This is a genomic window from Kribbella sp. NPDC004138 (genome assembly GCF_053603655.1).
The window spans coordinates 229,584-317,147 of sequence record NZ_JBSGFZ010000008.1 but is presented as its reverse complement, the minus strand read 5'-3'; the positions used below and the strand labels follow the sequence as shown (position 1 = coordinate 317,147).

The 87,564-nt window shown below is 70.2% G+C and carries 84 protein-coding genes and 2 pseudogenes (1 of these 86 cut by a window edge); 29 read left to right on the top strand and 57 right to left on the bottom strand.

Annotation, left to right across the window (positions count from 1 at the left end; translation table 11 throughout):
- The 4 genes from ACWEOO_RS14250 to rimP form a co-directional block, all read right to left on the bottom strand.
- Positions 1-274: translation initiation factor IF-2 N-terminal domain-containing protein (locus ACWEOO_RS14250; RefSeq protein ID WP_452143317.1), on the bottom strand; the 274-nt coding region annotated here is incomplete at its 3' end.
- A 121-nt stretch (positions 275-395) separates the two neighbouring features.
- Positions 396-740 (bottom strand): YlxR family protein, encoded by a 345-nt coding sequence (locus tag ACWEOO_RS14245; RefSeq protein ID WP_452143316.1) that lies wholly within the window; start codon positions 738-740, stop codon positions 396-398.
- A 44-nt stretch (positions 741-784) separates the two neighbouring features.
- Complete coding sequence (nusA, locus tag ACWEOO_RS14240; RefSeq protein WP_355689997.1) at positions 785-1,777, bottom strand: transcription termination factor NusA; 993 nt, start codon at positions 1,775-1,777, stop codon at positions 785-787.
- Position 1,778: 1 nt separating this feature from the next.
- Positions 1,779-2,300 carry a ribosome maturation factor RimP gene (gene rimP, locus ACWEOO_RS14235; protein WP_452143315.1) on the bottom strand — a complete coding sequence of 174 codons (522 nt, stop codon included), beginning with the start codon at positions 2,298-2,300 and terminating at the stop codon, positions 1,779-1,781.
- A gap of 153 nt (positions 2,301-2,453) precedes the next feature.
- Here rimP and ACWEOO_RS14230 point away from each other — a divergent pair, with 153 nt between their 5' ends.
- The gene (locus ACWEOO_RS14230; RefSeq protein WP_452143314.1) at positions 2,454-3,005 is read left to right on the top strand and encodes a cell division protein FtsK; all 552 of its coding nucleotides are present in this window, start codon (positions 2,454-2,456) and stop codon (positions 3,003-3,005) included.
- Positions 3,002-3,415, top strand: coding sequence for a ferritin-like domain-containing protein (locus ACWEOO_RS14225; RefSeq protein ID WP_452143313.1), 414 nt, complete (start codon positions 3,002-3,004; stop codon positions 3,413-3,415). Before ACWEOO_RS14230 ends, ACWEOO_RS14225 begins: the two co-directional genes overlap by 4 nt.
- 204 nt (positions 3,416-3,619) lie before the next feature.
- On the opposite strand, the gene ACWEOO_RS14220 is transcribed toward ACWEOO_RS14225, so the two are convergent.
- From ACWEOO_RS14220 to hisD, 5 genes are all read right to left on the bottom strand, one after another.
- Entirely contained in the window at positions 3,620-5,011 is a 1,392-nt protein-coding gene (locus tag ACWEOO_RS14220) for an alkaline phosphatase PhoX (RefSeq protein ID WP_452143312.1), read from the bottom strand.
- Positions 5,012-5,103: 92 nt separating this feature from the next.
- Positions 5,104-5,745 (bottom strand): imidazole glycerol phosphate synthase subunit HisH, encoded by a 642-nt coding sequence (hisH, locus tag ACWEOO_RS14215; RefSeq protein WP_359933495.1) that lies wholly within the window; start codon positions 5,743-5,745, stop codon positions 5,104-5,106.
- Positions 5,742-6,341, bottom strand: a complete 600-nt coding sequence (gene hisB / locus ACWEOO_RS14210; protein WP_363710654.1) for an imidazoleglycerol-phosphate dehydratase HisB — start codon at positions 6,339-6,341, stop codon at positions 5,742-5,744. Before hisB ends, hisH begins: the two co-directional genes overlap by 4 nt.
- Positions 6,338-7,456 (bottom strand): histidinol-phosphate transaminase, encoded by a 1,119-nt coding sequence (locus ACWEOO_RS14205; protein WP_452143311.1) that lies wholly within the window; start codon positions 7,454-7,456, stop codon positions 6,338-6,340. The genes hisB and ACWEOO_RS14205 overlap by 4 nt, the downstream gene beginning before the upstream one ends.
- On the bottom strand, positions 7,456-8,781 hold the full coding sequence (gene hisD, locus ACWEOO_RS14200) for a histidinol dehydrogenase (RefSeq protein ID WP_452143310.1): 1,326 nt from the start codon (positions 8,779-8,781) through the stop codon (positions 7,456-7,458). The genes ACWEOO_RS14205 and hisD overlap by 1 nt, the downstream gene beginning before the upstream one ends.
- A gap of 102 nt (positions 8,782-8,883) precedes the next feature.
- On the opposite strand from hisD, the gene ACWEOO_RS14195 reads away from it, so the two are divergent.
- Genes ACWEOO_RS14195 through ACWEOO_RS14185 form a run of 3 tightly spaced genes read left to right on the top strand, consistent with a single transcriptional unit; the run spans position 8,884 to position 10,134 of the window.
- A complete protein-coding gene (locus ACWEOO_RS14195) occupies positions 8,884-9,555 on the top strand; it encodes an LON peptidase substrate-binding domain-containing protein (RefSeq protein WP_355689981.1) in 672 nt (223 codons plus the stop codon).
- A 40-nt stretch (positions 9,556-9,595) separates the two neighbouring features.
- A complete protein-coding gene (locus ACWEOO_RS14190) occupies positions 9,596-9,832 on the top strand; it encodes a ribbon-helix-helix domain-containing protein (protein ID WP_359933486.1) in 237 nt (78 codons plus the stop codon).
- Complete coding sequence (locus ACWEOO_RS14185; RefSeq protein ID WP_452143309.1) at positions 9,832-10,134, top strand: type II toxin-antitoxin system PemK/MazF family toxin; 303 nt, start codon at positions 9,832-9,834, stop codon at positions 10,132-10,134. Before ACWEOO_RS14190 ends, ACWEOO_RS14185 begins: the two co-directional genes overlap by 1 nt.
- On the opposite strand, the gene ilvD is transcribed toward ACWEOO_RS14185, so the two are convergent.
- Entirely contained in the window at positions 10,131-11,981 is a 1,851-nt protein-coding gene (ilvD, locus tag ACWEOO_RS14180) for a dihydroxy-acid dehydratase (RefSeq protein WP_452143308.1), read from the bottom strand. The genes ACWEOO_RS14185 and ilvD overlap by 4 nt on opposite strands.
- Before the next feature lie 125 nt (positions 11,982-12,106).
- On the opposite strand from ilvD, the gene ACWEOO_RS14175 reads away from it, so the two are divergent.
- The 3 genes from ACWEOO_RS14175 (at position 12,107) to ACWEOO_RS14165 (ending at position 15,460) form a co-directional block, all read left to right on the top strand.
- Entirely contained in the window at positions 12,107-12,964 is an 858-nt protein-coding gene (locus tag ACWEOO_RS14175) for a helix-turn-helix domain-containing protein (protein WP_452143307.1), read from the top strand.
- 10 nt (positions 12,965-12,974) lie between these two features.
- Entirely contained in the window at positions 12,975-14,810 is a 1,836-nt protein-coding gene (gene recQ, locus ACWEOO_RS14170; RefSeq protein WP_452143306.1) for a DNA helicase RecQ, read from the top strand.
- A gap of 80 nt (positions 14,811-14,890) precedes the next feature.
- Positions 14,891-15,460 (top strand): dihydrofolate reductase family protein, encoded by a 570-nt coding sequence (locus ACWEOO_RS14165; protein ID WP_452143305.1) that lies wholly within the window; start codon positions 14,891-14,893, stop codon positions 15,458-15,460.
- Positions 15,461-15,474: 14 nt separating this feature from the next.
- Here the strand turns inward: ACWEOO_RS14165 and ACWEOO_RS14160 are convergent, their stop codons facing one another.
- The gene (locus ACWEOO_RS14160) at positions 15,475-15,639 is read right to left on the bottom strand and encodes a hypothetical protein (RefSeq protein WP_452143323.1); all 165 of its coding nucleotides are present in this window, start codon (positions 15,637-15,639) and stop codon (positions 15,475-15,477) included.
- Positions 15,640-15,654: 15 nt separating this feature from the next.
- Between ACWEOO_RS14160 and ACWEOO_RS14155 the strand changes: the two are divergent.
- Positions 15,655-16,107, top strand: a pseudogene (locus tag ACWEOO_RS14155) (SDR family oxidoreductase); the annotation flags it as partial.
- Positions 16,108-16,117: 10 nt separating this feature from the next.
- The gene (locus ACWEOO_RS14150; protein ID WP_452143304.1) at positions 16,118-16,879 is read left to right on the top strand and encodes an SDR family NAD(P)-dependent oxidoreductase; all 762 of its coding nucleotides are present in this window, start codon (positions 16,118-16,120) and stop codon (positions 16,877-16,879) included.
- A gap of 1 nt (position 16,880) precedes the next feature.
- On the opposite strand, the gene ACWEOO_RS14145 is transcribed toward ACWEOO_RS14150, so the two are convergent.
- The 9 genes from ACWEOO_RS14145 to ACWEOO_RS14105 all read right to left on the bottom strand — a co-directional run bounded on the left by ACWEOO_RS14145 (position 16,881) and on the right by ACWEOO_RS14105 (position 28,815).
- A complete protein-coding gene (locus ACWEOO_RS14145; protein ID WP_452143303.1) occupies positions 16,881-17,252 on the bottom strand; it encodes a VOC family protein in 372 nt (123 codons plus the stop codon).
- Positions 17,253-17,375: 123 nt separating this feature from the next.
- On the bottom strand, positions 17,376-19,214 hold the full coding sequence (locus tag ACWEOO_RS14140; protein ID WP_452143302.1) for a DUF3352 domain-containing protein: 1,839 nt from the start codon (positions 19,212-19,214) through the stop codon (positions 17,376-17,378).
- Between the two features lie 48 nt (positions 19,215-19,262).
- On the bottom strand, positions 19,263-19,880 hold the full coding sequence (locus ACWEOO_RS14135; protein ID WP_452143301.1) for a hypothetical protein: 618 nt from the start codon (positions 19,878-19,880) through the stop codon (positions 19,263-19,265).
- 33 nt (positions 19,881-19,913) lie between these two features.
- On the bottom strand, positions 19,914-23,462 hold the full coding sequence (gene dnaE / locus ACWEOO_RS14130) for a DNA polymerase III subunit alpha (protein WP_452143300.1): 3,549 nt from the start codon (positions 23,460-23,462) through the stop codon (positions 19,914-19,916).
- 336 nt (positions 23,463-23,798) lie between these two features.
- Positions 23,799-26,102: an ATP-binding protein gene (locus ACWEOO_RS14125; RefSeq protein ID WP_452143299.1), complete on the bottom strand. Its 2,304-nt coding sequence runs from the start codon at positions 26,100-26,102 to the stop codon at positions 23,799-23,801.
- Between the two features lie 22 nt (positions 26,103-26,124).
- Complete coding sequence (locus tag ACWEOO_RS14120; protein WP_452143322.1) at positions 26,125-27,027, bottom strand: RluA family pseudouridine synthase; 903 nt, start codon at positions 27,025-27,027, stop codon at positions 26,125-26,127.
- Positions 27,028-27,041: 14 nt separating this feature from the next.
- Complete coding sequence (gene lspA / locus ACWEOO_RS14115) at positions 27,042-27,638, bottom strand: signal peptidase II (protein ID WP_355689950.1); 597 nt, start codon at positions 27,636-27,638, stop codon at positions 27,042-27,044.
- Between the two features lie 23 nt (positions 27,639-27,661).
- Positions 27,662-28,354, bottom strand: coding sequence for a TraR/DksA family transcriptional regulator (locus ACWEOO_RS14110; RefSeq protein ID WP_359933454.1), 693 nt, complete (start codon positions 28,352-28,354; stop codon positions 27,662-27,664).
- 185 nt (positions 28,355-28,539) lie between these two features.
- On the bottom strand, positions 28,540-28,815 hold the full coding sequence (locus ACWEOO_RS14105) for a DUF167 domain-containing protein (protein WP_359933452.1): 276 nt from the start codon (positions 28,813-28,815) through the stop codon (positions 28,540-28,542).
- A gap of 277 nt (positions 28,816-29,092) precedes the next feature.
- Here ACWEOO_RS14105 and ileS point away from each other — a divergent pair, with 277 nt between their 5' ends.
- A complete protein-coding gene (ileS, locus tag ACWEOO_RS14100; protein WP_452143298.1) occupies positions 29,093-32,242 on the top strand; it encodes an isoleucine--tRNA ligase in 3,150 nt (1,049 codons plus the stop codon).
- A gap of 83 nt (positions 32,243-32,325) precedes the next feature.
- On the opposite strand, the gene ACWEOO_RS14095 is transcribed toward ileS, so the two are convergent.
- The 7 genes from ACWEOO_RS14095 to ACWEOO_RS14065 all read right to left on the bottom strand — a co-directional run bounded on the left by ACWEOO_RS14095 (position 32,326) and on the right by ACWEOO_RS14065 (position 37,377).
- Positions 32,326-32,802 carry a MarR family winged helix-turn-helix transcriptional regulator gene (locus ACWEOO_RS14095; RefSeq protein ID WP_452143297.1) on the bottom strand — a complete coding sequence of 159 codons (477 nt, stop codon included), beginning with the start codon at positions 32,800-32,802 and terminating at the stop codon, positions 32,326-32,328.
- Positions 32,803-33,068: 266 nt separating this feature from the next.
- Positions 33,069-33,818 carry a DivIVA domain-containing protein gene (locus ACWEOO_RS14090; protein ID WP_355480080.1) on the bottom strand — a complete coding sequence of 250 codons (750 nt, stop codon included), beginning with the start codon at positions 33,816-33,818 and terminating at the stop codon, positions 33,069-33,071.
- Positions 33,819-33,953: 135 nt separating this feature from the next.
- On the bottom strand, positions 33,954-34,259 hold the full coding sequence (locus ACWEOO_RS14085; protein WP_130379857.1) for a YggT family protein: 306 nt from the start codon (positions 34,257-34,259) through the stop codon (positions 33,954-33,956).
- 38 nt (positions 34,260-34,297) lie between these two features.
- On the bottom strand, positions 34,298-34,861 hold the full coding sequence (locus tag ACWEOO_RS14080; protein WP_359933445.1) for a cell division protein SepF: 564 nt from the start codon (positions 34,859-34,861) through the stop codon (positions 34,298-34,300).
- An 81-nt stretch (positions 34,862-34,942) separates the two neighbouring features.
- Positions 34,943-35,656 carry a YggS family pyridoxal phosphate-dependent enzyme gene (locus ACWEOO_RS14075; protein ID WP_452143296.1) on the bottom strand — a complete coding sequence of 238 codons (714 nt, stop codon included), beginning with the start codon at positions 35,654-35,656 and terminating at the stop codon, positions 34,943-34,945.
- Complete coding sequence (gene pgeF / locus ACWEOO_RS14070; RefSeq protein ID WP_452143295.1) at positions 35,653-36,384, bottom strand: peptidoglycan editing factor PgeF; 732 nt, start codon at positions 36,382-36,384, stop codon at positions 35,653-35,655. Before pgeF ends, ACWEOO_RS14075 begins: the two co-directional genes overlap by 4 nt.
- A gap of 9 nt (positions 36,385-36,393) precedes the next feature.
- Complete coding sequence (locus ACWEOO_RS14065; RefSeq protein ID WP_452143294.1) at positions 36,394-37,377, bottom strand: S41 family peptidase; 984 nt, start codon at positions 37,375-37,377, stop codon at positions 36,394-36,396.
- 57 nt (positions 37,378-37,434) lie between these two features.
- On the opposite strand from ACWEOO_RS14065, the gene ACWEOO_RS14060 reads away from it, so the two are divergent.
- The gene (locus ACWEOO_RS14060; RefSeq protein WP_452143293.1) at positions 37,435-37,953 is read left to right on the top strand and encodes an ArsR/SmtB family transcription factor; all 519 of its coding nucleotides are present in this window, start codon (positions 37,435-37,437) and stop codon (positions 37,951-37,953) included.
- Positions 37,954-38,394: 441 nt separating this feature from the next.
- Here the strand turns inward: ACWEOO_RS14060 and ftsZ are convergent.
- The 13 genes and pseudogenes from ftsZ to mraZ all read right to left on the bottom strand — a co-directional run.
- Positions 38,395-39,573: pseudogene (ftsZ, locus tag ACWEOO_RS14055) on the bottom strand (cell division protein FtsZ); the annotation flags it as partial.
- Between the two features lie 158 nt (positions 39,574-39,731).
- The gene (locus tag ACWEOO_RS14050; RefSeq protein WP_452143292.1) at positions 39,732-40,472 is read right to left on the bottom strand and encodes a cell division protein FtsQ/DivIB; all 741 of its coding nucleotides are present in this window, start codon (positions 40,470-40,472) and stop codon (positions 39,732-39,734) included.
- An 18-nt stretch (positions 40,473-40,490) separates the two neighbouring features.
- Entirely contained in the window at positions 40,491-41,951 is a 1,461-nt protein-coding gene (murC, locus tag ACWEOO_RS14045; protein ID WP_452143291.1) for a UDP-N-acetylmuramate--L-alanine ligase, read from the bottom strand.
- Complete coding sequence (gene murG / locus ACWEOO_RS14040) at positions 41,948-43,036, bottom strand: undecaprenyldiphospho-muramoylpentapeptide beta-N-acetylglucosaminyltransferase (protein WP_452143290.1); 1,089 nt, start codon at positions 43,034-43,036, stop codon at positions 41,948-41,950. Before murG ends, murC begins: the two co-directional genes overlap by 4 nt.
- A 22-nt stretch (positions 43,037-43,058) precedes the next feature.
- Positions 43,059-44,306, bottom strand: coding sequence for a putative lipid II flippase FtsW (gene ftsW / locus ACWEOO_RS14035; RefSeq protein WP_359933427.1), 1,248 nt, complete (start codon positions 44,304-44,306; stop codon positions 43,059-43,061).
- 4 nt (positions 44,307-44,310) lie between these two features.
- Positions 44,311-45,744 (bottom strand): UDP-N-acetylmuramoyl-L-alanine--D-glutamate ligase, encoded by a 1,434-nt coding sequence (gene murD, locus ACWEOO_RS14030; RefSeq protein WP_452143289.1) that lies wholly within the window; start codon positions 45,742-45,744, stop codon positions 44,311-44,313.
- Complete coding sequence (mraY, locus tag ACWEOO_RS14025) at positions 45,741-46,823, bottom strand: phospho-N-acetylmuramoyl-pentapeptide-transferase (protein WP_452143288.1); 1,083 nt, start codon at positions 46,821-46,823, stop codon at positions 45,741-45,743. The genes murD and mraY overlap by 4 nt, the downstream gene beginning before the upstream one ends.
- Positions 46,820-48,211, bottom strand: coding sequence for a UDP-N-acetylmuramoyl-tripeptide--D-alanyl-D-alanine ligase (locus ACWEOO_RS14020; RefSeq protein ID WP_452143287.1), 1,392 nt, complete (start codon positions 48,209-48,211; stop codon positions 46,820-46,822). Before ACWEOO_RS14020 ends, mraY begins: the two co-directional genes overlap by 4 nt.
- Positions 48,208-49,734 carry a UDP-N-acetylmuramoyl-L-alanyl-D-glutamate--2,6-diaminopimelate ligase gene (locus ACWEOO_RS14015; protein ID WP_452143286.1) on the bottom strand — a complete coding sequence of 509 codons (1,527 nt, stop codon included), beginning with the start codon at positions 49,732-49,734 and terminating at the stop codon, positions 48,208-48,210. The genes ACWEOO_RS14020 and ACWEOO_RS14015 overlap by 4 nt, the downstream gene beginning before the upstream one ends.
- An 80-nt stretch (positions 49,735-49,814) precedes the next feature.
- Positions 49,815-51,800 (bottom strand): penicillin-binding transpeptidase domain-containing protein, encoded by a 1,986-nt coding sequence (locus tag ACWEOO_RS14010; protein ID WP_452143285.1) that lies wholly within the window; start codon positions 51,798-51,800, stop codon positions 49,815-49,817.
- 217 nt (positions 51,801-52,017) lie between these two features.
- Positions 52,018-52,650 (bottom strand): hypothetical protein, encoded by a 633-nt coding sequence (locus ACWEOO_RS14005; RefSeq protein ID WP_452143284.1) that lies wholly within the window; start codon positions 52,648-52,650, stop codon positions 52,018-52,020.
- The gene (rsmH, locus tag ACWEOO_RS14000; protein ID WP_452143283.1) at positions 52,650-53,615 is read right to left on the bottom strand and encodes a 16S rRNA (cytosine(1402)-N(4))-methyltransferase RsmH; all 966 of its coding nucleotides are present in this window, start codon (positions 53,613-53,615) and stop codon (positions 52,650-52,652) included. The genes ACWEOO_RS14005 and rsmH overlap by 1 nt, the downstream gene beginning before the upstream one ends.
- A 230-nt stretch (positions 53,616-53,845) precedes the next feature.
- The gene (gene mraZ, locus ACWEOO_RS13995; protein ID WP_130446673.1) at positions 53,846-54,277 is read right to left on the bottom strand and encodes a division/cell wall cluster transcriptional repressor MraZ; all 432 of its coding nucleotides are present in this window, start codon (positions 54,275-54,277) and stop codon (positions 53,846-53,848) included.
- Positions 54,278-54,933: 656 nt separating this feature from the next.
- Between mraZ and ACWEOO_RS13990 the strand changes: the two genes are divergently transcribed.
- From ACWEOO_RS13990 to ACWEOO_RS13980, 3 genes are read left to right on the top strand one after another with little or no spacing between them, the layout of a single operon-like run.
- Positions 54,934-55,839, top strand: a complete 906-nt coding sequence (locus tag ACWEOO_RS13990) for an AAA family ATPase (protein WP_359933779.1) — start codon at positions 54,934-54,936, stop codon at positions 55,837-55,839.
- Positions 55,840-55,842: 3 nt separating this feature from the next.
- Complete coding sequence (locus tag ACWEOO_RS13985; RefSeq protein ID WP_452143282.1) at positions 55,843-57,129, top strand: DUF58 domain-containing protein; 1,287 nt, start codon at positions 55,843-55,845, stop codon at positions 57,127-57,129.
- A complete protein-coding gene (locus ACWEOO_RS13980) occupies positions 57,126-59,489 on the top strand; it encodes a transglutaminase family protein (protein ID WP_452143281.1) in 2,364 nt (787 codons plus the stop codon). The genes ACWEOO_RS13985 and ACWEOO_RS13980 overlap by 4 nt, the downstream gene beginning before the upstream one ends.
- A gap of 1 nt (position 59,490) precedes the next feature.
- On the opposite strand, the gene ACWEOO_RS13975 is transcribed toward ACWEOO_RS13980, so the two are convergent.
- The 3 genes from ACWEOO_RS13975 to ACWEOO_RS13965 all read right to left on the bottom strand — a co-directional run bounded on the left by ACWEOO_RS13975 (position 59,491) and on the right by ACWEOO_RS13965 (position 61,412).
- Positions 59,491-59,925, bottom strand: a complete 435-nt coding sequence (locus tag ACWEOO_RS13975; protein ID WP_452143280.1) for a GNAT family N-acetyltransferase — start codon at positions 59,923-59,925, stop codon at positions 59,491-59,493.
- Between the two features lie 109 nt (positions 59,926-60,034).
- The gene (locus ACWEOO_RS13970) at positions 60,035-60,436 is read right to left on the bottom strand and encodes a DUF3040 domain-containing protein (protein WP_355689905.1); all 402 of its coding nucleotides are present in this window, start codon (positions 60,434-60,436) and stop codon (positions 60,035-60,037) included.
- Positions 60,437-60,668: 232 nt separating this feature from the next.
- Positions 60,669-61,412: a class I SAM-dependent methyltransferase gene (locus ACWEOO_RS13965; protein ID WP_355689903.1), complete on the bottom strand. Its 744-nt coding sequence runs from the start codon at positions 61,410-61,412 to the stop codon at positions 60,669-60,671.
- Positions 61,413-61,586: 174 nt separating this feature from the next.
- Here ACWEOO_RS13965 and ACWEOO_RS13960 point away from each other — a divergent pair, with 174 nt between their 5' ends.
- A complete protein-coding gene (locus ACWEOO_RS13960) occupies positions 61,587-61,946 on the top strand; it encodes a cupin domain-containing protein (RefSeq protein WP_359933410.1) in 360 nt (119 codons plus the stop codon).
- 59 nt (positions 61,947-62,005) lie between these two features.
- Here the strand turns inward: ACWEOO_RS13960 and ACWEOO_RS13955 are convergent, their stop codons facing one another.
- The 4 genes from ACWEOO_RS13955 to ACWEOO_RS13940 are packed head-to-tail and all read right to left on the bottom strand — an operon-like array spanning position 62,006 to position 64,651.
- Entirely contained in the window at positions 62,006-63,220 is a 1,215-nt protein-coding gene (locus ACWEOO_RS13955; RefSeq protein ID WP_452143279.1) for a DUF480 domain-containing protein, read from the bottom strand.
- Positions 63,221-63,272: 52 nt separating this feature from the next.
- A complete protein-coding gene (locus ACWEOO_RS13950; RefSeq protein WP_452143278.1) occupies positions 63,273-63,521 on the bottom strand; it encodes a hypothetical protein in 249 nt (82 codons plus the stop codon).
- Positions 63,522-63,557: 36 nt separating this feature from the next.
- A complete protein-coding gene (locus tag ACWEOO_RS13945; protein WP_452143277.1) occupies positions 63,558-64,031 on the bottom strand; it encodes an SAV_6107 family HEPN domain-containing protein in 474 nt (157 codons plus the stop codon).
- Positions 64,028-64,651 carry a DUF6504 family protein gene (locus ACWEOO_RS13940; protein ID WP_452143276.1) on the bottom strand — a complete coding sequence of 208 codons (624 nt, stop codon included), beginning with the start codon at positions 64,649-64,651 and terminating at the stop codon, positions 64,028-64,030. Before ACWEOO_RS13940 ends, ACWEOO_RS13945 begins: the two co-directional genes overlap by 4 nt.
- A 328-nt stretch (positions 64,652-64,979) precedes the next feature.
- On the opposite strand from ACWEOO_RS13940, the gene ACWEOO_RS13935 reads away from it, so the two are divergent.
- Positions 64,980-65,543 carry a DM13 domain-containing protein gene (locus tag ACWEOO_RS13935; protein WP_452143275.1) on the top strand — a complete coding sequence of 188 codons (564 nt, stop codon included), beginning with the start codon at positions 64,980-64,982 and terminating at the stop codon, positions 65,541-65,543.
- 9 nt (positions 65,544-65,552) lie between these two features.
- The gene (locus ACWEOO_RS13930) at positions 65,553-66,023 is read left to right on the top strand and encodes a YbaK/EbsC family protein (protein WP_363710608.1); all 471 of its coding nucleotides are present in this window, start codon (positions 65,553-65,555) and stop codon (positions 66,021-66,023) included.
- On the opposite strand, the gene ACWEOO_RS13925 is transcribed toward ACWEOO_RS13930, so the two are convergent.
- The gene (locus ACWEOO_RS13925) at positions 66,010-66,747 is read right to left on the bottom strand and encodes a nucleotidyltransferase domain-containing protein (protein WP_452143274.1); all 738 of its coding nucleotides are present in this window, start codon (positions 66,745-66,747) and stop codon (positions 66,010-66,012) included. The two genes, ACWEOO_RS13930 and ACWEOO_RS13925, sit on opposite strands and share 14 nt — an antisense overlap.
- Positions 66,748-66,757: 10 nt before the next feature.
- Positions 66,758-68,695 (bottom strand): N-acetylmuramoyl-L-alanine amidase, encoded by a 1,938-nt coding sequence (locus ACWEOO_RS13920; RefSeq protein WP_452143273.1) that lies wholly within the window; start codon positions 68,693-68,695, stop codon positions 66,758-66,760.
- 147 nt (positions 68,696-68,842) lie between these two features.
- Between ACWEOO_RS13920 and ACWEOO_RS13915 the strand changes: the two genes are divergently transcribed.
- The 3 genes from ACWEOO_RS13915 to ACWEOO_RS13905 all read left to right on the top strand — a co-directional run bounded on the left by ACWEOO_RS13915 (position 68,843) and on the right by ACWEOO_RS13905 (position 73,066).
- Entirely contained in the window at positions 68,843-69,451 is a 609-nt protein-coding gene (locus tag ACWEOO_RS13915; protein ID WP_452143272.1) for a DUF4126 domain-containing protein, read from the top strand.
- Positions 69,451-70,758 carry a phytoene desaturase family protein gene (locus ACWEOO_RS13910; RefSeq protein ID WP_452143271.1) on the top strand — a complete coding sequence of 436 codons (1,308 nt, stop codon included), beginning with the start codon at positions 69,451-69,453 and terminating at the stop codon, positions 70,756-70,758. Before ACWEOO_RS13915 ends, ACWEOO_RS13910 begins: the two co-directional genes overlap by 1 nt.
- A gap of 91 nt (positions 70,759-70,849) precedes the next feature.
- A complete protein-coding gene (locus ACWEOO_RS13905; protein WP_452143270.1) occupies positions 70,850-73,066 on the top strand; it encodes a HelD family protein in 2,217 nt (738 codons plus the stop codon).
- A gap of 3 nt (positions 73,067-73,069) precedes the next feature.
- On the opposite strand, the gene ACWEOO_RS13900 is transcribed toward ACWEOO_RS13905, so the two are convergent.
- Entirely contained in the window at positions 73,070-73,600 is a 531-nt protein-coding gene (locus ACWEOO_RS13900) for a SixA phosphatase family protein (protein WP_452143269.1), read from the bottom strand.
- A gap of 4 nt (positions 73,601-73,604) precedes the next feature.
- On the bottom strand, positions 73,605-74,522 hold the full coding sequence (metF, locus tag ACWEOO_RS13895) for a methylenetetrahydrofolate reductase [NAD(P)H] (RefSeq protein WP_452143268.1): 918 nt from the start codon (positions 74,520-74,522) through the stop codon (positions 73,605-73,607).
- Positions 74,523-74,580: 58 nt separating this feature from the next.
- On the opposite strand from metF, the gene ACWEOO_RS13890 reads away from it, so the two are divergent.
- Positions 74,581-75,663, top strand: a complete 1,083-nt coding sequence (locus ACWEOO_RS13890) for a polyprenyl synthetase family protein (protein WP_452143267.1) — start codon at positions 74,581-74,583, stop codon at positions 75,661-75,663.
- Here ACWEOO_RS13890 and ACWEOO_RS13885 read toward each other — a convergent pair whose 3' ends face one another.
- Positions 75,664-76,083, bottom strand: a complete 420-nt coding sequence (locus ACWEOO_RS13885; protein WP_452143266.1) for a helix-turn-helix domain-containing protein — start codon at positions 76,081-76,083, stop codon at positions 75,664-75,666.
- 76 nt (positions 76,084-76,159) lie between these two features.
- On the opposite strand from ACWEOO_RS13885, the gene ACWEOO_RS13880 reads away from it, so the two are divergent.
- A complete protein-coding gene (locus ACWEOO_RS13880) occupies positions 76,160-76,510 on the top strand; it encodes a DUF4180 domain-containing protein (protein WP_452143265.1) in 351 nt (116 codons plus the stop codon).
- On the opposite strand, the gene ACWEOO_RS13875 is transcribed toward ACWEOO_RS13880, so the two are convergent.
- Genes ACWEOO_RS13875 through thiE form a run of 3 tightly spaced genes read right to left on the bottom strand, consistent with a single transcriptional unit; the run spans position 76,488 to position 77,982 of the window.
- Positions 76,488-76,913, bottom strand: coding sequence for a barstar family protein (locus ACWEOO_RS13875; RefSeq protein ID WP_452143264.1), 426 nt, complete (start codon positions 76,911-76,913; stop codon positions 76,488-76,490). The two genes, ACWEOO_RS13880 and ACWEOO_RS13875, sit on opposite strands and share 23 nt — an antisense overlap.
- Positions 76,910-77,338 carry a ribonuclease domain-containing protein gene (locus ACWEOO_RS13870; protein WP_452143263.1) on the bottom strand — a complete coding sequence of 143 codons (429 nt, stop codon included), beginning with the start codon at positions 77,336-77,338 and terminating at the stop codon, positions 76,910-76,912. The genes ACWEOO_RS13875 and ACWEOO_RS13870 overlap by 4 nt, the downstream gene beginning before the upstream one ends.
- A complete protein-coding gene (gene thiE, locus ACWEOO_RS13865) occupies positions 77,335-77,982 on the bottom strand; it encodes a thiamine phosphate synthase (protein WP_359933372.1) in 648 nt (215 codons plus the stop codon). The genes ACWEOO_RS13870 and thiE overlap by 4 nt, the downstream gene beginning before the upstream one ends.
- Positions 77,983-78,025: 43 nt before the next feature.
- On the opposite strand from thiE, the gene thiO reads away from it, so the two are divergent.
- The 5 genes from thiO (at position 78,026) to ACWEOO_RS13840 (ending at position 84,440) form a co-directional block, all read left to right on the top strand.
- On the top strand, positions 78,026-79,153 hold the full coding sequence (gene thiO / locus ACWEOO_RS13860; RefSeq protein WP_452143262.1) for a glycine oxidase ThiO: 1,128 nt from the start codon (positions 78,026-78,028) through the stop codon (positions 79,151-79,153).
- A gap of 168 nt (positions 79,154-79,321) precedes the next feature.
- Entirely contained in the window at positions 79,322-80,281 is a 960-nt protein-coding gene (locus ACWEOO_RS13855) for a lytic transglycosylase (protein ID WP_452143261.1), read from the top strand.
- A gap of 73 nt (positions 80,282-80,354) precedes the next feature.
- A complete protein-coding gene (pknB, locus tag ACWEOO_RS13850) occupies positions 80,355-82,316 on the top strand; it encodes a Stk1 family PASTA domain-containing Ser/Thr kinase (RefSeq protein ID WP_452143260.1) in 1,962 nt (653 codons plus the stop codon).
- Between the two features lie 43 nt (positions 82,317-82,359).
- On the top strand, positions 82,360-83,241 hold the full coding sequence (locus ACWEOO_RS13845; RefSeq protein WP_452143259.1) for a DMT family transporter: 882 nt from the start codon (positions 82,360-82,362) through the stop codon (positions 83,239-83,241).
- On the top strand, positions 83,238-84,440 hold the full coding sequence (locus ACWEOO_RS13840) for a glucoamylase (RefSeq protein ID WP_452143258.1): 1,203 nt from the start codon (positions 83,238-83,240) through the stop codon (positions 84,438-84,440). Before ACWEOO_RS13845 ends, ACWEOO_RS13840 begins: the two co-directional genes overlap by 4 nt.
- On the opposite strand, the gene ACWEOO_RS13835 is transcribed toward ACWEOO_RS13840, so the two are convergent.
- Entirely contained in the window at positions 84,441-85,511 is a 1,071-nt protein-coding gene (locus tag ACWEOO_RS13835) for a glycoside hydrolase family 172 protein (RefSeq protein ID WP_452143257.1), read from the bottom strand.
- Positions 85,512-85,570: 59 nt separating this feature from the next.
- On the bottom strand, positions 85,571-86,098 hold the full coding sequence (locus ACWEOO_RS13830) for a hypothetical protein (RefSeq protein WP_452143256.1): 528 nt from the start codon (positions 86,096-86,098) through the stop codon (positions 85,571-85,573).
- A 181-nt stretch (positions 86,099-86,279) separates the two neighbouring features.
- On the opposite strand from ACWEOO_RS13830, the gene ACWEOO_RS13825 reads away from it, so the two are divergent.
- Positions 86,280-87,564, top strand: partial view of an amidohydrolase family protein gene (locus tag ACWEOO_RS13825; protein ID WP_452143255.1) — the beginning only. 1,850 nt of this gene lie beyond the right edge of the window; the window shows 1,285 of its 3,135 coding nt (coding positions 1-1,285); its start codon is at positions 86,280-86,282; its stop codon lies beyond the right edge, outside the window.

Here is an 87,564-nt window from a genome sequence, read left to right as displayed (position 1 = left end):
ACCCCACCTTCCGACCGCTTCCCGACCTCGGGCCACTCGGCCCGAGGCGGGACGCCGGCCGTATCCGTCTCCCCATGCTCGCGGCGGCCTTCTTGGCCGCGCGCTTCTTCGGCGGGTTCTTCTCGAACTCCTCCGCCAACCGCCGAACGACAGGTGCCTCGATGGTCGAGGATGCCGATCGGACGAACTCGCCCATGTCGTTCAGTCTGGTCAGAACGACCTTGCTGGTAACTCCGAGCTCCTTCGCGAGCTCGTAGACCCGGACCTTTGCCACTACTCTCCCTCTGGTCCGAGCCTGGGCGCGGACCGTTAGTTGACGTACGTGCTCATCGCTTTGCACTCATCGGTAGACACTCATCGAGTGGTCATGAGTCGATGACCCGCCTTCATGTCGGTCACGGACGATCCGGTTGGACCGCCGCGGACGGCCTGCCGGCCGCCATTTGCACTGCTTCTTGCTTATCACGCTGCGCGACGTGGTCCCGCAGCCCGGTCACGTCGAGCGGCCCCGGGACCCGGAAGGCCCGTGGGAACGCCTTGCGCCGGACGGCGAGGTCGAAGCACTCGGTCGTGGGGTGCAGGTGCGCCCCGCGTCCGGGTGCCCGGTGCCCGGGATCCGGAAGGACAAGTCCTCCGGAAACCGTCATCCGCAGCAGGTCAGCCGGACCGGATCGCTTCCGGCACCCGATGCAGGTGCGCTCCCGAGGCTTGCCTGGGCGCGCGTCTGCCGTCTCTGTCACGTGTTTCCTGGGTGTGGTTGCGACTCAGTCGACCGACCGAGAGATCAGTCTACCTTCTCGCTCTCGGCAGTCACATCGGTATCCGGGCGGATGTCGATCCGCCACCCGGTGAGACGGGCGGCCAGGCGGGCGTTCTGCCCCTCCTTGCCGATCGCGAGCGAGAGCTGGTAGTCGGGTACGACGACCCGCGCGGCGCGAGCCGCGGCATCCACCACCTCTACAGACGTAACCTGCGCCGGGGACAGCGCATTCCCGACGAAGGTCGCCGGATCGTCGCTGTGGTCGATGATGTCGATCTTCTCACCGTGCAGCTCGTGCATGATGTTGCGCACCCGCTGGCCCATCGGCCCGATGCAGGCGCCCTTGCCGTTCACCGACGGGTTCAGGGTCCGGACCGCGATCTTGGTCCGGTGACCAGCCTCACGCGCGATCGCCGTGATCTCGACCGTGCCGTCGGCGATCTCCGGGACCTCCAGCGCGAACAGCTTCTTCACCAGGTTCGGGTGGGTGCGGCTGACGGTGATCTGCGGGCCCTTGAAGCCCTTCCGGACGCCGACGACGTACACCCGCAGGCGGGAGCCGTGCTCGTACTTCTCCCCCGGCACCTGCTCGGGCGCCGGCAACACGGCCTCGATCTTTCCGAGGTCGACCATCACCGAGCGCGGGTCGCGGCCCTGCTGGACGACGCCGGAGACGATGTCGCCCTCCTTGCCGGAGAACTCGCCGTACCGGACCTCGTCCTCGGCGTCGCGCAGCCGCTGCAGGATGATCTGCTTGGCCGTGGTGGCCGCGATCCGGCCGAAGTCGGCCGGGGTGTCGTCGTACTCCCGGGCCAGGGTGCCGTCCTCGGCGAGCTCGCGGGCGAAGACGGTCACGTGCCCGGTCTTGCGGTCCAGCTCGGCGCGGGCGTGCTGCTGCGCGCCCTCGGTGCGGTGGTACGCGACCAGCAGCGCCTGCTCGATCGCCTCGACGACCACGTCCAGGGAGATGTCCTTCTCCCGTTCCAGCGACCGCAGCACGGCCATGTCGATGTCCATGTCAGTTCTCCTCCACCGTGCCGTCGGCAGGTGTTTCTGGTTCGTCGTTGCCGGCAGCCCGGTTGAACTCGATCTGGACCTTGGCCTTGGCCACGTCGGCGTACGCGACGCTCTGCCGCTTGCCGTCGACGTCCAGTTCGGCCGCCTCGTCGGAGACGGACTTGATCCGGCCTGTCATCTTGCCGCCCGCGGTCAGCGTGACCGCGACCAGCCGGCCGGTGTTGCGGCGCCAGTGCCGGGGCAGGGTGAGCGGGCGGTCGACGCCGGGGCTGGAGACCTCCAGCGTGTAGGCGCCCTCGCCCATGATGTCGTCGGCGTCGAGCGCCTTGGAGACGGCCCGGGTGACCTCGGCGACGTCGTCGAGACTGATGCCGCCGTCCCGGTCGACCAGGACGCGCAGCAGGCGGCGGCGCCCGGCCGGGGTGATGTCCGCGGCCTCCAGGTCGCAGCCGAACTGCTCGACGATCGGCCGCAGGAAGTTCTCGAGGCTCGTGGTGTCCGTGTGGTCAGTCCGTCGGCTCACAGTTTGACCTGCCTCTCTCTCCAGTTGTGCACCCGTTGCCGCCCCGGCGGTCGCGCCAAGGGCAGTAGCCCACCATATCCGGCCCGCCCTCCGATCCCGGTCACCGCCTCGTCCCCGGCCGGTCGTGGGCGCGCGACCGGGTATCGTTCCGCCGTGCCCGATCGCCGCCTGAGCCGACGTACCGTCGTCGTGACCGCCGCCCTCGTCCCGGGCGCGGTCGCGCTGAGCGGTTGCAAGGACGACCCTGCCGCCGGGGCCGGTACGCCGGGTGCCGTGAACGGCAAGCCGTCCACGTCGCGGGCGCCGGCCGAGGAGACACCCGCCGTCGATCCCGCGGTCGTCGCGGCACTCAGCGGTGCGGCGACCCTGGTGACTCAATTGTCCCAGCTCTACGCAACCGCCGCCCGCAAGTTCCCCGCGCTGCGGGCCCAGCTCGCCGCCGGGGCGAAGTACCACGTGAGCCATCTGGCGAAACTCAAGGAGACCCAGGGCGTGGCCGCGCAGGCGACGAAGACCGCGGTCCCGGCGAGCTCGCAGGCCGCGCTGGCCGCGATCGCCAAGCAGGAGAAAGCCGCCGCCGTCGCCCACGCGGCAGCCGCGGCCAAGCTGTCCGGCGCGCCCGCTCGCCTGCTCGCCGAGATCGCCGCCGCCGAGACCCAACTCGGCACGACCCTGGCCCCCGCCAAAAAGAAGGACAACGCGTGAACCAGGTCGAAGCCCTCCAAGCGGCCCTTGCGGGTGAGCATGCGGCGCTGTACGGCGTCGGCGTGGCCGGGGGGAAGCTGAGCGGTGCCCGGTTCCGCGCGGCGAACGACACGTTCGAGAGTCACCGTGACAACCGCGACCGCCTGAGCGCACTGCTGGTCGCTGCTGGTGAGACCCCGGCCGCGGCCGAACCGGCGTACGACCTTCCCCTCGCGGTCAACACCGCCGCCACCGCGAGCGCGCTGATCCTGATCATCGAGCGCCGGATCGCGGCGGTGTACGGCGACCTCGTGGAGGCCGCCGAACAACCCGCCGTCCGGGCGTTCGCGATCGAGAGCCTGCTCGCGGTCGCCGCCAGCCAACTCACCTGGGGCGGCGCGCCGGTCGCCTTCCCCGGCGCAACGCCCTAGCCGGCCGCACCGCGCCCCCCGCCACAGCCCCGCAACAGCCCGCCGCCCAACGGCGCCACGTTGTGCCCCCACCAACCACGTCGGCACCACCTTGAGCCCCCACCAACCAAAGATCGCGGCGAGATTCGGTTGAACGGGGCTCAAAGAGGTTTCCCCTCGTGTCGTTGGCGCAGGTGGGCAGGACACAGGTGGGGTGGAGGGCAGTTAGCGCCGCCGGCGCCAGGGGCCGGTGATGGCGTAGGTGATGCCGGGGTTGTAGACGTTGAAGAACATCGTCCGGCCGTCGGCGGAGAAGCCGACACCGGACAGTTCGCCGTACTCCGGCTCCTCCGGGGTGCCGTTGTTGACGCGGTTCCGGGCGAACTTGAAGACCTCGCCGTCCTCCGTGGTGCCGAGGATGTGCTGCTCGCCGAGGCCGTCCTCGCACATCATCAGCCCGCCGTACGGCGACATCGTGATGTTGTCCGGGGCGTCGAACTCGGGGTCGTCGGAGCCCGGCTTCGGGCGGGTGAAGATCACCTCGAGACGCAGCGTCCGCTTCCGCGGGTCCAGTTTCCAGACCTGGCCGTCGTGGTCGACCTTCGGGCCGAGCTCGGTCCGCGCGAACGACGACACGAAGTACACGCAGCGATCCAGGTCGCCCCACCAGCAGCCCTCGAGCTTGTAACCGCCGGTGATCGGCTTGGCGTAGTCCTGCGCGCGGACCGACTCGGTCGTCGCCAGCGGATCCGGCACCGTCACCCACTGGACGTCGTGGAACTCCGCACCCGCCTCCTGGACCACCGAGAGGTCCGGCAGGCCCGGGATGTGCATCGCCTGCAGCTCGCCGCCGGCCCGCAGCGAACCCCAGCCGCCGCGCGGCCGGTTCGGCAGGAAGCGGTAGAAGCCGCCGAGCGGGGCGACGAACGCGTCCTCGGTCTCGTAGACGATCCCGGTCCGCGGGTCGATCGCGACCGCCTCGTGCTGGAAACGGCCCATCGCGGTCAGCGCGAACGGGCTGACGTTGCGCCGGTCGTCGTACGGATCGACCTCGAAGATGAAGCCGTGGTCCTTCGTGTAGCCGCTCTGACCGGCCTTCAGCTCGGTCTCCTCGCAGGTCAGCCAGGTACGCCAGGGCGTGGGACCGCCGGAGCAGTTGATCGCCGTACCGCCGAGGCTGACGAACTCCTTGGAGGCCGCGTTGTGCCGGTCGACTGCCAGCGTGCTGGTGCCGCCGGCGGCGGCCGGGTCGTACGTCCGCTCGGCCGGCGCGACGACCTTGATCTTCGAGGTCGGGCTGCACTCGTGGTTGCGGACCAGGCGGGAGCCGCCGTCGCGGTCCGGGAACACGCCCATACCGTCGAAGCGGCTCGGCGTCGGGAGTCCGTCCGGCCGGACGGTGCCCTCGCGGGACAGGATCTTGTAGCTGAACCCGCGCGGCAGGTCGAGCATGCCGTCCGGGTCCTCGATCAGCGGGCCGTAGCCGATCTTCGGGCCGGACGTACCAAGTGCCGGCTGCGCCGTGTAAAGGGCGTCGACCGAACCGGCCACACTGACCGCGACACCTGCCGCGGCCGCACGGCCGACGAACTGACGCCTGGACAAAGAACTGGTCATGGGGCGGTCTCCCTAGCTCGACGACAAGCAGTGGTGACCAGTGAACGTACGGTAAACAACAACCCAACGGCAAGTGAACGCGTGTCACTCATTCACAATGAGCGGACCCAGTTCTCCAGTAGTGTCGCGCCGGCGTCGCCGGACTTCTCCGGGTGGAACTGGGTGGCCGACAGCGGGCCGTTCTCGACCGCGGCGACGAACCTGTCCCCGCCGTACGTCGTCCACGTGACGCGCGGCGTGACTGACTCGCGGGTGTCGGTCAGCTCCCAGCTCCGCACGCCGTACGAGTGCACGAAGTAGAACCGCTCCTTCTCCAGCCCGTCGAAGAGCGTCGTGCCGGACGGCACGTCGACCGTGTTCCAGCCCATGTGCGGGACCGGCTCCCCGTCCACCGGCTGGAGGCGCTCGACGGTGCCGGGCCACTGCTCGCAGCCCTCGGTCTCGACGCCGTGCTCGATGCCGCGGGTGAACAGGATCTGCATGCCGACGCAGATCCCGAGCACCGGACGGCCGCCGGTCAGCCGCCGGTCGACCGCGACGTCGCCGCGGACCGCCTTCAGCCCGGTCATACACGCCTCGAAGGCGCCGACGCCCGGCACCAGCAGACCGTCCGCGTCGCACGCCGCGTCGAAGTCCGCAGTCACGGTGACGTCCGCGCCGACCCGCCGCAGCGCGCGCTCCCCCGACCGGATGTTGCCCGAGCCGTAGTCCAGGAGCACGACCTTCTTGCTCACAGAGCACCCTTGGTCGACGGGATTCCCGGCTGCCGCGGGTCGAGCTCGGCGGCGGCCCGGAGCGCGCGGGCGAAGGCCTTGAACTGCGCCTCGACGATGTGGTGCGGGTCGCGGCCGGACAGCACCCGGATGTGCACGCAGATCGCGGCGTTGAAGGCCAGCGTCTCGAAGACGTGCTGGGTCAGCGAGCCGGCGTAGTCGCCGCCGATGATCGCGTACACCTGCCCGTCCGGCTCGCCGGTGTGCACGCAGTACGGACGGCCGGACAGGTCGACGGTGCAGTGCACCAGCGCCTCGTCCAGCGGCACGGTCGCGTCGCCGAAGCGGCGGATCCCGCGCTTGTCGCCGAGGGCTTCCTTGAGCGCCTGCCCGATCCCGATCGCGGTGTCCTCGACCGTGTGGTGCGCGTCGATCTCCAGGTCGCCGACCGTGTTCACGTGCAGGTCCAGCAGCGCGTGCTTGGCGAGCGCGTTGAGCATGTGGTCGTAGAAGCCGACCCCCGTGGAGATGTCCGCCCGGCCCTCGCCGTCGAGGTTCAGCTCGACGAGGACCTTGGACTCGCTCGTCTCCCGATCAACCCGCGCAGTGCGGCTCATGACAACCTTCCTACGTCGCTCTTCAAGATGCGCTCCAGCGAGGCGCGGAACGCGGCCATCTCCTCGCCGGTGCCGATCGACACCCGCAGCCAGCCGTCCGGGCCGGTCTCCCGGATCAGGACGCCGTCGTCGAGCAGCGCCTGCCAGACCGCGTGCCGGTCCGCGAACGTGCCGAACAGGACGAAGTTGGCGTCCGAGTCGACCGCGCGCAGCCCGAGCGACCGCAGCCAGTCGACGGTCTCGTCGCGCTCGACGCGCAACTGCTCGACCCGGCCGAGCAGCTCGTCGGAGTGCCGCAGGGCGGCCCGCGCGACCGCCTGGGTCACGGCGGACAGGTGGTACGGCAGCCGGACGATCCGCAGCGCGTCCACGAACTGCTTGCTGGCGGCAAGGTACCCGACCCGGCCGCCGGCCATCGCGAACGCCTTCGACATCGTCCGGGCGACGGCGAGATTCGGGTACGACGGCAGCAGGCTGACCGCGCTCTGCGTCCCGGTGCGGCGGAACTCGGCATACGCCTCGTCGACCACCACGACGGCGCCGTGCGCGGCGGCGTGCGCGACGATCGCCTCGGTCACGTCGATCGGCAGCGCCGTCCCGGTCGGGTTGTTCGGCGAGGCGAGCAGCACGACCGACGGGCGGTGCCGGGAGATCGCGGCGATCGCCTTGCTCCGGTCGAGCGTGAAGTCCTCGGCCCGGCGGCCGGTGACCCAGGCGGTGTTCGTGTCCCGCGCGTACTCCGGGTACATCGAGTAGGTCGGCGCGAACGACAACGCCGTCCGGCCGGGGCCGCCGAACGCCTGCAGGACGTGCAGCATCACCTCGTTGGACCCGTTCGCCGCCCAGAGCTGCTCGGGCTCCAGGTGCGCACCGGACTCGCGGGCCAGGTACGCCGCGAGGTCCGCGCGCAGGCCGAGGAACTCGCGGTCCGGGTACCGGTTCATGCCGCGGGCGGCCTCGGTCACCGCGGCGGCGATGTCGGCGACGGTCGCCTCGCTCGCCGGATACGGGTTCTCGTTGACGTTCAGCAGCACCGGGACGTCGAGCTGCGGGGCGCCGTACGGCTCGAAGCTCTTGAGCTCCTCACGGATCGGCAGCCCGTCGAAGCGGCCCATCACTGCTCCTCGGGGAATCGGACGGAGACCGCGGCGCCATGGCCGGGCAGGTCCTCGGCGTCGGCGAGCGTGACCACGTGTCCGGCGACCTCGCGCAGCGCGTCGCGCGAGTAGTTCACGACGTGCATCGCCTTGAGGAAGCTGCGCACCGACAGGCCGGACGAGTGGCACGCGCAGCCGGCCGTCGGGAGCACGTGGTTCGACCCGGCGCAGTAGTCGCCGAGCGACACCGGCGACCAGCTGCCGACGAAGATCGCGCCGGCGTTGGTGATCAGGCCGGCCCGCTCCTCGGCGTCCGCGGTCTGGATCTCCAGGTGCTCGGCGGCATACGCGTCGACGATCGCGGTGCCCTGCTCGAGGTCGTCGACGAGCACGATCGCGGACTGCCGGCCGGCCAGCGCCTCCGTGACCCGGTCCCGGTGCCTGGTCTGCGCGACCTGCGGCGGCAGCTCGGCCTCGACCGCCTCGGCGAGCGACTCGCTGGGGGTGACCAGCACGCTGGCCGCCATCGGGTCGTGCTCGGCCTGGCTGATCAGGTCGGCGGCGACGTGCTTGGGGTCAGCGGTCGCATCGGCCAGGACCGCGATCTCGGTCGGTCCGGCCTCGGAGTCGATGCCGACCTCACCGAGCAGGTTGCGTTTGGCGGCGACGACGTAGATGTTGCCCGGACCCGTGATCAGGTTGACCTTCGTGCAGCCCTCGAAGCCGTACGCGAAACCGGCGATCGCCTGGGCGCCGCCCATCGCATACACCTCCTCGATCCCGAGGAGCGCGCACACCGCGAGCACCGTCGGGTGCGGCAGCCCGCCGAACTCCTTCTGCGGCGGCGAGGCGACGGCGAGCGACGGCACGCCGGCGACCTGGGCCGGTACGACGTTCATCACGACGCTCGACGCCAGCGGCGCGCGGCCGCCGGGCACGTAGAGACCCACGCGCTGGACCGGGACGAACCGCTGCGTCACCCGCCCGCCCGGTGCGGGCTCCGAGGTGACATCGGCGGTGAGCTCGTCCTGGCTGACCTCGCGGACGCGGCGGATCGACTCCTCGAAGGCGCTGCGCACCTGCGGGTCGAGCTCCTCCAGCGCGGACTTCAGCGCCGCGGCCGGGACCCGGATGTCCTCGACGCGCACATGGTCGAACTTCTCACCGTAGTCCCGGATCGCCTCGAGGCCGCGATGGCGGACGTCCAGGCAGATGGGTCGGACGACGTCGAGAGCCTTCTCGACGTCGAACACGGCTCGGGGAACGAGGGCATTCACTTCGGCTTGGAGGTCGGAGACCTCTCCGGCCGCCACTCGGCCCCGCAGGTCGACGCGGCGAATCATGGGAGTCAGTCTAGTGGTCACGCCCCGCACCCCTGACGCCATATCCACTGGGCGGCCGGTCACCGGACGTGATCGGGGCCGGCGTCCACTACGCTCGTCGGCATGGACTCCCGCCTGCCGTTGCTCACTGTCGACACGGTGATCTTTCCCGGCCTGGTGGTCTCGATTCCGGTCACCGACGTGCAGGGCCGCGCGGTGGTCCGGGACCTGGTCGAGAACGGCGGCGAGCTGATCTGCGGAGCCCTCGCGGTCCGGGACGGGTACGAGCTGGGCGAGCGGGTGTTCCGGTCGCTGTACGGGACGGGCTGCGCGGCGACGATCTCCGAGATCGCGGTGGACGCCGACGACGAGGGCCCGATCGAGGTGACGCTGACCGGGAACCGGCGGTTCAAGGTGACCGAACTGGACGGCACCGGCGACTACCTGGTCGCCGACGTCGAGTGGCTGCCCGACGACCTCGGCGACGACCCGTTGGGAACGGCGACGGTCGCGCTGGAACGCTTCCGCAGGTACGCCGCGGCGGTCAGCGAGATCAGCCGCCCAGGCCTGCACCTCGGCGACCTCCCCGACGACCCGGGCACGCTGTCCTACCTGATGTCGGCGGCGATGAAGCTGATGACACCGGACCGCCAGAAGCTCCTCGAGGCCGAGGACGTCACCACCCGCCTGGCGCAACTCGTCGGTCTGATCGACACCGAACTCTCCGCCATCGCCGCGCTCCCGTCCCTGCCCGCCACGGACCTGATCAGCTGGTCCGCCCTCTCCCCCAACTGACGCGCTACCGGATTGAATCCCGGGGCGGTATGGTTTTGGTATGAGCAAGCAGATCACCGTGCGGTTGCCGGACGAGCTGGTCGACTTCATGGACGAACTGGTCGCCACCGACAAGGCGACCAGCCGGGCGTCCGTGGTCGCCCGGGCGATGGAGCGTGAGCGCCGCCGCGAGCTGGCCGCCCGCGACCTCGCCATCCTGAACGAGTACGGCGACTACCCGGACCTCGAGGGTCTCGCCCCCGCGGCCGCCGGGACCGTGCTCAGCGACCTCGACTGATGCGCCCGATCCACATCGCGCGGCTCGACAAGCCGCGCCCCGTGGTGGTGCTCACCCGCGAACTGATCCGCGCGCGCCTCACCAACGTGACGGTCGCCCCGATCACCAGCACGATCCGCGGTCTGTCCACCGAGGTTCGAGTCGGCCCGGAGAACGGCCTCGACCACGCCAGCGCGATCTCCTGCGACAACATCCAAACCATCCCGAAGTCCCAGCTCGGCCGCCTGATCGGCCACCTCCACCCCGACCAGGAACCAGCCCTGGCCGAGGCAATCAACCTGGCGTTCGACCTGGAGCTCTAGCCCAGCTTGCTGATGTCGCGGACGGCGCCCTTGTCGGCGCTGGTGGCCATGGCGGCGTAGGCGCGGAGGGCTGTGGTGACCTTGCGGTCGCGGGACTTGGGGGCGTAGACGCCGTTCAGGGCGTCGCGGCGGGTGGCCAGTTCGTCGTCGGTGACCAGCAGTTCGATCGAGCGGTTCGGGATGTCGATGCGGATCCGGTCGCCGTCCTCGACCAGGGCGATCGTCCCGCCGGACGCCGCCTCGGGCGAGACGTGGCCGATCGAGAGTCCCGACGTACCGCCCGAGAAGCGGCCGTCGGTGATCAGGGCGCAGACCTTGCCGAGGCCGCGGCCCTTCAGGTACGAGGTCGGGTACAGCATCTCCTGCATCCCCGGCCCGCCCTTGGGGCCTTCGTACCGGATCACGATGACGTCGCCGGGCTGGATCTGCTTGGCCAGGATCTTCTCGACGGCCTGCTCCTGCGACTCGCACACCACCGCGGGACCCTCGAACGTCCAGATCGACTCGTCCACACCGGCCGTCTTCACCACGCAGCCGTCGACGGCCAGGTTGCCCTTCAGCACGGCCAGGCCGCCGTCCTTGGAGTACGCGTGCTCGCGGTCCCGGATGCACCCGTTCGCGGCGTCGGCGTCCAGCGTCTCCCACCGCTCGGACTGCGAGAACGCCTGCGCGGACCGCTTGCAGCCCGGCGCGGCGTGCCAGAGCTCGACGGCCTCCGGCGACGGCGATCCGCCGCGCAGGTCCCAGGTCTTCAGCCACTCGTCGATCGAGTCGCTGTGCACGGTGGTGACGTTCTGGTTCAGCAGGCCGGCGCGGTGCAGCTCGCCGAGGATGGCGGGGATGCCGCCGGCACGGTGCACGTCCTCCATGTAGTACGTGCCCTGCGGCGCGACGTTCGGCGCGACCTTCGCCAGGCACGGGACGCGGCGCGAGACCGCGTTGATGTCGTCGAGGTCGAAGCCGACCTCGGCCTCCTGCGCGGCCGCCAGCAGGTGCAGGATCGTGTTCGTCGAGCCGCCCATCGCGATGTCCAGCGCCATCGCGTTGCCGAACGCCTCCTTCGACGCGATCGAGCGCGGCAGCACGGTCGCGTCGTCGTTGTCGTAGTACCGGTGGGCCAGCTCGACGACGGTCTCGCCGGCCTTCTCGTACAGCGCGCGGCGGGCGGTGTGGGTGGCCAGCACCGACCCGTTGCCGGGCAGCGACAGGCCGATCGCCTCGGTCAGGCAGTTCATCGAGTTCGCGGTGAACATGCCGGAACAGGAACCGCAGGTCGGACAGGCGTTCTCCTCGATCCGCAGGATGTCGGCGTCGGAGACGTTCTCGTTGACGGCCTCGGACATCGCGTCGATCAGGTCGAGCTTGCGGACCGTCCCGTCGACCAGCGTCGCGCGGCCGGCCTCCATCGGGCCGCCGGAGACGAACACGGTCGGGATGTTCAGCCGGAGCGCGGCCATCAGCATGCCCGGGGTGATCTTGTCGCAGTTGGAGATGCAGACCAGCGCGTCCGCGCAGTGCGCCTCGACCATGTACTCGACCGAGTCGGCGATCAGGTCCCGTGACGGCAGGCTGTAGAGCATGCCGCCGTGGCCCATCGCGATCCCGTCGTCGACGGCGATCGTGTTGAACTCGCGCGCGATCCCGCCGGCCGCGTGGATCGCCTCGGAGACGATCCGGCCGACCGGGGCCAGGTGGGTGTGACCGGGCACGAACTCGGTGAAGCTGTTCGCCACCGCGATGATCGGCTTGCCGAAGTCCTCGCGGGCTACCCCGGAGGCCTGCATGAGCGCGCGAGCGCCCGCCATGTTGCGGCCGTGGGTGACAGTGCGGGACCTCAGAGCAGGCACGACGAACATCTCCTAGCTAGGTGTGGCGTATCTCCTGATAGTGCCACGCCCGTCCGAATGACGGTATGCGGGTCCCGGATTCTGGAGCCGCGGTTTCTGTCGGCGGACGGTTCTAGCCTGGACGCATGGCAGGACTGGGCCATCACACCCGCGCGGCGCACCCCGCGCTGCGCCACTTCGTGCCTGACATCACCGGCTATGCGTACGCCGGTGATCCCCCGGCGCTGCACCGCGGCCTGCCCTCGCGCCACCTGACGCTCGTCATCACCCTCGACGAGCCCCTCGGCGTCGCGTGGCCGGGCGGCCCGGTGGACAAGTACGACGCACTCGTCGGCGGACTGCACTCGCGGGCGGTCCACATCGGTCAGACACCGAGCCGCGCCGGCGTACAGGTCTCGCTCACTCCCCCGGCCGCTCGAGCGCTCCTCGGACTGCCGCCGGGCGCCCTCGCGTCGACGGTGGTCGGTCTGGACGAGGTCCTCGGCCGGCCCGCGCGCGAGCTGACCGAGCAGCTGCGCGAGGCGCCGACCTGGGAGACGCGCTTCGACCTGCTCGAGGCCCTGCTGCTGCGGCAGCTCGACGGGAGGCGTCCCGGTGCTGTGCGGCCCGAGCTCGGCCGGGCCTGGCAGCGACTGTGCGGCGCGAGCGGCTCGGTCGGGGTCCAGGAGTTGGCGACCGAGGTCGGGTGGAGCCGGCGGCATCTCACCGATCGGTTCAGGTCGGAGTTCGGTCTGCCGCCGAAGGTCGCGGCCCGCGTGCTGCGGTTCGAGCGCGTCACCGGACAACTACGCCGGCAGCCGCGGACCCGGCTGGCCGAGCTGTCGGCCGCCGCCGGGTATGCCGACCAGGCGCATCTGACCAGGGAGTTCCGCGCGATCGCGGGCTGTTCACCGCGGCAGTGGATCCGTGAGGAACTCCCCGACCTGTCCGGTAATCCACAGGGATCGGCGATCGCGCCAGCATCGTCGGCGCGATCTCACTAGACTCGCCGGGGTGAGTGAGACGACCGAGCTGCCCGATTCCGAAGCCCTTCAGGTCCTCCGGCGGGTGTTCGGGTACGACGCCTTCCGCGGCGAGCAGGGCGACATCATCGACACCGTCGTCGCGGGCGGCGACGCGCTGGTGCTGATGCCGACCGGCGGCGGCAAGTCGCTGTGCTACCAGATCCCGTCGCTGGTGCGATCCGGCGTCGGCGTGGTCATCTCGCCGCTGATCGCGTTGATGCAGGACCAGGTGGACGCGCTCACCGCGCTCGGCGTCCGGGCGGGATTCCTCAACTCCACGCAGGACTTCGAGCAGCGGCGCGAGGTCGAGCAGGCGTTCCTGGCCGGCGAGCTCGACCTGCTGTACCTGGCGCCCGAGCGGCTCCGGGTGGAAGCGACCGTGCGGCTGCTCGACCAGGGCAAGATCGCGCTGTTCGCGATCGACGAGGCGCACTGCGTGTCGCAGTGGGGCCACGACTTCCGGCCCGACTACCTGATGCTGTCCGAGCTGCACGAGCGCTGGCCTGACGTGCCGCGGATCGCGCTCACCGCGACGGCGACCGAGGCGACCCACCAGGAGATCGCGACCCGGCTGAAGCTCGGCGACGCGAAGCATTTCGTCGCGAGCTTCGACCGGCCGAACATCCAGTACCGGATCGTCCCGAAGGACAATCCGCAACGGCAGCTGCTCGACCTGCTGCGCACCGAGCACGCCGGCGACGCGGGCATCGTGTACTGCCTGTCCCGCAACAGCGTCGAGAAGACCGCGGCCTTCCTGACCCAGAACGGGATCGAGGCCCTGCCGTACCACGCCGGCCTGGACAGCCGGACCCGCGCCGCGAACCAGGCCCGGTTCCTGCGCGAGGACGGGCTGGTCGTGGTGGCGACGATCGCGTTCGGCATGGGGATCGACAAGCCGGACGTCCGCTTCGTCGCGCACCTCGACCTGCCGAAGTCGGTCGAGGGCTACTACCAGGAGACCGGCCGCGCGGGGCGTGACGGCCTGCCGTCCACCGCCTGGCTGGCGTATGGGCTGCAGGACGTCGTCCAGCAGCGGAAGATGATCGACACGTCCGAGGGCGACCTCGCACACCGGCGGCGGCTGAGTGCGCATCTCGACGCGATGCTCGCGCTGTGCGAGACCGTGCAGTGCCGGCGCTCGCAACTCCTGGCGTACTTCGGCCAGCAGGGCGACGCCTGCGGGAACTGCGACACCTGCCTGACGCCGCCGGAGTCCTGGGACGGCACGATCGCGGCGCAGAAGCTGCTCTCGACGGTGTACCGGCTGCAGCACGAGCGCGGGCAGAAGTTCGGCGCCGGGCAGCTGATCGACATCCTGCTCGGCAAGGAGACCGACAAGGTCAAGCAGTTCCGGCACGACCAGCTGACCGTGTTCGGGATCGGCAGCGAGCTGATGGACACCGAGTGGCGCGGCGTGATCCGGCAGTGCCTCGCGCTGCGGTTGCTCGCGGTCGAGGGCGACTACGGCACGCTCGTGCTCACCGCGGAGAGCGGCGAGGTGCTCGGCCGGCGGCGCGAGGTGATGATGCGCCGCGAGCCCGAGCGGGTGCGCTCCAGGAGCAGGTCGTCCAGCGGCAAGAAGGCGGCCGCCGCCGATCTCGCGCCCGAGGCGGCGCCGGTGTTCGAGCGGTTGCGCGCGTGGCGGGCGGCGGTGGCCAAGGAGCAGGGCGTCCCGGCGTACGTGATCTTCCACGACGCGACGCTGCGGCAGATCGCCACCGACCGGCCGACGTCGCTGGCCGAGCTGGGCACGATCAGCGGCATCGGCGAGAACAAGCTGACCAAGTACGGCGACGGCGTCCTGGAGACGCTCGCCGCGGACTGATGTCGAATCGGCGGTAGCGTCTTCGACGCGAAGGCACAGGGCGCGGACCGACCGCGCCACCGGAGCGAGGGAGCACGCTCATGTCTTCATCCGTGCTGTTGATGTCGATGTCGGCCGACGGCTATATCGCCGGACCGGACGACCGGCCCGGCAACCCCGGCGGCGACGACTTCATGCGGTTGCACGAGTGGTACCTGGACGACGCCGGCGAAGTCGGCCGCCCGGACGGCGAGGCCGGCGAGATCTGGGACGAGCTGAACGCCACCGGCGCGGTCCTCGTCGGCCGCCGTACGGCGGAGCAGGTCGACTACTACGGCGGGCACCACCACGGCGTACCGATCTTCGTCGTCAGCCACGACCCGACACCGGTCAGCTACGAGAACGTCCACGTCGTCGGCGACATCGAGACCGCGATGGCGCAGGCGAAGGCGGCCGCCGGCGACAAGGACGTGCTGGTCCACGGCGCGGTCACCGCGCAGCAGGCGCTGGCGGCCGGCGTCCTCGACGAGCTGCAGCTCAGCCAGGTGCCGGTCCTGTTCGGCAGCGGTCTGCGGCTGTTCGACGTCCTCCCGCACCGCGTCGAGCTCGAGGTCGTCCGCGTGATCGACACGCCCCGCGCTACGCACATCCGCTACCGGGTCCGCTACTGAGCAACGGCTACCGCCTAGGGCGTCCAACTGACCGTTGGAGCGAGGCCGGCGAAGTCCTGGAGCAGGCGGGAGCGGCGGGTGGCGATCCAGGCCAGGGCGACGGTGTTCGGCGCGAGGTTGTCGACGGGGACCGTGACGCCGTCCGGGCGTTCTTCGCCGGTCTCGATCCGTTCGACCACCTCGTCTACACCGCCGGCGAGGCGCTGACCTTCCTCGAGGTCGGCTCGATGGACGTGGCGCAAGCGCGGCAGGCCTTCGAGCTGCGGTACTTCGGTGCCCTCGGTGCCGTGAGCGCCGCCGTACCGAAGCTCCGCGCGGGCGGCTCGGTCGTCCTGACGACCGGCGCCGCCGGCGACCGCCCGGGCCCCGGCTGGTCGGTCGCCGCGAGCATCTGCGGCGCGATGGACTCTCTGACCCGCGCCCTCGCCGTCGAACTCGCCCCGCTCCGCGTCAACGCCGTCAAGCCCGGCGTCGTCCGGACGCCGATGTGGCGCGGCGGCATCGACTACGACGAGACCGCGCAACACCTCCCGGTCGGGCGGGTCGGCGAGCCGGAGGACATTGCGGCGGCCTACGTCTACCTGATGAACCAGCCTTACGCCACCGGCTCGATCGTCTCCGTCGACGGCGGCCACGTCCTGGTGTGAGACTCCAGTCGTGACACGCATCCTGATCACCGGTTCGGCCGACGGCCTCGGGCAGCTGGTCGCGCGGGAACTCGTCGCCCAGGGCCACGACGTCGTGCTCCACGCCCGCAACGAACGGCGCGCCGACGACGCGCTCCGGGCGGTGCCGGAGGCGACGGCGGTGCTCGTGGGCGATCTCGCGAGCATTGACCAGACGCGGGACCTGGCGGTCCAGGCGAATGCGTCCGGGCGGTTCGACGTGGTCGTGCACAACGCGGCCGTCGGGTACCAGGAACCGCGGATCGAGACGGTCGACGGTCTCGAGCACGTGTTCGCGATCAACGCGCTGGCGCCGTACCTGCTGACCGCGTTGATCGAACGCCCCGATCGCCTGATCTACCTCAGCTCCGGCATGCACGAAGGCGGTGACGTCGTCCTCGACGACCTGCAGTGGGTACGGCGGCGGTGGCGCGGAGCGCAGGCGTACTCGGACTCCAAGCTGCACGACGTCCTGCTGGCGTTCGCGGTCGCCCGGCTCTGGCCGGACGTGCTGTCGAACGCGGTGGACCCCGGCTGGGTCCCGACGAAGATGGGCGGGCGCGGTGCGCCTGGTGATCTCGGCCAGGCGCACCTGACGCAGGTCTGGCTGGCCACCGCCCCGGAGACCGGAAGCGGCGGGTATTACTACCACCGGCGACCGCACCGGACTCATCCAGCCGCGTCGGACCGCGAGACGCAGGACGCCTTTTTGGACGCCTGCGCCTCGCTCACCGGCGTACGACTGCCCCGCTGACTCAGGCCTGCGAGATGTAGAGGCGGTTGCCGTCCGGGTCGTGCAGGCTGAACATCGGGGGTACGCCGGGCCACTCGAGCAACTCGTCGGTGTCGACGCCGGTGGCAAGGAAGTGCTGGTGCGCCACCTTCGCGTCCGGGCTGGCCATCCGGATCCCGGTGTCGACGCCCGCCGGGTTGCTCTCGCTCGCCGGGACCAGCGCGATGCTCGCCGACGAGCCGGTCGGTGCGACGACGATCCACCGGCCGCCGAGCTGCGGCAACGGCGCGTCCATCAGCACCTCGAAGCCGAGCGCGCCGGTGTAGAACGCCAGCGCGCGGTCCTGGTCGGTCACCGGTACGCCGACGGTGCGGATCTCGCTGATGTGGGTCATGGTCCTTCTCCTTCGTGACGAGGTGCTTTCACCCAGGAGGTAGAACCCGATCCGCCGTTTTCGACATCACCCACGAAGAAAGCCCCGGACAATTCTGTCCGGGGCTTTCGTTCGCTGTGCTGACTACTTCGCGACGACCCGCAGCGTGACCTCGGCCTCGCCGTCGCCGGTGGAGCGGGTGACGACGCCGGCCGAGCGGAGCGCAGCCAGGTTCTTGTCGTCGGCGAACCGGTCGCTGACCGATCCGGCCGCCTCGAAGTCGACGTACCCGATCATCACCGCGCCCTTGATGTCGGGCAGCGCCTGCTTGAAGTTCTCGGTCTGGCCGAGGCCGCCGTCCTTCAGCACCTGCTCGGCGTAGTCCTTGCTGGTCGAGACGACGAGCGTGTCGCCGTCCTTCGCGCTCTCGATCGGGATGTTCGCCGAGGACCGCTCGCGGAGCAGCGTGGTCAGCTTCTGCACCACCGGCTCGGCCTTCGCCGGGTCGGTCTCCATCCGGGCCGCGATCTTCGGGCCGTCGGCGGTGTCCTTGTCGATCGAGACCGACAGGTTCTTGCCGGCCAGGGTCTTCAGGTCGTCCGGCAGCTTCAGCCCGGTCTCCTGGGCGATCTCGTCGATCATCGGCTGGAGGTTCTCGCCGCCCGCCTTCTGCACCTGCGCCCAGGCGGTGTCGATCAGGTTCTCGCCGCCGGAGATCGCGATCGCGCCGGCGGTGGTCTCCGGCAGCTTGGTGACCAGGTCGGCGGCGTCGGCGGAGCTCACCTTGACGCTCTTGTCGCCGTGCGCGATGCCCTTCAGCTCGACGTACGACGCGTCGAACCGCAGCGCCACCGCGGCGGTCGCGTCACCGAGCCCGGCGATCTGGCTGGACTCGACCTTGCCGCTGATCGAGGCCAGGCCCTTGGCGTCCGCCCAGCCCGAGATGAAGCCCTGCTCGCCGAGCTTGTCCATGTCCGCGCTGAACTTGGCGTTCTTGCTCAGCGGGTTGTCCTTGGCCGTGGCGACGGCCGCGTCGACGGTCGCCTGGTCGTCGCCGAGGATCATGTAGCCGTCGGTGAACGCACGGCCGGGCTTGTCGTCCTCGTTCGCGAGCAGCTTGTCCATGCCCTTGTTGGCGGCGTCCTCGTCCTTGATCTGGACGGCGACGACCGGGATCGGCTCGTCCTTGCCCTCGGCCGGCGGGAGCGCGGCGAACCCGGCGCGGTCGCCCAGCCAGGGCTTGACGTCCTTGTCGAAGTCGACGTCGGCGAGGTCGTCGCCGGCGGACTTCTTGATCTGCTCGAACAGCTTCTGCCGCAGGTCGTCCTGCTCACCGGTGAGGCCGAGGTTGTCCTTCACGGACGGGAACTTCATCAGGAACCGGACCGCCGCGACCTTCTGGCCGGCCGACGGGTTCAGGTCCACCCGGGCGTAACCGACCGCGGTGCCGGGCAGCACGTCGGCCGGCTGCTTACCGCCGCCGCCGAGCTTGCCGTAGGCAAAGATTCCGCCGCCGGCGACCACCAGCACCATCGCCACCGCGGCGATGATCGGGATCAGCTTGCCGCGCTTCTTCTTCGGCTCCGGCTGCCACTGCTGCGGACCGCCGTACCCGGGGCCCTGCGGCGGCTGACCGCCGATGTGCATCTGCTCGTACGACGCCTGACCCGGCTGACCGTGCTGCGGAGGGTACTGCTGCCCGCCCTGGCCGTAGTACTGCGCGCCACCCTGCTGGGGACCACCCTGCTGCGGGCCCGGGCCCTGCGGACCGCCGTACTGCGGACCACCCTGCTGCGGGCCGCCGTACTGCTGGCCCTGCTGCGGGTGTTGCTGTGGGTAACCGTGCTGGCCGGGCTGCTGGCCTTGCGGCCTCCCCGGCTGCTGACCCTGCTGGGGCCAGAGGTTCTGCCCTTGCGGCGGGCCGTACTGCGGCTGCTGACCACCGGCACCTGGGTACTGGGGTGGTTGGTTCTGGTCGGACATATGCTCCCTCGCTGGCTCCGATGGCCTCACCACCGGATCTGCAAAAGGCTAGTGGACCGGCGGTGCAGATTCTGACGCAGCAGGTTGCGAAGTGGTTGCAACAGGCTCAGCGCGCCACGTCGCGGCGGCGATGATCGCGCAGGCCAATGCGGCGCCGATCAGCCAGGAGACCGCCGGCGTCCAGGTGTGCAGCTCCAGCGGTGCCGCGACCAGATCACCGGGGTGAGCGGCCCGCAGCCGCGGCTCGATCGGGTCGTGGCCGAGCAGCATGCCGACGCCCCAGCACACTCCGGCGCCCAGGCAAGCGCCGAGAGTGACGATCGCGACCGACCACGGACCGTAGTTGCGCAGCCACCAGAACAATGCCCCGCCGAGCACCAGGGCGGCCACGAAGCCGATCGCGGTGAACGTGCCGTCCGGCCCGAAGATCCGGGTCATCTGCTCCTCGCCGAGCGCCCCACCCTGCTCGTCCACGGTGTACTTGGCCAGCGGCGAGAACTGCTGCCAGGCCCACCCGGCCACGACACCCGCGACCAGGAACACCACCACCGTCACCAGGACCGCCTTCGCCCACGGCAGCCGCGGTTCCTCGACGGCCGGCCTCCCGAACGGGTTCAGCGACGGGGGTGCCAGGTACGGCGACTGGGAGGACTCCGGTTGACTCACGACGCCAGTGTGACGCATGGGGTCCACCGCCGGTCAGCTGGCCAGGCAGGATGGACCGAGGAGCGCTTTCAGGTCGGCCATCAGCGACGAGGTGGGGGTCACCCGAAAGCGGTCGCCGATGCGCATGACGGTGGTCTTCTGGCGTGCCTGCAGGCGCAGGTGAACCTCTGTCATGCCGGGGTGCGAGGTCAGGATGTCCCGCAGCTGATCGACAACCGGCTGAGTGCAGCGGTTGACCGGCATCGTCAGGACGACCGGGCCGCTCGGGCCTTCGGTCAGATCCGGGACGACGACCTCGTCGCCGCTCAGCTCGAGCCGGTCCTCGCGGCGCCGGACCCGGCCCTTCATCAAGATGATCGCGTCGTTGGTGAGCAGGTGCGCGTGCAGCTGGTACGCCGAGGAAAACATCATCACCTCGATCGAACCTTCGAGGTCCTCGATGGTGACGATCGCGTAGATGTCGCCGCGCTTGTTCACCTTCCGCTGGACGGCGGTGACCAGGCCGCCGATCGTCACCCGGCTGCCGTCCGGCCGGTCCTCGTCGGCGAGCAACTGCCCGATCGTGCAGTCGCTGCCGTTGGTGAGCACGTGCTCGACACCGAACAGCGGATGGTCGGACACGTACAGCCCGAGCATGTCGCGCTCGTGCGCCAGCTTGGTCGCCTTGTCCCACTCCTCGATCTCGGGGACCGTGACGGTCAGGCGGCTGTTGCCCTCGCCCTCGTCGGCGTCGTCGTCACCCATCGAGAACAGGTCGAACTGGCCGTGCGCCTCGTTCCGCTTCAGGTCGATGGCCTCGTCGACGGCCTGCTCGTGCACCGCGACGACCGCGCGCCGGGCATGGCTCATCGAGTCGAACGAGCCGGCCTTGGCCAGCGACTCGATCACGCGCTTGTTGCAGACCGGCAGCGGCACCTTGTCGATGAAGTCGACGAAGTCGGTGAACCGGCCCTTCTCCTCGCGGGCCGCGACGATCTCGGCGACCACGTTCACGCCGACGTTGCGGATCGCGGACAGGCCGAAGCGGATGTCGGTGCCGACCGGGGTGAAGTTCGAGTCCGACTCGTTGACGTCCGGCGGCAGCACCTTGATGCCCATCCGGCGGCACTCGTTCAGGTAGATGGCCATCTTGTCCTTGTCGTCCTTCACCGACGTCAGGACCGCGGCCATGTACTCCGCCGGGTAGTTGGCCTTCAGGTACGCCGTCCAGTACGAGACCAGACCGTACGCCGCCGAGTGGGCCTTGTTGAACGCGTAGTCCGAGAACGGGACCAGGACGTCCCAGAGCGCCTTGATCGACTGGTCGGAGAAGCCGTTCGCCTTCATGCCCTCGGAGAAGCCGACGTACTCCGCGTCGAGCACCTCGCGCTTCTTCTTGCCCATCGCCCGGCGGAGCAGGTCCGCCTTGCCGAGCGTGTAGCCCGCGAGCTGCTGGGCGATCGCCATCACCTGCTCCTGATACACGATCAGGCCGTACGTCGTGCCCAGGATCGGCTCCAGCGCGACGGCGAGCTCGTCGTGCGGGTAGCTGATCTCCTGCTGCTTGTTCTTGCGCAGGGCGTAGTTGGTGTGGCTGTTCGCACCCATCGGGCCGGGGCGGTAGAGCGCGCCGACCGCGGAGATGTCCTCGAAGTTGTCCGGCCGCATCAGCCGCAGCAGCGCCCGCATCGGGCCGCCGTCGAACTGGAACACGCCGAGCGTGTCACCGCGGGCGAGCAGGTCGTACGTCGGTTTGTCGTCGAGGGACTTGGCCAGCTCGTCGAGGTCCAGCGTGACACCGCGGCTGGCCTCGACGTTCTTGACCGCGTCGTCCATGATCGTCAGGTTCCGCAGGCCCAGGAAGTCCATCTTGACCAGGCCGAGCGTCTCGCAGCTCGGGTAGTCGAACTGGGTGATGACCTGGCCGTCCTGCTCGCGGCGCATGATCGGGATCAGCTCGATCAGCGGCTCGCTGGACATGATCACGCCGGCCGCGTGCACACCCCACTGGCGCTTCAGGTTCTCCAGGCCGCGAGCGGTGTCGACGATCTTGCGCACGTCCTGGTCGGACTCGTACAGCGAGCGGAACTCGGTGGCCTCGGAGTACCGCTTGTGGGTCGAGTCGAAGATGCCCGACAGCGGGATGTCCTTGCCCATCACCGACGGCGGCATCGCCTTGGTGATCCGGTCGCCCATCGCGAACGGGTAGTCCAGCACCCGGCCGGCGTCCTTGATCGCCTGCTTGGCCTTGATCGTGCCGTAGGTGACGATCATCGCGACCCGGTCGTCGCCGTACTTCTCGGTGACGTAGCGGATCACCTCGGGGCGGCGGCGGTCGTCGAAGTCGATGTCGAAGTCGGGCATCGACATCCGCTCCGGGTTCAGGAACCGCTCGAAGATCAGGCCGTGCTGGAGCGGGTCCAGGTCGGTGATCTTCATCGCGTACGCGCACATCGAGCCGGCGCCGGAACCACGGCCCGGACCGACCCGGATGCCGTGCTCCTTGGCCCAGTTGATGAAGTCCGCGACGACGAGGAAGTAGCCGGCGTACCCCTTCGAGGTGATGACCTCGATCTCGTACTCCGCCTGCTTGCGGACCTGGTCCGGAATTCCGGCCGGATACCGCTTGTGCAGACCGGTCTCGACCTCGGCGACGAACCAGGACTCCTCGTTGTGGCCCTCGGGGCAGGGGAAGCGCGGCATGAACCGGCCCTCGCCCTCGGTGAAGCTGACGTCGCACTGCTCGGCGATCAGCAGCGTGTTGTCACACGCCTCCGGCAGCTCCTTCCACACCTCGCGCATCTCGGCGGCGGTCTTGACGTAGAACTCGTTCGCGTCGAACTTGAACCGGTTCGGGTCGGACAGCGTCGAGCCGGACTGCACGCACAGCAGTGCCGCGTGCGCCTGGGAGTCCTCCGGCTTGGTGTAGTGCAGGTCGTTGGTCGCGACCAGCGGCAGGCCGAGCTCGCGGGCCAGCTTCAGCAGGTCCTTCTGGATGTCCCGCTCGATGCCGAGGCCGTGGTCCATCAGCTCGCAGTAGTAGTTCTCCTTGCCGAAGATGTCGCGGAACTCCGCGGCGGCCTCGACGGCCTCCTTGTACTGCCCGAGGCGCAGGCGGGTCTGCACCTCGCCGGACGGGCAGCCGGTGGTCGCGATCAGGCCCTGGCCGTAGGTGTTCAGCAGCTCGCGGTCCATCCGGGGCTTGAAGTAGTAGCCCTCGAGGCTGGCCAGCGAGCTCATCTTGAACAGGTTGTGCATGCCGGAGGTGTTCTTCGCCAGCAGCGTCATGTGGGTGTAGGCACCCGAGCCGGAGACGTCGTCGCGGCCGGAGTTCGCGTCGCCCCACTTGACCCGCTTGCGCTCCGAGCGGTGGGTGTGCGGCGTCAGGTACGCCTCGACGCCGATGATCGGCTTCACGTCGTACTTCTTCGCGGTCCGCCAGAACTCGTAGGCGCCGAACACGTACCCGTGGTCGGTGGTCGCGATCGCCGGCATGCCCATCTCCTGGGCGGTCTTGAACAACTCGTCGATCCGCGCGGCGCCGTCCAGCATCGAGTACTCCGTGTGCACGTGGAGATGCACAAAACTGTCGCTGGACGCCATATCGACGCAGACCTCCCAGGGCGCGATTCAGGTGGACCGGTACAGCCTATGCGGGCCCGTGGACAGTTCTGAATCGGCTCACCGGCGCGCTCCCGCCGCGCCCGCTATCCGGTCGTGGATCAGACCACGAGCACACCAGTTCGCGGCGCGCAAGACGGCGGACCTGGCACCGCCCGGGGTCTCGGGGCACCAGGTCCACCTGCGGCCGGCCCGGGTGGAGGGATCCAGGCGGCCTGCCGCGGGGAGGGGTCCCACGGCCACGTTGTGGCACACAACGCTTGATCCAAGCATCGCGCGACCGGCGACCCCGCGCATCGGTACGGATACGGATGTTGACTACGTAGGTGGGTGGTCCGCGACCCAGTGGGCGACCTGGCTGCGGGAGGTGAAGCCGAGCTTGCCGAGGATGTGTTCGACATGGGTCTCGGCGGTCCGCCGGGAGACGGTCAGCCGGTCGGCGATCTCGCGGTTGCTCAGCCCCTCGCCGATCAGGACGGCGACCTCGTGCTCGCGCCGGGTCAGCCGGGGGCCGCTCCGGCGCGACCCGCGCCGGTCCCGTCCGTCGTCCTCGCCCAGCGCGAGCGCGACGGTCTCGTCGAAGGTGTACGCCGCTCCGCGCGCGAAGGCCGCGCCGAACGCGGGCGCACCGATCGCCGCGCGGATCCGCTCCGCCGTCCGGTCGTCGAGCCGGCTGTACGGCGTCGTCTCCCGGACCACGACGCCACTGCGCCAGACCGCCCGCGCCGCTCCCATCAGCCGCGCGGCACGCTCGTCCGGCGCCGCCGCCCCGGCGCACCAGGACAGCGCCTGGACGCAGAACCCGATCCCGGTCCGGTCGTTCAGCGGCCGCAACGACCTGATCGCCTCGCGGAAACGCAGGGTCGCCGACTCGAACTGGTCGTGGTCGCGCGACTGCACGACGCCGAGCACCCAGAGCGCGTACGCCCGCGACTGGACGGCGCCCCGCGATTCGGCGAGCTCGTACGCCCGGCGGCTGAACTCGTCGACCCTGGGGTCGTCCAGGAAGAAAGTTGCCAGCGACAACAGGTAGAGGCAGTTGAACTCACCGTGCCGGTCCCCGCCGGCGCGGAACCCGGCGAGCGCCCGCTCCAGCTCGCCGACGGCGGCGGCCTCCCGGCCCTCGTAGATCATCGCGTGCGCCGACACCTCGGCGACCCCGGCCCGCAGCCGGTCGTCGTCGTACTGCTCGGCGAGTTCCGCGCACTCGGTGAGCCAGCGCGCGAACAGTTCCGCCTCGCCGAGGAACATCGCGAGCTGGCAGCCGGCCAGGAGTCCGAACGCGCGGCTCCGCGTCGGCGCCGGCGCGGCGTCGAGTGCCCGGGTGAGATAGCGCAGGCCCTCGCGCAGCAGGCCCGCGAACCAGAACGTCCAGATCGGCGCCGCGAGCTCGAGCGCGACCGGTTCCTCCCCCGGCTCGGCCAGGCAGAAGTCGATCGCCGTCCGGAGGTTGTGGTGCTCGCGCCGCGTCCGCAGGAACAGGTCGGCCTGCCGCGGACCGAACGAGTCGGTCGCCCACTGGGCGGTCAGTTCCCGGTAGTAGTCGCGGTGCCGGAACTGGTACGTGCGGGTCCGCTCACCGAGCCGGGTCGCGCCGAACTGTGAGATGGTCATCAGCATGTCGTAGCCGGCGACCGCCGGCGAGGCCGCAGCCGTCCGGGTGATGATCGACTTGTTCATCAGGCCGGCGACCAGCCCGAGCACCTCGTCGCGTTCGATGCCGTCGCCCGAGCAGACCACTTCGGCGCCGGTCAGGTCGAATCCGCCCGTGAAGACCGAGAGGCGCTGCCAGAGCAGCCGCTCGGCCGGAGAACACAGGTCGTAGCTCCAGCCGATCGCGGCCTCCAGCGCCTGCGGGTACAACGGATCCGTGGCCGCGCCGCCCAGCAGCAGCCGGACCCGGTCCGCCAGTCGCTCGAGGACCTGCGGCAACGTCAGCGTGCGCATCCAGACCGCGGCGAGCTCGATCGCGAGCGGTACGCCGTCCAGCCGCCGGCAGACCTCGATCACCTGGTCCCGGTTCGAGTCGTCGACCACGAAGCCGGGCATCACCGCGCGAACCCGGTCGGCGAACAGCACCAGCGCCTCGTACCGATCGGGGTCCGTGGACTCGGCAGGCGGCGTCGGCAACGGCGCCACCGTCAGGATCTGCTCGCCCTCGGCCCCGAGGACGTGCCGGCTGGTCGCCAGGACCCGGAGCCCGGGTGCGATCGCCAGTAACTTGCTCACGAGCACGGCGCACGCCTCGACCACGTGCTCACAGTTGTCGAGCACCAGCAGCACGTGCTTGTCCTCGAGAAACTCCGCGACATCCGTCTCCGGGCTCGCCGACACCTGGATCAGGTCGAGCGCCTCGGCGAGCGTATGGCCGAGCAGGCCCGGGTCCCGCAGCGCGTCCAGTTCGACGAACCAGACCCCGTCGTCGAAGGTACGCCGTACCTCGGCGGCCATCCGCACCGCCAGGCGCGTCTTGCCGACCCCGGCGACCCCGGTCAGTGTCAGCAGCCTGCTGCTCGACAACAGCCGCCTGGTGTCGGCGAGCTCACGCCGTCGCCCGACGAAGCTCGTCACCTCGGCCGGCAGCCGCCAACGCCCCGTCCCCCCGAGGCGAGATTCCTCCATGTCCTCAGCGTAGGCCCGGATCTCAGTCGACGAGGAGGTCGAGCGCGTGGTCGAGGTCTTCGGGGTACTCCGAGGTGAACTCGACGTAGTCGCCGGTGCCGGGATGGGTGAAGCCGAGGCGCATCGCGTGCAGCCACTGGCGGGTGAGGCCGAGGCGTTCGGCGAGGATCGGGTCGGCGCCGTACGTCAGGTCGCCGCAGCACGGGTGGCCGATCGCGGACATGTGGACGCGGATCTGGTGGGTGCGTCCGGTCTCCAGGGTGATCTCCAGCAGCGTCGCGTACCGGAACGCCTCGAGGGTCTCGTAGTGCGTGACGCTCGGCTTGCCGCCGGCCACCACGCCGAACTTGTAGTCGTGGTGCGGGTGCCGGTCGATCGGCGCGTCGACGGTCCCGGTGAACGGGTCGGGATGGCCCTGCACGAGCGCGTGGTAGATCTTCTTGACCGTGCGCTCCTTGAAGGCGCGCTTGAGGACCGTGTACGCGTACTCGGTCTTCGCGACCACCATCAACCCGGACGTCCCGACGTCCAGCCGGTGCACGATGCCCTTGCGCTCGGCGGCGCCGCTGGTCGAGATGCTGAACCCGGCGCCGGCCAGGTGCCCGATCACAGTCGGGCCGGTCCACCCGGGCGACGGGTGCGCGGCGACGCCGACCGGCTTGTCCACCACGACGATCTCGTCGTCGTCGTACACGATCCGCAGGTTGTCCACGGTCTCCGGGACGATTGTCACCTCGGACGGCGGCGGTGGCAGCTCGACGTCGAGCAGGACACCGGCCGCGACCCGGGACGACTTCGGCGCCGGCAAGCCGTCGACCTGGACCAGGCCGGACTCGATCAGCTCGGCCGCCTTCGTCCGGGACACGCCGAACAGGCGGGACAGTGCCGCGTCCAGCCGCTCCCCCGCGAGACCGTCCGGCACCATCACGGTCCGGGAGCTCACTTCCGCTGCTCCCGGGTCCCGTCCAGCCGGATCCCGCGCAGCGTCTGGATCACCAGCAGGACGGCGGCCGACGTGACCGCCATGTCGGCGACGTTGAAGATCGCCCAGTGCGGGGTCTGCAGGAAGTCGACCACGTGCCCGTGGAACGGCGACGGCTCCCGGAAGATCCGGTCCAGGATGTTCCCGACCGCGCCGCCGAACAGCAGCCCGAACGCGACCGCCCAGCCCGCCGAACCGAGCCTGCGGGACAGGTAGACGACGCCGAGCGCGACCGTGATCTGGATGACGCTGATGTACGGCGTGTAGCCGGAACCGAGGCTGAACGCGGCACCCGAGTTCCGGATCAGGTTGAACTTGAGCAGCGAACCGATCACGTTCACCGGCTCGCCCGGCGTCAGGTGCGCCAGCGCCAGCGCCTTGGTCAACTGATCCAGGAAGAGGATCAGCAGCCCGACTCCCGCGAACACGACGGTCCACTTCCACGACCGGTTACCGGGGGTCGTCCCGCCGCCGCCGTCCGCGACAGCGTCATCGGACGACGGAGAACCGGCCGACGCGGTGTCGGCCGGTTCCGGAGTGTCTTCGTCCCCCACCTGGTGAGACGAGGCAGGGTCGTTCAGCGGCGTTCCTGGCGTTCTTTGCATGAGACGCACAGTGTCGCACGCGGGAACGCCTGCAGCCGACCCTTGCCGATCGCGTTGCCGCAGTTCTCGCAGACGCCGTACGTGCCGTCGTCGATCCGGGTCAGCGCGAACTCGATCTGGTTCAGCATGTCCCGGGCGTTGTTGGCCAGGGTCAGCTCGTGGTACCGCTCGAGGGTGGTGGAGCCGACGTCCGCCTGGTCGTTGCCGGCGCCGTCGCTGCCATCCCGGAACAGGCCCGCGATCTCCTGCTCGGCGTCCCGGATCTCCTGCTTGAGGTGCTCGACCTCACCCTCCAGCTCCGCCCGCAGCTCGGCCAGCTCGGCAGCGGTCCACGGGTCCTCACCCGGCTTCACCTTGAAGGTCTCGGCCGTGTGGGCTGCGGACTTCCCCGGCGCCGTCGCCGGAGTCCTGTTCTCGTTCGTCTTCATGGCCACCCTCTTCGTTGTCGCTTTCCTGGCAGGGGTCTTCTTGGCCGGAGCCTTCTTGGCCGCGGAGCCGGCGGCGGTCGCCGCTTGCTTCGCGGAAGTCTTGGCGGCCGGCGAGGTCTTCTTCGCCGGCGCCTTGCGGGCCGTCGTCGTCTTCTTCGGCTCGCCGGATGCCGGGGCGCTCTTCTTGGCCGCGGCAGAACGTTGGGGGGCGGACTTCTTCCGTGCCGATGTAGCCATGGCGGCTACCCCCTGCCTTAGTCGGAGACTGAAGCGGACTGGTCGCAAGACAGTAGGCCACGCGCACATCACGTGCCAGTCTGACGCGCAGACCGTGGACATACGGTAGTCGGTTCTTCAAGCCCGCTCGATGTTCTGCGCGTCACAACCGCATTGCGGACGTCACTGTCCGTAACAGTCCCAGGTCAACCGAGCAGCCGCTCGAGCCGCGCCCGGATGTCGTTCTCCTCCCCCTCCACCTCGACCAGCTTGTCCCTGCTGGTCGCCCCACGCACCAGTGTCACCGCGGAACGCCGTACGCCGAACTCCGCCGCGACCGCCGCCAGGACAGCCTTCGTCGCCTGTCCTTCCACCGCCCGGGCTGCCACCGCGACCACCAGCGCCGGCCCGGACGGACCGTCGTACCGGCCACCGACCGCGGTCCTGGAGGCCCCCGGCCGGACCCGCAACAGAATTCTCATCCTCGAATTCCTACCGCACCACCGATTAACGATTCGTAGCCATCTGGTACGACGCCGTACACTGAGGACCGCGAAGCGCAAGGCAGTGATGAGGCCATCACCTCGGAGCCGCCGGAAGAACAGTCCGTAGGGACCTATTAGAACCGGCAGCGTCTCGTTAAGGAAGTGGGCAACCCGCACAAGGTTGCCAAGGAGGGTGGTACCGCGCGGTAGCCGGCTCGGTCCGGGTGCTTCGTCCCTCGTCCGGCACAGCAGGACGCGACGAAGGACGCAGAAGATGGCGGCAAACACCCCCTGGCGGCAAGTTCCCGCCCAGGTCGACTTCCCCGCGCTCGAGCGCGAGGTGCTCACGCTCTGGGAGGAGCAGGACACCTTCGCGAAGAGCCTCGAGCAGTCCGCCGGCGGCACGCCGTGGACGTTCTACGAGGGCCCGCCGACCGCGAACGGCATGCCCGGCACCCACCACATCGAGGCCCGCGTCTTCAAGGACGTGTTCCCGCGCTACCGGACCATGAAGGGCTTCTGGGTCGAGCGCAAGGCCGGCTGGGACTGCCACGGCCTCCCGGTCGAGGTCGCGGTCGAGAAGGAGCTCGGCTTCAACGGCAAGCCCGACATCGAGGCGTACGGCATCTCCGAGTTCAACGCGAAGTGCCGCGAGTCCGTGCTGCGGCATGTCGACGCGTTCAACGAGCTCACCGTCCGGATGGGCTACTGGGTGGACCTCGAGCACCCGTACAAGACGATGGACCCGGAGTACGTCCAGTCGGTCTGGTGGTCGCTGAAGCAGGTCCACGAGAAGGGCCTGCTGGTCGAGGACTACCGGATCACGCCGTACTGCCCGCGCTGCGGCACCGGTCTGTCCGACCACGAGCTCGCCCAGGGCTACGAGACCGTCGTCGACCCGTCGGTGTACGTCCGGTTCCCGCTGACGTCCGGCCCGCTGGCCGGCAAGGCGTCGCTGCTGGTCTGGACGACCACGCCGTGGACGCTGGTGTCGAACACCGCCGTCGCCGTGCACCCCGACGTCGAGTACGTCGTGGCCACCGACGGCAACGAGTCGCTGGTCATCGCCAAGCCGCTGCTGGACCGCCTCGGTGAGGGCTGGACGGTCACCGGCGAGTACGCCGGCCGCGACATGGAGCGCTGGACGTACCAGCGGCCGTTGGAGCTGGTGCCGTTCGACGAGCCGGCGCACTACGTCGTCCTGGCCGAGTACGTGACCACCGAGGACGGCACCGGTCTGGTGCACCAGTCTCCCGCCTTCGGTGCGGACGACCTCGCGGTGGGCCGCGCGTACAACCTGCCGGTGGTGAAGCCGGTGGACACGACAGGTCACTTCGACGCCGACGTACCGCTGGTCGGCGGGCAGTTCTTCAAGAAGGCCGACGAGGACCTGGTGAAGGACCTCAAGGACCGCGGCCTGCTGTTCAAGCACGTGCCGTACGAGCACCCGTACCCGCACTGCTGGCGCTGCCACACCCCCGTCATGTACTACGCGCTCCCGTCCTGGTACATCCGCACCACGCAGGTGAAGGACGCGCTGCTCCGCGAGAACGAGAAGACCAACTGGTTCCCGGAGTCGGTCAAGTGGGGCCGGTACGGCGACTGGCTGCGCAACAACATCGACTGGGCCGTCTCCCGGTCCCGCTACTGGGGTACGCCGCTGCCGATCTGGCGCTGCGGCGAGGACCACCAGGTGTGCGTGGGGTCGCTTGCGGAGCTCGGCGAACTGGCCGGCCGTGACCTGAGCGCGACCGACCCGCACCGGCCGTACGTCGACGACATCACCTTCGACTGCCCGACCTGCGGCGCCGAGTCGCGGCGCGTGCCCGAGGTCATCGACGCCTGGTACGACTCGGGCTCGATGCCGTTCGCGCAGTGGGGCTACCCGTGGGTGGAGGGCTCTCAGGAGAAGTTCACGGAGACGTACCCGGCCGACTTCATCTCGGAGGCGATCGACCAGACCCGCGGCTGGTTCTACACGCTGATGGCGATCGGCACGCTGGTGTTCGACGAGTCGTCGTACCGCAACGTCGTCTGCCTCGGGCACATCCTCGCCGAGGACGGCCGGAAGATGTCCAAGCACCTGGGCAACATCCTCGAGCCGATCCCGCTGATGGACGACCACAGCGCCGACGCGGTGCGCTGGTTCATGGCCGCCTCCGGGTCGCCGTGGAAGGCGCGCGGCATCGGGCCGAACGTGCTGAACGAGATCGTCCGGAAGGTGCTGCTCACCTACTGGAACACGGTCGCGTTCCACGCGCTCTACGCCCGGCTCGCGGACTGGTCGCCGGCCGACGCACCGGCCGTCGCCGATCGCTCGGTACTGGACCGCTGGCTGGTCAGCGAGACGCACCGGCTGGTCCGCGACACCGACGAGGCGTACGCCGCGTTCGACACGCAGCGGCTCGGCCTGCTGATCAACTCGTTCGTCGACGTGCTCTCGAACTGGTACGTCCGCCGTTCGCGCCGCCGGTTCTGGTCCGGTGACGCGGGCGCGCTGGCCACCCTGCACGAGACGCTCGACGTGCTGACCCGGGTGATGGCGCCGCTGACGCCGTTCGTCACCGAGCGGGTCTGGCAGGACGTGCTCCGCCCGGTCACGCCCGGCCTGCCCGAGTCGGTGCACCTGGCGAGCTTCCCGACGTACGACGAGACGCTCGTCGACGACACCCTGGCGCGGCACGTGGCGATGGCCCGCCGGGTCGTTGAGCTCGGCCGGTCGGCCCGCGCCGAGGCGAAGGTGAAGACGCGGCAGCCGCTGGCCCGGGCACTGGTCGGGTCGGCCGCGATCGCGGACCTGTCGCCGGAGCTGCTGCAGGAGATCGCCGACGAGCTCAACGTGGGCACCGTCGCGCCGCTGTCCTCGGCGGGCGCGGACCTGGTCGAGTTCTCCGCCAAGGGCAACTTCCGGGAGCTCGGCAAGCGGTTCGCCAAGCAGACCCCGGTGGTCGCGGCCGCGATCGCCGCGGCCGACGCCGGCGCACTGGCCGCCGCCCTGAAGGAGTCCGGGACGGCGACGGTCGTGGTCGACGGCGAGCAGGTCCAGGTCTCCGAGGCCGAGGTGCTGGTCTCCGAGCGGCCGAAGGAAGGCTGGTCGGTGGTCAACGAGCAGGGTGAGACCGTTGCCCTCGACCTCGAGGTGACGCCGGAGCTGAAGCAGGCCGGCCTCGCCCGCGAGGTCGTCCGCACCCTGCAGGAGGCCCGGAAGAACGCCGGCCTCGAGGTGTCCGACCGGATCACGGTCTGGGTGACCTCGACCGACGCCGAGCTCAGTGATGCCCTCGGCAAGCACGCCGAGGAGATCGCCCGCGAGGTCCTCGCCGTCGAGCTCCACCAGGAGGCGCCGGTCGGCGTCACCCTGGTCGACGTTGCCGAAGGCACCGAAGAGGACCTGCAGCTCACGTACTGGCTGGTCAAAGCCTGACGTTGAGACGTCTTCCGGTAGGTGGAGACCTGAAATAACAGGTCTCCACCTACCTCTGCCGGTCTCAGGTCGCCGCGGTCCCGTCAGGCGGGTGGGCGGATGGCGCGGGCTCGGAGGGACGGGGTTGGGCCGAGTTGGGCGATGACGTCGACCAGGAGCAGTCGCGTCTGCTCCACTGCGTCGTCACCCAGTGCTTTGCGGAGGTCGGCGTCGATGGCTGCGCGGTGTTTGCGGGCGGCGGCGATGATGGCCTCGCCGCGGTCGGTGAGCACGACCTGGCGTGCCCGCGCGTCCGACGGGTCCGGCCGGCGGTTGACGTAGCGACGGATCCACAGGTCGGCAACCGTCTTCGAGGCGGCCTGCTGGGTGACACCCAGCTGCTCCGCGAGTGTGCTGATCGTCACCGGCCCGGTGACCAGATGCTGGAACACCACGCCGTCGGAGAAGCGTGAGTCCTCGAAGCCCTCGGCCGCGAGCCGGCGCTGCAGCTCCTCGGCCAGCGCCCAGCCGGCGAACAGCGAGGCCAGGGACAGATCGGCAGCGGCAGGATCGAACTCCATGCCACGGAATATAAAACCTTGGTTGTGCATCGGCCGGGAGCCGGGTGGAGTGTGTTCCCCGACGGTCCCTCCGGGGAATCACCCTCACTCCTACGGCTTGCGCCGTACCGGCTGCGGCTTGCTGAGGTCGAGACGCTCAGCGGCCGGAAGGTTGCTGCTGCCTGGCCCTGACTCCCTGTCACTACCGGGAGACCCTGTGTCAAAAGTGGCCAGACATGGCGAAGAGGCGGTGCCGCCGGAAAGCACCGCCTCTTCGATCAGGTCTGTCAGACGCCGTGACCGTGCGCCTGCGCACGCGCCTCCGGCCGGAAGCCGTTGCGCGGGCTGAGCGTGTCGTCGCCGTTGCCGAGCGCCTTCAGCTGCTCGGTGAAGTAGGTCTTCAGGCGGCTGCGGTACTCACGCTCGTAGGCGTGCAGGTCGTCGATCGTGCGCTCGAGCTGACCCTTCTGCTTCTCCAGGGTGCCGAGCATCTGCGCGCGACGCTCGGCGATCTCGCCGTCGAGCTTCTCGGCGCGGGCGCGGGCCTCACCGGTCATCCGGTCGGCCTTGCCGCGGGCCTCGTTCTCCAGGCGCTCCGCCTTGGCGCGGGCCTCGCCGATGATCTTGTCGGCGGTGTCCTTCGCCTCCTGGACCAGGTCGTCGGAGTGCTTGGTGGCCATCTCCAGCAGCCGCACCGCGGAGCTGGAGGCGTCGCCGACCGTGCCGGCCGCAGCGGCCGCACCCGGAACCGCCACCGGCGGCTTGGGCTCCTCGGGCTTCTCGACCACGACCGGGGGCTTCGGCTGCTGCACGACGGGCGGCAGCGCGGCGGTCTGGTCGACCGGCCGCTGCTGGTCGGCACCGGCACGCTGAGCCGCCGCGAGCTTGGCCCGCAGCTCCTCGTTCTCGGCGAGGAGGCGCTCGAGCTCGGCCTCCACCTCGTCGAGGAAGGAGTCGACCTCTGTGACGTCGTAGCCCTCCCGTAGTCGGACGGGCGTGAATTGCTTCGAGCGGACGTCATCCGGCGTCAGCGGCATCTTTCACCTCGTTTGTCTGTGTCTTGGCGGAGTCCCCGTGGCCCTCGCCTTGGCGACTCAGTAGATCACGTTATCGCTTCGTTGTCTTATGACGGAATCCGGGCTCTACCTACCCGGTCTTCGCGGTCCTCACCCTCACAACGACCGAAGGGCCGTCGAGTTGATCGCCATCGCCACCGACACCATGACGAACAGCATCAGCATCGACAGGTCGATCCGGATACCGCCGGCCCCGATCGGGGGCAGGATCCGCCGCAGCGGCTTCAGGAACGGATCGGTGATCGAGTAGATCAGCTCGAAGAACAGCAGCAGCGGACCCTTGGGGTGCCACTGCGGAGCGAACATGACGATCAGGCTGAGTACGAACCGCGCCACCAGCACCAGGAAGAAGGCGAGCAGAACCCAGTAGAGAACGATGAGGACGAGCGCTAGAGCATCCATGTCGACAACGAGTGTAGAAGACGGCGGAAGCGCCGGCCTCAGCTCTGGTTGTAGAACCCGTCCGCAGCGATCTTTTCCTTCTCCTCCGCGGCCACCGTCACGTTCGGCGGGCAGACCAGGAACACCTTGGTGGTGATCCGCTCGATCGAGCCCCGGCAGCAGAAGATCAGGCCGGCCGCGAAGTCCACCAGCCGCTTGGCGTCGGCGTGGTCCATCTCGGTCAGGTTCATGATGACGGGCGTCCCGTCGCGGAAGTGCTCACCGATGACGCGCGCCTCGTTGTAGCTGCGCGGGTGCACGGTGGTGATGCGGGCCAACTCGGTAACCTCCGGGGACGGCGCGACCCCGCGCCGGTCTGGGAACTTGCTGACCGTGGCGCCGCCCAGGTCCGTGCGGTCCTGGCGCTCCTCGCGATGGTCACGCGGCTCGCGGCTCTCCCGGCCGGCGGGCGCCGGCTCGGCTTCGTGGGAGTCCCCGTCGACGGCTTCGTCGTACTCGTCGTCGTACTCGTCGTCGTACGTGTCGTCGTAGCGGGCGTTGTAACGCTCCCCGTCTTCGACCAAGCCGAGGTACACACCCATCTTGCGCAGCGCGCCGCTCATGGCCCTCCAGCACCTCGATCCGGTTCTACGGCAACTCGACGACAACAGTGAGCAGGAAGCAAAACCCGCTCGATATCGACACTAACCCAGCGGAGTGCGCGTACCGAGTAATGCGCGCCCGAGCCGGACGTGTGTCGCACCGTGCTTGATCGCGGCCTCCAGATCGCCGGTCATCCCGGCCGAGATCCAGTCCGCGCCGGGGTGTTCGGAGCGTAGCCGCGAGGCTACGTCACGCAGCCCGGCGAAGGCTTCGTCCGGGTCCGATCCGAGCGGCGCGACCGCCATCACTCCCCCGAGCTCGAGACCCTCCGCCGCCGCGATCCGCGTGGCCAGCGCCGGTACGGCGGACGGCTCGACGCCGCCGCGGATCGCACCGCTCGCCGCGTCCGCGGAGCCGTACGCCGCGAGGCTCACCTGGATCAGGCAACGCACCGTCTTCGCTTCCGCGACGGCCGCCTTCGACAGCGCGTCGACGAGCGAATCACGGTCGACCGAGTGCACGACCGACGCGTACCGCACGACCGACCGGGCCTTCTTGGACTGCAACTGGCCGACGAAGTGCCACCTGAGGTCCGGGCAGTCCGGCGCCTTCGCCTTCAGCTCCTGCTCACGGTTCTCCCCGACGTCGGTCACGCCGAGGGCCGCGAGCGCCCGTACGTCGCTGATGGGGAAGGTTTTGGTGATCGCCACGAGGGTGACCTCGTCCCGGGCTCTCCCGGCCGCCTGACAGGCCTTCTCGATCCGCTCCTGCACCTGCTCCAGGTTCGCCCGGAGTTCGTCGGCGCGAGTGCTCACGGCGTGACCCGCTTCCGGATCAGTCCCGCCATCCGCCCACTCTCCGGACCTTCGCGGCGGTACGAGTACAGGTTCGGGGATTCAATCGTGCACGCGGTCGCGTCGATCACCTCGACGCCGAGCTCGGCGAGCTGTGCCTGGACGCCGGCGGCGACGTCGATCGCGGGCGTCCCCCAGCTCGTCTCCGAGTACGACGCCGGCACCCGCTCCGCGACCTCGGCGCGCATGTCCTCGGGGACCTCGTAGCAGTTGCCGCACGCGTACGGCCCGAGCACGGCGGTGATCTGCGACGCACCGAGCTCCCGCATAGCGTCGACGGTCGCCGGGACGATGCCGACGTACAGGCCCTTGCGGCCGGAGTGCGCGGCGCCGATCACTCCGCCGCCGGACAGCAGCACCGGCAGACAGTCGGCGGCACGGACGGCCAGGACGACGTCGGAGCGGGTCGTGACGAGCCCGTCGGCCCGCGGCATCGGCTGGATCGGCAGCTCGTCGTCCGGTCCGACGACATGGACGTCACGGCCGTGCACCTGGCTGACCCGCACGACGTTCTCCGCCGGCACACCGAACTCCGCCGCGACCAGCCGGAAGTTGGCGGTGACGCCCTCGACGTCCGGACCCGAGGCACTGCCCAGGTTCAGTTCGCCGTACGGCGGTTGGCTGGCGCCACCGAAACGATCGGTGAAGGCGACCCGGGCGGCGGAGAGTTCCTCGTCGTAGCCGAACACGACTGAAGATTACCCAGCGACGACCGCCGGACTCAGCACCGTCCGCGCCTCGTCGGTCACACCGTTGCGCGCACTGTCCGCCGGCAGCCCGATCACGTGCTCGGCCGCCCGCCGGTAAGCCTCGGTCAGGGCCAGGTCCGCGGGCACGTCGACGTCGGGCGTGATGCCGGTGCCTTCCCAGTTGGTCCCCGACACCGCGTTCACCGACCGCACCACCGGCACCGTCGCCTCGAGCTGCTCGTGCAGCTTGAATCCACGACGAGCATGCGCGCCGCCGCCCGTCCGCTCACCGACGACGACCGCGCGCCCGAACTGCTGCAGGTTGTACGCCAGCTCCTCGCCGCCGGAGAAGGTCGCCGAGCTGGTGAGCACCCAGATCGGCTTGCTGCCGTCGTAGCGCGGACCCGGCACGTACGGCGCGGTCCAGAACTGCCGGATCGTTCCGTCGGCCGGCGTGAGCAGATCCTGCAGATGGATCGGCTCGCCGGACGCGAGGAGATAGCTGCAGACGAAGGCGACCTGGTCGGGCGACCCGCCCACGCAGCGGCGCAGATCGATCACCAGCGCGTCGGTCGACGCGAGCAGCGTCATCGCCGCCGTGATCACCGGGGCGGCGTGCTCGGGCGGATACAGCAGCGGCCGGATCTCCAGCAGGCCGATATTGCCGTCCAGCCGCTCGACCCGGGCCATCCCGCCGGCGTCGAGCTCTGCCCTGCGGCGCCAGTGCGCTTCCTCCGCCACCGGGTCCGTCTCGTCCGGCAGCCCGTCGCGGTGGTACTTGAGCCGCAGATGCTTGTCCTGGTTGCCGATCTGCAGGTCGGCGGTGACGCGCTGCGCGAGCTCCTCCGGCGCCCCGAACGCGTCGTAGCGCCCTTCGGCGGTCGCCGCGGCGAGCCGGTCCGCGATCTCGCGGCCGGTCTCGGGAAAGACGTAGTGCAGGGCGACCAACGCGCCCAGCCGGTCCAGCACTGCCCTGATCTCTTCGGTTCGCATGAGCAGGAGTGAAGCACGGAGTTTGACAAAGCGTCAACAATCTTCGACGCTTTCGTCATGAGCGAGATCTCCGACCACTTGGAGGTGTCGACGGCCGCGCAGTTCAAGGCTCTCGGGCACCCCTTGCGGCACCGTCTGCTGTTCGCGCTCGGGCAGGAGGCGGCCACGATCAGCCAGCTCGCCGCGGCGCTGGGCACGGCGAAGGGCAACGTCGCCCACCATCTGGGGGTGCTGCGTGACGCCGGGATGGTGCACGTCGCCGAGACCCGGCAGGTGCGCGGCGGGACCGAGCAGTACTACCGGCGTTCGGTGCGACGGTTCGACTTCGTCGGTGAAGGCGCCCGGGCGAGCCATGCCGTGTCGCTGCAGGCGGTCGCGGCCGAGCTGGAGACGGCCGATGACGTCCCGGCGTTCACCGTGCGGAACCTGCGATTGACCGCCGAGCAGGCCGCGGAACTTGCAGCGACGCTGGACCGGATGATCGGTGAGCTCGAGGACGCCGGTGCAGGTGAGTCGCGGTACGGCGTCGTCGTGTCGGTGTACCGGCCGCGGCAGCCGTCGGCCGGCAAACAGTGAGCGCCCACCGGCCGTCTTCGCGATGGCTGGTGGGCGCTCGGGTGGTGCGGCGTCCTACTTGAGGAAGTCCGGGATGTCGAGGTCTTCCTCGGGCTCCGGCTTCTTCGGCTTGGAGGTGGCGGCGCCGCTCGTGGAGTTGCTGGGACCGTGCGTCGGCCAGGAGTGCTGGGTCGACGGCGAGGCCGGGGTGTGCGGTGCCGGCTGGGCGGACTGCTGACCGTTCTGCACGGGGCGGGCCGAGTTCGTCGTACCCACGCGCGGTTCGGTCGGGGCCGGGACCGGGATCGTTTCGTCTGCCGGGGCGGACGAAGGTGCCGGAGCCTGCTGCTGGCCCTGGGGTGCTGGTGACGCCGGAGAAGGCTGGGTCGGGGCTGCCTGGGAGGGCTGGCCTCCGGTCGGCTGGCCGGCCCCTGCCTGCCCCGCGCCCGGCTGGCCCGCGCCGGACTGACCGGTGCCGAACTGACCCGCGCCGGGCTGACCCGCAGTGGGCTGGCTCGTCACGGGCTGGCCCGCCGGCGGCTGGCTGGTGGCCGGCGGTGGTGTGGTGGGCTGGCCCGCTTGCTGGCCTGCCTGCTGGGCCGGTGGGGTCGAGCCGCCGGACATCGGCGCCGAGTAGGTCGGGCGGGTGGACTGCGGTCTGGCCTGGTTCATGGCCTGTTCGCGGCGCTTCGGCATCCCGCCGTCGAAGCCGGCCGCGATCACCGTGACCCGCACCTCGTCGCCGAGGGCGTCGTCGATGACCGCGCCGAAGATGATGTTCGCGTCCGAGTGCGCGGACTCCGACACCAGTTGCGCCGCCTCGTTGATCTCGAACAGGCCCAGGTCGGAACCGCCCGCGATCGACAGCAGGACGCCGTGCGCGCCCTCGATACTTGCCTCCAGCAACGGTGACGAGATGGCCGCCTCGGCGGCCGCGACCGCGCGGTCCTCGCCGCGCGACGAGCCGATGCCCATCAGCGCCGAGCCGGCGTTCGACATGACCGCCTTGACGTCGGCGAAGTCCACGTTGATCAGACCGGGCGTGGTGATCAGGTCGGTGATACCGGAGACGCCCTGCAGCAGCACCTGGTCGGCCTGCTTGAACGCGTCCAGCACGGACACGGCGCGGTCGGAGATGGTCAGCAGCCGGTCGTTCGGGATCACGATCAGCGTGTCCACCTCCTCGCGGAGGGTGCTGATGCCGTCCTCGGCCTGGGTGGCGCGGCGCTTGCCCTCGAACGAGAACGGCCGGGTCACCACACCGATGGTCAGCGCGCCGAGCGACCGGGCGATCCGCGCCACCACGGGCGCGCCGCCGGTGCCGGTGCCGCCGCCCTCGCCGGCGGTGACGAAGACCATGTCGGCGCCCTTCAGCGCCTCCTCGATCTCCTCCGCGTGGTCCTCCGCGGCCTTCTGCCCGATCGCCGGGTTCGCACCGGCTCCCAGGCCGCGGGTCTCCTCGCGGCCGATGTCGAGCTTGACGTCCGCGTCGCTCATCAGCAACGCCTGTGCGTCGGTGTTGATGGCGATGAACTCAACGCCCTTCAGACCGTGCTCGATCATCCGGTTGACGGCGTTCACGCCGCCTCCGCCGATGCCGACGACCTTGATGAGTGCCAGGTAGTTCTGCGGTGCCGCCACGTCCGCGCCTCTCGCCTCGTTGCTTTCCCGTTGTCCAGCGAAAAGACTGAACCTCAAGTGGATGCTTAGACTTATGTCAACTTTAGATTACGCCGCACGATACGGGACGCTTCGCGCCAAAATCCACGCGCCTCGCCGCACTTTGCCGATGTGACCCGTCACCGCTTTTCGCCTTTGGTGACAGGGAGATCGGGCGCCGAGACGTCGTACACCTTCGCCTCGCGCTTCATCAGCACGCTCAGTACCCCGGCCTTGCGCTCGCTGTCATCGGAACTACCCCAAACGACCTTCACGCCGGAGCTGAGGTTGAGGGTGATCGAGTCCGGCGACGCTGCCGAGATCGACCCCACCTGCGCCCGCAACGTGTCCGGCAGCGCGGCCGAGACCGTCACCACCGAGTGGATCGTGACGTCGCGCCGCGCACCGGTCACCTTCGCCTCCGGCAGTCCGGCCGGCCGGTCCGGCACCGTCCGGTACGACGTACCGGTCGCGTCCACCAGCTCGTACCGCGAGCCGTCGGTGACCACCACGACCGGAACCCGTTCGGTGACCACGATCACGATCTTGCGCGGCCATGCCCGGGTCACCTGCGCGTCCGCGACGGCCGGGACGGTGCGCACCCGCTCCGCGATCGACCGCAGGTCGACCTTCACCAGCGGGGTCCCGATCGGCGCGGCCGCGACCTGCTCGATCGTTGCCACCGGCACCGTGTCGGCGCCGCTGATCCGGACCCCGGAGACCGCGAACGCGGTGGAGAAGTAGAACAGCCAGACGACCAGACCGGCCAGCACGACCAGTCCGCCGCCGACCGCCCACGGCAACCAGCTACGCCACCGCACCAGCCGTTGCCGGCGCGCGAACCGCTGCTGGGCCCGAGCGAGATCGACGCTCTGGCTCATTCGACGTACCCCACGCTTTTACTTCACCACAGGCTCGGGGGTCTCCTGCGCAGACTCGCGGGTGGCAGCACGTTCGGCCAGCAAACCAACGACTTCCGGGCCGATCAGCGTCACGTCGCCCGCGCCCAGCGTGACCACCAGGTCGCCCGGCTCGGCGAGATCCGCGACCAACTGCGGTACGGCGGACCACGACGGCTCGAACCGGACCTGCTCGGGCTTCAGCGGCACGTGGTTGGCGATCAGCGCGCCGGTGACGCCGGGCTCCGGGTCCTCGCGGGCCGCGAACACGTCCATCACCACGACCTCGTCGGCCAGGGCCAGCGCGTCGGAGAACTGGGTCGCGAAGATCCGGGTCCGGCTGAACAGGTGCGGCTGGAAGCACGCGACCACGCGCCCCTCCCCCGCCACCTGACGGGCCGCGGTCAGGTCGACGGCCAGCTCGGTCGGGTGGTGCGCGTACGAGTCGAAGACCCGGACGCCGTCCTCGAGACCCTTGAACTCGAACCGCCGGCCGGTGCCGGTGAACGACGCGAGGCCCTCGGCCAGGTCGGCCGCGGAGAACCCGAGCCCGAGCCCGACGGTCAGCGCCGCGGACGCGTTCAGGGCGTTGTGCTTGCCCGCCTGCTGCAGCCGGACGACCGGCAGCTTGCGGCCGCGGTACACCGGCACGAACGACTGGGTCGCTCCGGTCGCGGTGATCTCGGTGACGTGCAGGTCCGCGTCGTCGGCCTCGCCGTACGTCCGGACGTCGATCCCGCGGTCGCGCGCGAACGACGCCAACTGCCGGGCGCCCGCGTCGTCGTGGCAGATCACCATGAACCCGCCGGGCAGCACCCGGCCGACGAAGTCCTCGAAGGCCTGCCGGTAGCTGGCCTCGTCGCCGTAGTTGTCCAGGTGGTCCGGCTCGACCGACGTGACGATCGACACCTCGGGCGAGTAGGTCAGGAACGACTTGTCCGACTCGTCCGCCTCGGCGACGAACAGGTCGCCGGTGCCGTCGTGGGCGTTCGACCCGGACTCGTTCAGGTTGCCGCCGATCGCGTACGACGGGTCGGCGGCGCAGTGCTGCAGCGCGACCGTGAGCATCGACGTGGTGGTGGTCTTGCCGTGCGTGCCGGCCACCGCCAGCGTCCGGCGGCCGACCATCACCGAGGCGAGCGCGGCGGCCCGCGGCAGGATCGGGATCCCGGCCGCGCGGGCGGCGAGCACCTCGGGGTTGGTCTCGCGGATCGCGGTCGACACCACCACGGTGTCGGCGTCCTTCACGTGCTCGGCGGCGTGGCCGACCCAGCAGGTCGCGCCGAGCGCCCGGAGCGCGGCGAGCACCTTGCCGTCCTTGGCGTCCGACCCGGACACCTCGATGCCGCGGGAGGCCATGATCCGGGCGATCCCGGACATGCCGGCGCCGCCGATACCGACGAAGTGCACCCTGCCCAGCTTCTCGGCCGGTAACAGCGTGTCAGGAGCGGTGACGATCACGAAGCAGACCCCACCACATCGAGGATGATCCGCGCCAATCGGTCGTCGGCGTCGGTCCGGATGACACCGGTCGCAGCTGTGGACATGGCTGTCAGACGCTCGCGGTCGAGCAGAAGTTGCGGCACGTTCGCGCGCACCCAGTCCGCGGTCAGCTCGGCGTTGTCGATCAACACACCACCCCCTACGTCGACGACCGGCTTCGCGTTCAGCCGCTGCTCACCGTTACCGATCGGCAGCGGAACGTAGATCGCGGGCAGGCCGACACCGGACACCTCGGTGACAGTGTTCGCACCCGAGCGGCACACCACCAGATCCGCAGCGGAGTAGGCGAGGTCCATCCGGTCGACATAGTTCAGCACCACGTACGGGTACCCGCCCGTCGGCGGCACCTCGAGGGTGTTCTTCGGGCCGATCGCGTGCAGCACCTGGATCCCGGCCGCGGCCAGGTCGGCGGCCGCGCCGGAGACGGCCTCGTTGATCCGCTGCGCACCCTGCGAGCCGCCTGTCACGAACAGCGTCGGAGCGTCCGGATCCAGGCCGAAGAACTGCCGGGCCTCCGCGCGCCGCGCGGCCCGGTCCAGCGTCGAGATCGCCCGCCGGATCGGCAGGCCGACATACTCGGCGTGCGGCAGGTCGCTGCCCGGGAACGACGTCTTCACGTGCTCGGTGCAGTACCGGGCGGCGAACTTGTTCGCGATCCCCGGCACGGCGTTGCCCTCGTGCACCACGATCGGCGTCTTCCGCCGCCAGGCGGCGACGTACGCCGGGGTGGACACGTAGCCGCCGAAGCCGACCAGGACGTCCGCCTTCGCCTCGTCCAGGATCCGGCGGGCGGCGCTCACCGAGGACAGCATCTTCCCGGGGACGGCGAACAGCGCCGGCGTGGGCTTGCGCGGCAACGGCACCGGCGGGATCAGCTCCAGCCGGTACCCGGCCTCGGGGACCACGCGGGTCTCGAGGCCGCGCTCGGTCCCGAGGGCGAGGATCTCGACCGTCGGGTCGATCCGGCGCAGGGCGTCTGCGGTGGCGATCAGGGGTGAGGTGTGGCCGGCGCTACCGCCGCCGGCCAGAACGATGCTGGGCACAGCTTTCAACGCTCCCGCGGGTTCACTGGTACGACGTACGTCGCGAAGGCAGCCAGCCGAAACGCGGCCGCCGGGTTTCTTTCAGGGCGGCCTGCGCGCCGGGCTCGGCCTTCGCGAAGGACAGCAGCATGCCGATCGCGATCAGCGTCGGCAGCAGTGCGGAACCACCGTACGACAAAAGCGGGAGCGGGATACCCACGATGGGTAGCAGTCCGATCACGGCGCCGAGGTTGACCAGCGTCTGCGCCATGATCCAGATGGTGATCCCGGCCGCCGCGTAGCGGACGAACGGCTCGGTGTTCCGGGTCGCGATCCGCACCCCGGCGTAGGCCAGGGTGAGGAACAGGGCGAGCACGGTGAGCGACCCGACCAGGCCGAGCTCCTCACCGATGACCGAGAAGATGAAGTCGGTGTGCGCCTCCGGCAGGTTGCCCCACTTCTGCCGGCTGTTGCCGATCCCGACGCCCCACCAGCCGCCGGTCGAGAGCGCGTAGAACGAGTGGTACGCCTGCCAGCCGATCCCGGAGGCGTCGCCGAACGGGTTCATGAACGACGTGACCCGGTCGAGCCGGTGCTGGGCCGTCATCACGAAGTACGTCGCGATGGTGCCGACGACCGCGATCGTCGCGACGAACAGGCGGGTCGGCGCGCCGACCACCCAGATCAGCCCGATCATGATCGCCATCAGCACCAGCGCCGTGCCGAGGTCGTGCTGCCCGACGACCAGCGCGATCACCAGACCGCAGACCGGCACCATCGGGACCAGCAGGTGCTTCCACTGGGTGAGCAGCTTCTCCTTGCGGGCATACAGGTCCGCACACCACATCACCATCGCGAGCTTGGCGAACTCACTCGGCTGGATCTGCAACGGGCCGCCGAGGTTCAGCCAGTTGGTGTTGCCGTTCACCCCGACGCCGAGACCCGGGATGTAGGTGAGCACCAGCAGGAACACGGAGCCGAGCAGCGCGACGTACGCGAGCATGCGGAAGTGCCGGGGCGTCATCCGCGAGGCGACGTACGCCATCGGGAGGCCGACGCCGACCCAGATCAGCTGCCGGACGAAGATCGTGTAGCTGTTCCCGTTCGCGCGCAGCGACAGCACGCTGGACGCCGACAGCACCATCATCAGGCCGAGCACCAGCAGCAGGCCGGTCGCCCCGAGCACGATGTGGTACGACGTCAGCGGGCGGTCGAGGACCTCCTTGATCGCCGCGATCCACGGGCGCTCGCTCTGCTTCTTCTGGTCCGGCTGATCCGCGATCGACGTCACGCGATCACCCCAGTCGGCGTACGGCTTCGGCGAAGGCGTCGCCGCGGGCTCCGTAGTTGGCGAACATGTCCCAGGACGCGCAGCCGGGCGCGAGCAGCACGGTGTCACCCACCTGTGCGAGCTTCGCCGCCTCCCCCACCACGATCTCCATGGCACCAGTGTCGGTTGACTCGACGACGATCCTCGGGACATCCGGTGCGTGTCGCTCCAGAGCTTGGGCGATCACGTCCCGGTCCTGCCCGAGCAGGACAACCGCACGCAAACGCTTGCGCGCCGCGATCACCAGCTCGTCGAACGTCGCGCCCTTCGCCTGACCGCCGGCGATCCACACCACGTGCTCGTAGGCCAGCAGCGACGCCTGCGCGGCGTGCGGGTTGGTGGCCTTGGAGTCGTCGACATAGTTGACCCCGGCAACGTCCGCGACGTGTGCGATCCGGTGCTTGTCGGGCCGGAACCCGCGCAGCCCGTCGCGGATCGCGGTCGCCGGGACGCCGAACGCGCGGGCCAGCGCGGCGGCCGCCAGCGCGTTCGCGACGTTGTGCGGTGCGGGCGGCGTGACGTCGCCGATCGAGGCCAGCTCCAGCGCCGACGTCTTGCGCTGCTCCACGAACGCGCGGTCGACGAGCAGGTCGTCGACCAGGCCGAGCATCGACAGTCCCGGCGTACCGAGGGTGAAGCCGATCGCCCGGCAGCCCTCGATCACGTCGGCTTGTTCGACCAGGTGCTCGGTGGCCGGGTCCGCGACGTTGTACACGCACGCGACCTGGCAGTTCTCGTAGATCCGGCCCTTGTCCTGCGCGTACGCCTCGAGCGACCCGTGCCAGTCGACATGGTCCGGCGCGATGTTCAGGACGGCGGCCGCGTGCGCCGACATCGAGTGCGTGTAGTGCAGCTGGTAGCTGGACAGCTCGACCGCGATCACGTCGTACGGCTCGGGATCCATGACCGCCTCCAGCAGCGGCAGCCCGACGTTGCCCGCGGCAACGGCACGGTGGCTGGCCGCCTCCAGCATCGCGGTCAGCATCTGCACGGTCGTGGTCTTCCCGTTGGTGCCGGTGATGCACAGCCACGGCGCCGGGTGCTCCGGGTCGCGCAGCCGCCACGCCAGCTCGATCTCGCTCCAGATCGGCACGTCCCGCTCGGCGGCCTGCGCGAGCAGCGGCGCGTGCGGCGGTACGCCGGGCGACGTGACGACCACGTCGACGTCCTTCGGCAGCTCGGCCGTGCTGCCCGGGCCGAGCGTGATCGTCGCTCCGAGCGTCTCCAGGATCTGCGCCTTCTCGCGCAACGCCTCGGTGTCGCGGTCGTCCAGGACGACGAGGTGCTCGGCGCCGGCCTGGATCAGGGAGTCGGCGCAGGCATAGCCCGCCGTACCGAAGCCGAGCACCACGAACCGGGTCGTCGCCCAACCGTCGGACGTGCGTGTTTCAAGACTCATCCGGTCACCCATTCCGCGTAGAAGACCCCGAGTCCGATCACGACGCACAGGCCCTGGATGATCCAGAACCGGATCACCACGTTCACCTGTTCCCAGCCGAGCATCTCGAAGTGGTGGTGCAACGGGGCGATCAGGAACAGCCGTTTACCGACGCCGGATGCCTGTTTGGTGATCTTGAAGTAGCCGACCTGCAGGATCACCGACGCGGTGATGACGACGAACAGGCCGCCGAGCAGCAGCACCAGCAGCTCGGTCCGGGTCATCACAGCCATGCCGGCCAGCGCGCCGCCGAGCCCCAGCGAACCGGTGTCGCCCATGAAGATCTTCGCCGGCGACGCGTTCCACCACAGGAAGCCGAACAGCGCACCGGTCAGGGATGCCGCGACGACGGCCAGATCGTGCGGATCTCGGACTTCGTAACACTTCGCGCCGACGCCCTGGGCGGTCGCGCAGCTCTGGTTGAACTGCCAGATGCAGATCAGCGTGTAGGCGCCGAACACCATCATCGACGCGCCCGTGGCCAGGCCGTCCAGGCCGTCGGCGAGGTTCACGCCGTTCGACATGCCGGCGATCAGCAGCAGGATCCAGATGATCACCAGGATGGCCGGCAGCTCCAGCCAGCCGATGTCGCGGATGAACGAAATGAACGGCGACGCCGGCCGCTGACCGCGCTCGTCCGGGAACTGCAGCGCGAGCACCGCGAAGATCACCGCGACGAGCGTCTGGCCGGCCAGTTTCGCCTTGCTGCGCAGACCGAGGCTGCGCTGCCGGAAGATCTTGATGAAGTCGTCCAGGAACCCGACCGCGCCCATCCCGGCGAACAGGAACAGCACCAGGATCGCCGAGGCGCTCGGCGGCGTCATCGTGAACAGCTTCGCCGCGAAGTACCCGACGATGGTCGCGATGATGAAGACGAAGCCGCCCATGGTCGGCGTACCGCGCTTGATCTGGTGGGACTTCACGCCGTCGTCGCGGATCTCCTGGCCGTACCCGCGCCGGGCCAGCCACTTGATCGCGTAGCGGGTGCCGAGCAGCGTCAGCACCATCGCGACGGCGCCGCCGAACAGGATCGAGATCACTGCTGTTCCTCCAGCAGGGCGTCGGCGAGGCTGCGCAGTTTGGCGGCCTTCGAGGACTTCACCAGCACCACGTCACCGGCGCGCAACTCCTTGCGCAGCAACTCCAGCGCCTCGGGGATGGTCTCCACGAACGCGGACTCGTTGCCCCACGAGCCTTCCAGCGAGGCGCCGAGGTGGATCGGCTTCGCGCCCTCGCCGACCACGACCAGCCGGTTCACGTCCAGCCGGACGGCCAGCCGCCCGATCGCGTCGTGCTCGTCGGCGGAGACGTCGCCGAGCTCGAGCATCTCGCCGAGCACCGCCCAGGTCCGCGCGCCGCGGGACCGGCCGATGGCGGCCAGCGACTTCAGCGCCGCGCGGGTCGACTCCGGGTTCGCGTTGAACGCGTCGTTGATGATCGTCACGCCGTCGGCGCGCTCGGTCAGCTCCATCCGCGCCGCGGACACCCGCTGGGCGGCGTTCAGCCCGTCGGTGATCTGCTCCGGTGTCAGGCCGATCGCCACCCCGACCGCGGCGGCGGCGAGCGCGTTCGAGACGTAGTGCTCGCCGATGAACCGCAGCTCGACATTCGCACTGAAGTCGCCGAGGTGCAGCGTGAACGCGGGCCGGCCCTCGCCGTCGATCTTGACGTCCGTGGCCCGGACGTCGGCCTCGGGCGCCTCGCCGAAGGTCAGCACCCGCTCGCTCGTGCGGCTGCGCATCGCGGCCACTCGGTGGTCGTCGGCGTTGAGGATCGCGGTGCCGCCCGGCTGCACGGCCTCGATGATCTCGCCCTTGGCGAGCGCGATGTTGTCCTGGGACCCGAGCTTGCCGATGTGCGAGGTGCCGACGTTCAGCACGAGGCCGACCTGCGGCGGCGTGATCCCGGTCAGGTAGCTGATGTCGCCCAGGCTCCGGACACCCATCTCGGCGATCAGGTACTTGGTCGCGGCCGTCGCCTGCAGTGCGGTCAGCGGGTGCCCGATCTCGTTGTTGAACGAGCCCTCCGGCACCACGGTCTCGCCGTACGGGCTGATCAGCTGGCCGATCAGGTCCTTGGTGCTGGTCTTGCCCGAGGACCCGGTCAGCGCGATCACCGTCAAGCCGGGCAGCTTGCCGATCACGAACCGGGCGAGGTCGCCGAGCGCCCGCTGCGCGTCGTCAACGACGATGCAGGGGCTGCCCTCGACCGGCCGGGTGGTGAGCGAGACGGTGACGCCGGCCGCGGTCGCCGTACCGACGAAGTCGTGGCCGTCGACGCGCTCGCCGGGCAGGGCGACGAACAGGCCGCCCGGTCCCGCCGCCCGGGAGTCGATCACCACCGGGCCCTCCACGACGGCCGTGGGCTCGGCGCCCACGAGCTCTCCGCGGACGGCGTCGGCGATCTCGCCGCAACTGACAGGGATCACCGGTCTGCCTCCAGCAACTCACGCACGGTTTCGCGGTCGTCGAACGGGTGGATCACGCCGCCGACGTCCTGGCCTGTCTCATGACCCTTCCCGAGGACGACGACGGTGTCGCCCGGGCCGGCCAGCTCGATCGCGGACGCGATCGCCCGCCGCCGGTCGCCGATCTCGTGCAGGTCCACCTGCGGTACGGCGTCCCGCGCGCCGGCCAGCGCGGCGGCGCGGATCGCCGCCGGGTCCTCGCTGCGCGGGTTGTCGTCGGTGATGATCACCACGTCCGCCGCCCGGGCGGCCTCGGCGCCCATCGCGGGCCGCTTCCACGGGTCCCGGTCGCCGCCGCAACCGACGACCGCGAACAGCCGGCCCTTGGTCGCGCCGCGCGCGGCCCGCAGCGCCAGCGCGACCGCGTCCGGCGTGTGCGCGTAGTCCACGATCACCGCCGGCCCGTCCGCACGGGTGAACGTCTCCATCCGCCCCGGCACACTCGCCGTCCGCAGCCCGGCCGCGATCGTCTCGACCGGTACGCCGACCTGCCGCAGCATCGCGGTCGCGAGCAGCGCATTGGCGACGTTGAAGTCACCGGGCAGGGCGATCTCGATCGTGAACGCCTCGCCGGGGCCCCGGACGTCGATCATCGTGCCGCCGTGTTCCGACCGGTGCAGGCCGGCGACGGTCCAGTCTGCGTCGCCCTTCGTCGACACCGTGACGGTCGGTACGACGGTCTGCGCCGCGAGCCGGCGCCCGTACTCGTCGTCGATCGTCACCACGGCGACATCGCACCGCTCCGGGGTGAACAACGAGGCCTTCGCCTGGAAGTAGTCCTCGAACGTCTTGTGGAAGTCCAGATGGTCCTGCGTGAGGTTGAGGAACCCGGCGACCGCGTAGCGCGCGCCGTCGACGCGGCCCATCGCGAGCGCGTGGCTCGACACCTCCATCGAGCACCACGCCACGGCCTGTTCGCGCATCACCGCGAACAGCGCCTGCAGGTCGGTGGCCTCCGGGGTGGTCCGGACGCTCTTCACGACCTCGTCGCCGATGCGGGTCTGGATGGTCCCGATGAGCGCCGTCGGACCGAGCTCCCGGAGCACGGAGTCCAGCAGGAAGCTGGTGGTGGTCTTGCCGTTCGTGCCGGTTACACCGAGCAGCCGGAGCGCGCTGGTCGGCTCGCCGTACACGCGGGACGCGACCGCTCCGAGCACGCTGCGCGGCTTGTCGACGACCAGCACCGGAAGGCCCGTGGCCGCGGCGCGGTCCGCTCCGGCCGGGTCGGTCAGGACGGCGACCGCCCCCGCGTGCTGGGCGCGTGCGACGAACTCCGCACCGTGCGTGACCGCACCGGGCAAAGCGGCGTACAGGTCGCCGGGAAGGACGGAACGCGAGTCGAGGGAAACGCCGGTCACTGCCACCGGCGACTCTGCCGGAGGTTGTGTTCGGGCGACGTTCGCGAGGTCGGCGAGGCTGACCGGCACGACGTGCCGTGGCCTGATCGCTGCGACCGCGCCGCCGGCGGCGGTAGGGGTGGACACGGGCCCTGAGGCTACCGCTCCAGGCCCCGTGACTCCTATCTGACCCTGCGTCACCAGACTGTGTGTCACCAGGCTGGGCGTCACTTCCACGTCAGCGGGATGTTCGGCTGCGCCGCACCCGTCGGCGGTACGACGTACTTCTGCAACGCGTAGCTCATCACGTCTCGGAACACCGGTCCTCCTTGGAGACCACCACCCCGGGCACCCTGGGGATCGTGCAGTACGACGTACGTCACGAACCGCGGGTTGTCCGCAGGAGCGAATCCGGCGAAAGAAGTCGCCCAGGCGCCGTACTTGCCGGTCCCGGGAACGACCTGCTGGGCGGTACCGGTCTTGCCGGCCACCAGGTAGCCGTCGATCGCGGCCTGCGGCGCGGTGCCCTTTTTCGCGGTCACCGCCTCCATCATCGTGGTGACCTCCTTGGCCGCCTTCTCGCTCACCACGCGACGGGCCGGGGCGGTCTGGTTCGGGATCTTGGCGCCGTTGGCGTCGACGTAGTTGCGGACCAGCTTCGGCGGCACGTAGACGCCGCCGTTCGCCACCGCGTTCACCGCGGCGGTCTCCTGAACGGCGTTCACCGAGAGGCCCTGGCCGAACGCCACGTTCGACCGGGTCAGCTCGGGCCACTCGTCACCCGGCGTCAGCAGGCCCTTGGTCTCGCCCGGGAAGTTCAGGCCGGTCGGCTCGCCGAAACCGAAGTCGTGCAGGTACTTCACGAACTGCGCGATCGGCATCTTCTGCGCGGCCATGATCGTGCCGACGTTCGACGACTTCGCGATCACCCCGGAGATGGTCAGGTTCAAGGTGTCGTGCGACCAGTGGTCCTTGATGATCCGGCGCTGCACGTCGATGCTGCCGGGGACCTGCAGCTTGGTGTTCAGGTCGATGATCCCGGCGTCGGCGAGGGCGGCCATCGTGACCACCTTCTGCACCGAACCCGGCTCGTAGCTGCGCTCCAGCGCCGGGTTGTTCAGTTCGGACGCCTTGTACTTCGTGTTCGGGTCGAACGTCGGGTAGTTCGCCATCGCCATCAGCTCGCCGGACTTCACGTCCATCACGACCACCGTGCCGGAGCTGGCCTGGTAGTCCCGCACCGCCTTCTCGATCCGCTTCTGCGCGAAGTACTGCAGGTCGGTGTCCAGGGTCAGCTCGACGCCGAGACCGGGCTTCGGTTCCTGCACGGTGTGGTTCGCGTTCGGAATCTTGTTGCCCTTGGCATCGACCTCGTACATCGCCTGGCCGTCCTTGCCGGACAGCTTCGCGTTCAGGCCGTACTCGAGCCCGGACTGGCCCTTGCCGTCGGCGCCGGTGACGCCGACCAGGGTGGCCGCGATGCTGCCGTTCGGGTGGCTGCGGATCGGGTCTTCCTCGGTGTAGAGGCCGGCCAGCAGCGGCGCCTGCTGCTCCTTCGGCTTGCCCTTGTTCTGCTCGGCGATGGGCGCGTTCGCGGCCTTGATCTCGGCCTGGATCGCGGTCCACACGGTCGGGCTGACCTGGCGTGCGAGGTAGGTGAAGCGGCCAGTGCCGGACATCGCGGCGACCAGCGTCGCGGCCGTCGTGCCGGGGAGCTTAGGGGCCAGGATCGCGGCCAGCTGCTGGGCCACCGGCCTTGTCTGCTGCGGGTCCGCGGTGATCGCGACCGCGTCCTCGGTGACCGCGAGCTCGACGCCGTTGCGGTCGGTGATGGTGCCGCGGTTGGCGTGCAGGGTGAACGAGCGGGCATTCTCCTTGGTCGCCGCCTGCGCGTAGCTGTCCGGGTCCACGCCCTGGAGCAGCACGAGCCGCCCGGCGAACAGCGACAGCACGAACGCCATCACGCCGAACGTCATCCGCAACCGCAACGCCGGCCGCCCGAGCCGCAGCATCCGCGGCGGCTTCTTCACCCGGCGCTTCTTCGGTCGCGGCCGAGGCCTGTTCTGCGGCGGCCGCTTCTTCGCCGAGGCCGTCTTCTTGACCGGGCGCTTCGCGGTCTTCTTGACCGGGCGCTTGGCGGCTCCGGTCGGCTGAGCCCGCTTGCGAGCTGCCGGCGTACCACTGGAAGGCCTCTTCGCCGCGGCCTTCTTCACTGGGCGTGGAGCCGCCGCGGCCCGTGTGCGTTCCCGCTCTTCGCGGGCCTTGCGCAGGAGGCGTTCGCGGGTGGATTCGGGGCGGGGTGGGACAGTGCGACCACTGTCCGTAGCGGACGGACGACGGGGTTGAGCCTTGCGGGGCGGGTTGTCCCGGCCCGGAGCAGCACCACGCTTTCGTGGCGGCGGCTCGTTTCCCCGTCGGTCCGTCATCCGATCATCCCCGTGTGGTCGTGGCGGGCTTCTTCGTCGTGGCCGGCGGCTTGGTGGTACCGGCCGGCGGCTTCGTGGCGGTCGTGGGCGGCTTGGTGGTGCCCGGGTTGGTCGTCCCGGCCGTCGGCTTGACCGGCGTCACGGGCTTGACCGGAGTCACCGGCTTCACCGGCGGCTTGGCGGTCGCCTTGCCGGTCGGCGTCCCCGGCCCGAACATCGCCGTACCGGCGTCCGCCTTGCCCTCGGCCGGTACGCCGAGCACCCGTCCGTCGGACAGCCGCAGGAACACCGGGTTCGGGTTCGGCACCATGCCCATCCGCAGCGCGCGGTCGGACAGGTTCTGCGGCGACTCCAGCGTCCGGACCTGCTTCTCCAGCTGCTCCTGCTGGTCCCGGAGCTGATCGGCCTGCGAGCTCAGCTTGGTGATGTTGAACGTGCCGCTCTGCAGTTCGGTGTTCAGCAGCAGCAGACCGACCAGTCCGGCGGCCAGCAGCGACACCACGAAGATGACGAACGGCATCCGCGGCGGCCGGAACGGCGCGCCGTACACCACCCGGAGCCGCGGCTGCGGCTTCTTCGCCGGGCCACTGGCGACCGGAGTCACCCGCGCCTTCTGCGGGCTGAAGACAGTACTCATCAGGCCACCAGTCCCCTCTCCCGGATCCGCTCGGCCGCCCGCACGCGAGCGGAGGCGGCGCGCGGGTTCGCCGCGACCTCCTCCTCGGTCGGCCGTTCGGCGCCCCGGGTCAGTAGCTTCAGATACGGTTCGTGCCCGGCCGGGATCACCGGCAGGTCGTCCGGTACGTCGGACTTCGTGCCCGGCGCGAACGCCTGCTTGGTGATCCGGTCCTCGAGCGAGTGGTAGCTCATCACCACGATCCGGCCGTGCAGCGCGAGCGCCCCGAGCGCGGCGGGCAGCGCGCGGCGCAGCACGTCGAGCTCCCCGTTCACCTCGATCCGCAACGCCTGGAAGGTCCGCTTCGCCGGGTGCCCGCCGGTCCGCCGGGCGGCCTGCGGGATCGCGTTGCGGACCAGCTCGGACAGCCGGGCGCTGTTCGTGAACGGCTCGGTCTCCCGCTCGCGGACGATCCGGTCCGCGATCCGGCGGGCGAACTTCTCCTCGCCGTACTGGAAAAGGATCCGGGCCAGGTCGGCCGCGCTGTAGGTGTTGACGATGTCGGCCGCCGTGGTCGGGCCGGTCGGGTCCATCCGCATGTCGAGCGGCGCGTCCTGCGCGTACGCGAACCCGCGGTCGGCCTCATCCAGCTGCATCGACGAGACGCCGAGGTCGAACAGGATGCCGTCGATCGCCGCGACGTCGAGGTCGGCCAGCACCCGCGGCAACTCGTCGTACACCGCGTGCACGAGGGTGATCCGCTCCTGGTACGGCGCCAGGCGCTCGCCGGCCAGCCGCAACGCGTTCGGGTCCCGGTCGAGGCCGATCAGCCGGACCTCGGGAAACTGCCGCAGGAACGCCTCGGAATGACCGCCGAGGCCGAGGGTCGCGTCGACGACGACGGCGCCGGGACGCGCGAGCGCCGGCGCCAGCAGCGCGACGACGCGCTCCAGCATCACCGGCACATGCCGCTCCGCAGCGTCCATCTCGACCCTTCCCGTCGCCGCGGGGACGACCCTGCCCCCGCAGGTCATGTGGTGCGTAGACGGCCCGGAGACAGCACCGTCCGGTCAGATCGCGGGTACGCCTTCCGGGGAAGTACCTGTGGGTCTTGGCGCCGGGGAAGTGACGCCAACACTCCAGGTCGGAAGTCGGACCCGTGATCTCACCGGACGGTCGGTGTGTTCCAGTCCTCGCACACTGTTCAGCTTGATGATCAGAAGATCCCGGGCAGTACTTCCTCGGACAGGTCGGCGAACGCCTGCTCCTGCTCCGCGGAGTACCGGTTCCAGTTCTCCGTGTTCCAGATCTCCACCCGATTCATCGCCCCGATGACGACACAGTCGCGATCCAGTGACGCATAGTCGCGCAGCATCGGCGGGATGGTGACCCGGCCCTGCTTGTCCGGCATCTCGTTCGAGGCGCCGGCGAACAGCATCCGGAGGTAGTCCCGGGCACCTTTGTTGGTGATCGGGGCCTGCTTCAACTGCTCGGTCAGCTGGACGAACTCACGCTCCGGCCACACGGACAGCGATCGCTCCTGTCCACGGGTGATCACCAGGCCGTCGGCGAGCTCGTCGCGGAACTTCGCCGGCAGGAACAGCCGGCCCTTGTCGTCGAGCTTGGGGAAGTGAGTTCCGAGGAACACGCTCCACCTCCCCGTTGCGGACTTTCCGACTCAGGCGAGTGTTTCCACCACTTCAGTTCCACTGCGCTCCACCTTACTCCACTTTCCACCACCGTCAACCAACTTCCGCCCCGTTACGCCCCTGTGCCGCCTGAATTCACGCTCAGCGCCAGCGTGTCGCTGCCGGCTCAGCCGTCACCCCACCCCGCCTCCACAAGCCCCTGTGGAGCGAAGTGGAGGACGCAGTGGAGCAAAGTGGAGGACGGCAACGCGAAGTCGACTTTGGGCACGGGCCAACCATTCGGAGGCGCCGGAAACGGTTGGTCGGTGCTCAAGGTCGGTCGTCGCAGGTTCGTCGGATGAACTGTTCGCGGCCCGGAACCGTGAACCAGACAGCGGTTCGCAGCGTCGTACGCCCCGCACACTGCTTTCACCGCCCGTACGCTGGGGGGAAGACTTTTCCGACCCCGCCGTGAGGGCGTGCGCCGATGGACACCGAAACGCCAGGTAACGAAACTTCCGCGCCTCTAGGCCCGACCCCCGCAGCGGGACAGAATGTGTCGGCAGTCAACGAATGGGGAGGACACAGAGTGAGCAGCACCGCGACCAGCTCGCCGCTGGCAGGAGCCGGGGACTTCGACGAGCTGTCCGAGGTGGCGGGCCGAGTACGGCGGGCCATGGAACAGGTGATCGAGGGCAAGTCCGACGTCATCGAGGTGGCCGTCACGGTTCTGCTGGCCGAGGGGCATCTGCTGATCGAGGACGTACCGGGCGTCGGTAAGACGATGCTGGCCAAGGCGCTGGCGAAGTCGATCGACTGCAGCGTGCGACGGATCCAGTTCACGCCGGACCTGCTGCCGTCGGACATCACCGGCGTCTCGGTCTTCAACCAGGAGATCCGCGACTTCGAGTTCAAGCCCGGCGCGGTGTTCGCGAACATCGTCGTCGGCGACGAGATCAACCGCGCCTCGCCGAAGACGCAGGCCGCGCTGCTGGAGTCGATGGAGGAGCGTCAGGTCACCGTCGACACCACGACGTACCAGCTCGAGGCGCCGTTCATGGTGATCGCGACGCAGAACCCGATCGAGATGGAAGGCACGTACCCGCTGCCGGAGGCGCAGCGCGACCGGTTCATGGCCCGGGTGTCGATGGGCTACCCGGAGCCGGCCGCCGAGCTGCGGATGCTGGACGGCCACGCGGCCGACGACCCGCTGCAGAGCCTGCAGCCGGTCACCGACGGCCAGCAGATTCTGCGCCTGGTGAAGACGGTGCAGTCGGTGCACGTGTCGGAGTCCGTGAAGGAGTACGCCGTGGCCCTGGTCGGCGCGACCCGCCGCTCGCAGGAGCTCCGGCTGGGCGCCAGCCCGCGGTCGACGCTGCACCTGATCCGCGCCGCGCGCGCGGCGGCCGCGCTGGACTCGCGGGAGTTCGTGCTGCCGGACGACATCCAGGAGCTCGCGGTACCGGTGCTCGCGCACCGCGTGCTGCCGGCGGCCGAAGCGCATCTCGGTGGGCGCGGTGCGGCCGACATCATCTCCGGACTCGTGGCGAGCGTGCCGCTCCCCCGTACCCGCCGGGACTGAGACATGCGGCAGGCTTTGCGCGGACTGACCACCAGAGGGCGGGCGTTCGTCGCGGCCGGTCTCACGGCTTCGCTGTGCGCTCTCCTGCTCGGCCAAAAGGATCTGCTGCGCGTCGGCATCCTGCTGGCCGCGCTGCCGGTCGTGGCGGCGCTCGTCGTCGGCCGGACCCGGCTGCGGCTCCAGGTACGGCGCAGCCTCGCGCCGGACCAGGTGCCGGTCGGGACGCCGGCGACCGTCGAGCTGGCGCTGAGCAACCAGGGCCGGATGCCCGCGGGGCTGCTGCTGCTCGAGGACCGTATTCCTTATGTACTGGGCCACCGCCCGCGGTTCGTCGTCGACCGGGTCAGCCCGAACTGGCGCCGGACCGTCACGTACCCGGTCAAGTCCGACGTCCGCGGCCTGTTCCAGGTCGGCCCGTTGATGCTGACGGTGGCCGATCCGTTCGGGCTGGTGGAGACGACCCGGACGTTCACCCGCAGCCAGCACCTGCTGGTCACGCCGCGGGTCTACAAGCTGCCCGAGGTCCGGCTCGGCGCGGACCGCGCCGGATCCGGTGAGAACCGGCCGCGGGCGATCGCGGCCGCCGGCGAGGAGGACGCGACGGTCCGCGAGTACCGCGACGGCGACGACCTGCGCCGGGTGCACTGGCGGTCGACCGCGCGCCGCGGCGAGCTGATGGTCCGCCGTGAGGAGCAGCCCTGGCAGAGCCGGTGCGCGCTGTTCCTGGACGCACGGACGATCTCGCACCACGGGCACGGCCCGTCGTCCAGCCTGGAGTGGGCGGTCAGCGCGGCCGCGTCGATCGGTATCGACCGGATGCGGCGCGGCTATGTCACCACGATGCTCGGCGGGCCGACCACGCTGTCGGCGATCACGCACCGGTCGTCCGCGGCAGTGCACCAGCCGCTCACGCAGCAGCAGCTGCTGACCGAGTGCGCGACGGTCGAGGAGCACAAGTACGCCGAGCTCGGCCCGTTGCTGACCGTCGATCGGCACGCGCAGGACCCGAGCCTCGTGATTGCCGTCGTCGGCGCCTGCGGCAGTGAGGACATCACCGCCCTGAACCGCTGGCGGACCAGCCAGGCGACCGGTGTCGCGCTGGTGCTGGACGCCGCGAGCTGGGCGGTCGGCGCCGAGGCGACCGAGAAGGCGGCCCGGCTGACCGCCGCCACGGACGCCACCGAGAACGAGCTGCGCCGGAACGGCTGGCGAGTCGCCAGAGTCCGCCGCGGCGACCACCTCCCGACCGTATGGTCCGGGCTAGGCCTACGAAGCGGACGAATCGCATGACAGGACACGCCAGGATCTCGCTCGCCGCCTGGGGCGCGACCGTGCTGGGGGCGATGGTCCTCACGCCGGTGTTCTCCGGCCCGTTCCTGTTCATCAGCGCATTCCTGTGCGCGCTGGTGACGGGGGTCGGCGTCCTGCTGCAGAACCTGCGCGCCCCACGCATCGTCGTACCGATCGTCCAGCTGGTGGTGCTGGTCGAGCTGCTGTCGCTGTTCTTCCTGCACGACACGATGAAGTTCGGGGTGCTGCCGCTGAAGGCGACGGCGCTCGAGTTCAACGCGCAGATGGTCGACGCGATGGACTCGATCAACCGGTTCAGCGCGCCGCTGCCCCAGGACTCGCATCTCACGCTGTTCGCGGTGTCGGTGATCGCGGCCGCCGGATTCCTGATCCACGTGATCGCCGTCCAGCTGCGCCAGGCCGCCTGGTCCGGGTTGCTGCTGCTGATCATGTACACGGTGCCCGCCGCGACCGTGCACGGCGGGCTGCCGTGGCTGCTGTTCATCCCGCCCGCGATCGGGTACATCCTGCTGCTGTCGGCCGAGGGCCGCAGCCGGCTGAGCCGCTGGGGGCGCCGGATCTCGGGCGTCTCGCATCTCGACGCGGCCGAGCCCGTCGAGGCGTCGGCGCTCGGGCAGGCCGGCCGCCGGATCGGGCTGACCGTGGTCGCGATCGCCGCCCTGCTGCCCGCGCTGCTGCCGACGCTGCCGGAAGGTGTGATCGGCAACGGCCTGGCCGGCGGCGGGAGCGGCAGCGGGATCGGGGCGAGCATCTCGTCGACCGACCCGATGCTGGACATGGGCAAGAACCTGAAGCGCGGCGACAACGTCGTGGCGCTCACCTACAAGGGCGGCCCGACCGGCGGCACGTACCTGCGGCTGACCGCGCTCGACCTGTTCGACGGCAACACCTGGCGGATCGCGCCACGCTCCCCCGGGCAGAAGCTCAGCGGCGGCGACCTGACCCCGCCGCCCGGCTACTCCGGCGACCTGTCGAAGGTGCAGCAGACCTCGATGGAGATCGACGTCACCCGGACGTTCCGGTCCCAGTTCGCCCCGGTTCCGTACCCGCTGCGCTCGATCTCGCTGAAGCGGGACTGGCGCTACGACGCCGGCTCGCTGGACGTGGTCTCGTCGAACGGCTCGATCGTCGGCGGCAAGAAGTACAAGCTGACGTCGTACGACGTGCAGCCGAGCCCGGAGCAGCTGCACGACGCGATCACCACCAGCGCGCCCGACCAGTACACGTCGGTCGTGCCGCAGCGAACGCCGGCCGACATCAGGCAGAAGACGTACGAGATCACCGCCGCGGCCAAGGACAACAAGTTCGAGGCGGCCGTCCTGATCCAGAACTGGTTCCGCAGCGGCGGCGGCTTCACCTACAGCACGCAGAACGCCAAGGGCAGCGGTATGGCGGCCCTCGAGGAGTTCCTGCTGACCAACAAGGAAGGGTACTGCGAGCAGTTCGCCACCGGGATGGCCCTGATGGCCCGGATCATCGGGATCCCGTCCCGGGTCGGGATCGGCTTCCTGCCCGGCACCGCCGGCAAGGACGGCGACTACACGGTCCGGATGCACGACATGCACGCGTGGCCGGAGCTGTACTTCCAGGGCGTCGGCTGGGTCCGGTTCGAGCCGACGCCGTCCGCGCGGGTCTCGGCCACGCCGAACTGGACGATCGCCGCCACCGAGAACCCGACCAACCCGACGACCGCGCCGACCAACGTGCCGACCACGCCGGGCGACCGGGAGACCCCCGGTGTCACCCGCCCGCGGAACGACCCGAACCTGCCGAACGACAACGGCTCCGTGATCGTTGACTCCGGCAACTGGTTCACCAACGGCGGCGGCAAGGCGATCGCGGCCGGCCTGGGCGTCGTCCTGCTGCTCTGCGTCCCCTGGCTGATCCGCACGCTGACCCGGCGCCGGCGCTTCCTGCGGCCACCGGGACGGGCCGCGGCCGAAGGGCTGTGGGCGGAGATCCGGGACACCTCGCGCGACCTCGGCCTCGACTGGTCCGACATCGCGACGCCGCGGCAAGCCGGTCAGTGGCTGGTGTCCAAGCTCCCCGAGGAGAACCACGGCGCCGCACGCCGGCTGGCCCGTGGGATCGAGGCGCTGCGGTACGCCGAGGACACGCATCGCGAACTGGACCTGCGTGCGGATGCGGCCGCCGTACGCGAGGCGCTCTGGTCCCAGGCCCGGCTCCGCCGGCGTTGGCGGGCGCGGCTGCTGCCGCCGTCGTGGCGCTGGTACCTGAGCCGTGGCACCACCGAGGCGTCCGACCTGCTCGACGATTTCGACCTGCTCCTGGCCCGGCTCCGCTCGCTGATCCTTCCGAAGCGCCCGCGCACCAACTGACTCACAGCGGGATCTGGTAGAGGATGAACCCCCGGTTCTCGGCCACCTGGTCGTAGAGCCGGCGGGCGGTCGCGTTGGATTCGTGCGTCGACCAGTACACGCGCCCGCACGCACGGTCGCGGGCCCAGTCGGTGACGGCTTCGATGAGTGCCCGCGCCACACCCCGGCCGCGGGCCTCGGGCGCGGTGAACAGGTCTTGCAGATAGCAGGAGTCCGGCGCCGTCGTGCTCGCGTGCGTCAGGAAGTGGACGATGCCGACCAGGTGCCCGTCCAGGCGGGCGCCGAGCGCGTGGATCTCCTCGTCACGCTGGAACCTGGTCCACGCCTGCTCGAAGAACTCGTCCGGCATCGTGCGGCCGTAGAACTCGTTGTAGCCGGCGAACAGGGTCTGCCAAGCGGCACGGTCAGTGGATTCCAGGCGTCCGATAGTGAGCATGGGACGAACGGTGTCACGCCGGAGGGCCGAGAAACGACCGCACCCGTCCCACCAGGGCACGGGTGCGGTCGAAAGGTCTCGAGAAGGGTCGAGCGGTGCTCGAAAGCGGTCAGAGATCCTCGTCGCGGCGGCGGCGCCAGCGGTCTTCCATACGCTCCATGAAGCTGCCGGACGAGTCGTGCTTGGTCCGGTGCCGCTTCGTCGGCGGCGGCGGCGGGATGTCGTCGGACTCCCCCGCGTTGCTGATCCGCTTCATGCTCAGCGCCGCGACGTACAGGCACGCCACCATCATCACGAAGCCGATGACTCCGATGATGGTGTTGGGAATGATCGCGCCGGTCATCAGCACCGCGATGCCCAGCACGAATCCAACGCCGGCAAGCACTGCCCGGCGCTTGTAGTACAAGCGCACATTGGTCCCACGCATGGCGGAAACGAACTTCGGGTCTTCCGCAGCAAGGGCACGTTCGAGCTGCTCGAACTGGCGCTGCTCTTCTTCCGAGAGGGGCACCGTCGATCCCTCCATGATGAGCGCGATCTCGATAGGCCGCCTCCAGTCTAGGCCGCGCCCGCGTCACACGAAACCCTGACCGGCTGTCCAGCGCGTCACGGTCCCGCAACTGCCCTGGCCAGACCGGTCCCAAACCTGTGTCCTTCGGCGTGTCGCTCACAGCCGGTTCACAGCTAGCGTCCGCCCCGCGCGCCGGAGGTAGTGCTCTCGTCACCCTCCGTCGCAGCGCCGGTCAGCGCGTGGCGAGGATGTGCAGCTGCGTCGCCAGCGCGCGGAACGCCGGGTGCTGGCTGGCGGCACGCTCCAGCTCGGCCAGGGAGTCGGCCGCGCCCGGCTCGGAGTCGACGAACGCCGACGGCACCAGGTCCGCGAACGTCCGGACGCCGTGCACGGTGTGGACCATGAATCCGGCGTCCGCCAGCTGCCCGGTGATCCCCGCCTCGTCGAACCGCCGCGGCATCGGGTCGGTCGCACCCCAGCGCCCGTCCGGGTCCTGCAGCGCGATCCGCGCCTCGGCCAGGTGACCGGCGAGCGCCCGCGCCAGGACGACGGCGTTGCGCTGGGCAACCAGCAGACTCAGTACGCCGCCCTCGCGCAGCACCGAGGCCATCGCCTGCAACGCCTGGACCGGGTCGTCGACGACCTCCAGCACCCCGTGGCACAAGACGGCGTCCGCGCTTGACTCCCCCGCCAAGCCGGGGAGCTCCGCGGCGTCGCCCTGGACACCGCGGACCAGCTCACTGACGCCTTCGTCGCGGGCGCGGCGCTCGAGTGAGGCCAGCGCGTCCGGGCTCGGGTCGACCACCGTCACCCGGTGCCCCTCGACCGCCAGCGGAACGGCGAAGCCGCCGGTCCCGCCGCCGAGATCGACGATGTCCAGCCCGGCGCCGGGGTCGGTCCGCTCACGTCCCGCCAACGCCACGCGCAGCGCCTCGCCCACCAACGCCGTCCGTACGCTGCGCCGCCGATCCACCATCAACCCTCCAGCCGGTCCCCCATCGCCACCCCACCGCGCCACACCCTACTTCCACCGGCCCCGCGGTCTGCCCGCCGCCCGTCGTAACCGGTCCTTAAGTCCCCGGATCTGTCGCCGGAGCGGGGATCGGCGCACTCTCGGCACCAGGGGAGATGCGATCACCAGGGAGGGATCATGGCCATCTTCAGCAAGTCCTTCGACGAGCCGGACGAGCGACGCGCACCGGACAAGACGAGCGTCGACGTCGTGAAGCTGCCGGGCGCCAGTGTCGCCCGGATCACCTTCCAGCCCGGCTGGCGCTGGTCCGAGTGCATCCGTCCGGTCATCGGCGGCGACTCCTGCCAGGTCCGCCACGTCGGAACCCTGCTCTCCGGCGAGATGGAGGTCGTCCACGACGACGGCACCAAGGCGCGGCTGCTGCCGGGCAGCGCCTACGTCATCGAACCCGGGCACGACGCGTGGGTCGTCGGCGACGGCCCGGCGGTCGGCCTGGAGTTCGAGTCGCTGTCCGCGGAGACGTACGCCAAGGCCTGACGCAGCGGCCGATCCGGCTGAGGCAGCATCGGAGGGGTTGCTGCCTCACCCGGGCTCGCCTAGTGCGACGGTGTCCGGCCGATGACGTACAGGCGGCGGGTGGTTTCGGCGCGGGCGGCGATGGGACCGCGCAGGTACCACTCGATGTCGGTGAGGCCTGCGGCTTCGGCCACGCCGACGACGTACGCCGGATCGTGGAGGACGTAGTCGAGGCTGACCTCGTGACCGAGCAGCTCGTCGACGTGCCGGACCTCTTCGCCGGCGTGGAGTGCGAGGACCAGCCAGCCGCCGGGATCGAGCGGACGCGTCAGCGCGGTGATCGCGCCGGGCAGCTCGGACGCGGCCAGGTGGATGAGCGAGTACCAGCCGAGGACCGCGGCCCAGCCGGAGCTCGCGGGCGGCCGGCCGAGCCGGCGCAGGTCGCCGACCTCGAACTGCAGGTGCGGGAACCGCCGGCGGGCCTCGGCGATCATCTCGGGCGCGAGATCGATGCCGGTGGCGTCCGCGCCCCGGTCGGCCAGGTACGCCGTCACGTGCCCCGGCCCCGTGCCGACCTCCACCACCGGGCGGCCGTTGGCGTGGGCAACCACCCGGTCGAGCAGCCACCGCTCGAACGGCAACGCGTCCAGCTCGTCGAGCAACTCGTCCGCATACGTCCCCGCAACGGCGTCGTACGCCGAGCGCACCCGGGCGTCACGCTCGTCCGCTCCGTCGGCGATCACCGTGTCCCGGTCGACACTCTCGACGGCGACGGCGGCCTCCGCCTCGGGCACCGGGCCGAGGAGGTGGACCCAACGACGGTCGTGCTGACCGACACGACGCTCCAGCTCCCGCACCAGCGGGTCGGGTCGCGCCGCCATCCGCTGCAGGCACGCCTCGACGTCGTTGCGGTCCTCGAACTTGTGCAGCCGCTCGGCCCGCGTCCGCAGCTCGCCCGGTGCTTGCGCCCCGCGGAGCAGCAACACGGTGATGAGCGCCCGCTCGTCCGCTGCGAGCTCGAGCCTCTCGTCGAGGATCTGGTGGTACTTCAGCGTGCGCCGTCCGACATCCACCCAGACGATCCGCAGCAGCTCGCGGTCCCGCAGCGCCCGCGCGACCCGCTCCACCGTCCCCTGGTCGTAGTCGACCACCGGATCCCGGTTACTGGTCTGGTTGCACGCCGTCCGCAGTGCGTTCGCCGTCAACGGGTACGACGCCGGCACCGTGACCTGCTTCTCCAGCAGGCTCCCGAGAACCCGCTGCTCCTCGACATCCAACACCGGAAGTCCACTCACCCCGCCGACCCTAGACGCTGCCCGGCCGACGGATGAACATCTTTCGGCCGACTCAGCCGGGTTGGTAGGTGTCGGGCAGGATCAGGGGCTCGAAGGCGGTGCCGTTGCAGGTCGGGCAGAGGATGTCGGCCTGGAGGCCGGAACCCGCGCACTGCGTGCACAGGCCGTCGTGCCAGGAGTCGCCGGACAACGCCTGGTGGGGACGTGGGTAGTGCGTGTCCGGCAGGTAGCACTCGGCACCGGTGAGGGCGTGGACACGACCACACAGGTCCTTGCCGAGGCCTCGGGAGGGTTCGCTCACGGTCGGGATCTCCTCAACGCGGGACGGATGCGCACCTCAGCTGGCTTGCATCCAGGACTGGGTCAGGACGGACTGCGGGTCGGTGGTCGCGGTGAGCACCGGCGTGGTGGACAACCGCAGGCTGGCTTCCACCTGGGTGTAGAAGGTCTCCACGGCGCGGATCAGGTCGTCCGCCTCGCGGGTGCTGACGGCGCGCTCCAGCCCGGCCTCGGCGGCGGCGCGCTGGGCGGCACCGGCGGCGAAGAACGTGGCCCACTCGCCGAACTCGGGCGCGACCTCGGCGAGCAGCACCCAGGCGTTGCGCTGGACCCGCCGGCGGCTGCCGGACCGGACCGGGCGGGCGCGGACGGCGAGCACCGCGGCCGCGACCCGGAGCGCCGCGACGTGGGCGCTCGAGTAGCGGATCAGATGGTCGTTGGTCTCCGTCGCCTCGGCCAGGGCGGCACGGGCACGGAACAGCTCTCGGCTGGCCGCGCCGGCCGCGGCCGGCGACACCGGTGAAACAGTCATCGGTCGGTCACCCTTTCCAGTTGCCAGCGGCCCGAGTCCGGGTCGTGGGCGAGGTCGAACATCTCTTGCCGGCCGCTCCGGCCGCAGCCGGCTTCCACCCGGAAGACCGTGCGCTCCGGTCCCCAGTCGGCGTCCAGCACCCCGACGGCCGCCGGAGTGCCGGCCGAATGCGTGCCGGCGGGAAGCGTGGCAGCGGGGCGCGAGCGGGGGTTGGCCGCCGCTGCCACGCCGGCTGTGTGCGCCCGGGCCGGACGGGCCGCGGCGCGGGCCGCCGAACAGGCCTCGGCGACGGTGGCCGCGTCGATCCGGGCCAGCGAATCGGCACCCGCGACCCGCCGGTCGGCTCGTGAGTCGGCCCGTGGGTCGATCCGGTCGAACGCGCGGTCGGCGCGGGCGTCGTACGCAGAGGTGGCGCCGGCGAAGTCGGTGCGGACGGCATACGGGTCGTGGATGTCACCGGTGCCGATGACGCCGCGCTCCCACCAGGCCGCGGTCTCGGTCCACTGGGACCTGACCGCGCGGACCCGCCAGAGGCGGCCGCGCCAGAGGAACTGGTCGGGGACCTGCACACCGTCCACCGCGATCGAGTGCACCTCGACGGCGTCGTCGAACTCCCACATGTCCCATCGCCTCCTGATCACCACCGGCCCCGAGTCGGCGGCCCGGCGAGTGGGCACGGGGTGGGGGTCGAGGACCACCCCGGTGCCGGACCCGCCGGGACCACCGGATTCCGATGCGGCCGCAACTCCGCACCGGAGCCGTCCAGTTGTCCGGTCCACCTCGGTCCGGCCTCCCGACGAAACCGGGTCCGAGGTAATCGAACATCTGTTCGAACAAGGGAAGCGTATCGCCGTCCGCCGACAGTCGTCAACGGTCCGTAAGCCCGGCGCGCCGCCGGGGGCGCGGTCCGGGCGCCAGACTGGAAGCTCCGGGACGGAGGGACGAACGATGCGGAAACGGGCAGCCGGAACGGCCGCGGCGGCGGTCGCCGTCGTGGTGGCAGCGATCGCGCTGCCGCTCTTCCAGCCGTGGCGGCTCGTCACCGACAAGGTCGTCGACGAGGCACTGCCCGGCGCTGTTCCGATCTCCACGACTTCATCGTCGACCAGGCCACCGACAATTTCCGCCGGGCCGCAACGGCCGGCCTCCCGGCCGGCGCCGCAGACCAGGGTTCTGCTGACCGGTCAGTTGATCTCGCACGAACACCGGACGTCCGGCACGGTCGCGGTGCTCGCCCTGCCCGACGGCCGCCGGATTCTCCGGATCGAGAACCTGGACACCTCCGACGGTCCCGACCTGAAGGTCTGGCTGAGCGACGCGAAGGTGGTCGCCGGCAAGGCCGGCTGGCATGTCTTCGACGACGGGCGGTACCGCGCCCTGGGCGCCCTGAAGGGCAACCACGGCAACCAGAACTACCCGATCCCCGCCGACGTGCGGCTCGGCGACTTCCGCAGCGCGGTGATCTGGTGCGACCGGTTCAACGTGTCGTTCGGCGCCGCCGGGCTGACCTAAGCTCACCCCGTGAGCAGTCATCCCAATGTGCAGAAGGTGGCCGACGCGCTGGCGGCGGCCGGTGCGACCGGCGAGATCGTGATCCTCGACGAGGCGGTGCCGACGGCGGCGGCCGCGGCGGCCGAGCTCGGCTGCGAGGTCGGCGCGATCGCGAACAGCCTGATCTTCGCCGGCGACGGCGCCCCGGTGCTGATCCTCACCTCGGGCGCGCACCGCGTGGACACCGCCAAGGTCGCTGCCGAGCTCGGGATCGGGAAGCTGAAGCGGGCCACGCCGGAGTTCGTCAAGGAGCACACCGGTCAGTCGATCGGCGGCGTCGCCCCGGTCGGGCACCCGGGCCGGGTCCCGACCTACGTCGACACCGCCCTCGAGCAGTACCCGGTGATCTGGGCCGCCGCGGGCATCCCGCACTCGGTGTTCCCGACGACGTACGGCGAGCTGCTGAAGCTCACCGACGGCACGCCGATCACCGTGAATTGAGGACGGCGGGAATCGCGGTGCGCACGAAGCGCCGGGTCAGCCCGGCGCGGGTGTGCCGCCACCAGGGACCGGTGCGGAACGCCGGCCCGTAGCGGCGGCGCCTGATGTCCTCGACGACGTCCGCGGGAGCTCCGAGGCGGGGCAGGACGTCGAAGGCCGCGCGCTTGGTGATCAGGTCGCCGGTGGCCAGCGTCACGTGGGCGCGGGCGATCGTGAGCAGGCTGAGGTCGACCCAGATGTCGGCGTACCAGTTCGACCGCTTCCGGGTGGCCGGCAGCCAGAACTCGCGCAGGTCCCGGCGGATGAAGGCGAAGAGCTCCTCGTCGCTGGTCGGCGGCAGCAGGCCGGCCGGCGCCGGGCCGAAGAGCGTCCGGTTGCCGATCGTGAGCTCCCGGCGGGTCACCGGCGTCACCGGGCGATCGAAGTACCGGCCCTGGGCGAACGTCGGGTGGCGCACCGACGGGTCGGCCAGCTGCGACCTCAGCATGTAGGAGCAGTGCAGCTTGGCTGCCAGCGGATCCGAGCGCATCAGCTCCTGGTGCAGTTCGGCCACTGCCGGGGTCGGCGGCGAAGAGACCACGGCGACGACATCCAGGTCACTGCGCCCCAGTTGGTAGTCCCCCAGCGCCAGCGAGCCGTGCAGCCAGATCGCTTCCACGGCGGCGACTTCGCGGACAGACGCAACGAAGCCGTCCAGCAGCGGCTGGACGGCTTCGTCGATCACGACAGCCAGATTAGACGGCCGGTCGGACGTCCACGTCGGCGGCCCGGACGTACGCCATCCGGTGGCCGAACCAGATCTGGTAGTACTTGTCCTTCCCGAGCACCTGGACGTGGTCCGCCGGCGGCTCACCGGCGAACGTCACGGCCCGGTAGTAGTCGGTCTCGATGCTCAGGTCACCGACCGGGTAGGCCTGGCCCTCGCCGATCGTGTACTGCAGCGGCGTCACCGTCTGGTACGGAATGCCGGCCGGGTACGCCGACTTCTCCGGGTAGGCCCGGCCGTACACCGGCACCGACGTCTTGCCCGCCTTCGGCTTCACGACCAGGCCCGGCTTGGCGAACGCGTCAGGTGCGGACGCCGGGCTCTTGAACCAGCCCTTCGCGCCCAGGTACCAGACCGCCACCCAGTCGCCCTGCCGCTCGGCCACGACGTACTCCGAACCTGCTGCGACGCGGGAGCCCATGTCGGAGACCTCGATGGTGCCGTTGGACCCGTCCGGGTGCAGACCGAGGTCCTTGACCAGCGGAGCGTTGTCGTCCGGCGCCTGGCGCAGGTAGACGAAGTTGGTGCCCTGCGGCTTGCACGGCGTGCCGGGCGCATCGCAGCTGTTGATCACCTGGACGTTGCCCTCGAAGCCCGGCTTGATCGTGACGATCGAGCCGGCCTTCACCGCGAACACGGACTTGCCCCAGATCGGCGCGCCGACCAGGTCCATGTAGTGCTCCCAGTCCCAGTACGGTCCCGGGTCCCAGTGCATGCCGCGGACCGTGGACGGGACGGTGCCCGGCACCTGGTCGTGGCCGATGATGTGCGCCCGGTCGAGCGGGATGTCGTTCTTGGCTGCCAGGTAGGCCACCAGCTTGGCCGAGTTGCGGTACAGCGCCTCGGTGTACCAGGTTGCGCCCTGGGCAGCGAAGCCCTCGTGCTCGATCCCGATGCTGTGCATGTTCACGTACCAGTTGCCGGCGTGCCAGGCGACGTCCTTGGCCTTCACGTGCTGCCAGATGTGGCCGTCCGACGAGCGCATCGTGTACTGCCAGCTCACGTACGTCGGGTCCTGGACCAGGTTCAGTACGCCCTGCCAGCCGCCCTCGGTGTCGTGGATGACGATGTAGTCGATCTTGCCGGTCTCGGGCCGGTTCGCGAGGTCGTGGTTGCCGTAGTCGCCGGCACCGAACTCCGAGTACGGCGCGGGCAGCCACTCGCAGCCGAGCGACGCCGGGCACTCCACGTCCGACGTGGACGGCTGCACCCCGGCCGGCAGCGACAGCTTGCCGAGCTGCGCCTTGTCCGGCGTCACCGCGACGGCCGGCATCACGATCTGCTGGCCGGTGTTGGTGGTCCGGGCCGCGCCCTTGGCCATGATCGTGTAGACGTCGTCGGCGAACCCGGCCGCGCCGGCCTTGTCCCCCGCCTCGGCGTACGACGCGACCGCGCCGTACCAGGCGGCGGGCGAGGTGTCCGCGCCGACCGGCAGGCCGAGCGACTTCTGGTACGACGCGAGCACCGCCGCGCCGCCGTTGATGTTGGCGGTCACGTCGGAGCGCAGCGCGCCCTGGTCGAGGCCGGTCAGCTCCGACGCCTTCTGCAGCGTCTGCAGCGACTCGGCGGTCGCGACCTTCTGCTTCCCGGACAGGTCCGCCACCTCGGACGCACCGAGTCCGGTGAGGTGCATCGGGCCGTAGCCGCCGGACGTGCTCGGCGCGCCGGCGTGGTCGTCCCAGCGGGACTCCGCGTAGGAGACGGCCAGCAGGACCGACTCCGGTACGCCGTACTTCGCGGCGGCCGCGCTGTACGCCGACGCGGCGACTGTTGACGACGCTGACGACGGGGACGGCGCACCCTGTTGGGACGCCTCGGCCGGTGGACCTCCCAACGACACGCCGGTCAAGGCGACCGGCAGCGCTACCGCAGCGAGTGCGGCAAGAATCTTCGGACGACGCAGCATGATGTTCTCCTGAACCCGTGGGCGGGTGCCGGTCACACAGACTGGCAGCCTAGTCACTGTGGGTCGAGGCGACGCGGATGTCAACGGTTAACCAAAACTCACGTCGTCGGGTTCGATACTGACGAAGAGGGATTACGGAGTACGACGATGGAAGCGCTGCCGTTGGCGGTCACGACCGGGTGGGCCAGTGGGGTGAACGCCTACGCCTGCGTGCTGATCCTGGGCCTGCTGGGCCGGTTCGCGGGCGCCGACGACGTGCCGCACGCGCTGACCACCACGCCCGTGCTGATCGCGGCGGGTGCGCTGTTCGCGTTCGAGTTCGTCGCCGACAAGATCCCCTACATCGACTCGGCGTGGGACGCGATCTCGACCGTCATCCGGCCGACGATCGGCGCGATCCTGGCGGCGCTGATGTCCGGCGAGGCCGGCACGCTGCAGCAGGCCCTGATCGCGACGACCGGCGGCGTGGTGGCGCTGCTCTCGCACGCGGTGAAGTCGAGCCTGCGGCTCGCGATCAACACCTCGCCCGAGCCGGTCACCAACATCGCCGCGTCGTCCGGCGAGGACGTCGCGGTCGCCGGCGTGGTGTCGCTGGCCGCGTTCCACCCGGAGGTCGCGCTCGTCATCGCAGGCGTCCTGCTGGTCCTCGGCCTGGTCGCGGTGTACTTCGGGTTCCGGTTCATCCGGCGCGGCTATGCCAGGTTCAAGGCCTGGCGCGACAAACGTAGTCCTGTGACGGGGAGCAGTGCTGTCTGATGGCCGATGTGATTGTCGTCGGGGCCGGTTTGGCCGGTCTCGCGAGTGCTGTGCGGCTGGCCAAGCTGGGTCACAAGGTGACCGTCTGCGAACGCGATGAGCATCTCGGCGGCGCACTGGGCCGCGTCGAGGCCGACGGCTTCACCTGGGACGCCGGTGCGGCCAGTACGACGCTGCCGGCCGCGCTGCGTGACCTGTTCCGCAAGAGCGGTCGCCCTATCGAGAGTCTGGTGCAGCTGGACCCGGTGTCCGAACCGCGGCGCCACATGTTCACCGACGGCTCCGTACTCGACCTGCCGATCAGCGACCGCGGTGCGCAGGAAGAAGCGTGGACAGACCTGGCTGGTGCACCCGTGGCCGCACAGTGGACCGCTCTGGTCGACGCCTACGGCGAGACGTGGCAGCTCCTCCGAAAGACCTCGCTGGAGCCGCCGTTGGAGGACAGGCTGCCGATCAAGACGCTCCGTGCCCTCAAGCCGTGGCAGTCGCTCGACAAGGTCGCTCAGCGCGAGCTCACCGACAACCGCGCCCGCGCGGTACTGCGACACTTCGCGGCCCAGGGTGGATCGGACGCCAGACTCACGCCGGGGTACGTCGGCGTCTGGTCGTACTTGGAGCGCACCTTCGGCCGCTGGACGATCGAAGGCGGTTTCGGAGCCCTGGCCGACGCCCTCGTACAGCGGGCCGGCGAACGGAAGATCACGGTCCGCACGAGCGCCGAGGTGGTCGCCGTCACCACATCCGGCGGCGCGGTGACCGGCGTACGGCTCGCTGACGGTGAGGAGCTGCGCGCAGACATCGTCGTTAGCGACATCGACCCGCGGGTCCTCTACGAGTCCCTCGTCGACGACCCCGCCGCCAAGAAGGTCCGCAAGCGGATCCTCTCCACTCATCAGGCCCAGGCCGCGTACGTCGTACATCTCGGCCTGAAGGACCCGGTCCCGCAGCTGCCGTTCGAGACCGTGCTGCACGGGACCCCGACCGTTGTCGTCCGTACCAGCGGCACCGCGCCGTCCGGGCACCACGCCTGGTCCGTGCTGGTCCACGGCTACCCCACCGACGATGTCCTGGACCTCCTGGTCGCCCGTGGTCTGCACGTCCGGGACAACGTGGTGTCGCGGCAGACGTCGCCGTCCTGGTGGGCCGGAGTGGCCTGGGAGGGCTACCGGACGGCCCGCCGCCGGGCGGCCAACGTGTCGCCGGTGAAGGGTCTGTACTGCGTCGGCGCGGGCGCGCACCCGGGGTCCGGCGTGCCCGCCACCACACTGGGTGCCGCGATCGTGGCGGATGCCATCGGGAAGGCTTGAGACCCCTGTGGGGTTGGACAGGTAAGCCAACTAAGATTGGCTGTTCCTGTGTTCTGAGTCGGGGCGGGTCCCGGCCGTAGAGAGGACCTCGGTGGATCAAACCCCCACATCGGCCGATCACGACGACCACGCGACCGTGGAGCGGGCTGAGCTGGCGGCGGAGCAAGAACATGTCGACCGGGTGTACGGCCGGGTCGAGGAGGCCGCACGGTCGGCGTCCCGGATCGCGGTCGAAGGCCACCAACGCGGCCAGGCGCAGAACGTCGGCCGGGTCCGCGAGGAAGAGCAGACCGGTCTGTACGAGCGGGACGTGCTGGTGTTCGCCGCCGCCCGCCGGATCGCCGAACTGGACGCCGAGCACGAGGGCCTGGTGTTCGGCCGGCTCGACTCCGACCGCGGCGACGACGAGCCGGCCGCCACGACCGCCGCCGACCTCGAGAAGCTGTACGTCGGGCGCATCGGGGTCCGCGACGCGGAGTACGAGCCGCTCGTGATCGACTGGCGGGCGCCCGCGGCCGAGCCGTTCTACCGCGCCACCGCGACGGACCGGCAGAAGGTCGTCCGGCGCCGCGTGCTGCGGAACAAGGGGGCGCGGATCGCAGGCCTCGAGGACGACCTGCTGGCACCCGAGCGCGCGCCGCAGGACCTGCCGGTGATGGGCGAGGGCGCGCTGATGGCGTCGCTGTCCCGGGCCCGTGGGCACACGATGCGCGACATCGTCGCCACGATCCAGGCCGAGCAGGACGAGGCGATCCGGTCACCGGCTCGTGGCGTCACGGTCATCGGCGGCGGACCCGGCACCGGCAAGACGGTGGTCGCGCTGCACCGCGCCGCGTACCTGCTGTACAGCGACCGCCGGCGCTTCGAGCGCGGCGGCGTCCTGGTCGTCGGCCCGTCCGCCGCGTTCATGGCCTACATCGAGCGGGTGCTGCCGAGCCTCGGCGAGAACACGGTCTCACTGCGCGCTGTCGGCGAGCTGGTCGACGGCGTGAAGGCGACCGCGGTCGACGACGCACCGGCCGCGGCTATCAAGGGCTCGCTGCGCATGCGCGGCGTCCTGTCGCGGGCCGCGCGCGACCGGGTGCCGAACGCGCCGACCACGCTCCGGGTCTTCCTCGGTGGCGCAACCGTCGAGCTCGACGCGAACCAGCTCGACAACGTCCGGCGGAACGCACTGCGCCGGACGGCGCGCAACCGCGCGGCAGGCGAGGCGCGCAAGGGCCTGATCGCCGCACTGTGGCAGCGGTTCCCGGAGGACCTGCGCACCGGTCCGCTCGGCGACCGTGAGGCGTTCGGTGACCGCGTCGCCGACACCCCGGCGTTCCGGACGTTCTTCAGCCAGTGGTGGCCGGTGCTGAGCCCGGAGGCCGTGCTGCGCTGGCTCGGGGACGCACGCCGCCTCCAGCGCTGGGCGCGCAACGACCTGACTCCCATCGAGGTCGACACCCTCGCCACGGCGATCCGCTCGACAGCAGAGTTCACGATTGCCGACGTCGCCTTGCTGGACGAGCTGAGCACCTTCCTGGGCCGTCCTCCGATCGTGGAGAACAAGGACGACGAGTTCGACTGGCTGGAAGGGCTGTCGGACGGCGTCAACGAAGTCCTGACCAGCTCGGAGCGCCGGGCCCGGGCCGCGGCCGCCCGGGAGGCGGAGGAGCCGGACGAGTATGCGCATGTGCTGGTGGACGAGGCACAGGACCTCTCCCCCATGCAGTGGCGGATGGTGACACGGCGCGGACCGCAGGCCAGCTGGACGATCGTCGGCGACCCGGCGCAGAGCTCCTGGCCGGACCCGGACGAGGCGCGGGCCGCGATGGACTCGATGCTGTCGCACCTGCAGCGGCACGCGTTCCGGCTGTCCACCAACTACCGGAACTCGGCCGAGATCTACTCGTTCGCCGGTGAGGTGATCCGGCAGTCCATCCCGGACGCGGACCTGCCGAACGCGGTCCGCAGTACCGGGGTGGAACCGGAGCACCGGGTCTTCGACGCCGGCAAGGTCTCCCAGGCCGCGGGCGACGCCGCGGTCGAGCTGCTCCAGCTCGTCGAGGGCACCGTCGGCGTCATCGTGCCGCCGGCGCTGCGTCCGGCGGTCGATCCGGTCCTGGCCGAGCTCGACGACCCGCGGGTCGTCGCCGTCAGCCCGCTCGACTCCAAGGGCCTCGAGTACGACGCGGTGGTCGTCGTCGAACCGGACCGGATCGTCAGCGACACGCTGGGCGGTGTCCGGGCGCTCTACGTCGTCCTGACCAGGGCGACGCAGCGGCTGATCACCGTCAACAGCAGCACCCGCTGGCTGCCGTCCTAGGTCCTAGGCGCGCGGTACGACGAAGGACACCAGGTCGGCGTCGTTCGCGGACAGGTCCGCCCAGTGGCAGGTGAGGTGCAGGACCGCCAGGCCGGTGGTCGGGTACTTCTGGGTGAGCTCGACGCGCTCGGGGCTGGTGCCGTCCAGCGCGAGCTCGTCGGCGAGCCAGGGGATGCCGGGCCCGTGGCCGACGACGACCACGGTGCGGGCCTCGGCCGGGGCCTCGTGGATCACGTCCAGGATGCTCTCGCTGTCGGCGTTGTAGACCCGCTTGTCGTACCAGACGTCCTTGGCGGTGACGCCGGCCTCGGCGACGTACTTCCAGGTCTCGCGGGTGCGCTTCGACGGCGAGCACAGCACCAGGTCCGGTTCGATGCCCTGGGCAACGAGGTACCGGCCGGCCGCGCCCGCGTCGGCGCGGCCGCGGTCGGACAGCGGACGTTCGAAGTCCTGCATCGTCTCCGGCGGCACCGCCTTCGCGTGCCGGAGCAGGACGAGCGTGCGATCGATCAACAGGTCCGACGGGTCAGCCATTGCGTCAGGATACGACGGACGCCTTGAGGTTGAGGAACACCTGTCGGGTCGCGGTGGATCTGTTCAGGGTGATGAAATGGATGCCGGGAGCTCCGCCGGCAAGCAAACGTTCGCACAACTCGGTCGCGATCTCGATGCCGGCCGCGCGGACGGCGGCCGGGTCGTCCTCGACCGCGAGCAGCCGGTCGGTGACGGCGGCCGGCAGCGCCATGCCGGTGAGGTCGGCCATCCGCTGGATCTGCTTGATGTTCGTGACCGGCATGATGCCGGGCAGTACCGGGATGTCGCAGCCGAGCGCGGCGGCCCGGTCGACGAGCCGGAAGTAGTCGTCGGCGCCGAAGAACATCTGCGTGATCGCGTAGTCGGCGCCGGCCCGCGCCTTCGCGGCGAGCACCTGCGCGTCGGCCTCGAGCGAGTCCGCCTCCGGATGCTTGTCCGGGAAGGCGGCGACGCCGACGCAGAAGTCGCCGAGCGAACGGATCAGCTCGACCAGTTCGATCGCGTGGTTCAGCCCCTCGGGGTGCGCGACCCACGGCTGGTTCGGGCCGCCCGGCGGGTCGCCGCGCAGCGCGAGCATGTTGCGGACCCCGGAGCCGGCGTACGCGCCGATCACCGAGCGGAGCTCGTCACGGGAGTGCGCGACACAGGTCAGGTGGCCGAGCGGGGTGAGCGAGGTGTCCTGCGCGACCCGCTCGGTGACCCGGATGGTGCCGTCCCGGGTGGTGCCGCCGGCGCCGTACGTGATCGACACGAAGGTCGGCCGCAGCTGCTCGATCTCGCGGATCGAGCGCCACAGCACCTCCTCCGCCTCGGGGGTCTTCGGCGGGAAGAACTCGAACGAGAACGACCGGTCGCCGGACGCGAGCAGCTCACGGATGGTCGGCGCACCGCCGGGAAGCGTCGAGGGAAGTCCGTTCGCCATGGCGATCAGGTTACCCGCGGTGGCCGCTGCCGTCTGCCGACCGACTACGCTCCGAGACGTGGCCCGAGATGTGGATGGCGATGTGGATGTCCCGGCCGGGATCCAGCAGGTGCTGACCCGGTTCCTGGACCGGCAGGAGGAGCGGCTGACCGCGATCGGCCCGGAGCTGGCCGAGCAGGTGCAGGCCGCGCGGGAGGCGACCAGCGGCGGCAAGCGGCTGCGTCCCTCCTTCTGTTACTGGGGTTTCCGGGCCGCCGGCGGTGACCCCGCGCAGCCGATCCTGGAGGCGGCGGCGAGCCTGGAGATGCTGCACGTCAGCGCGCTGGTGCACGACGACGTGATGGATTCCTCCGACGTACGCCGGGGCGCGCCGGCCGCGCACCGCCGGTTCGAGGCGCAGCAGCGGGAGCGCGCCGCGCAGTCGGGGTACGGCGCGGATCCGGTCGGCTTCGGGGTCGGGGCCGCGATCCTGCTCGGCGACCTGTGCCTGATCTGGGCCGACGAGCTGCTGCACACCTCGGGCTTCGACGCGGCCGCCCTGGCCCGCGCGGAGCAGTACTTCGACGCCGTCCGGGTCGAGGTGACGGCCGGTCAGTACCTCGATCTGCTCGCGCAGGCCAGCGGCGAGTCGGACATGGATCTGGCGTTGCGGGTGCTGCGCTACAAGTCCGCGACGTACACGATCGAGCGGCCGTTGCACATCGGCGCCGCACTGGGCGGCGGGGACGAGCAGCTGATCACGTCGCTGTCCGGGTACGGGCTGCCGTTGGGCGAGGCGTTCCAACTGCGCGACGACCTGCTCGGCGTGTTCGGCGATCCGGCCGTCACCGGCAAGCCCGCCGGGGACGACCTGCGCGAGGGCAAGCGGACGGTCCTGATCGCGTACGCCGTCGACCACGCGTCGGAGACCCAGCTGGCCGAGTTCGACCGGCTCTTCGGCCGCCCCGACCTGGACGACGACGAGATCCAGCTGCTGCGCGAGATCCTCCAGGACTCCCGCGCCGTGCAAGCCTGCGAGGACCTGATCACCGACCGCACCGAGGACGCCCTCTACGCACTCGACCAGGCCGCCATCGCGGACGAGGTCGCCCGCAAGGCCCTCACCGACCTGGTGGTCGCCGCCACGTCGCGCGTCGTGTAGCTACTGGTCCGCGAGCAGGTTGATGAGCCGCAGGAGGTCGGCCGTGGCGGTGAGGTTGCCGAGGATGATGACCTTCAGGACGGCCCGGTCCTCGTCGTAGATCGTCTCGGCCTTGAGGTGCACGGCCTCGGGCTGGTTGAGCGCGCCGTGGATGTGCGTGCTGAGGCGGTCCGCGGTGGCCCGGTCGACGGCGTCGATGTGGACGATGCTCGACGCCTCGACGTGCCGGGCGGAGCGGTCGACCTCGACGACGGCGGTCGGCGTACCGGTGAACTTCTCCAGGTCCTCGCGGGTGATCCGGTATTGCTTGCCGATCCGCACCGCCTTCAGCCGTCCGTCGCGGACGTAGTTGCGGATCGTGCGGACGTGCAGCCCCAGGCGGTTCGCGACCTGCTCCACCGAGTACAGCTCCTGGGCCATCTCCTCAGCGTAAGGCACGTTCCTTAGAATTCCCTATAAATAGTCAGATTCAGGCATTTAGGGTACTTTCGGGTACATGCCACGGGTACATGTCAGCGAGACACCGCTCGGCGACGAGCAGGACGTCGTCCAGCTCATCGTCGACGCGCACTACGCGCACGAGGCCGAGTGGATCGCGTTCACGCCGGAGCAGGTCGGCGACGACTTCTTCGAGCTGCGCACCGGGCGGGCCGGCGCGATCACCCAGAAGTTCGTCATGTACCAGATGGGCCTGGCCGTCGTCGGCGACATCTCGGCCCGGGTGGCGGCGAGCAAGCCGCTCGCGGACTGGGTGCGGGAGAGCAACCGCGGCCGCAACCTGCTGTTCGCCGCGGACCTCGACGAGCTGACCGAGCAGCTAGGGCTTAGAGGATCGGGAGTGAGCTGAGCAGGTCGGAGGTGTCGGTCTCCGCGACGAGGACGCGGAGCTGGCCGGAGTTCGTGGTGTCCTCGGCGAAGATCTGCAGCGCGACGTCGACGGTGTCGTGGTCGTGCTCGAGCAGGTGGCGCAGGCCCGTCCAGAGCACGACCTCGGGTGCACCGGTCGAGCGGTCGCTGAGCGAGTCGGCCAGCGCGTCCCAGTTCCGGCCGAACCAGCGCGGCAGGTCGAACGCGGTCGCGCACAGGTCGAGGAAGCCGGCCTTGTCGTGGATCTCGCCGGTGTCGAGCAGCACGAACCCGAAACCCTCTGCCAAGGCATCACGACGTACGTCGTCGGCGCCGGGCGCATCCGGCCAGCGGTAGACCCCGGGCCGCAGCCCCTCCTCCAGCAGGGCGCGCAGTGACGTCATGAGGTTCCCCCGTCTTCCGCGATCCGGCGGAAGGACTTGTAGTGGTCGTCCGTGTAGTAACGCTCGCCGGCGTTCCCGGTCACGATCCGGCGGGCGCCGCGGTCCTTCTCGCCCGGCGTCTTCACGGTGTACTCGTGGTAGTAGCCGCGGTCGTGCTTCGGCAGGATCTTCTCCAGGTTGCCGAAGACGACGCCGTCGCGGCTGTACGGGTACGGGCCGCCCTGCTCGATCAGCTTCAGCGTGTCCTGCGCCTCCTTCGGCAGGTCCGCCGTGGCGACGATCCGCAGACCGCTCTCCGCGTCGACGTCCGGCTTCTTCTCGGCCGTGCCGGCCGCACACCCGAACAGCGACGCCGCCAGCGTGATCACGAGCATCGCGATCACCACGACCGCGACGATCCGCGCGGCCTTCGGGTTGTTGATCACCCAGCCACCCTCAGTCGCCGGCTGAACTCGGCGGCCGCCGCCTCCGGATCGTCGGCCTCGGTGATCGCCCGCACGACCACCACCCGCGTGGCCCCCGCCTCGAGGACCTCGTCGAGCCGCTGCAGGTCGATACCGCCGATCGCGAACCACGGCTTCGGCTGCCGGCGCCCGGCCGCGTACGACACCAGCTCCAGACCCGCCGCCTGACGCCCCGGCTTGGTCGGGGTCTCCCAGGTCGGCCCGACGCAGAAGTAGTCCGAGCCCACCTCGTCGACCGCGGCGTTCACCTGACTGAACGAGTGCGTCGAGCGCCCGATGACCGGCCCCGGTCCGGTGATCGCGCGCGCGGCGTGCACCGGCAGGTCACGCTGCCCCAGGTGCAGTACGTCGGCTCCGGCGGCGAACGCGATGTCGGCGCGGTCGTTGACGGCCAGCAGCTTGCCGTGCCGCTTGCACACGTCGGCGAACACCTCCAGCGCGGCCAGCTCGTCCGCGGCCTCCATGTCCTTCTGCCGGAGCTGCACGATGTCCACGCCACCGGCCAGTGCGGCGTCCAGGAACTGTTCGAGGTCGCCCTGCTTCTCACGGGCGTCCGTGCACAGGTAGAGCCGGGCATCAGCGAGACGGTCGGTGTGGTCAGTCACACCCCAAAGCCTGCCATGTCCGCCCGGAAGTAGGGTTGAGGGCATGCCTGACGTGGTTGTTATCGGCGCCGGACTGATCGGGCTCGCGACTGCGTGGCGGCTGGCCTCGGACGGGGTACAAGTAGCGGTCTGCGACCCCACGCCAGGTGCGCAGACGTCCAACGTCGCCGCCGGCATGCTGGCTCCGGTCACCGAGGTCGAGTTCGGCGAGGACGACCTACTCGCGCTCAATCTCGCGTCCGTCAACGCCTGGCCCGCCTTCGCGGCCGAGCTGGAGGAACTGACCGGCCAACCCGCCGGGCTGCACCAGACCGGCACACTGTCGGTCGCGTACGACGTCGACGACATGTCGGTGCTCCGCCGGGTCGCCGACTACCAGCGCAGGCTCGGGCTCGAGGTGGAGGTGCTGTCCGGCCGTGACGCCCGCCGCCGCGAGCCCATGCTCGCCACCGGCGTCTCCGGCGGCGTCTGGGTTCCGGGTGACCACTCCGTCGACAACCGGCAGGCCGTGGCCACTCTCCTGCGTGCCGTGGAGTTGTCCGGCGTCGAGCTCATCCGCCGCCGCGTCACGCGGGTCATCACCTCCGGCACGATGGCTGTCGGCGTAGAGCTGGACAACGGTGACACGGTGCACGCAGGGCAGATCATCGCGGCGGCAGGGCCGTGGACGTCGCAGCTGGGCGGCGTACCCGACGAGCTCCGCCCGCCGGTGCGTCCCGTGAAGGGTGAGGTACTGCGGCTGCGTGTCCCAGAGGCGTACCGGCCGGCCCTGCACCACACCGTGCGCGCGACAGCCCGTGGCTTCTCTGTCTACCTGGTCCCGCGCCCTGGCGGCGAGCTGGTGGTCGGGGCGACCAGCACCGAGCTCGGCTACGACACCCGCGTGCTGGCCGGTGGCGTGTTCGCGCTGCTCCGCGACGCGCGGACCGTGCTGCCGGTCACCGACGAACTCGAACTCGTCGAGTCGATCGCCGGGCTCCGGCCCGCGACGCCGGACAACGCGCCGGTGCTCGGACCGTCCGGGCTGGATCGGTTGCTCTGGGCAACCGGCCACTACCGCAACGGCGTGCTGCTGACGCCGGTCACCGCGCAGGTCCTGGCCGAGACCGTGCGGACCGGGACGCTGCCCGACCTCGGGAAGCCGTTCCTGGCCGCCCGGTTCGGTCACTGACTCACCGTTGCCCGCAGCAACCGGAAAGATTGTGAACGACAACAATGTAGTTCAGCCTTGAATTGTAACCTTTGCGTTACAGGCGTAACACCAACCCCATTCGCCCCTGTTGTCACATCCGTACCAGCACATACGGTCAATTGACGTTCACACGGGGAGTTGGTTGCGATGCGCAACGTCGTACGGATTCTGAGCGGACTGGCCGTGCCGGTGCTGGCGGCGGCGGTGATCACGGCCGGCTCGCCGGGCTGGGGCGCGTACAAGGTGAAGCAGGGCGACACCCTGAGCCACATCGCCGGCCGCTACGGCACGACGGTGTCGACGCTGGTCGCGCTGAACCACCTGCCCGGCAACGGCAACGCCATTTACGCAGGCGAGGTCCTCAAGGTCCCGGCCAAGGGCTCCGGTCAGGGCTCGGCGAAGAGCACCGCCAAGACGCCGGCGAAGCGCTCCCAGCTCGGCCGGGTGACATACGTCGTGAAGCCCGGCGACACCGTGTCCGGGATCGCGAAGCGCTTCAAGTGCTCGCAGGCGAACCTGCTCGCCGCGAACGGGCTCAAGGCCGGCGACCGCATCTACGCCGGCAAGCCGCTGCAGGTCCCGGTGAAGATCCGCCCGAAGGCGCGGACGGACAACACGTTCGCCGGCCGGACCTACGCCGACCACATCGTCGCGCAGGCCAACCGCAACCGGGCGACGCTGAAGAAGCGCAAGCTGCCGACCCGGGCTCAGATGCGGTCACTGATCGTGAGCACCTCACAGCGGTACGGCGTCGATCCGGAGCTGGCGCTCGCGGTCAGCTGGCAGGAGTCCGGCTGGAAGCAACGCGTGGTCTCGCCCGCGAACGCGATCGGCGCGATGCAGGTCATCCCGTCGACCGGCCGGTTCGCCTCCCGGCTCGTCGGGTGCGACCTGGACCTGCTCGAGCCCCGCGACAACGTGACCGCCGGCGTCGTCCTGCTCAGCCGCCTGACCGGCGCCGCCCGGCTCGACATCGCGGTGGCCGGCTACTACCAGGGCCTCGGCGGCGTGAAGAAGAACGGCATGTACCCCGACACGAAGCTCTACGTGAAGAACGTCCTGCGCATCAAGGCCCAGCTCGAACGCGGGTGGGATCCGCTGCGGTGAGCCTGAGCCGGGCACGCTGAGCTGTTATCTACACTCTCTGCAGAACGGTTTGGGGAGAGGCGGCTCACGGCAGGTGACGGACGACGTGGACACGCAGGTCAGCGACCGCCTCGTCGGGCGAGTGCTCGACGGTCGGTACCGCGTGGGCGCGCGTGTCGCCAAGGGTGGCATGGCCACCGTCTACCAGGCGCTCGACATGCGCCTGGACCGCACCGTTGCGCTCAAGGTGATGCACGACGGGCTCGGCGACGACGCCCAGTTCAGCCGCCGGTTCGTGGCCGAGGCCCGCGCCGCCGCCCGGCTGTCGAACCCGAACGTGGTGGCTGTCTTCGACCAGGGCGACGACGACGGCACGCTGTTCCTGGCCATGGAGTACGTGCGCGGCCGGACGCTGCGCGACGTCATCCGTGACGAGGCACCGCTGTCCCCCGCCCGCGCGCTCGACCTGCTCACCCCGGTCCTGTCCGCCCTGTCGGCCGCACACGACGCCGGCATCGTGCACCGCGACATCAAGCCCGAGAACGTGCTGATCTCCGACAAGGGCGCGGTGAAGGTCGCCGACTTCGGTCTCGCCCGAGCGGTCAGTGCCAGCGGCAACACCGCCACCCAGGGCCTGCTGATGGGCACGGTGTCGTACTTGGCGCCGGAGCTGGTCACCGAAGGCAGCGCCGACGCCCGCTCGGACGTGTACTCGGCCGGCATCCTGCTGTACGAGATGCTCACCGGCAACAAGCCGCACTCCGGTGACACCCCGATCCAGGTCGCTTACGCCCACGTGCACGCCGACGTACCCCCTCCGTCGCTCGAGCAGCCGAGCATCCCGCCGTACGTCGACGCGCTCGTGCAGCGCGCGACCGCGCGGGACCGGGACCTGCGGCCGACCGACGCGCGGGTGTTCAGCCGGCAGGTGCACCGGGTGCGCAGCGCGCTCGACGAAGGGCTCCCGGACGACCCGGAGCTGACCGGCGACCTGACCGTGCCGATCCAGCAGATCCGGCAGGACAGCGGGTACGACGACGGCTACACGCGCGACGTGCCGCAACTGGAGGACCAGCCGATCCGCCACGACACCATCGTCGTACCGGTGCAGCACGGCCGGCCGACCGGCGCACCGGCCAAGACCTCGCCGCCCGTGAAGGCGCCGCCGCGGCGCAGAATGCGGGGACCGATCGCGCTGATCCTCATCCTGGCGGCCGCGATCGGCATCGGTACGGCGGCCTGGTACTACGGCATCCACCGGTACACCACCACGCCCGACCTGGTGAACATGGAGCCCGCCGAGGCGAACGCCGCAGCGGCCAATTCGGGGCTGCGGACCAGCCTGGACAACCAGGACTACTCCGAGGACGTGAAGGTCGGTCTGATCATCCGGACCGACCCGAAGGCGGGCGACCGGATCCGGAAGAACGGTGACATCGGTCTCACCGTCTCCAAGGGTCCGGAGCGGTACCGGGTGCCGCAGCTGGTCGGTCTGCAGCTCGACGCCGCCCAGCAGGCGCTGTCGCCGATCAAGCTGATCACCGGGCAGATCAACGAGCAGTACAACGAGACCGTGCCGCAGGGCCGGGTGATCGCGATCAGCCCGAGGTTCAACACGGAAGTGAAGCCGGGCACCGCGGTGAACTTCGCGGTCAGCAAGGGGAAACGGCCGATCACCGTGCCGGACCTGACCGGCAAGTCGTACAAGGAGGCGAACAAGACGCTGCGCAAGCTCGGGTTCGTCGTCGGCCGCAGCACGCAGTACGACGAGAAGGTCGCCGAGGGCAACGTGATCAGCCAGAGCCCGAACAGTGGCACCCTGTTCGCCAAGGACAAGGTCTCGCTGGTCGTCTCGCTCGGCCCGCCGCTGCGCGAGGTGCCGGACGTGAAGCGCAAGACCACCGCCGACGCGCAGAAGATCCTCGGCGACGCCGGCTTCGTGGTCCGGGTCGAGAAGGCGCCGTTCAACCTGGGGCTCAACATCGTCGCCGCGCAGAGCCCGGGCGCGGGCAAGAAGGTCAAACCCGGCAGCACGATCGTGATCACCGTGCTCTGAGCTGTTTTGCCTCGCGGGGAACGCGTCTGATCTGATGTCCGGCGTGAACCACCCGCGTCTTGCCGTGCTGGCCCTGCTGTCGGTCGCGGCGGCGTGGGGATCGACGTTCTTCCTGACCAAGGACCTGCTCACCAGGATGGACGTCGCCGACTACCTGGCGTTGCGGTTCCTGATCGCGTCGGTCGCGCTGGTCCTCGTCCACCCGCCCGCGATCGCCCGGCTGAGCCGCCTGGACCGCGGGCGCGCGGTCGCCCTCGGTATCACCTACGGGATCGCGCAGCTGCTGCAGACCGAGGGGCTGCGGCACACCTCGGCGAGCGTGTCCGGTTTCGTCACCGGCATGTACGTCGTGTTCACGCCGCTGCTCGGCGCGGTGATCCTGCGGCACAAGATCGGCCGGTGGGCGTGGTTCGCCGTGATCCTCGCCACGGTCGGCCTCGGCGTCCTGTCGCTGCGCGGCCTCAGCCTCGGCACCGGGGAGCTGCTGACGCTCGCGTCCGCCGGTCTCTACGCGCTGCACATCATCGGCCTCGGCGCCTGGTCGACGTCGCGGAACGCGTTCGGGCTGTCGTCGCTGCAGATGATCGTGATCACCTGCGTCTGCGCCGTCGGCGCTCTGCCCGGAGGGTTCTCGGTCCCTTCGACGGGCGGCGACTGGGTCAGCGTGGTCTACATGGCGCTGGTCGCCGGCGCGCTGGCGCTGATCGTCCAGACCTGGGCGCAGGCGCACCTGACGCCGACCCGGGCCGCGATTGCGATGACAATGGAGCCGGTGTTCGCCTCTGGGTTCGCGGTGCTGTTCGGCTCGGACGACCTGACCTGGCGGATGCTGGTCGGCGGCGCACTGGTCGTGTCGGCCATGTACCTGGTCGAGCTGGCGCCGCGGCGTAAGTTCGAGGCGGAAGTGCAGCATCTGGCCCAGTGAGGGAGATCATGCGGGAGAACCGGCGACGGGACGTGTGGTTCCCGTACGCCGTGATCGCGGTCCTGCTCGCCACACTGGCCGCCGGGACCATCAGCAATCTCGTCCGCAACCCGCAGCCCCGCCTGGTCGCCGACGGCCTCCCCGGCCGGCCGCACGCCCAGTCCTCGCTCGAACACGACGATCTGCTGCGGCACGCCCTGACCGACCTCGACGGGCTCACCCTGCCCAACGGCGCGACCCTGGCCGGCTGGAACGGACCGTGGCGCTATGTGTGGCCGCGCGACGCGTCGTTCGTCGCAGTCGCCCGCTGTGCGGTCGGCCAGCACGACAAGGCCCTCGACGTACTGTCGTTCCTGGACCGAGTCCGGCCGGCTGCAGGTCGCTGGCAAGCGCGCTACACCTCGACCGGCGACAAGGTGGACGATGGCCGGGAGCCGCAGCTCGACGCGTCCGGCTGGGTGCTCTGGGCGACATGGTTCTGCCGTGCGGGCGACAGGTACTGGGAGCTGGTCGAGGAGTCGGCGGACCAGATCGTTCGCGAGCTGGGTCCGGACGGGCTGCCGGGGCCCTCGCCTGACTACTGGGAGCGGTCCGAGAAGGAGCTGACGATCGGTACGGTCGCACCGCTGTTGACGGGCCTGCGGTCGGCGGTCCGGATCGCCACCGAGAAGAACCGTCCAGCAGCCGCGACGCGCTGGCGCGAGGCGCTGGACAAGTTGTCGGCGGCAACTGATCGCGCCTTCGGCCCGGACTACCCGCGGACGCCGGCCCGCGCCACGAGCTTCGTCGAGCCCGGAGTCGAGCCGGTCGGCCTTGGCGGCGGTGCGGACGCGTTCGTCACGGTACTGGGGCCGCCGTTCGCGCCGGCGCGGGACGTCGTGTCGACGGCGATCGACCACGCGCACGGCGTACTCACGCAGCCCAACGGTGGGGTGACACCTGGCGAGTCGTGGCGTGCGGACGGGGTGTCCTGGACGCCGCAGACCGCGCTGTTCGCTCTCAGCGCTGCCGCCCGCGGCGACCACTCCGGAGCCGAAGCCCTGCTCACCTGGCTCGACCAGCACCGAACCAGCACCGGAGCCCTTCCCGAAAAGGTCAACCGAGACCTGGAGCCGGCCGGCGAGGCCCCACTCGCCTGGACCGCCGCCTTGGTGGTCCTCGCCGACACAGCCCTTCAGAACCCGCTGCCGATCCCGTAGCTAGCAGATCTCCATCTCGTCGTGGGTCGGCGCGTCCGGCCGGGATGTGCTCGTCTTGCCGGTGTAGAAGAACGCGGTGGACGAGATGTCGTCCTGGAGCGGCAGGTAGCGTCCACCCGAGCGCCAGCCGAGGGCCTGTACGTCGACGCGCAGCCGCTCCTTGAAGCGGATCGGGTCCGGCAGGTGGAAGCGGTACATGCCGAACCGCTGCTGGCTCTGGTACTGCCCGTCCGGCCGGATCACCTGCGGCATCCCGAGGTACGGCGTACTGAACTCGGTGTAGCCGCCCAGGTGGGGTACGTCGAAGTTCCACGCGCCGCCGAAGTAGTCCTCGGTCCCGGTGCCGCAGATGGTCGGGAACTCGTCGTCGCCGTCCAGGTAGAACTTCACCTCGCCCTCACCCCACCAGCCGGTGCTGTTGACGCCCCACGCCAGGTAGGTGCCGACGTAGTGCCCCGGCCCCTCAACACCGTCCAGCAGCGTGTGCACCGTCTTGGAGGGCAGCGGGTTGCTGCGACGCCACTGGGCGTGCAGGTACGCCGACTTGTCCGGCACTGCGCCGAGCCAGTAGTCCACCTGGAAGTACACGACCACGGGCTCGTCGTGGGTGTTCTCCAGCGTCAGTTGCGCCTGCGTCTGGAACGGCATCTCCCAGTAGCAGTTGAACCCGCCGTTCGGGTTCACGGCGACCGGCAGCGAGTTCACCTGGGCGAACTTGCCCCAGCCGGAACAGAAGAAGTCACCGACCGGCGTCTCGATCGCCGGTGCCTGGTCGCCGTCCCAGTGGGCGCGCAGCACGAGACGGCGCCAGTGGTCGACGTGCGTGGTCAGCCAGATGTGGGTGATGCAGCCGGAACCGGCGATGTCCGCCAATGTCACGGTCTCCCCCGCCGCGATCTCGATCGACGGCGAGACCTTCCACCCCTGCCCGAGGTCGCGGGCCGCGTCGGCGCCGGTCCCCTCGGTCCGCCGCCCACCCTGACCGGGCTCGCCGGTGGGGTTCTCCGCACTGATGGAGCGCGTCTCGACGTCGGCGAGCGCGCTGATGCCGGTGAGGTTCCCAAGAGTCATACCCGCGACCTTAGGCCCGGCCGGGTCCGGCTAGAAATCGATTGCCCATCAAGTGGGACTCAGCAGGCGCGGACCTCGGCGTCCAGGCCGTGGGTGAACGCGAGGCAGGCCCACGGACGGCCCTGGTCGCGGTGGGCGCGGACGATCAGCGGGTACGCGCCCGCGCCGCGCACCTGCGGCGTCTTCTCGGTCGGCAACGAGCCGACCGCTCCCCCGCGCGCCTCGGCCGCGGCCTTCACGTCCGCGACCGACACCGTGCTCCGAGCGTCCTTCTGCGCCGCCTGCTTCGCGTCGGTCGCGACCTGCAGCGCGAAGTCGATCTCCGGCGGCTTCGACCAGATCGTCTGCGTCACCGGAATGATCAGCCCGAACATCGCCAGCCCCACCCCCGTGACGATCTGCCGCAACCGCCGCGTCTGGTCGGTCAGCAACAGCGCCGCACAACACACCGCGAGCAGCACCGTGAGCCCGCGCAGGACCCAGTGCCGATCCAACCGGCTGTCGACCGCCAGCCCGGCCCCGACCGCGACCACCAAACAGAGCCCGACCGCACCCAGCGCCCGAACCCGTGGAGACAGAGATTGCATGCCGCAGACGATAGACGTACGACGCCGGCCCCCGGCCACACGCCCTGCGAGGCGCACCTGGCCGTTCGTCGCACGGTAGCGGCCGTTGGGCGCGGGGCGCGCCGGTCAGGATCGTGTGCGGCGGACGGTGCTGGCAGATTCGTAAGGGTCCCACCGCCCCCTAGGGATTGGACCCGATGACGTGACCGAGAACCCTGGTTCCTGGAGCATCTCGCGGCGGCGCGCGCTGCAACTCGGCGGCGGCGCCGCGGCCGTCGGCGCCGTGCAGCTTCCCACCCTGCCGTCCGAGGCGAGCACCGACACGACCGGCGGCAGTCAGGCCGTGCTGCGCGAGGGCACGAATCTGATGGTGTCGGTGTCGCCGGACGGGAAGTGGCTGGCGTTCGACCTGGCGACTGCGATCTGGGTGACGCCGGCCGCTGGCGGTACGTCGCGCCGCCTCACCGATGATCTGCAGGACGCGACCCGCCCGCGCTGGGCGCCGGACGGCCGGTCGATCGTGTTCCAGTCGTACCGTGACGGGAACTTCCACCTCTGGTCGATCAGACCCGACGGCACCGGCCTCCGCCGGCTGACCAGCGGACGGTACGACCACCGCGAGCCGCACGTCACACCCGACGGCCGCTCGATCGTGTTCTCGTCCGACCGCGGCGATCTCCACGGCCCGGGCAACGTCGCGGGCAGCTACGGCATCCACCGCCTCGACCTCGCGACCGGCGCGATCGCGGCGCTCACCGACGACGCCGGCGAAGAGGCCGAGCCGACCGTCTCGCCCGACGGCCGGAAGCTCGCGTTCACCGTCGACACCGGCTCGATCGTCGAACTCGACCTCGCCTCCGGTGTCCGCACGACGATTGTCAACAATCAAACGGGAATCACGCTCTTCGGCCCGTCCTACTCGCCGGACGGCAGGCTCGCGTACGTCCGCCTGACCGGCCCGACCTGCGATCTGATTGTCGACAATCAGCAAGTCACCCACGGTCAGGACGTCTTCGCGGTCCCGCCCTCCTGGGCATCGACGGACCTCTTCTACACAGCCGACGGGACCGTCCACCGGTACAGCACCGACGGCGAGCACACCGTCGTACCGTTCGCCGCGGCTGTCCCCGTGACGTCACGACGCCCACGCCCGAAGGCGCCCGACCTGGAGTCGACGAGCCGGCGCACAGTCCGCGGGATCGCGAGTCCGACGGCCTCGCCGGACGGGAAGTGGCTCGCCTTCCGCGCGTTGAACGCGATCTGGCTGGCATCGACGGACGGCAAGGCACAGCGCCGCAAGGTGGTTGCCGACGGCTACTTCAACTCCGACCCGGACTTCTCGCCCGACGGCCGGACCTTGCTCTACGCCAGCGATCGCGACGGTACGGCGGACCTGTGGCTGCACGACCTCGCAACCGGCACGGACACCAAGCTGTCAGGTCTCCCCGGCGCACAGACCGCGCCGCGTTTCGCACCGGACGGACAGC

What these genes read in the sequence shown, in the direction of transcription:
- ACWEOO_RS13990 (WP_359933779.1), top strand. Translation starts at nt 54,934, where the DNA reads ATGGAACAGGTGATCGAGGGCAAGTCCGACGTCATCGAGGTGGCCGTC.
- ACWEOO_RS14205 (WP_452143311.1), bottom strand. Translation starts at nt 7,456, where the DNA reads ATGGGCCGCTTCGACGGGCTGCCGATCCGTGAGGAGCTCAAGAGCTTC.
- ACWEOO_RS13945 (WP_452143277.1), bottom strand. Translation starts at nt 64,031, where the DNA reads ATGACTGTTTCACCGGTGTCGCCGGCCGCGGCCGGCGCGGCCAGCCGA.
- ACWEOO_RS14060 (WP_452143293.1), top strand. Translation starts at nt 37,435, where the DNA reads ATGAGCGAGATCTCCGACCACTTGGAGGTGTCGACGGCCGCGCAGTTC.
- ACWEOO_RS13835 (WP_452143257.1), bottom strand. Translation starts at nt 85,511, where the DNA reads ATGACTCTTGGGAACCTCACCGGCATCAGCGCGCTCGCCGACGTCGAG.
- ACWEOO_RS14005 (WP_452143284.1), bottom strand. Translation starts at nt 52,650, where the DNA reads ATGAGTACTGTCTTCAGCCCGCAGAAGGCGCGGGTGACTCCGGTCGCC.
- ACWEOO_RS14105 (WP_359933452.1), bottom strand. Translation starts at nt 28,815, where the DNA reads ATGAGAATTCTGTTGCGGGTCCGGCCGGGGGCCTCCAGGACCGCGGTC.
- ACWEOO_RS13960 (WP_359933410.1), top strand. Translation starts at nt 61,587, where the DNA reads ATGGCCATCTTCAGCAAGTCCTTCGACGAGCCGGACGAGCGACGCGCA.
- hisD (WP_452143310.1), bottom strand. Translation starts at nt 8,781, where the DNA reads ATGATTCGCCGCGTCGACCTGCGGGGCCGAGTGGCGGCCGGAGAGGTC.
- ACWEOO_RS14090 (WP_355480080.1), bottom strand. Translation starts at nt 33,818, where the DNA reads ATGCCGCTGACGCCGGATGACGTCCGCTCGAAGCAATTCACGCCCGTC.
- ACWEOO_RS13830 (WP_452143256.1), bottom strand. Translation starts at nt 86,098, where the DNA reads ATGCAATCTCTGTCTCCACGGGTTCGGGCGCTGGGTGCGGTCGGGCTC.
- ACWEOO_RS14125 (WP_452143299.1), bottom strand. Translation starts at nt 26,102, where the DNA reads ATGGAGGAATCTCGCCTCGGGGGGACGGGGCGTTGGCGGCTGCCGGCC.
- ACWEOO_RS13915 (WP_452143272.1), top strand. Translation starts at nt 68,843, where the DNA reads ATGGAAGCGCTGCCGTTGGCGGTCACGACCGGGTGGGCCAGTGGGGTG.
- ACWEOO_RS13875 (WP_452143264.1), bottom strand. Translation starts at nt 76,913, where the DNA reads ATGACGTCACTGCGCGCCCTGCTGGAGGAGGGGCTGCGGCCCGGGGTC.
- ACWEOO_RS14220 (WP_452143312.1), bottom strand. Translation starts at nt 5,011, where the DNA reads ATGACCAGTTCTTTGTCCAGGCGTCAGTTCGTCGGCCGTGCGGCCGCG.
- ACWEOO_RS13985 (WP_452143282.1), top strand. Translation starts at nt 55,843, where the DNA reads ATGCGGCAGGCTTTGCGCGGACTGACCACCAGAGGGCGGGCGTTCGTC.
- ACWEOO_RS14175 (WP_452143307.1), top strand. Translation starts at nt 12,107, where the DNA reads ATGGCAGGACTGGGCCATCACACCCGCGCGGCGCACCCCGCGCTGCGC.
- ACWEOO_RS13980 (WP_452143281.1), top strand. Translation starts at nt 57,126, where the DNA reads ATGACAGGACACGCCAGGATCTCGCTCGCCGCCTGGGGCGCGACCGTG.
- hisB (WP_363710654.1), bottom strand. Translation starts at nt 6,341, where the DNA reads ATGAGCCGCACTGCGCGGGTTGATCGGGAGACGAGCGAGTCCAAGGTC.
- ACWEOO_RS14190 (WP_359933486.1), top strand. Translation starts at nt 9,596, where the DNA reads ATGAGCAAGCAGATCACCGTGCGGTTGCCGGACGAGCTGGTCGACTTC.
- ACWEOO_RS14120 (WP_452143322.1), bottom strand. Translation starts at nt 27,027, where the DNA reads ATGGTGCCGGACGGTCTCGCGGGGGAGCGGCTGGACGCGGCACTGTCC.
- ACWEOO_RS13920 (WP_452143273.1), bottom strand. Translation starts at nt 68,695, where the DNA reads ATGCTGCGTCGTCCGAAGATTCTTGCCGCACTCGCTGCGGTAGCGCTG.
- ACWEOO_RS14185 (WP_452143309.1), top strand. Translation starts at nt 9,832, where the DNA reads ATGCGCCCGATCCACATCGCGCGGCTCGACAAGCCGCGCCCCGTGGTG.
- ACWEOO_RS13965 (WP_355689903.1), bottom strand. Translation starts at nt 61,412, where the DNA reads ATGGTGGATCGGCGGCGCAGCGTACGGACGGCGTTGGTGGGCGAGGCG.
- ACWEOO_RS13975 (WP_452143280.1), bottom strand. Translation starts at nt 59,925, where the DNA reads ATGCTCACTATCGGACGCCTGGAATCCACTGACCGTGCCGCTTGGCAG.
- nusA (WP_355689997.1), bottom strand. Translation starts at nt 1,777, where the DNA reads ATGGACATCGACATGGCCGTGCTGCGGTCGCTGGAACGGGAGAAGGAC.
- ACWEOO_RS14165 (WP_452143305.1), top strand. Translation starts at nt 14,891, where the DNA reads ATGTCTTCATCCGTGCTGTTGATGTCGATGTCGGCCGACGGCTATATC.
- ACWEOO_RS14140 (WP_452143302.1), bottom strand. Translation starts at nt 19,214, where the DNA reads ATGTCCGACCAGAACCAACCACCCCAGTACCCAGGTGCCGGTGGTCAG.
- ACWEOO_RS13940 (WP_452143276.1), bottom strand. Translation starts at nt 64,651, where the DNA reads ATGTGGGAGTTCGACGACGCCGTCGAGGTGCACTCGATCGCGGTGGAC.
- ACWEOO_RS13885 (WP_452143266.1), bottom strand. Translation starts at nt 76,083, where the DNA reads ATGGCCCAGGAGCTGTACTCGGTGGAGCAGGTCGCGAACCGCCTGGGG.
- ACWEOO_RS14080 (WP_359933445.1), bottom strand. Translation starts at nt 34,861, where the DNA reads ATGAGCGGCGCGCTGCGCAAGATGGGTGTGTACCTCGGCTTGGTCGAA.
- ACWEOO_RS14095 (WP_452143297.1), bottom strand. Translation starts at nt 32,802, where the DNA reads ATGGAGTTCGATCCTGCCGCTGCCGATCTGTCCCTGGCCTCGCTGTTC.
- ACWEOO_RS14195 (WP_355689981.1), top strand. Translation starts at nt 8,884, where the DNA reads ATGGACTCCCGCCTGCCGTTGCTCACTGTCGACACGGTGATCTTTCCC.
- ileS (WP_452143298.1), top strand. Translation starts at nt 29,093, where the DNA reads ATGGCGGCAAACACCCCCTGGCGGCAAGTTCCCGCCCAGGTCGACTTC.
- thiO (WP_452143262.1), top strand. Translation starts at nt 78,026, where the DNA reads ATGCCTGACGTGGTTGTTATCGGCGCCGGACTGATCGGGCTCGCGACT.
- ACWEOO_RS14145 (WP_452143303.1), bottom strand. Translation starts at nt 17,252, where the DNA reads ATGACCCACATCAGCGAGATCCGCACCGTCGGCGTACCGGTGACCGAC.
- ACWEOO_RS14050 (WP_452143292.1), bottom strand. Translation starts at nt 40,472, where the DNA reads ATGAGCCAGAGCGTCGATCTCGCTCGGGCCCAGCAGCGGTTCGCGCGC.
- murD (WP_452143289.1), bottom strand. Translation starts at nt 45,744, where the DNA reads ATGAGTCTTGAAACACGCACGTCCGACGGTTGGGCGACGACCCGGTTC.
- ACWEOO_RS13900 (WP_452143269.1), bottom strand. Translation starts at nt 73,600, where the DNA reads ATGGCTGACCCGTCGGACCTGTTGATCGATCGCACGCTCGTCCTGCTC.
- ACWEOO_RS13880 (WP_452143265.1), top strand. Translation starts at nt 76,160, where the DNA reads ATGCCACGGGTACATGTCAGCGAGACACCGCTCGGCGACGAGCAGGAC.
- ACWEOO_RS13910 (WP_452143271.1), top strand. Translation starts at nt 69,451, where the DNA reads ATGGCCGATGTGATTGTCGTCGGGGCCGGTTTGGCCGGTCTCGCGAGT.
- ACWEOO_RS14085 (WP_130379857.1), bottom strand. Translation starts at nt 34,259, where the DNA reads ATGGATGCTCTAGCGCTCGTCCTCATCGTTCTCTACTGGGTTCTGCTC.
- rsmH (WP_452143283.1), bottom strand. Translation starts at nt 53,615, where the DNA reads ATGGACGCTGCGGAGCGGCATGTGCCGGTGATGCTGGAGCGCGTCGTC.
- metF (WP_452143268.1), bottom strand. Translation starts at nt 74,522, where the DNA reads ATGGCGAACGGACTTCCCTCGACGCTTCCCGGCGGTGCGCCGACCATC.
- ACWEOO_RS14065 (WP_452143294.1), bottom strand. Translation starts at nt 37,377, where the DNA reads ATGCGAACCGAAGAGATCAGGGCAGTGCTGGACCGGCTGGGCGCGTTG.
- ACWEOO_RS14110 (WP_359933454.1), bottom strand. Translation starts at nt 28,354, where the DNA reads ATGGCTACATCGGCACGGAAGAAGTCCGCCCCCCAACGTTCTGCCGCG.
- dnaE (WP_452143300.1), bottom strand. Translation starts at nt 23,462, where the DNA reads ATGGCGTCCAGCGACAGTTTTGTGCATCTCCACGTGCACACGGAGTAC.
- ACWEOO_RS13855 (WP_452143261.1), top strand. Translation starts at nt 79,322, where the DNA reads ATGCGCAACGTCGTACGGATTCTGAGCGGACTGGCCGTGCCGGTGCTG.
- ACWEOO_RS13935 (WP_452143275.1), top strand. Translation starts at nt 64,980, where the DNA reads ATGCGGAAACGGGCAGCCGGAACGGCCGCGGCGGCGGTCGCCGTCGTG.